The sequence below is a fragment of the Phytohabitans houttuyneae genome (genome assembly GCF_011764425.1).
Lineage (GTDB): Bacteria > Actinomycetota > Actinomycetes > Mycobacteriales > Micromonosporaceae > Phytohabitans > Phytohabitans houttuyneae.
Window position 1 is genome coordinate 735001 of record NZ_BLPF01000001.1, and the last position, 113420, is coordinate 848420.

103 protein-coding genes, 9 pseudogenes and 1 riboswitch (2 of these 113 only partly in view) are annotated in these 113420 nt (G+C 72.7%); of the genes and pseudogenes, 27 read left to right on the plus strand and 85 right to left on the minus strand.

Annotation, left to right across the window (positions count from 1 at the left end):
• On the minus strand, positions 1-1089 hold the 5' portion of the coding sequence (tyrS, locus tag Phou_RS03340) for a tyrosine--tRNA ligase (RefSeq protein ID WP_173053423.1). Its footprint begins 174 nt before the window's first position; only the first 1089 of its 1263 coding nucleotides appear in the window; it begins with the start codon at positions 1087-1089; the stop codon falls past the left edge of the window.
• 45 nt (positions 1090-1134) lie between these two features.
• A pseudogene (lipP1, locus tag Phou_RS03345) lies at positions 1135-2078 on the minus strand (LipP1 family hormone-sensitive lipase).
• Positions 2079-2237: 159 nt separating this feature from the next.
• On the opposite strand from lipP1, the gene Phou_RS03350 reads away from it, so the two are divergent.
• A complete protein-coding gene (locus Phou_RS03350) occupies positions 2238-3461 on the plus strand; it encodes an aminotransferase-like domain-containing protein (RefSeq protein WP_173058082.1) in 1224 nt (407 codons plus the stop codon).
• 78 nt (positions 3462-3539) lie between these two features.
• Positions 3540-4694 (plus strand): hypothetical protein, encoded by a 1155-nt coding sequence (locus tag Phou_RS03355; RefSeq protein WP_173053425.1) that lies wholly within the window; start codon positions 3540-3542, stop codon positions 4692-4694.
• Here Phou_RS03355 and Phou_RS03360 read toward each other — a convergent pair.
• Positions 4682-5748, minus strand: a pseudogene (locus Phou_RS03360) (alpha-hydroxy acid oxidase). The gene Phou_RS03355 and the pseudogene Phou_RS03360 sit on opposite strands and share 13 nt — an antisense overlap.
• Positions 5749-5803: 55 nt before the next feature.
• On the opposite strand from Phou_RS03360, the gene Phou_RS03365 reads away from it, so the two are divergent.
• Positions 5804-6442 carry a 4'-phosphopantetheinyl transferase family protein gene (locus Phou_RS03365; RefSeq protein WP_246273182.1) on the plus strand — a complete coding sequence of 213 codons (639 nt, stop codon included), beginning with the start codon at positions 5804-5806 and terminating at the stop codon, positions 6440-6442.
• Here the strand turns inward: Phou_RS03365 and Phou_RS03370 are convergent.
• Positions 6428-7378 (minus strand): ATP-binding cassette domain-containing protein, encoded by a 951-nt coding sequence (locus Phou_RS03370; RefSeq protein ID WP_173053427.1) that lies wholly within the window; start codon positions 7376-7378, stop codon positions 6428-6430. The genes Phou_RS03365 and Phou_RS03370 overlap by 15 nt on opposite strands.
• Before the next feature lie 94 nt (positions 7379-7472).
• Between Phou_RS03370 and Phou_RS03375 the strand changes: the two genes are divergently transcribed.
• The gene (locus Phou_RS03375; protein WP_173053429.1) at positions 7473-7724 is read left to right on the plus strand and encodes an acyl carrier protein; all 252 of its coding nucleotides are present in this window, start codon (positions 7473-7475) and stop codon (positions 7722-7724) included.
• Positions 7721-8962, plus strand: a complete 1242-nt coding sequence (locus Phou_RS03380) for a glycosyltransferase (RefSeq protein WP_173053431.1) — start codon at positions 7721-7723, stop codon at positions 8960-8962. The genes Phou_RS03375 and Phou_RS03380 overlap by 4 nt, the downstream gene beginning before the upstream one ends.
• Here Phou_RS03380 and Phou_RS03385 read toward each other — a convergent pair.
• From Phou_RS03385 to Phou_RS03435, 11 genes are all read right to left on the minus strand, one after another.
• Complete coding sequence (locus tag Phou_RS03385) at positions 8952-9920, minus strand: alpha-ketoacid dehydrogenase subunit beta (RefSeq protein WP_173053433.1); 969 nt, start codon at positions 9918-9920, stop codon at positions 8952-8954. The genes Phou_RS03380 and Phou_RS03385 overlap by 11 nt on opposite strands.
• 6 nt (positions 9921-9926) lie before the next feature.
• On the minus strand, positions 9927-10910 hold the full coding sequence (locus tag Phou_RS03390) for a thiamine pyrophosphate-dependent dehydrogenase E1 component subunit alpha (protein WP_246273721.1): 984 nt from the start codon (positions 10908-10910) through the stop codon (positions 9927-9929).
• A gap of 118 nt (positions 10911-11028) precedes the next feature.
• Complete coding sequence (locus Phou_RS03395) at positions 11029-11817, minus strand: DUF3050 domain-containing protein (RefSeq protein WP_173053437.1); 789 nt, start codon at positions 11815-11817, stop codon at positions 11029-11031.
• A 12-nt stretch (positions 11818-11829) separates the two neighbouring features.
• The gene (locus Phou_RS03400; RefSeq protein WP_173053439.1) at positions 11830-12729 is read right to left on the minus strand and encodes a phytanoyl-CoA dioxygenase family protein; all 900 of its coding nucleotides are present in this window, start codon (positions 12727-12729) and stop codon (positions 11830-11832) included.
• Between the two features lie 19 nt (positions 12730-12748).
• The gene (gene hppD / locus Phou_RS03405; protein ID WP_173053441.1) at positions 12749-13813 is read right to left on the minus strand and encodes a 4-hydroxyphenylpyruvate dioxygenase; all 1065 of its coding nucleotides are present in this window, start codon (positions 13811-13813) and stop codon (positions 12749-12751) included.
• Positions 13813-15081: a beta-ketoacyl-[acyl-carrier-protein] synthase family protein gene (locus tag Phou_RS03410; protein ID WP_173053444.1), complete on the minus strand. Its 1269-nt coding sequence runs from the start codon at positions 15079-15081 to the stop codon at positions 13813-13815. The genes hppD and Phou_RS03410 overlap by 1 nt, the downstream gene beginning before the upstream one ends.
• Positions 15078-15344 carry a phosphopantetheine-binding protein gene (locus tag Phou_RS03415; protein WP_173053446.1) on the minus strand — a complete coding sequence of 89 codons (267 nt, stop codon included), beginning with the start codon at positions 15342-15344 and terminating at the stop codon, positions 15078-15080. The genes Phou_RS03410 and Phou_RS03415 overlap by 4 nt, the downstream gene beginning before the upstream one ends.
• Positions 15334-16686: a class I adenylate-forming enzyme family protein gene (locus Phou_RS03420; protein ID WP_371872074.1), complete on the minus strand. Its 1353-nt coding sequence runs from the start codon at positions 16684-16686 to the stop codon at positions 15334-15336. The genes Phou_RS03415 and Phou_RS03420 overlap by 11 nt, the downstream gene beginning before the upstream one ends.
• Positions 16687-17069: 383 nt before the next feature.
• A complete protein-coding gene (locus tag Phou_RS03425; protein WP_308784387.1) occupies positions 17070-17927 on the minus strand; it encodes an AfsR/SARP family transcriptional regulator in 858 nt (285 codons plus the stop codon).
• Between the two features lie 315 nt (positions 17928-18242).
• Positions 18243-19865 (minus strand): class I adenylate-forming enzyme family protein, encoded by a 1623-nt coding sequence (locus Phou_RS03430; protein ID WP_173053448.1) that lies wholly within the window; start codon positions 19863-19865, stop codon positions 18243-18245.
• Positions 19866-19899: 34 nt separating this feature from the next.
• Positions 19900-20664, minus strand: coding sequence for an ABC transporter permease (locus Phou_RS03435; protein WP_173053450.1), 765 nt, complete (start codon positions 20662-20664; stop codon positions 19900-19902).
• Positions 20665-20780: 116 nt separating this feature from the next.
• Here Phou_RS03435 and Phou_RS03440 point away from each other — a divergent pair, with 116 nt between their 5' ends.
• From Phou_RS03440 to Phou_RS03470, 7 genes are read left to right on the plus strand one after another with little or no spacing between them, the layout of a single operon-like run.
• Complete coding sequence (locus Phou_RS03440) at positions 20781-22148, plus strand: condensation domain-containing protein (protein ID WP_173053452.1); 1368 nt, start codon at positions 20781-20783, stop codon at positions 22146-22148.
• Positions 22145-23500 carry a condensation domain-containing protein gene (locus Phou_RS03445; protein ID WP_173053454.1) on the plus strand — a complete coding sequence of 452 codons (1356 nt, stop codon included), beginning with the start codon at positions 22145-22147 and terminating at the stop codon, positions 23498-23500. Before Phou_RS03440 ends, Phou_RS03445 begins: the two co-directional genes overlap by 4 nt.
• Positions 23497-24423, plus strand: a complete 927-nt coding sequence (locus tag Phou_RS03450; RefSeq protein ID WP_173053456.1) for a 3-oxoacyl-[acyl-carrier-protein] synthase III C-terminal domain-containing protein — start codon at positions 23497-23499, stop codon at positions 24421-24423. The genes Phou_RS03445 and Phou_RS03450 overlap by 4 nt, the downstream gene beginning before the upstream one ends.
• 20 nt (positions 24424-24443) lie before the next feature.
• On the plus strand, positions 24444-24719 hold the full coding sequence (locus tag Phou_RS03455; RefSeq protein WP_173053458.1) for a phosphopantetheine-binding protein: 276 nt from the start codon (positions 24444-24446) through the stop codon (positions 24717-24719).
• Between the two features lie 3 nt (positions 24720-24722).
• The gene (locus tag Phou_RS03460; RefSeq protein WP_173053460.1) at positions 24723-25469 is read left to right on the plus strand and encodes a 2-hydroxy-acid oxidase; all 747 of its coding nucleotides are present in this window, start codon (positions 24723-24725) and stop codon (positions 25467-25469) included.
• Positions 25441-26199, plus strand: coding sequence for a methyltransferase domain-containing protein (locus tag Phou_RS03465; RefSeq protein ID WP_246273185.1), 759 nt, complete (start codon positions 25441-25443; stop codon positions 26197-26199). The genes Phou_RS03460 and Phou_RS03465 overlap by 29 nt, the downstream gene beginning before the upstream one ends.
• Before the next feature lie 9 nt (positions 26200-26208).
• Complete coding sequence (locus Phou_RS03470; RefSeq protein WP_173053462.1) at positions 26209-26691, plus strand: cupin domain-containing protein; 483 nt, start codon at positions 26209-26211, stop codon at positions 26689-26691.
• Here Phou_RS03470 and Phou_RS03475 read toward each other — a convergent pair whose 3' ends face one another.
• Both Phou_RS03475 and Phou_RS03480 read right to left on the minus strand, forming a co-directional pair.
• Positions 26692-26853: a hypothetical protein gene (locus Phou_RS03475; protein WP_173053464.1), complete on the minus strand. Its 162-nt coding sequence runs from the start codon at positions 26851-26853 to the stop codon at positions 26692-26694.
• Complete coding sequence (locus tag Phou_RS03480) at positions 26850-27335, minus strand: hypothetical protein (protein ID WP_218578694.1); 486 nt, start codon at positions 27333-27335, stop codon at positions 26850-26852. Before Phou_RS03480 ends, Phou_RS03475 begins: the two co-directional genes overlap by 4 nt.
• Positions 27336-27503: 168 nt before the next feature.
• On the opposite strand from Phou_RS03480, the gene Phou_RS03485 reads away from it, so the two are divergent.
• A complete protein-coding gene (locus Phou_RS03485; protein ID WP_173053468.1) occupies positions 27504-28058 on the plus strand; it encodes a hypothetical protein in 555 nt (184 codons plus the stop codon).
• Positions 28059-29203: 1145 nt separating this feature from the next.
• Here Phou_RS03485 and Phou_RS03490 read toward each other — a convergent pair.
• The 10 genes from Phou_RS03490 to Phou_RS03535 form a co-directional block, all read right to left on the minus strand.
• Positions 29204-29836, minus strand: coding sequence for a DNA-3-methyladenine glycosylase (locus Phou_RS03490; protein ID WP_173053470.1), 633 nt, complete (start codon positions 29834-29836; stop codon positions 29204-29206).
• On the minus strand, positions 29806-31230 hold the full coding sequence (gene argH, locus Phou_RS03495) for an argininosuccinate lyase (RefSeq protein WP_246273187.1): 1425 nt from the start codon (positions 31228-31230) through the stop codon (positions 29806-29808). Before argH ends, Phou_RS03490 begins: the two co-directional genes overlap by 31 nt.
• Before the next feature lie 11 nt (positions 31231-31241).
• Positions 31242-32441 carry an argininosuccinate synthase gene (locus Phou_RS03500; RefSeq protein WP_173053472.1) on the minus strand — a complete coding sequence of 400 codons (1200 nt, stop codon included), beginning with the start codon at positions 32439-32441 and terminating at the stop codon, positions 31242-31244.
• Entirely contained in the window at positions 32438-32968 is a 531-nt protein-coding gene (locus Phou_RS03505) for an arginine repressor (protein ID WP_173053474.1), read from the minus strand. Before Phou_RS03505 ends, Phou_RS03500 begins: the two co-directional genes overlap by 4 nt.
• Positions 32965-33900 carry an ornithine carbamoyltransferase gene (argF, locus tag Phou_RS03510; RefSeq protein WP_173053476.1) on the minus strand — a complete coding sequence of 312 codons (936 nt, stop codon included), beginning with the start codon at positions 33898-33900 and terminating at the stop codon, positions 32965-32967. Before argF ends, Phou_RS03505 begins: the two co-directional genes overlap by 4 nt.
• A complete protein-coding gene (locus Phou_RS03515) occupies positions 33897-35063 on the minus strand; it encodes an acetylornithine transaminase (RefSeq protein WP_173053478.1) in 1167 nt (388 codons plus the stop codon). Before Phou_RS03515 ends, argF begins: the two co-directional genes overlap by 4 nt.
• Positions 35060-35950, minus strand: coding sequence for an acetylglutamate kinase (gene argB / locus Phou_RS03520; protein ID WP_173053480.1), 891 nt, complete (start codon positions 35948-35950; stop codon positions 35060-35062). The genes Phou_RS03515 and argB overlap by 4 nt, the downstream gene beginning before the upstream one ends.
• Positions 35947-37125: a bifunctional glutamate N-acetyltransferase/amino-acid acetyltransferase ArgJ gene (gene argJ, locus Phou_RS03525; RefSeq protein ID WP_173053482.1), complete on the minus strand. Its 1179-nt coding sequence runs from the start codon at positions 37123-37125 to the stop codon at positions 35947-35949. The genes argB and argJ overlap by 4 nt, the downstream gene beginning before the upstream one ends.
• Complete coding sequence (argC, locus tag Phou_RS03530; protein ID WP_173053484.1) at positions 37122-38123, minus strand: N-acetyl-gamma-glutamyl-phosphate reductase; 1002 nt, start codon at positions 38121-38123, stop codon at positions 37122-37124. The genes argJ and argC overlap by 4 nt, the downstream gene beginning before the upstream one ends.
• Before the next feature lie 83 nt (positions 38124-38206).
• Positions 38207-38830, minus strand: coding sequence for a phosphatase PAP2 family protein (locus Phou_RS03535; protein WP_173053487.1), 624 nt, complete (start codon positions 38828-38830; stop codon positions 38207-38209).
• Positions 38831-38886: 56 nt separating this feature from the next.
• Here Phou_RS03535 and Phou_RS03540 point away from each other — a divergent pair, with 56 nt between their 5' ends.
• Together Phou_RS03540 and Phou_RS03545 are read left to right on the plus strand one after the other, a co-directional pair.
• A complete protein-coding gene (locus Phou_RS03540) occupies positions 38887-39210 on the plus strand; it encodes an ArsR/SmtB family transcription factor (protein ID WP_173053489.1) in 324 nt (107 codons plus the stop codon).
• The gene (locus Phou_RS03545) at positions 39207-39686 is read left to right on the plus strand and encodes an SRPBCC domain-containing protein (RefSeq protein ID WP_173053491.1); all 480 of its coding nucleotides are present in this window, start codon (positions 39207-39209) and stop codon (positions 39684-39686) included. The genes Phou_RS03540 and Phou_RS03545 overlap by 4 nt, the downstream gene beginning before the upstream one ends.
• A gap of 54 nt (positions 39687-39740) precedes the next feature.
• On the opposite strand, the gene Phou_RS03550 is transcribed toward Phou_RS03545, so the two are convergent.
• From Phou_RS03550 to infC, 10 genes are all read right to left on the minus strand, one after another.
• A complete protein-coding gene (locus Phou_RS03550; RefSeq protein WP_173053493.1) occupies positions 39741-41183 on the minus strand; it encodes a hypothetical protein in 1443 nt (480 codons plus the stop codon).
• A complete protein-coding gene (locus Phou_RS03555; protein WP_173053495.1) occupies positions 41180-42205 on the minus strand; it encodes an NAD-dependent epimerase/dehydratase family protein in 1026 nt (341 codons plus the stop codon). Before Phou_RS03555 ends, Phou_RS03550 begins: the two co-directional genes overlap by 4 nt.
• Complete coding sequence (locus tag Phou_RS03560) at positions 42198-42992, minus strand: glycosyltransferase family 2 protein (protein ID WP_173053497.1); 795 nt, start codon at positions 42990-42992, stop codon at positions 42198-42200. Before Phou_RS03560 ends, Phou_RS03555 begins: the two co-directional genes overlap by 8 nt.
• On the minus strand, positions 42989-44185 hold the full coding sequence (locus Phou_RS03565; RefSeq protein ID WP_173053499.1) for a nucleotide sugar dehydrogenase: 1197 nt from the start codon (positions 44183-44185) through the stop codon (positions 42989-42991). Before Phou_RS03565 ends, Phou_RS03560 begins: the two co-directional genes overlap by 4 nt.
• A 113-nt stretch (positions 44186-44298) precedes the next feature.
• On the minus strand, positions 44299-46752 hold the full coding sequence (gene pheT, locus Phou_RS03570; RefSeq protein ID WP_173053501.1) for a phenylalanine--tRNA ligase subunit beta: 2454 nt from the start codon (positions 46750-46752) through the stop codon (positions 44299-44301).
• A 9-nt stretch (positions 46753-46761) separates the two neighbouring features.
• Positions 46762-47823: a phenylalanine--tRNA ligase subunit alpha gene (pheS, locus tag Phou_RS03575; protein ID WP_173058088.1), complete on the minus strand. Its 1062-nt coding sequence runs from the start codon at positions 47821-47823 to the stop codon at positions 46762-46764.
• A 12-nt stretch (positions 47824-47835) separates the two neighbouring features.
• Positions 47836-48669: a TrmH family RNA methyltransferase gene (locus tag Phou_RS03580; protein WP_246273190.1), complete on the minus strand. Its 834-nt coding sequence runs from the start codon at positions 48667-48669 to the stop codon at positions 47836-47838.
• A 38-nt stretch (positions 48670-48707) separates the two neighbouring features.
• Complete coding sequence (gene rplT, locus Phou_RS03585) at positions 48708-49094, minus strand: 50S ribosomal protein L20 (protein WP_173053505.1); 387 nt, start codon at positions 49092-49094, stop codon at positions 48708-48710.
• A 32-nt stretch (positions 49095-49126) separates the two neighbouring features.
• Positions 49127-49321 (minus strand): 50S ribosomal protein L35, encoded by a 195-nt coding sequence (rpmI, locus tag Phou_RS03590; RefSeq protein WP_173053507.1) that lies wholly within the window; start codon positions 49319-49321, stop codon positions 49127-49129.
• Between the two features lie 20 nt (positions 49322-49341).
• Positions 49342-49953, minus strand: a complete 612-nt coding sequence (infC, locus tag Phou_RS03595; protein WP_173053509.1) for a translation initiation factor IF-3 — start codon at positions 49951-49953, stop codon at positions 49342-49344.
• A gap of 513 nt (positions 49954-50466) precedes the next feature.
• On the opposite strand from infC, the gene Phou_RS03600 reads away from it, so the two are divergent.
• Positions 50467-51363: a class I SAM-dependent methyltransferase gene (locus tag Phou_RS03600; protein ID WP_173053511.1), complete on the plus strand. Its 897-nt coding sequence runs from the start codon at positions 50467-50469 to the stop codon at positions 51361-51363.
• Here Phou_RS03600 and Phou_RS03605 read toward each other — a convergent pair.
• A complete protein-coding gene (locus tag Phou_RS03605) occupies positions 51313-51795 on the minus strand; it encodes a PH domain-containing protein (protein ID WP_173053514.1) in 483 nt (160 codons plus the stop codon). The two genes, Phou_RS03600 and Phou_RS03605, sit on opposite strands and share 51 nt — an antisense overlap.
• 177 nt (positions 51796-51972) lie before the next feature.
• Between Phou_RS03605 and Phou_RS03610 the strand changes: the two genes are divergently transcribed.
• Positions 51973-52431, plus strand: coding sequence for an Hsp20/alpha crystallin family protein (locus Phou_RS03610; protein WP_173053516.1), 459 nt, complete (start codon positions 51973-51975; stop codon positions 52429-52431).
• Positions 52432-52506: 75 nt separating this feature from the next.
• Here Phou_RS03610 and Phou_RS03615 read toward each other — a convergent pair whose 3' ends face one another.
• Positions 52507-52911, minus strand: a complete 405-nt coding sequence (locus tag Phou_RS03615) for a winged helix-turn-helix transcriptional regulator (RefSeq protein WP_173053518.1) — start codon at positions 52909-52911, stop codon at positions 52507-52509.
• A 108-nt stretch (positions 52912-53019) separates the two neighbouring features.
• Between Phou_RS03615 and Phou_RS03620 the strand changes: the two genes are divergently transcribed.
• Positions 53020-53949 carry an NADP-dependent oxidoreductase gene (locus Phou_RS03620; protein WP_173053520.1) on the plus strand — a complete coding sequence of 310 codons (930 nt, stop codon included), beginning with the start codon at positions 53020-53022 and terminating at the stop codon, positions 53947-53949.
• Positions 53950-54632: 683 nt separating this feature from the next.
• Here Phou_RS03620 and Phou_RS54295 read toward each other — a convergent pair.
• The 6 genes from Phou_RS54295 to Phou_RS03650 form a co-directional block, all read right to left on the minus strand.
• Entirely contained in the window at positions 54633-54758 is a 126-nt protein-coding gene (locus Phou_RS54295) for a hypothetical protein (protein WP_281364999.1), read from the minus strand.
• 256 nt (positions 54759-55014) lie between these two features.
• On the minus strand, positions 55015-55974 hold the full coding sequence (locus Phou_RS03630; protein ID WP_246273192.1) for a DMT family transporter: 960 nt from the start codon (positions 55972-55974) through the stop codon (positions 55015-55017).
• Positions 55971-56816 carry an ATP phosphoribosyltransferase gene (gene hisG, locus Phou_RS03635; protein WP_173053522.1) on the minus strand — a complete coding sequence of 282 codons (846 nt, stop codon included), beginning with the start codon at positions 56814-56816 and terminating at the stop codon, positions 55971-55973. Before hisG ends, Phou_RS03630 begins: the two co-directional genes overlap by 4 nt.
• 45 nt (positions 56817-56861) lie before the next feature.
• The gene (locus tag Phou_RS03640) at positions 56862-57125 is read right to left on the minus strand and encodes a phosphoribosyl-ATP diphosphatase (RefSeq protein ID WP_173053524.1); all 264 of its coding nucleotides are present in this window, start codon (positions 57123-57125) and stop codon (positions 56862-56864) included.
• 27 nt (positions 57126-57152) lie between these two features.
• Positions 57153-58166 (minus strand): GerMN domain-containing protein, encoded by a 1014-nt coding sequence (locus Phou_RS03645; protein WP_173053526.1) that lies wholly within the window; start codon positions 58164-58166, stop codon positions 57153-57155.
• A complete protein-coding gene (locus tag Phou_RS03650; protein WP_218578697.1) occupies positions 58163-58708 on the minus strand; it encodes a SigE family RNA polymerase sigma factor in 546 nt (181 codons plus the stop codon). The genes Phou_RS03645 and Phou_RS03650 overlap by 4 nt, the downstream gene beginning before the upstream one ends.
• A gap of 58 nt (positions 58709-58766) precedes the next feature.
• Between Phou_RS03650 and Phou_RS03655 the strand changes: the two genes are divergently transcribed.
• The 3 genes from Phou_RS03655 to Phou_RS03665 all read left to right on the plus strand — a co-directional run bounded on the left by Phou_RS03655 (position 58767) and on the right by Phou_RS03665 (position 61377).
• Entirely contained in the window at positions 58767-59618 is an 852-nt protein-coding gene (locus Phou_RS03655) for an ABC transporter substrate-binding protein (RefSeq protein ID WP_173053530.1), read from the plus strand.
• A gap of 120 nt (positions 59619-59738) precedes the next feature.
• Positions 59739-60563: an amino acid ABC transporter permease gene (locus tag Phou_RS03660; protein WP_371872075.1), complete on the plus strand. Its 825-nt coding sequence runs from the start codon at positions 59739-59741 to the stop codon at positions 60561-60563.
• A gap of 70 nt (positions 60564-60633) precedes the next feature.
• Positions 60634-61377 (plus strand): amino acid ABC transporter ATP-binding protein, encoded by a 744-nt coding sequence (locus Phou_RS03665; protein ID WP_173053532.1) that lies wholly within the window; start codon positions 60634-60636, stop codon positions 61375-61377.
• 209 nt (positions 61378-61586) lie between these two features.
• Here Phou_RS03665 and ribH read toward each other — a convergent pair whose 3' ends face one another.
• From ribH to rpe, 6 genes are all read right to left on the minus strand, one after another.
• On the minus strand, positions 61587-62060 hold the full coding sequence (gene ribH, locus Phou_RS03670) for a 6,7-dimethyl-8-ribityllumazine synthase (protein ID WP_173053533.1): 474 nt from the start codon (positions 62058-62060) through the stop codon (positions 61587-61589).
• Positions 62061-63287 carry a bifunctional 3,4-dihydroxy-2-butanone-4-phosphate synthase/GTP cyclohydrolase II gene (locus tag Phou_RS03675; protein WP_173053535.1) on the minus strand — a complete coding sequence of 409 codons (1227 nt, stop codon included), beginning with the start codon at positions 63285-63287 and terminating at the stop codon, positions 62061-62063.
• Positions 63284-63928 carry a riboflavin synthase gene (locus Phou_RS03680; RefSeq protein ID WP_173053537.1) on the minus strand — a complete coding sequence of 215 codons (645 nt, stop codon included), beginning with the start codon at positions 63926-63928 and terminating at the stop codon, positions 63284-63286. The genes Phou_RS03675 and Phou_RS03680 overlap by 4 nt, the downstream gene beginning before the upstream one ends.
• Positions 63929-63931: 3 nt before the next feature.
• Complete coding sequence (ribD, locus tag Phou_RS03685) at positions 63932-64987, minus strand: bifunctional diaminohydroxyphosphoribosylaminopyrimidine deaminase/5-amino-6-(5-phosphoribosylamino)uracil reductase RibD (protein ID WP_173053539.1); 1056 nt, start codon at positions 64985-64987, stop codon at positions 63932-63934.
• A gap of 115 nt (positions 64988-65102) precedes the next feature.
• Positions 65103-65250: riboswitch (FMN riboswitch) on the minus strand.
• Between the two features lie 63 nt (positions 65251-65313).
• The gene (locus Phou_RS03690; RefSeq protein ID WP_371872076.1) at positions 65314-66300 is read right to left on the minus strand and encodes a response regulator; all 987 of its coding nucleotides are present in this window, start codon (positions 66298-66300) and stop codon (positions 65314-65316) included.
• Positions 66297-66977: a ribulose-phosphate 3-epimerase gene (gene rpe, locus Phou_RS03695; protein WP_173053541.1), complete on the minus strand. Its 681-nt coding sequence runs from the start codon at positions 66975-66977 to the stop codon at positions 66297-66299. The genes Phou_RS03690 and rpe overlap by 4 nt, the downstream gene beginning before the upstream one ends.
• 262 nt (positions 66978-67239) lie before the next feature.
• Here rpe and Phou_RS03700 point away from each other — a divergent pair, with 262 nt between their 5' ends.
• A complete protein-coding gene (locus tag Phou_RS03700) occupies positions 67240-68100 on the plus strand; it encodes a septum formation family protein (protein WP_246273194.1) in 861 nt (286 codons plus the stop codon).
• Positions 68101-68283: 183 nt separating this feature from the next.
• Here the strand turns inward: Phou_RS03700 and Phou_RS03705 are convergent, their stop codons facing one another.
• The 3 genes and pseudogenes from Phou_RS03705 to def form a co-directional block, all read right to left on the minus strand.
• Complete coding sequence (locus Phou_RS03705; RefSeq protein ID WP_246273196.1) at positions 68284-69648, minus strand: RsmB/NOP family class I SAM-dependent RNA methyltransferase; 1365 nt, start codon at positions 69646-69648, stop codon at positions 68284-68286.
• Positions 69645-70571: a methionyl-tRNA formyltransferase gene (fmt, locus tag Phou_RS03710; RefSeq protein ID WP_173053545.1), complete on the minus strand. Its 927-nt coding sequence runs from the start codon at positions 70569-70571 to the stop codon at positions 69645-69647. Before fmt ends, Phou_RS03705 begins: the two co-directional genes overlap by 4 nt.
• 3 nt (positions 70572-70574) lie before the next feature.
• Positions 70575-71137, minus strand: a pseudogene (def, locus tag Phou_RS03715) (peptide deformylase).
• A 106-nt stretch (positions 71138-71243) separates the two neighbouring features.
• Between def and Phou_RS03720 the strand changes: the two are divergent.
• Positions 71244-72449 carry an esterase-like activity of phytase family protein gene (locus Phou_RS03720; protein ID WP_173053547.1) on the plus strand — a complete coding sequence of 402 codons (1206 nt, stop codon included), beginning with the start codon at positions 71244-71246 and terminating at the stop codon, positions 72447-72449.
• Positions 72450-72935: 486 nt separating this feature from the next.
• Here the strand turns inward: Phou_RS03720 and Phou_RS03725 are convergent.
• The 14 genes and pseudogenes from Phou_RS03725 to pyrR form a co-directional block, all read right to left on the minus strand.
• Positions 72936-74833, minus strand: a pseudogene (locus Phou_RS03725) (primosomal protein N').
• 85 nt (positions 74834-74918) lie between these two features.
• On the minus strand, positions 74919-76112 hold the full coding sequence (metK, locus tag Phou_RS03730) for a methionine adenosyltransferase (protein ID WP_173053549.1): 1194 nt from the start codon (positions 76110-76112) through the stop codon (positions 74919-74921).
• A 93-nt stretch (positions 76113-76205) separates the two neighbouring features.
• Positions 76206-77420: a bifunctional phosphopantothenoylcysteine decarboxylase/phosphopantothenate--cysteine ligase CoaBC gene (coaBC, locus tag Phou_RS03735; RefSeq protein WP_173053551.1), complete on the minus strand. Its 1215-nt coding sequence runs from the start codon at positions 77418-77420 to the stop codon at positions 76206-76208.
• A gap of 3 nt (positions 77421-77423) precedes the next feature.
• Positions 77424-77687, minus strand: coding sequence for a DNA-directed RNA polymerase subunit omega (rpoZ, locus tag Phou_RS03740; RefSeq protein WP_173053553.1), 264 nt, complete (start codon positions 77685-77687; stop codon positions 77424-77426).
• A 37-nt stretch (positions 77688-77724) separates the two neighbouring features.
• On the minus strand, positions 77725-78330 hold the full coding sequence (gene gmk / locus Phou_RS03745; RefSeq protein WP_173053555.1) for a guanylate kinase: 606 nt from the start codon (positions 78328-78330) through the stop codon (positions 77725-77727).
• Positions 78331-78362: 32 nt separating this feature from the next.
• Entirely contained in the window at positions 78363-78680 is a 318-nt protein-coding gene (gene mihF / locus Phou_RS03750; RefSeq protein ID WP_173053557.1) for an integration host factor, actinobacterial type, read from the minus strand.
• A 169-nt stretch (positions 78681-78849) separates the two neighbouring features.
• Positions 78850-79692, minus strand: coding sequence for an orotidine-5'-phosphate decarboxylase (gene pyrF, locus Phou_RS03755; protein WP_173053559.1), 843 nt, complete (start codon positions 79690-79692; stop codon positions 78850-78852).
• Positions 79693-79713: 21 nt separating this feature from the next.
• The gene (locus tag Phou_RS03760) at positions 79714-80994 is read right to left on the minus strand and encodes an adenosylmethionine--8-amino-7-oxononanoate transaminase (RefSeq protein ID WP_173053561.1); all 1281 of its coding nucleotides are present in this window, start codon (positions 80992-80994) and stop codon (positions 79714-79716) included.
• A 28-nt stretch (positions 80995-81022) separates the two neighbouring features.
• A complete protein-coding gene (locus Phou_RS03765) occupies positions 81023-82051 on the minus strand; it encodes a quinone-dependent dihydroorotate dehydrogenase (RefSeq protein ID WP_173053563.1) in 1029 nt (342 codons plus the stop codon).
• Positions 82048-85408, minus strand: a pseudogene (carB, locus tag Phou_RS03770) (carbamoyl-phosphate synthase large subunit). Before carB ends, Phou_RS03765 begins: the two are co-directional and overlap by 4 nt.
• An 82-nt stretch (positions 85409-85490) precedes the next feature.
• Positions 85491-86609 (minus strand): annotated as a pseudogene (gene carA / locus Phou_RS03775) (glutamine-hydrolyzing carbamoyl-phosphate synthase small subunit); the annotation flags it as partial.
• Complete coding sequence (locus tag Phou_RS03780; protein WP_173053567.1) at positions 86606-87871, minus strand: dihydroorotase; 1266 nt, start codon at positions 87869-87871, stop codon at positions 86606-86608. The gene Phou_RS03780 and the pseudogene carA, both read right to left, overlap by 4 nt.
• Complete coding sequence (locus tag Phou_RS03785) at positions 87868-88770, minus strand: aspartate carbamoyltransferase catalytic subunit (RefSeq protein ID WP_173053569.1); 903 nt, start codon at positions 88768-88770, stop codon at positions 87868-87870. Before Phou_RS03785 ends, Phou_RS03780 begins: the two co-directional genes overlap by 4 nt.
• Positions 88771-88822: 52 nt before the next feature.
• On the minus strand, positions 88823-89392 hold the full coding sequence (pyrR, locus tag Phou_RS03790) for a bifunctional pyr operon transcriptional regulator/uracil phosphoribosyltransferase PyrR (protein ID WP_173053571.1): 570 nt from the start codon (positions 89390-89392) through the stop codon (positions 88823-88825).
• Positions 89393-89688: 296 nt separating this feature from the next.
• On the opposite strand from pyrR, the gene bldD reads away from it, so the two are divergent.
• Positions 89689-90177 carry a transcriptional regulator BldD gene (bldD, locus tag Phou_RS03795; protein ID WP_173053573.1) on the plus strand — a complete coding sequence of 163 codons (489 nt, stop codon included), beginning with the start codon at positions 89689-89691 and terminating at the stop codon, positions 90175-90177.
• Positions 90178-90783: 606 nt separating this feature from the next.
• Here the strand turns inward: bldD and Phou_RS03800 are convergent.
• From Phou_RS03800 to efp, 4 genes are read right to left on the minus strand one after another with little or no spacing between them, the layout of a single operon-like run.
• Positions 90784-91596: a hypothetical protein gene (locus Phou_RS03800; protein ID WP_173053575.1), complete on the minus strand. Its 813-nt coding sequence runs from the start codon at positions 91594-91596 to the stop codon at positions 90784-90786.
• 2 nt (positions 91597-91598) lie between these two features.
• Complete coding sequence (locus tag Phou_RS03805; protein WP_173053577.1) at positions 91599-91919, minus strand: hypothetical protein; 321 nt, start codon at positions 91917-91919, stop codon at positions 91599-91601.
• Positions 91920-91977: 58 nt separating this feature from the next.
• Complete coding sequence (nusB, locus tag Phou_RS03810) at positions 91978-92388, minus strand: transcription antitermination factor NusB (protein WP_173058093.1); 411 nt, start codon at positions 92386-92388, stop codon at positions 91978-91980.
• 60 nt (positions 92389-92448) lie between these two features.
• A complete protein-coding gene (gene efp / locus Phou_RS03815) occupies positions 92449-93006 on the minus strand; it encodes an elongation factor P (protein WP_173053579.1) in 558 nt (185 codons plus the stop codon).
• A gap of 161 nt (positions 93007-93167) precedes the next feature.
• Here efp and mptB point away from each other — a divergent pair, with 161 nt between their 5' ends.
• Together mptB and Phou_RS52145 are read left to right on the plus strand one after the other, a co-directional pair.
• Positions 93168-94571 (plus strand): polyprenol phosphomannose-dependent alpha 1,6 mannosyltransferase MptB, encoded by a 1404-nt coding sequence (mptB, locus tag Phou_RS03820; RefSeq protein ID WP_173053581.1) that lies wholly within the window; start codon positions 93168-93170, stop codon positions 94569-94571.
• Positions 94568-95707, plus strand: a pseudogene (locus tag Phou_RS52145) (glycosyltransferase 87 family protein); the annotation flags it as partial. The gene mptB and the pseudogene Phou_RS52145, both read left to right, overlap by 4 nt.
• Here the strand turns inward: Phou_RS52145 and aroQ are convergent.
• The 3 genes from aroQ to Phou_RS03840 all read right to left on the minus strand — a co-directional run bounded on the left by aroQ (position 95630) and on the right by Phou_RS03840 (position 98463).
• Complete coding sequence (aroQ, locus tag Phou_RS03830; protein ID WP_173053583.1) at positions 95630-96070, minus strand: type II 3-dehydroquinate dehydratase; 441 nt, start codon at positions 96068-96070, stop codon at positions 95630-95632. The pseudogene Phou_RS52145 and the gene aroQ overlap by 78 nt on opposite strands.
• Before the next feature lie 207 nt (positions 96071-96277).
• Positions 96278-97339, minus strand: a complete 1062-nt coding sequence (aroB, locus tag Phou_RS03835; RefSeq protein WP_173053585.1) for a 3-dehydroquinate synthase — start codon at positions 97337-97339, stop codon at positions 96278-96280.
• A gap of 140 nt (positions 97340-97479) precedes the next feature.
• Entirely contained in the window at positions 97480-98463 is a 984-nt protein-coding gene (locus Phou_RS03840) for a helix-turn-helix transcriptional regulator (protein ID WP_173053587.1), read from the minus strand.
• A 57-nt stretch (positions 98464-98520) separates the two neighbouring features.
• Between Phou_RS03840 and Phou_RS03845 the strand changes: the two genes are divergently transcribed.
• Positions 98521-99246 carry an alpha/beta fold hydrolase gene (locus tag Phou_RS03845; protein ID WP_173053589.1) on the plus strand — a complete coding sequence of 242 codons (726 nt, stop codon included), beginning with the start codon at positions 98521-98523 and terminating at the stop codon, positions 99244-99246.
• 3 nt (positions 99247-99249) lie between these two features.
• Here the strand turns inward: Phou_RS03845 and Phou_RS03850 are convergent, their stop codons facing one another.
• From Phou_RS03850 to Phou_RS03895, 10 genes and pseudogenes are all read right to left on the minus strand, one after another.
• Entirely contained in the window at positions 99250-99753 is a 504-nt protein-coding gene (locus tag Phou_RS03850) for a shikimate kinase (protein WP_173053591.1), read from the minus strand.
• Positions 99754-99805: 52 nt separating this feature from the next.
• A pseudogene (aroC, locus tag Phou_RS03855) lies at positions 99806-100983 on the minus strand (chorismate synthase).
• 112 nt (positions 100984-101095) lie between these two features.
• A pseudogene (locus tag Phou_RS03860) lies at positions 101096-101892 on the minus strand (shikimate dehydrogenase).
• 23 nt (positions 101893-101915) lie between these two features.
• The gene (gene mltG / locus Phou_RS03865; protein ID WP_173053593.1) at positions 101916-103103 is read right to left on the minus strand and encodes an endolytic transglycosylase MltG; all 1188 of its coding nucleotides are present in this window, start codon (positions 103101-103103) and stop codon (positions 101916-101918) included.
• Positions 103103-103561 (minus strand): Holliday junction resolvase RuvX, encoded by a 459-nt coding sequence (ruvX, locus tag Phou_RS03870; RefSeq protein ID WP_173053595.1) that lies wholly within the window; start codon positions 103559-103561, stop codon positions 103103-103105. The genes mltG and ruvX overlap by 1 nt, the downstream gene beginning before the upstream one ends.
• 182 nt (positions 103562-103743) lie before the next feature.
• Positions 103744-106428 (minus strand): alanine--tRNA ligase, encoded by a 2685-nt coding sequence (alaS, locus tag Phou_RS03875; RefSeq protein WP_173053597.1) that lies wholly within the window; start codon positions 106426-106428, stop codon positions 103744-103746.
• Positions 106425-106700 carry a hypothetical protein gene (locus tag Phou_RS03880; RefSeq protein ID WP_308784478.1) on the minus strand — a complete coding sequence of 92 codons (276 nt, stop codon included), beginning with the start codon at positions 106698-106700 and terminating at the stop codon, positions 106425-106427. Before Phou_RS03880 ends, alaS begins: the two co-directional genes overlap by 4 nt.
• 75 nt (positions 106701-106775) lie before the next feature.
• On the minus strand, positions 106776-107255 hold the full coding sequence (locus Phou_RS03885) for a DUF948 domain-containing protein (protein ID WP_173053599.1): 480 nt from the start codon (positions 107253-107255) through the stop codon (positions 106776-106778).
• Positions 107256-107330: 75 nt separating this feature from the next.
• Positions 107331-108041 carry a hypothetical protein gene (locus Phou_RS03890; protein ID WP_371872166.1) on the minus strand — a complete coding sequence of 237 codons (711 nt, stop codon included), beginning with the start codon at positions 108039-108041 and terminating at the stop codon, positions 107331-107333.
• 4275 nt (positions 108042-112316) lie between these two features.
• A protein-coding gene (locus Phou_RS03895; RefSeq protein ID WP_173058095.1) for a replication-associated recombination protein A crosses the window boundary here: on the minus strand, positions 112317-113420 show its 3' portion. 276 nt of this gene lie beyond the right edge of the window; only the last 1104 of its 1380 coding nucleotides appear in the window; the start codon falls outside the window, past its right edge — the gene reads right to left on this strand; it ends in the stop codon at positions 112317-112319.

Sequence of the window (113420 nt, forward strand, 5' to 3'; positions counted from 1 at the left end):
CAGCCCGGCGTCCCGGAAGAGCTCGACCACCAGGAGCGGCGCCGACGGCGGTACCCGGATCATGCCCGCCTCAGCCAGCGCGGCCTGGAGGGTGGCCGGCATGAGCGAGTCCAGCGCGCCCCTCCCGAACAGTGCGTGGCTCGCGGCGATCACGTCGTCGGCCACCTCGGGCCCGTGCACGAGGGCGGTGAGCTCCGCGGCGAGCGCGCGCTGGCCGGCCCGCGCGGCCGGGCGTTCGGCGATCTCCTTCTCCAGCGCGAGCAGCTCCTCCTGCGGCTTGAAGGAGAAGTAGCGCAGGTAGCGGGCGACGTCGCGGTCGTCGACGTTGAACCAGAACTGGTAGAACGCGTACGGACTGGTCAGCTCCGGGTCGATCCAGACCGCCCCGCCCTCGCTCTTGCCGAACTTCGTGCCGTCACTCTTGGTCACCAGCGGTGTGGTGAACGCGTGCACCGGCCCGCCCCCGCGACGCCGGATGTAGTCGACGCCGGCGGTGATGTTGCCCCACTGGTCGGAGCCGCCGAACTGGAGCGCGCACCCGTACCGCCGGTGCAGCTCGAAGTAGTCGTTGGCCTGCAGCAGCTGGTAGCTGAACTCGGTGAAGCTGATGCCGCTCTCCAGCCGCGCCTTGACCACCTCGCGGGCGAGCATGCGGTTGACCGGGAAGTGCTTGCCCACGTCGCGCAGGAACTCGATCACGGACATCGGGCCGGTCCAGTCGAGGTTGTTGACGAGGGTGGCGGCGTTGTCACCGGTGTACGTGACAAAGGGGGCAAGCTGGTCACGGATCCGCTCGACCCAGCCGGCGACCACCTCGGGCGGGTTGAGGGTGCGCTCGCTGCTCTCCTTGGGGTCGCCGATCTGGCCGGTCGCGCCGCCGACAAGCAGCAGCGGGCGGTGCCCGGCCAGCTGCCACCGCCGCGCGGTCAGCACCTGCACCAGGTGACCCACGTGCAGGCTCGCCGCGGTGGGGTCGAAGCCGACGTAGTACGTCAGCGGTCCGGCCGCCACCCGAGCGCGCAGCTCGTCAAGGTCGGTGGAGTCCTGGATGAGGCCCCGCCACTGCAGGTCGTCGATCAGATCCGTCACGGTCGGTATTGTCCCCTATCCCCCGGACCCGTCCGCCACCTGGTTTCAGCCGGGCACGCCGAAGGCCTTGCGCAGGTACTCGGCGACGCGCGCGGTCGCCTCCCGGGCCGCGGCGAGCGTGCCGGTCATGGTGAAGAAGCCGTGCGTCATGCCGTCGTAGCGGGCCGCCTCGACGGGTACGCCGGCGGCGCGCAGGCGCTCGGCGTACTGCTCGCCCTCGTCGCGCAGCGGGTCGTACTCGGCGGTGATCACCAGCGCCGGCGGCAGGCCGCCCAGGTCGGCGGCGCGCAGCGGGGAGGCGAGCGGGTCGGCGCCGTCGCGCGGGTCGGCGAGGTAGTGGCCCCAGTACCAGCCGACGGAGGTGCGGTTGAAGAAGTACGGGTCGGTGTTGTCGCGCATGGAGGGGGTGTCCGAGCCGTACGCCACGTTGGGGTAGATGAGCACCTGGGCGGCGAGCGGCGGGCCGGACTCGCGGGCCTGGAGGGTGACCGCGGCGGCGAGGTTGCCACCCGCGCTGTCGCCGGCCACGGCGAGGCGTGCCGGGTCGCCCCGAGCTCGGCCGCGTGCGCCGCCAGCCAGGTCACCGCGGCGTGGCAGTCGCGGGGCGCGGCCGGGAAGGGGTGCTCGGGGGCGAGGCGGTACGCGACCGAGACGACGAGGCACCCGGCGCTGGCGCAGAGCCGCCGGCAGATGCCGTCGCTGGTCTCCAGGTTGCCAAGGACCCAGCCGCCGCCGAAGAAGTACGCGAGGACGGGCAGCGGCTCGCCGGTGGCGCCTGCCGGGCGGTAGACGCGGGCGTCGAGGTCGCCGTCCGGCCCGGGGATGCGCAGCGGCACCACCTCGCCGACGGGGTGCGGGGTGCCGCGGTCGGCCTTGATGGCGGCGAGGTCGGCGGCGCGCGCCTCGGCCAGCGACATCTCGTAGAGGGGGCGGGCGCCGGTGGCGGCTCGGTGGCCGCGCGCCAGGGCGAGCTGGGGGTGCAGGGGCATCGGGCGTCCTCCTAGCCACTTTCGACGGCTCCTGGAGGCGCCGCCGATACGGTGAGACAACCGAAAACCCAATACCCGCAACGAATCTTCGCATCGAGGTCTACCGACGTGCAACTGACCGACCTGCACGGCTCGTTGAGTGACCCTCTGCTCGACACGATGAACTTTCTGAACGAGGTGACCGCCCGCTTCCCTGACGCGATCTCATTCGCGCCCGGCCGGCCGTACGACGAGCGGTTCGACCCGGGCGTGGTGGCCGGTTACCTGGACGCCTACGCGAAGTACCTGGAGCGTGACCGCGGCCTGTCGCAGCGGCAGGTCGGCGGGCTGCTGTTCCAGTATGGACGGACGAAGGGGCAGATCCACGAGCTCGTCGCGGCCACTGTCGCGGCCGACGAGGGCATCGAGGTGTCGCCGGAGTCCATCGTGGTCACCGTGGGCGCGCAGGAGGGAATGCTGCTGGCGCTGCGGGCGCTGTTCCGCGACTCAGGTGACGTGCTGCTTGTCGCCTCGCCCTGCTACGTGGGCATCACCGGCGCCGCGCGGCTGCTCGACATCGCCGTCGAGCCGGTGCCGGAGGGTCCGTCCGGTGTGGACGCCGCGGCGGTGCGCGCGGCGGTGGCCCGGGTGCGGGCGGGCGGGCGGCGCCCGCGCGCGCTCTACGTGGTGCCCGACTTCGCCAACCCGTCCGGCACGAGCATGCCGGAGAAGGCGCGCCGCGAGCTGCTCGCGGCGGCGGTCGACGACGACCTGTACGTGCTGGAGGACAACCCGTACGGGCTCTTCTCCCGCACCGGCCGGCGGGTGCCGACGCTCAAGCACCTCGACGAGCACCGCCGGGTGGTGTACCTCGGTTCGTTCGCCAAGACGTGCTTCCCCGGGGCCCGGGTGGGTTACGCGATCGCGGACCAGCCGGTGGTGGCGCCGGACGGGAGCGTCACGCTGCTCGCCGACCAGCTCTCGAAGATCAAGAGCATGACCACGGTGAACACCTCTCCCCTGGCCCAGGCGGCGGTCGGCGGGATGCTTGTCACGCACGGCTGCCGGCTGCGCTCGCTCAACGAGGAGCGGATCCGGCGCTACCGGGAGCGGCTGGAGGCGCTGCTCGCCGCGCTCGACCGGCACTTCGGCGGCGTGGCCGGGTTCGGGTGGAACGTGCCGGACGGCGGCTTCTTCCTGGTGCTGACCGTGCCGTTCGTCGCGGACGAGGCGGCGCTGACCCGTTCGGCCCGCGACCACGGTGTGCTGTGGACGCCGATGAGCTACTTCTACGCCGGTGCCGGCGGCGAGCGGCAGATCCGCCTCTCGTGCAGCTACCTGGACGTGGACGAGATCGACGAAGGGGTGCGCAGGCTGCGGAGGTTCGCGCGATCATATAGATGAGCTTGACTACATTGAAACGGTTCGATACGGTGCCGGACACGTCCGGAAAGCCCTTTCCGCTCCCGAAAGGCGGGCACCGTGAAACCACGATGGCTGGTCCTCCTCACCGCGGCCGCGCTGGCCGTCCCCGGCGCCGCCCACGCCGCGACCTCGCCCGAAGACGTCCACACGCTCGCCGCCTGCGGTGACGGGTCGTTCAACGCCGAGGCGGTGCAGAGCGGCAGCACCTGGACCTCCCGCAATGGCAGCCGCACCGTCTACACCGGCTCCGACCTGCGCGCCGCCGTCCAGGCCGCACTCGACAGCCTCACCGCCGGCCGCACCTCGAAACAGTCCGTGGTGGTGCGCGGCTCCGGCACGATGAGCGCCGGCTCGCGCATCTCCGTGCCGAGCTACACGATCCTCGACGTGTGCGGCGCGATCACCGTCAACGGCTCGGGCTCCGGCGACCAGGCGCCTATCTACTCGCGCGGCACCCGCGACATCGAGGTCCGGTACCTGCAGGTGCGCGGGGCGCCGCTGTACGGCATCTTCATGCGCAACGTCAACAACCTCGTGCTCGGCCAGATCGACATGCGCCTGTCCGGCGGGCTCGCGGTCCGGATCGACAACCACGGCGGCGACCGCGCGGTCAAGGTCCGCAACATCCGGATCGACAACGTGTACGTCGAGGGCGCGACAAACCAGGGCGTCGAGACGTACGGCGTCGACGGGCTGACCGTCGGCACCGTCACCGCCCGCCGCGTCGGCTACTCGGGGCTGCTGCTCAACGACACCATCAACGCCACCATCGGTACCGTCGACGCGGAGAACACCGCGACCGGCACCGGCTACGCGGCATTCCGGATGGCCAACCGCAACGGTCGGATCGGCAGCAGCTACCCGACCAACATCCGGGTCGGCAACGTGATCGCGCGCGGCGGCGGGCGTGGCATCTTCTGCGTCTCCGAGAGCGGCGGCGCGGTCATCGACCGGATCACGCTCAGCAACAACGGCAACAACTCGATCCTGGTGGAAAACTGCTACAACGTCGCCGTCGCGGCGCAGTCCGGCACGATCAGCGGCGGCGGCGAGGTGCGCATCGCGGCCCGCACGGAGTTTGGCCCGTCGTCGAACATCACGTTCCAGAACCTGACGGTGAGCAACACGAACATCCGGTGGAGCCCGTGCACGGGCAGCAACAACGTGGTGCGCAACGTGACCCGGAACAGCTCGAACCTCTACTGGTGCTGAGCGGCCAGTAGACGCAGGTCCACATCGGAGAGTCGGGGGCGGCCGGCGAGCACCATCGCCTCCTCCAGCTCGGCCGCGAGGATGTCGAGCACCGCGCGCGCCCCCGACTCCCCGTCCACCGCCAGGCCCCACAGCGCGGGCCGGCCAACCAGCACCGCGCTCGCGCCGAGCGCCAGCGCGCGCAGCACGTCCGTGCCGGTACGGACGCCGCCGTCCAGCAGGACCGGCCCCGGCCACCCACCGCGGCGGCCACCTCGGCCAGCGCGTCCACGCTCGCCACCGCGCCGTCGAGCTGACGGCCGCCGTGGTTGGAGACCACCACCCCGGCCGCGCCGTGTGCCAGCGCCAGCTCCGCGTCCTCCGCGGTGAGCACGCCTTTGACAAGTACCGGCAGCTCTGTCTGACCGCACAGCCAGGCGAGGTCGGCCGGGCCGAGCGAGGGGTCGAACTGCTCGCGGGAGTGCCGGGCCAGCGCCGACTCGCCGTCGACCGCCACGTGGGTACGCGCCATCACCGCCGTCTCCACGTTGGCCGCGACGATACCCGCCGGGATCGCGAAGCCCCGCCGCACGTCCCGCAGCCGCCGCCCCACCCGGGGCGTGTCGAGGGTGAGCACCAGCGCGCGGTACCCGGCCGCCTCGGCCCGCCGGACCAGCCGGGTGACCACCTCGCGCCGGCGAAACCAGTACAGCTGCAGCCACAGCGGACCGTCGGCCGCCGCGGCGATCTCCTCCAGGGTGCGGCTGGCGAAGACGCTCACGACGAGGAACGGGGCCGCGCGCGCCGTCGCCACCTCCCCGTCGGGGTGCGCCAGCTGGTGGTACGCGACCGGAGCCACCCCGATCGGCACCCGCAGCGGGGCACCGAGCAGCGTCGTGGACAGGTCGGGCCGCGAGACGTCCACGAGCACCCTCGGCCGCAGCGCGAGCCGCCCGAACGCCTCCCGGTTGGCGGCGAGCGTGCGCTCCTGGCCGCTGCCGCCGCTGATGTAGTCCCAGATGCCCGCCGGCAGCCGGTCGCGGGCGGCGACCTCGTACTCCGCGACGGTCAGCAAGGCGTCCACATTGCTCTCCTAGCCGGTCTCTAGCGCGGGCGGACAGGATGTGGGCGTGGACCGGGTGCCCGTGGACGAGGTGCGCGTGTGGCTGCTGCGCTCACCGCTGCCCGCCGCGGTCCTCGCCCGCCTCGCCGAGCTGCTCGACGACCGGGAGCGGTCCCGCGCCGGCGCGCTCGACCCGGTCGGGCGGCGCCGCTTCGTCGCGGCGCACGGTGCCGCCCGGGTGCTCGTCGGCGGCTGGGTCGGCACCGCGCCCGAGGCGGTGCGCTGGTCGTACGGCCCGCACGGCAAGCCCGAGGTCGACGGCGTCCAGGTCAGCCTCTCCCACTCCGGCGACCTCGCCGCCGTGGCACTCACGCCGGTGCGGGCGGTGGGCGTCGACGTCCAGCGGCACACGCCCGGCCTCGACACGCGGGCCATGGCGGTCCGGTACTTTCCGCCGCAGGAGGTCCCCCTCGTCACCGGCCCCGCCGCCTTCGCCACGCTGTGGGCGCGCAAGGAGGCGTGTGTGAAGGCGACCGGCGGCCGGCTCACCAAGGGCCTGGCGCTGCCCGTCGCCGCCGGGCCGGTCGTCGACGGCGCGTACCACGTCGTGGACGTGCCCGTGCCGGCCGGCTTTGCCGGCGCGGTCGCGCTGTGCGGCCCGGAGGCGCTCCGCGTCACGACCGCTTGGTGGTCACTCACGGAGTGAGCGGCCGGTCTTGGCCAGGAAGACGTCGTCGAGGCTGGGCCGGTGCAGCTGGATCGAGTCCAGGTCCAGCTGGGCGCCGTCGAGCGCGCGCATCACCTGCGGGATGGCGGTGGCGCCGTCGTCAACATAGAGGCGCAGCCCGGACGCGTCGGCCTCCAGCTTGCGCACGTACGCCACGCCGTCGAGCAGCTCGGCCGCCTTGGGCGTCGACCCGTTGAGGCCCACGACGAGCACGTCGCCGGTGATCTCCCGCTTGAGCTGCTCCGGGGACCCCTCGGTGACGATCTCGCCGTTGTCGATGATGGCGATCCGGTCGCACAGCGCGTCGGCCTCGTCCAGGTAGTGCGTGGTGAGGAAGATGGTCATCCCGCCGTCGCGCAGCCGCCGGATCTCGTCCCACATGTGCGCGCGGCTCTGCGGGTCGAGGCCGGTGGTCGGCTCGTCCAGGAACACGAGCCGCGGCTGGTGGATGATGCCCAGCGCGATGTCGACCCGGCGCCGCTGCCCGCCGGAGTATGTGCGGCAGGGGCGGTCGGCGTACTCGGCCAGCTGGAACGCCGTGAGCGCGTCCGCGGCCCGCCGCCGCGCCTCGGCCTTGCTGAGGCCGTGCATCCGCGCGTGCAGGACCAGCTCCTCGCGTGCGGTCGAGTCGTCCCAGGTGCTGCCGCCCTGTGCCACGTAGCCCACCCGCACGCGCACCTGTGCCGGGTCGGCGCGCAGGTCGACGCCGGCGATCGTCGCCTCGCCGCCGTCCGGCTCGATGAGCGTGGTGAGCATCTGCAGCGTGGTGGTCTTTCCCGCGCCGTTAGGCCCGAGGAAGCCGAAGATCTCGCCCTCTTTGACGTCGAGGTCGACGCCCCGGACCGCTTCCACCACCGTGGCCTTCCGGCCCCGCCCGGACCGGTAGGACTTGCGCAGGCCCCTGGTCACAATCATGGGCCTCACTTTAGGTACCCGCTCTCAAGGACCCGTGGAGGTGGGCTAAAGGGCGCTCCCGCATTGCCCGGCAAGGGGATAACGTGAGACCACTATGGACACTGTGGGCGAGCTCGCCGGCATGCTGCGCCATGTCACCGGCGAGGACGAGCGGTGGGCCGCGGCGGTCACGCCGCAGAGCCGCCTCGAAGACGACCTGCGGCTGGAGAGCGTCGAGGTGGCCGCGCTGGGCGCGGCGATGCACGCGCGGTGGGGCGTGGACCTGCCCGGATACCTCGCCGGCCTCGACCTCGACCAGCTTGTCGACCTGACCGTCGGCGACCTGGCCGGGCTGGTGGCGGCATGAGCCGCTTCCTGTTCGTCGCGCCGCCGCTGGCCGGCCACGTGTACGCGGCCGGCGCCGTCGCGGACGCCCTCACCGCCCGCGGGCACGAGGTCGCCTGGGCCGGCCCGGAGACCGCGCTGCGCCGCATGCTCGGCGACGCCGTCTCCGTTTACTCCACGGGAATGCGCCCCTACCGGGGGCAGCGCGACCGCGGGTTCCGGGCGGTGCGCTCGCTGTGGGAGGGCTTCGTGCTCCCCTACGCGCGGTTTACGCTGCCGGCCGTGGAGAAGGCGGTCGCCGCGTTCGCCCCGGACGTGGTGGCGGCCGACCAGCACGCGCTCGCCGGCGCCGTCGCCGCGCACCGGCACGGCGTGCGCTGGGCCAGCCTCGCCCCGCAGTCGATGGAGCTGACCCGCCCGTTCCGGGCCCTGCCCAAGGTGGAGGAGTGGATCCGGCGCCGGATCGACGGCGCCGGACTGTCCATCGCGGACGGCGCGGACCCGCGCTTCTCGCCACACCTGGTGCTCGCCTTCACCACGCCCGCCCTGACCGGGCCGCACGACTTCCCTGCCCACTACGCGCTGGTCGGGCCCGCGCTCGGCGACCGCGCGGCCGCACCGGACTTCCCGTGGGACGCGCTCGACCCGGCCCGCAGCACGGTGCTGGTCACCATGGGCACCCTCGCCGAGGACGTGGCCCGCGACTTCTACCCGCGGATGGCGGCAGCGCTGCGGGCACACGCCGGCCGCGTGCAGGCGGTCGTCGCCGCACCGCCCGGCACCGTGCCGGACCTGCCGCCGGGCACCGTCGTCCAGCCGCAGGTGCCCGTGCTCGCGCTCATGCCGCGGCTGTCCGCGGTGGTCTGCCACGCCGGGCTCAACACGGTGTGCGAGGCGCTGGCGCACGGCGTGCCGCTGGTCGTCGCGCCCATCAAGCACGACCAGCCGGTCACCGCCGCCCAGGTGGTCGCGGCCGGCGCCGGCGTGCGGGTGCGGTTCGGCCGTTCCGGTGCCGGGGAGCTCGCGGGCGCGCTGGCCGCGGTGCTGGACGAGCCCGGCTACGCGGCGGCGGCCGGGCGGGTGCGGGAGTCGTTCGCCGCGGCCGGGGTGCCCCGGCCGCGGCGTCACACCTGGAACAGCTTGCCGCCCGCTCCTGACGGGCGGACGCGCGCACGTCGGCCGCCCAGGCACGGGCCGCCCGCCACGAGGACGCTGGCGGGCGGCCCATTGGTCACGGCGCCGCAGGAAGTCAGCTCTTGACGACCGCCTGGATCGCCGCGACCAGCTGCGCCCGGCTCGGCTGCACCGCGAGGTCCAGCTCGGGCGCGCATCCCACCACCACGGCCGCGTCCGGCCGGGTGACCCGCTTGGGCGGGGCCAACAGCCGCATCTCCTCGGCCGCGGTGGCAAGCACCTCCGCGCCCACGCCGCAGAACCGGTTTCCGTCGTCGAACACGACCAACCGGCCGGTCCGCTCGACCGACGCGGCCAGGCCGGCCCAGTCGAACGGGTGCAGCGAGCGCGGATCGAACACTTCCACCGACACCTCGCCGGCCAGCTCCTCGGCGACCGCCATGGCCTCGTGCACCAGGTGGCCGACGGCGAGCACGGTCACGTCGGCACCGGAGCGGCAGACCCGCCCCACGCCGAGCGGGATCGGCGCGAGGTCCGCGTAGGACACGTCCTCACGCAGGTTGAGGGCGGGCATCGGGCAGAACACGACGACCGGGTCGTCGTCGCGGATCGCGGACAGGAACAGCCCGTACGCGTCCGCGGGGGTGGCCGGGATCACCGTCTTGACGCCGAGGTGGGCGAAGACGCCGTACGGCTGGTCGGAGTGCTGGGCACCCCACCCCGGCCGCCACCCGGTGCCGGGCAGCAGGTACGTCACCGGCACCTTCACCTGGCCGGCGCTCATCAGCCGGAACTTGTTGGCCTGGTTGGAGATCTGCTCCAGCACGAGCAGCAGCAGGAACGGGATCTGGTACTCCACCACGGGCCGCTTGCCGCCCATCGCCGCGCCGGTGGCGAAGTTGGTGAAGCCCTGCTCGGACAGGGGTGTTTCGAGCACGCGGTCGGGAAACCTGTCGAGCAGGCCGGTGGTGACGCTGTTGAGCGCGAACTTGATGTCCTCGCCGAGCACGAAGACGTCGGGGTCGCGCTCCATCTCGTCGGTGAGCGCCCGGTTGAGGGCCTTGGAGTACGACATCTTAGGCATAAGACCTCATCGGAATATCCGTCCGGCGCCGTCGAGGGCGGCCGCGGCTCCTAGTCCTCCGAAAAGCGAGCCGCGGAGGCGTACCGGCGTGGCGTAGAGGTGGTCGAAGGCGTCGGCCGGGTCGGGCCGGGGGCTCTCCAGCGCGAAGCGGACCGCGGCGTCGAGCACCTCCTCGACCTCGGCGTCGATCGCGTCCCGCACGTCCGCCGGCACGCGGGCGGCCTGGATGGCGAGCGGGTCGCGCTCGCGCCAGCGGGCCACCTCGTCGTCGTCGCGGTAGGCAAGGCGCATCCGCCGCTCGAACGTGTGGTGCCCCTCGAACCGGTAGGTGGTGAACTCCAGCAGCGACGGCCCGCCGCCGCCCCGGGCCCGGTCCACCGCCGCGGCCATCGCGTCGAACACCACCTCGGGATCCTGGCCGTCCACAGTAGACGCAGGGATGCCGAACGCCTCCGCGCGGCCCACCACGGAGCCGGCGATGCCGGCCGGTGCGGGCAGCGTGGTGGCGTACCCGTTGTTTTCGCAGACGAAGACCACCGGCACCTGCCACAGCGACGCCAGGTTGAACGACTCCAGCAGCGCGCCCTGCGTCACCGCGCCGTCGCCGAAGACGCTCACCGCGACCCGGTCGCCGTCCCGGGCCAGCGCCCAGCCCAGGCCGGTGGCGATCGCCGCGCCGTGGCCGACCGTGCCGCTGGCTCCCCAGATGCCGGCGGACAGGTCCGACGGGTGGAACGAGCCGGCCCGTCCGGAGTCGATGCCGCCGACCCGTCCGGTGAGCTCGGCGAGGAACCGGCCCGGGTCGCTGCCCCGGGCCAGGAAGTGTCCGTGGCCGCGGTGGTTGCTCAGCAGGGCGTCGTCGGGGCGCAGCGCGGCGCACAGCCCGGCCGCGACCCCCTCCTGCCCGATGCAGGGGTGGATGCCGCTGCCGATGTCGCCGGAGCGCACAAGGTCGATGCAGCGCTCCTCGAACCGGCGGATCAGCCGGATGGTGCCGTAGAAAGCCTCCGCGGCCGGACGCTGCGCTCTCCGCGCTCCGCCGCTCGGCGCTGATCCGCCGTCGTGGGCAAGGCCCGTAGCCTCGCGACTCCCGCTCACCTTATCCGCCCTACCCGGCCTTGATGGCGGCCAGGATGCCGTCCCAGAACGTGTACCGGGCGGCGAGGGCGTGGTTGACCGTCTCGGCGGCCTCCCGCCACTTCGCGTCGTCGTCGCCGCACAGGTCGGTGACCATCTGCATGGCCATCGGCGTGTGCTCCTCGCCGTCGACCTCGATGTGCCGCTGCAGGTAGTCCACGAACGTGTCCAGCTTCGCGCCGCGCTCCTTGACGGCGACGACCTGGGTGAACATGTCCGGGATCAGGTCCTCCCGGCCGAACGCGAACGCCGCCGCCTGGCAGTGCACCGGCGCGCCGTCGATGAAGCCCCAGGTGGCCCGCACGAACTCGGCCGCCGGGGCCGGCACGCCCGCGCCGTCCAGGGCCGCCTTCGGGTGTACGCCGGAGCGGACCAGGTCGATGAACGTGCCCACGACGGCGGTGTCCGCCCCGGACTCGACCATGCCCTCGACGTAGAGCTCGAAGTGGCTGATGAAGCCGCCGCGCAGCTCGTCGCTCTCCTCCACCAGCACGATGTCGTTGATGAGCCGGCGGCTGCCGGGCGGACCGGTCGGCACCCACGGCACGCGTACGCAGGTGAGGTTGCGCTGCAGCGACTTGAGCAGCGACATGAAGTCCCACACCGCGAAGACGTGGTGCTCCATGAACGTGACGATCGCCGCCTGGCTGTCGAGGTTTCCGTAGAGCGGGTGGGTGACGACCCGGGTGCGGGCCTCCTCGACCGCCTTCTCCAGCTGGGTGATGCCGGGGTGTGTCTGACCCCAGTCGTATCGGGACATGTGGGAACCTCCTCAGCCGTTCGACGTCCAGAGCACCGGGCAGAAGTCGGGATCGCTGTAGTCGGGCATGCCGTCCTCGGCACGGCGGACGAAATGCTCGTGGTTGTACGTGACGGGTGTGCCGTCCGACAGCAGGTGCCGCCGGTAACGGTTGTCGCCGTCCTGCAGGTGGAGCGAGATCGCCCGGCGGGGGCGGCTGGAGCGGTTGGCGCCGCTGCCGTGGTACGTGCGGCAGTGGTGGAAGCTCATGTGCCCCTTGGGTATCACCATCGGCACCGTGCGCAGCTCGACGCCGTTGTACCGGGCGTTCTCCCGGAGCAGCTCGTCGAGCTCGGCCGCGTCCCGGTGCGCGAAGTGCCGGCTGGTGCTGTCGCCGCCGCCGATCTCCTTCCACCGGTGGCTGCCGTCCACCATCGTGATGGTGCCCATCTCCTCGTCGCAGTGGTGAAACGGGATGAACGCCGTCAGCATGTTGTCGGACGTACAGGTCTGCCAGTAGTGCCGGTCGAAGTGCCAGGGCACCAGGTTGCTCGGCTCGTCCGGGCGCGGCGGCTTGTAGATGAGCGTGGACTGGAACAGGCGGATCTCGTCCGTCCGGGCCAGCCGCGCCGCGACCGCGCCGACGATCGGCTTGCGCAGGATCGCCGCGATCGGGTCGCTCTCGTAGTGGATGTAGTCGTTGTGCCGCTGTACCGCCCCGTCGGACGGCTCCCAGTAGGCCAAAGTGGACGGTCGTTTGCCGAGCCGGCGGTCGCGGGCGCCGGCGTAGAACGCCTCGCTCGCGCTCACCAGCGCGTCGACCTCGTCGTCGGTGAACAGCTTCTTGGACAGGTACCAGCCGTGCTCCTCGTACGACCGCACGTCGGCCTCGGACGGCAGGAGGTCCTCCTCCACGGGGATCGTGGTGGTCATCTCGGTCCCTTCCGGACGGTCAGGCCCGCGCTTCGGCGGCGGCCCGCGCCCGTTCCTTGGCCTCGTACAAGGCCTTGATGTTGTTGCTGCCGAACGTGAGCGCCCCGTGCCGCTCGATGAGCTCGAAGAAGAACGTGCGACGCTCCACCGTGGACTCGGTGAAGATCTGGAACATCTCGCCCCAGTGGTCGCGGTCGACAAGGATGTTGCCGGCGCGCAGCGCGGCGACGGAGAGGCTGACCTCGCCGAGCCGCCGCTCGATCGCGTCGTAGTAGCTGTCCGGCGTCCGCAGGAAGCGCACCCCGCGCGCGCCCAGCGTGGCGACCGCGCCGGCGATGTCGCGGGTGCTCAGCGCCAGGTGCTGCACGCCGGCGCCGCCGTTGGCGCGCAGGAAGTCGTCGAGCTGGCCGGGGCGCATCGCCGGGTCGGGCGACACGATCGTGAAGGTGACCTCGCCCGACTCGCTCTGCACCACCTTGGAGTCCATCGCCTGGTCGCCGACCTCCACCCGCTCCTCGAAGATCTCCTTGAACCCGAAGACCTCGGTGTAGAAGCGGACCGTCTCCTCCAGCGCGCCGCCGGCCACGCAGAGCGCGGTGTGGTCGACGACCTCCAGCAGGTCCGGGCCGGTGGCGGGAGCGGGAGCGAGCGGCTCGACGCCGCCGGGCAGGAAGGCGCCGGGCTCGCCGCGCCGCTCGACGAACCGGTGCGCGAGGGCGCCCGGCCCGCCGATCTCGGCGGTCACCACCTCGGCACTCCCCCGGGACCAGACCCGCGGCTCGGCGACCGGTGCCGCGCCGCGGGCGACCGCCTCCGTGTACGCCGCGGTGGCGTCGGCGACCCGCAGGCCGATCCGGGCCACCCCGTCGCCGTGCCGCTCGACGTGCGCGGCGACCGGGTGCGCGGGGTCGGTCGCGGCGGTGACGAGCAGGCGGATGCCGCCCTGGCCGAGCAGGACCGTGCGCTGGCCGGGCAGGCCGGCACCGCTCTCGCCGAGGCGGGTGAACCCGTACGCCGTGCGGAGCAGCCGGGCCGTCTCCTCCGCGTCCGCGGCGTAGAACTCGACGTGGTCGACGGTCGTCATCAGGGACCTCCGGGGTGGGCGAGCGCGAGGCTGACGTTGTGCCCGCCGAACGCGAACGAGTTGGAGAGCGCGACCCGGACGGCCGCCTCGCGGGGTGCCTTGCGGACGTGGTCGAGGTCGCACTCGGGATCGGGGTCGTCGAGGTTGTAAGTGGGCGGCAGCACCCCCCGGCGCAGCGCGAGCGCGGTCGCGGCGGCCTCCACCGCGCCGGCGGCGGCGAGCAGGTGGCCGGTGACGCCCTTGACCGAGCTGACCGCCGGCGTGTGCGCGCCGAAGACGGCCCGGATGGCCAGGGCCTCGGCGGCGTCGCCCCGCGTCGTGCCGGTGCCGTGCGCGTTGACGTAGCCGATGTCGGCCGGTGCCAGCCCGGCGTCGGCCAGGGCCAGGCGCATCGCCGACGCTGCGCCGGTGCCGTCGGCCCGCGGTGCGGTCGGGTGGTACGCGTCGGTGGCCACGCCCCAGCCGGCGACCTCGGCGTACGCCGGGCGGCCGCGGGCGGCGGCGTGCTCGGCCCGCTCGACGACCAGCGCCCCCGCGCCCTCGCCGAGCACGAAGCCGTTGCGCCTCCGGTCGAACGGGCGGCTCGCCTCGGCCGGGTCGGCCCAGCCGCCGGCGAGCGCCCGCGAGTTGCGGAACGTGGTGGCGGCCGTGGGCAGCAGCGGTGCCTCGGCGCCGCCGCAGACGACCACGTCGGCGAGCCCTTCGCGGATGAGCCGCAGCGCCTCGGCGACCGCGTACGCGCCGGAGGCGCAGGCGGTGGAGATGGTCGAGCTGTAGCCGCGCACCCCGTGCTTGATGGCGATCCGGGCGGTGGCCATGTTGGGCAGCATCCCGGCCAGCAGGTACGGGGTGACCGCGGTGTGCCCGCTCCCCTCCCGGGCTCGCTCCGACCGGGCGACCGCCTCCGCCTCGAACATGCCGAGCCCGCCGAACGCGTTGGCCAGCACGACCGCGGTGCGTGCCGGGTCGGCCTCCCGCCCCACCTCGACGCCCGCGTCGGCGAGCGCGATGTCGGCGGCGGCCATGGCGAGCACCACGAACCTGTCGACGCGCCGCGCCTCGGACGGCGGGAGCACGGTGGCCGGGTCGATGTCCGGCGCGAAGCCGGCCGCGTCGAGGATCCCGGCGACCGGGTGGGTGTCCGGCGGCCTGCGCAGCCCGGTCCGGCCGGTGCACACCGCGTCGAAGAACCCGGCGGCGTCGGCACCGAGCGGGGTGAGCAGCCCGATCCCGGTGATGACCGCGCGATGCCGGGCCGCTGCGGTCACTTCGCTACACCGTCCAGAGCGGCCGAGCGGGCGGTGACGTCGGCGGCGAACTCGCCGAGCGTCATGATGGCCACCCGCTCCATGTCCTCCTCGCCGAACTTCACGCCGTACGCGTCCTCGACCCGCAGGGCGAGCTCGGCGACGGCGAGGGAGTCGAGGTCGACGCCGGCCGGCCCGAAGACCGTGTCGGCGCCCGCGCCGTCGACGTCGAAGTTCATCTGGCGTAGGGACTCGATGGTGAACGCGACGACATCAGTGGACATCGGCGGCGTCTCCTTTCAGGCGGGTGGGGTTTGCTGAAGCGCGGAGGTCGGGGACACTGCGGACGAGCTTTCCGGTGGCCGTGCGGGGCAGCTTCGGCACGAGCGTGAGCCGGCGCGGACGCTTGTAGCCGGCCAGCCGCTGGGCGAGGGCCTCCTTCAGCGCCGGCAGCCCGTCCGCGCCCGACTCGTGCACGATGAACGCCTCGACCGCGCCGTCCCACGCGACCACGGCCTCGACCACGCCGGGCAGGGTGGCGAGCACCTGCTCGACCTCGGTCAGGTCGACCTTGAGCCCGCCGACGGAGACCTGGGAGTCGAGGCGGCCGCGGATCGTCACCAGGCCGGTGTGCGGGTCGACCTCGCCGGCGTCCCGGGTGTGCAGCCAGCCGTCCACCCAGCGGGTCGGGTCGCTCAGCCCCACGTACGGGCTCGCCTCGGCCGCCAGCAGGACCTCGCCGCCCTCGGCGCGCAGGGTCATGCCGGGCGCGGGGGCGAGCGCCGGCCGGTTCTGTCCGAAGAGGTCGGTCGCGATGACGCCGGCCTCGGTCATCCCGTACATGTTTCCGAGCGGCACGGACCAGCGGGCCGCGAACGCCTCGCGGACGGCGGGCCGGACCAGCTCGCCGCCGACGGTCATCCGCTTGAGCTGGGGCAGGTGCCGGGCGCGGTCGGCCGCGGCCAGGAACTCGATGTGGAACGGCACGCCGATGACCGTGGCCGGCTCCGGACCGGACGCCACCGCGTCGAGGACGGCGTCGGTGGACAGGAAGCTGGGCACGACGAGGGTCACGCCGGTGTGCAGCCCGTACAGCAGGCCGCCGACCAGGCCGAGCACGTGGACGGTGGAGGCGAGCAGCACGGTCCGCTCGCCCGGCTCGGGCACGCCGTCGATGAGCCGGTAGCGCTCCACCTCGGACACAAGGCTCGCCGAGGTGCGACCGATCACCTTGGACGGTCCGGTGGAGCCGGAGCTGAGCTGCAGCAGCGCGTGCGGGGTCTGCGCGGGGCGGCCCGGGTGCGGGACGGCGACCGGCGCACCGTCCGACATGGACACGACCAGCTGCGGAGCGATCCGGGCGAGGGCCCGGTCGACCTCGTGCTGGGTGAGCCGGTGGTCCAGAAGAGCGACCTGGGCGCCCACGGTCCAGGCGGCGAGCAGGCTCTCGGCGTACAACATCCCGGGTGGCAGCCGCAGCGCGACCGTGCCGCCCGCGCGCAGGCCGGCCGCGCGGAGGTCGGTGGCCCTTGCCGCGACGCGCCGCCGCAGCTCGCGGCGGGTGACCGGCGCGCCAAGCCGGAGGCACTGCTGGTCGTCGCGCCCGGCGAGCAGATAGTCGCCCACCCAATCCCCGTCAAATGGGTCGACAGAGATGCCGGACGGCGCACCTGGAAACACAATGCCCCCAAAGAAAGAATTCACGCCGCGATTTTTCCGCTGTTGTTTGGGCGGCGGTGGGCCCGAACGCTAACAGCGCAATTCTGCAGCGTCAAACAAGCCGAAAGGCCGCCCGGCGGCGACGCTTCGCGGTCGCGCGCCTAAGCGGCCTTCCGGCCCGATCTCCCAAGCTGCGAAAACTTGGCCGACATCGTCGGCGGCCTACTTACTGTTCGTATCTGTGATCCATTCACGAGGCGGCCACTACACAATCGCGAGAGGGGATCTTCCCAGCTTCTAGCGATTGTCGACGTGGCCGCGAGACGGCCTTTTGCCGGGCGCGCGACCACTCACCTGACGGTGATCTGGTCGAGTAGCTGCGCGAGCCCGTCGGTGCGGGGAGCCACCTCGAGCGCGGGGTCGTCGCTGAGGATCGCCTGTTGCAACAGGTGCAGCCGTTTGGACGGCTCCAGCCCGAGCTCCTCGGTCATGGTGGTGCGCAACTGCTGGAAGACCCGCAGCGCCTCCTGCCGGCGACCGCTGCGGTGCAGGGCCACCATGAACTGGGCGTGCAGGTTTTCGTGCAGCCGGTGCTCCGCCATCATGCCGGCCAGGTCGGAGAGCACCTCCTGGTGACGGCCCAGCCGCAGCCGGGCCTCGATGCCCTGCTCGACGGTGGTGAGCCGGGACTCCTCCAGCCGTTTGACCTGCGGTTGCAGGAGCGGTCCGGCCCGCACGTCGGTCAGTGCCGGACCGCGCCAGAGCGACTGTGCCTGGGTCAGCCGCTCGGCCGCGAGGCCGTTTTGTCCGGCGGCGAGCGCCTGGCGGCCCTCGCCGGAGAGCCGCTCGTAGCGCGCCAGGTCGAAGTCGTCGGAGATGCTGCGGAAGAGGTAGCCGCCGGGGGTGGTCACGAGGACGCTCTTGGCAACCTCGGACGCGGGCATCGACAGGGCGGAGCTGAAGAGCTTGCGCAGGTGCAGGACGTACGTCTGGAGAGTGGTCAGAGCACTGGCCGGGGGCTCGTGGCCCCACAGCTCCTGGATGAGGGCGCTCACCGGCACTGTCTGGTTTGCCTGTAGCAGCAGCAGCGCCAGGACTGAGCGCGGCTTGGGTGCGGTAGGGGTGGCAGTGGAATCACCACATGTGAGCATCAATGGTCCCAGGACCCTTATTTCCAGGTCCCTTCCCATGACATAAGACATTGACATGGACCTCCGGGGAAACGTGCGCGCGCTTGGGTGATCAGCAATGTACCCGAGTGCGGGCCTGTTTCTGCCAGAGTAGTGACCCCTCAATCCCGGAGAGTGGGCGGCATTTGTTTGGCTGATCGAGGGACTTGTGCCTAACCCGACCAGTGGCGGGCATCGATCACTAATGCCAGCGCGCCGTAGATATCCGGATTTAGGCTTCGATCACCAGTGATGCAGGTCTATGGCGGCCACCGGATGCAGGATGCAGTGCGCAAGGTCGCTGAAATACTGACCGGCCGGGTGATGTACCCCCGGCCGGTCGGTTACCTGGTCTTATGCGGTCGCGGCGGCGGCGAGGTGACGCTGGCGCATGAGGAACTTGCGCACCTTGCCGGTCGGGCCTACCACGATCTCGCCGTCGGGCACAGCCACCACCCGGCGCAGGGTCGCGGCCGCCGCCGGGGTGAGCGACTCGCGCACCGCGGCGGTCCGGTCGACGTCCGGGTCCGCGCCGGCGGCCAGCATCAACAGCACGTCGGTGACCACCCGCCCGTCCTCGCGGCCGGCGACCACTGTGCAGTCGCGCACGTCAGGGCAGCGCACGAGGATCCGCTCCTCCGACTGTGCCGTGTAGAGCCAGTCGCCGTCGCCGAGATCCACCGCGTCCACGGCCCGGTCGACGTGGTAGTAGAAGCCGTCCGCGTCCCGGTACATCAGGTCGCCGGTCAGGTAGTAGCCGCCGAACCGGGTGCGGTAGGTGGTCACCGAGTCGTTCCAGTAGCCGGGCGCGAGCGTGGGCGACTTCAGGCCCACGTGCCCGACCGAGCCGACCGGCACCTCCGCACCGGTCGCGAGGTCCAGGAGGGCGACCTCGGCGAACGGGTACGGCCGGCCGACGCACCGCCCGTAGCGCTCACTCTCGGACGTGTGTGTGATGTGGAACGCCGAGTGCCCCATCTCGGTCGAGCCGATCCCGTCGATGAACCGCGAGCCGGGCACGCTGAGCGGACCGTCCGGTGTGTACCGCTGGTGGCTGCCGACCGCGACGAGCCGGCGGATGTGCGCCTCGTGCGCCGAGTCGCCCGTGTTGAACCAAACCTTGATCGAGTCCAGATCACGGGCGGCGAGGTCGTGCCGGGCGAGCTCCGCCCACGTGACCGCGAACCCGAACACCCCGGTCGGCCGCCACCGCTCGATCGCGTCCAGCACCGCCGCCCCGCTGCTGGCGAACTCGCCGCCCTGCGCGGACAGGAACAGCAGCTCGTACCGGTTGCACAGCGCCTGGTTGACGGTGATGATGCCGGCGGCGTGCGCGGCCGGCATCACCGACATCTCGCGGACCGCGTAACTGGGGCGAGGCTCGAGCAGGCGCACGCGCCGGATCGCGGCGAACAGGCTGGCGTGCGAGTGCACGACCGCCGCCGGCACCCGCGTGGTGCCGGAGGAGTGCGTGATGGCGACCGGGTCGTCGGCGTGGTGCCGGTAGTACGGCGGCGCCTGCGCCGGGTCCCCGGTGCCGGTCTGCTCCGCGTCGATCGTCCGGAAGCCGGACAGCGTCGCGCGGTGCGCCTCGTCCACGATCACGTACTCGGCCCGCAGCCGCTCGACGAAGCCGGGCGCGACCTCGGCCGGCATGTTGCCGTTCATCAGCGCGGGGATCGCGCCGATGCGCGCGAGCGCGAAAAAGTTCAGGAACACGTCGGCGGCCGAGGTGACGTAGACGGCCACCGGGTCGCGCGGGCGCACGCCGTGCGCGTACAGCCACGCGGCCCGCGCGGCGGCCCGCTCCTCCAGTGCGCCGAGGGTCAGCGGCTCGTACGCCGGCCGCCCGTCCACCGGAGTGTCGAAGGTGATGCCCGGCCCGTCGGGGTCGGCGCCGTGCTCGCGCAGCTTCGGCAGCACGTTGCCGGTGCCCAGCTCCGGGTCGGCGACGAGGGCGGCTCGGATGTTCTTCATGGTGGTCTCCGTCCCGTTACCGGATCGCACGGACTCAGCGGATCGTGCGGGTGAAAAGCCTTGTGGACCAGGCGATGGCGACCGTGGCGAGCACGGTGACGCCGACCAGCCCCTGCCAGATGGCGGTGTCGCCGGTGTTTCCCTCGAAGAGGGATCGCATCCCGTTGGTGACCCAGTAGAACGGGTTCCAGTCGGCGATGGCCTGGATCCACGCGGGCGCCAGCGCCACCGGCAGCAGCACGCCGGCCAGCAGCGCCACCGGCTGCGCCACGGTGTTCATCACCGGGCCCAGCGCGCCCTCCTTGCGCACGATCAGCGTCACCGCGTACGACACGGACGTGGTCATCAGCGCGATGACGCACAGCAGCAGGTACGCCAGCAGCAGGTCGAGCACGCCGACGGAGAGCCCGAACGGCACCGCGATGGCGGTGATGATGAGCGCCTGCACCAGCAGCGACGCGACGTCGCGCAGGGCCCGCCCGAGCAGCAGCGCGGACCGGCTCACCGGCGTCACCCTGGCCCGCTCGATGATGCCGGCGCGCAGCTCGGCGAGCAGGCCGAAGCCGGTGAAAAGGCCGCCGTACAGGCACATAACGACGAGCAGGCCGGGCACGTACACCCGGTACGCGTCGCCGTAGCTGTCGGCGCCCATCGAGGCCAGCGCCGGCTTGAGCATCGGCGCGAAGAGCACGAGGTAGGTGATCGGCTGGGCGAGGCCGAAGATGAGCCACGTGCGGCTGCGCAGCATCAGGGACATCTGGGCCTGGAAGACCAGCCACGTGTCGCGGGCGAGTTTCACGGGAGGGACGGTATGGCCTGTCATCGACCGGCAACAAGCGCCTTGACCGGACGTCGAGCCCACCTCCGCTCGTACTTCGACCGGGAGTCAAGCTCCGTCTACTTAGACTCCTGCCGATGATGAGCCATCGCGTCACGGTGAGGTTCGAGGGCGGCGGCAGCGGTGTCGAGGAGCTGTCGTGGGGCCAGCGCGAGCTGTGGGAGGCCATGCGGCGCCAGCACAGCTGGATGCCGATGGGCTACGCGCTGCCGGTGCCGGCCGGGACCACAGTGGACGATGCGGTCGCTCAGCTGCGCTTCATGATGGGGCGGTACCAGTCGATGCGCACCCGGGTGCGGCGCGACCCGGACGGCCACGACCGCCAGGTGGTCGCCGCGTCCGGCGAGATCGACCTGGAGGTCGTCGACGCCGCCGACGACGAGGATCCCGCCGCCGTGGCCGAGTCGGTGCGGCAGCGGTTCTGCGAGGCCGACCACGACTTCGCCCGCGACTGGCCGGTGCGGATGGCGGTCGTCCGGCACCGCGGCGTCCCCACCCACCAGGTGGTCATCCTCTGCCACCTGGTCAGCGACGGCTTCGGCGCGCTGGTCATCGTCCGCGAGATCGAAGACCTCGACCTCGTGCACGGCCGCAAGCCCGTGCCGCCGGTCACGGCGCTGGAGCCAATGGCGCAGGCACGCTGGGAGGCGTCACCGGCCGGGCAGCGCGAGCACGCCGCCGTGCTGCGCCGCTGGGAAGGCATGCTGCGCACGATCCCCGCGCGCCGCTTCCCCGGGCCGGCCGACCCGCGCGAGCCGCGGTACTGGCAGGTCCGGCTCGACTCCCCCGCCACCCTCCTGGCTGTGCGCGCCATCCGCGAGCGCACCACAGTGGACACTTCGTCGATCCTGCTCGCGCTCTTCGTCGTCGCCTGGGCCCGCGTCGCCCGCGTCAGCCCGGTGGTGACCCGCGTCATCTCCAGCAACCGCTTCCGGCGCGGCATGGCCGACTCGGTCAGCCCGATCACGCACACCGGCCTCTGCGCGATCGACCTCGGCGACATCACGTTCGACGAGGCGCTGACCCGGGTGCACCGGCGGGCGATGGCCGCGTACCGGTACGCCTACTACGACCCGCGGGCGCTCGACGCGCTCGTGGCGGAGGTGTCCGCCGAGCGGGGCGAGGAGATCGACCTGTCCTGCTTCTTCAACGACCGCAGGCTCGGCACCCGCGAGGTCACCGAGGCGCCGCCGCCGTCCGACCCGGCGGAGGTGACGGACGCGCTCGGCCGCAGCCGGCTGCGGTGGGAAAGCCAGGACAAGCCGGTGGAACGGCTCTTCGCCACCATCAACGACGGCGAGGACACCCTCGACTACGAACTCTTCGCCGACACCCACCACGTGTCGCCCGCCGACATGGAGGCGTGCGTCCGCGGCATGGAGGCGCTCGCGGTGGAAGCGGCATTCGATCCCTCGGTGCGGGTCCTGGAGAAGGTGACGTCATGAAGCGGATCACGGTGCCGTTCAAAGCCGACCCACCCGACGGCGACGGCGTGGAGGATCTCGCCTGGGGACAGCGCGAGATCTGGACCGCGATGGTGCGGCAGGAGTGGTGGCTGCCGATCGGCTACGCCCGAGCGGTGCCGGCCGGCACCACCGTCGAGGACCTGGTGGAGGAGGTGCGGTACATGATGGGCCGCTACCCCACCCTCCGCACCACGCTGCGGTACGACCCGGACGGCGTCACCCGGCAGGTCGTCGCCGGCTCCGGCGAGATCGAGGTCGAGGTGGTCGACGCCGCCGACGACGAGGACCCCGCAGCCGTGGCCGACGCGGCGCGCCAGCGGTACTGGGACGGCGAGTACGACCTCGTGCACGGCCTTCCGATCTGGATCGCCATCATCCGCCACCGCGGCGTGCCCACCCACCTCGTCACCGTGATGAGCCACCTCGTGCTGGACGCGTTCGGCGGCCTGGTGATGCTGGACGAGGTCGTCTCCCGGCCCGAGGAGCCCACCGCCATGCCGCCGCGCGAGCAGGTGCGCTGGCAGTCGTCCCCGGCCGGCCAGCGGCAGAACGCGGCCGCGCTGCGGTACTGGGAGAAGGTGCTCTCCACGGTGCCCGCCCGCCGCTTCCCGCACCGCCACGAGCCCCGCTCGCCGCGGCACTGGGAGGCCCGGTTCCGCTCCCCCGCCGCGCACCTCGCACTGCGGGTGCTCGCCGCACGCACCAAAGTGGACGCGTCGCCGCTGCTGCTCGCGACGTTCGCGATCGCGATGGGCCGGCACACCGGCATCAACCCGGTCGCCGTGCAGGTCGTCGTCAACAACCGCTTCCGCCCCGGGCTCGCCCGCTCGATGAGCCCGCTCAGCCAGACCGGAATCTGCGCGATCGACCTCGCCGGCCTCACGATCGACGACGCGGTGCGACTCACCGCGCGGCAGGCCATCGCCGCCTACAAGCACGCGTACTACAACCCGTCCGATGTGGACGACCTCGTCGCCCGCCTGGCCGCCGAGCGCGGCGAGGAGCTCGACCTCGCCTGCTTCTTCAACGACCGCCGCATCGACGTCCGCGACCAGGAGGCCGGGCCGGCACCCACCCCCGAGCAGGTGCGGGCGGCGCTGCCGCACAGCACGTTCGAGTGGAGCCGGCAGCGGGACACCTCGTTCGAGCGGATGTTCGCCCACATCGAGGACGTGCCGGACATGATGGCCATCACGATCGCCGGCGACACCCACTACATGTCACCGGGCGACCTCGAAGCCGTCGTGCGCGGCATGGAGGCGGTCGCGGTCGAGGCGGCCTTCGACCCGGCGGCCACCACGGGGATACCCGCGAGCGGGAGCAGCCGGTGACCGCGCTGGAGGCGGTGGCCACCTACCTGCCGGAGCACCGCGTGCCGATCGAGGAGCTGGCCGGCGAGCTCGACCTGACCGAGATGCAGGTGCGCCTCTTCCGCCGCTTCCACCGGCTCTCGGACGTGTGCCGCGCGCCCGGCACGACCCCCCTCGACCTGCTCCTCGCCGCGGCGTCCAAACTGGACGAGCTGCCCGCCGTGCGGCACCGCGTGCGGTACGTGTTGTGGGCACGCACGTTCCCCGTCGTCGTGCCGTACCCGCTCAACCCGCTGGACACCATGTGCCGGCTGCTCGGGCTCGACCATGCGGTCGCGTTCACCGTCACCCACCACGCCTGCGCCACCGGGCTGCTCGCGATCGACGTCGCCGGGCGGCTGCTGGCCGGCGCGCCGCCCGACTCGCTGGCGCTGGTGGTGGCCGGGGAGAAGGCGTTCACCTACGACGCGCGGGTGGTGCCGGAGACCTCCGTCTTCGGCGAGGGCTCGTCGGCCTGCCTGATCCGGCACGACGGCCCCCGCGACCGCCTCCTCGCGTACGCCGCCAGCCAGCGCGGCGACTTCGACGACGAGGTCACCACCGACATCGGCCGCTTCCAGGACGACTACCAGGAGTCGCTGATGGCGACGATCCGGACCGCCGTGGAGCGGGCCGGGCTGGCACTGGACGACATCGGCCTGATGCTCCCGCACAACGTGAACATCGTCGCCTGGCAGCGGCTCTGCCGCCGGATCGGCTATCCGATCGACCGGGTCCTGCTGGACAACGTGCCGCTCACCGCGCACGTCTTCTGCGCCGACGCGTTCGTCAACTACCAGACCGCCCGCGCGCGGGGACTGCTGCGGCCCGGCGACCGGTACCTGGTCGCCGCGGCCGGCGCGGGGCGGGGAGCGACGTTCTCGGCGATGGTCTTCGAACACTGACTGTGATGAGGTGATGCGCCATGGAGCAGCTTGACACGGACCTGCGGCCGCGGGTCGTCGACAGCATCCGCATGCTGCTGCCGCGGGTACTGCGCAAGGAGATGCCCGAGCCGACCGAGCAGAGCCGGCTGATGGAGGACCTCGGCATGAGCTCCTCCAGCACGCTGGAGCTGATGCTGGAGCTGGAGGAGGACCTCGCGCTCCAGATCGACGTCGAGGACATCGACCGGGAAGACTTCGCGACGGTGGGCACACTCGCCGACTTCGTCGTGCGGCACCTGATTCCGGTGGAGTGAACGATGCTGTGGTTGGCGCGGGCCGCCCGCCGGGTGTTCGACGAGCCCGCGGCGCGGACCGCGCACCCCGAGCACGCCCCGCACTTCGCCAACTACCTGGCCGATCTCCTGGAGCCGTACGGCGTGTCACCGCACCCACCGGCCGGCGGCCAGTCGTACGGCGAGATGGGCGCCGCCCTCATCGCCGACCTGGTGCGGCCGGACGAGCCGGTCGACCTGCTGGTGCTCGCCTTCGCGGTGCCGGACGTGCGACCCGGCCGGGCCACCGCCACCTACCTGAGCCACGTGTGCCCCGGGCAGCCGCTCGCCTTCGCCGTCTGCGACCAGGGCGTCGCGGCGGGCTTCACGGCGCTGCGGATCGCCCAGTCGTACCCGGAGCACCGGCGCTCGCTCGTCATCGTCGTCGAGCAGGCCGCCCTGCACTACGACCCGCCCGCTCCGGCGCCGCTGCCGGCCCGCCACGCCGGGGTCGCGCTGCTGTGCGGCGACTCAGGCGTCGCGCGGATCTCCCCCGTGACGATCGGCCGCGGCGAGCCGGTGGAGTCCACCGTGGACGCCGTGCCCGGCCAGCCGTACACGGGCGTCTGGTGGGCACTCGCCGGCGAGCTCGCCGACCGCACGCCGCGGCGGGTGGTGGTGGCCGCGCGGGACCCGGTGCTCGGCTACGCGTGCTCATCCACTGTGGACTTCGAGGGTCTGGAACCGGACGGGGGTGGCGCGGGTGTCCGAGTGGGACTGGGGGCGGCCTGAGGAGCTGAGCGAGCGGATGGACGCGTTCCTCGTGGACGGCGCGGCCTGCGACAAGCTGGAGGAGGTCGCGCGGCCGCCCTACGACCGCACCACGCTCGGCGACCTGGGCGTGACCGGCGTCGAGTTCGCCGCGTGGAAGAGCCACCACCCCGCGGCCCTGGCCTCAGACGTGGTGCCGCTGCGCTCCCCGGACGCCGCGGCGGTGCCCGGCCGGGTCTACCGGGTGGACGGCGAGGCGCTCTTCGCCGCGCTGGACATCTGCGAGCCGCTCCCCTTCGCCGACGGTTCGGTCGACTGGGTGTACGCCGAGCACCTCATCGAGCACGTCTCGCTGACCGCCGGCACGGCCTGGCTCACCGAGGTGCGGCGGATCCTCGCGCCCGGCGGCGTGCTCCGGCTCACCACCCCCGACCTGGCGACCTATGTGGACGGTTACCGCAGCGGCGACACGTTCTTCTCCCGCCACCGCGGCCGCATGCGCGCCGCCGGCCTGGGACCGCCGATGCCGGCACGGCGGGCCTTCATGTTCAACCAGCTCTTCTACCTGTACGGCCACCGGTGGCTGTACGACTACGAGGAGCTGGCGTACGCGCTGGTCTCCGCCGGCTTCCCCGACACCGCGATCGAGCGCCGGGCCTTCCGGGACGGCGCACGGCCGGACGTCGCCGAACTCGACCGTGTGTTGCGCAATGACGAGAGTATCTACGTGGAGGCCACCGTTCCGGTGTAGAACTGGATCATGAGCTATCCACCGACCCTGTACACGGGCGAGAGCGGCGAGGTCACCGCCACCTACCGGCCCGACGGCCACGAGCCCGAGCTCAGGTACCCGAAGACCGGCGGCGCCGTCCACTACCTGGCCACGCAGGCCTCGACCGCGGGCCAGTTCGGCATGTACCGCTGGGAGATGGGCCCGACGCCGAGCGGTCCCGACCCGCACTTCCACCGCACGATCTCCGAGTCCTTCTACATCCTCACCGGAACGATCCGCATCTACGACGGCACCAAGTGGATCGACTGCACTCCGGGCGACTTCGTGCACGTGCCAGCGGGGGGCGTGCACGGATTCCGCAACGAGTCCGGCGAGCCGGCGTCGATGCTGCTGCACTTCGCGCCGGGAGCGCCCCGCGAGGGCTACTTCGAGGGCCTGCTCGAGCTGGCCGGCAAGTCCGAGGAGGAGAAGGCCGCCTTCTACCTGGAGCACGACAACCACTGGCTCTGATCAGAAGATCGGGTCGTACGGGTTGGAGTAGCCGAGCCGGAGCTCCACTGTGGACCGGCCCGGCTCGACCAGAAACCAGGCGCACAGGCGGTACGGATTCACGATCCGCCCGGCCGGTCGGCAGTGGATGTCCGGCGTGGACGTGAAGTCGTACCAGGTCACCTGCCACCCCTTGGCGTCCCGCAGGTGGTCGCCAACCCGCCGGACGAGGGCCGGCTGCTCCGCGCCGTCACTCGCGGTGAGCGTGAAGCGGCCGGCCTCCTCGCTGACCAGCACGACGCCGGGCGGGAACGGAAGCACGGCGTCCCGGGGCGGTGGCGGCACGCCGTCGAGGAGTCGTCCACGCTCGGCGGCGTGCCGTAGCCGGCGAGCGTGACGGTGCCACCCGCCCACACGCCGACGGCCAGGACGAGGACCGCCCCGACCGCGAGGCCCGGCCGGCGCCGCCCGCCGAGCAGCGCCCAGGCCAGCGGAAACAGCAGCACGATCGGCACGAGGAGGGCCACCTCGGCGGGCGGGAGCAGCTCGTCCGCGACCGGCTCCCCCGGCTGGACGCCCGGCCAGACCGGGAAGGTGGCCAGCAGCGCACCGCCGACCACGGCCGCACGCCCCCGCCACGACCACGTCGCCGCCGGCTTGGGCATCGACCGCCACGAGAAGACCAACACACCGCCTTCGACGCGCGTACCGCCCGGCAGGTGCCACACCCCTAGGGCGTCCTAGGAGGCTAGCCCAACTCGCCGATCCATGTGCGCAAACCACCCGCGTGGCGAACGCTCCCACGAGCCGCGTCGAGCCGCAGACTATGGCGCATGGGCGAGATCGTGACCACGGCCGACCTCGACTACTACGTCGTCATGGAGGGCGGAGGCCGTGCGGCGGCCGTGGTGGTAGAGGAGTTCGTGCTGGCCGGCGACCACACCGCCGCCGGCCTGGCCAGCGCGACCTGGACCACCAGCGGCTGGGGACCATCGCTGAGCCTGCGCATCCGCAAGGACTCCGACCTGCGCTCGCGGGTGACCTACGCGACGCGGCAGGGCGCGGCCGAGGCATTCCGGGTGCTGGGCGGCGGCGAGCTGCCCGACGAGAGCCAGCTACGCCGCCGGCTGCACGACTACGAACCGCTCAACACGGCCCCGCCACTGCGACTCGGCCTCACCGACGCGCCGTACTACCGCATCCTCTTCGCCGGCGAGCCACTCGACAGCGCCGCACACCCGCAGCTGCGGCTGATCGGCCACGGCCTGGCCTGGTGCGTCGACATCTCCGCCCCCGAGGGCGTCAACGTGGGCGCCGACCTCCGCGCCGCCCGCCAGGCGATGCGGCGCAACGGCCTGATCCCGGTCACCGTCGAGCGCTTCTATTAGGAGCATTTTCGAGCTACCGCGACGTCCGCCGTGGTCCGGACCGTTGCTCCCGCGGCCTCACCCTCCGCGGCCAGGCAGCTCACCCCAAACTGCCCGCTCCCCGCAGATCTCGGAAAGTCAGCGCCGGCATAGGGCCCGCGGGCGGCTCTCAAGCTGGGCGCACGGTCCATGACAATCGATCAGGGCAGGCGGCCGGTGAACTTCACACTGAGGGCCGCGTTGCTCCCGCGGCCTCACGATCCACAGTGGCGCACGCCGCCCCCTTTCCTGGACGGCGCGGATGTCCGCCGTGGTCCAGACCCGTTCCCTGACGGCCTCACCGTCCACTGTGGCGCGGCGGTCGCCGGCGCGGCTCCCTTTCGCCCCGGGCGCCCTGCGAGGTCCCCGTGGCCCAGACGTGGCTCCCGGAGTGTCGCTCTGCGCGGTCGGCCAGCTCACCTGCAAACTGCGCGTTTCCCAGATCTTGGAGAGTTAGCGCTGCACGACTTGCGGAGTTCGTCGTCTGGAGTCCTTTCGCGGTCACCGCCTCACCCTCCGTGGCCACCAACTCAGCCCAGGAGCCGGCTCCGGCAGATCTTGGCAAGTTAGCGTCGAAATGGCGCGCTAACTCACCAAGATTGCGAAGCTCACACCGCCTGCGCCTGATCGGCAGTCACTGACCGCGACGACGGTGCCGACCTGCGGGCAGACTTGCGCACTCCCGCCACGAAGATCCGCCGAAGCAGGACATCCTTAATCCGAAAGTCGAGGCGCTGACGTAGCGCACCAACTCGCCTAGATCTCGAAGGTTGCGCCGGCCCGCGGCCGGTGGACTTCGCTGACGGTGACGAAGCTGCGGGGCTTGGCGGCGCAGGTCGGGAGTTCGGCGAGCGCCGGTGCGGCCTCACTGCCCACAGCGGCACATCTGCAGAAGCCAGTCCCACGCTGCCCCGCGGCCGTCGGCGCCGCTCCTTCGCTCTGGACGGCGTGCGGGATCCTCCTTCGTCCGCGCTGCTGCCTTCGCCGCGGACGGGGACGGCCGTCGTGGGCGCATCGGTGCGCCCAGCTTCAGAGCCGCCCGCGCGGCCACCGCCTGCCACCGGCGACGGGGCCGGGGCGCCGGCCTGCCCCGCGACCACGACGGAGCGCGGCGGGGGTGGGGCGAGCTATTGCGGGCGCTTGCGGGGGACGTGGCGGCGGTAAGCGCTGACCGTCGGGTCGTCCGCGATCCAGAAGCGCCACTCGCGGTCGTGGGCGCCGGTCACCCCGACCCGCGGGCCGGCGGCGACCTGCGACTCCGGCACCGGGGCGGTCGGTGGGCTGAGTCGCACCGGCGAGCTGGGGGCGAGCAGGTCTACGCCGTAGGCGGTGCCGTCTATGCCCAGCGCCTGGCACAGACGGGCCGGGCCGCGGGCCAGGTCGCGCGCCACCGTGGAGCGTCGGCGCTCCGCGGCGACGTCCGAGCCGGCCACCACGGAGCCGGCGCGCAGCAGCACCGCGGACGCCTCGCCCTCGATGCCCGTGACCACGTTGGCGCACCAGTGCATGCCGTACGTGAAGTACACGTAGAGGTGGCCGGCCGGGCCGAACATCACCGCGTTCCTCGGCGTCCGTGCGCGGTGCGCGTGTGAGGCGGGGTCGCCGGCGGTACCCGCGTAGGCCTCGACCTCGGTGATCCGGACCGTGACCCCGCCGGCGGACAGCTCGCACCCCAGCAGGCCGCGCGCTGCCGGCAGCACCGGGCCGGCGAGCAGGTCGCGCAGCGCGCTCAGCGGGGTACGACGTGCGCGGTCGCCCACTCGCGCCACCCGTCCAGCTTGTCCACCACGGACGCGAGCTGGTCGGCGACCGGGCCGGGGCCGGTGGAGCCGGGCGTGATGCGGGCGGCCAGCGCGGACCGCACCGACAGCACGTTGCGCACGCTCGGGTCGAGGTGGGGGCTGACCAGCGCCAGCTCGTCGTCGGTGACCTCGTCGAGCTGGCACTCGCGGGCCACGCAGAGCGCCACCAGGCGACCGGTCACCTCGTGCGCCTCGCGGAACGGCACGCCCTTGCGCACCAGCCAGTCGGCGACCTCGGTGGCCAGCGTGTACCCGACGGGTGCGGCGGCGACGAGGCGGTCCACCCGTACCGTCATCGTGGAGATCATGCCGGCGAGCGCCGGCAGCACCAGGTCAAGGGTGTCCACCGCGTCGAAGGCGGGCTCCTTGTCCTCCTGCATGTCACGGTCGTACGTGAGCGGGAGGCCCTTGAGCATGGTCAGCACGGTCACCAGGCCGCCGATGAGGCGGCCGGCCTTGCCGCGGGCCAGCTCGGCGATGTCCGCGTTCTTCTTCTGCGGCATGATCGACGACCCGGTGGCGAAGCCGTCGTCGAGCTCGACCCAGCCGAACTCCTGCGACGTCCACAGCACCACCTCCTCCCCCAGCCGGGACAGGTGCACGCCGACCAGCGAGGTGATGAAAAGGAACTCGGCCACGAAGTCGCGGTCGGCGACCGCGTCCATCGAGTTGGCGGCGGGCGCGTCGAAGCCCAGCTCCTTGGCCACACCGGCCGGGTCGAGCGGCAGCGACGAGCCGGCCAGCGCGCCGGCGCCGAGCGGGCTGATCGCGGCGCGGGCGTCCCAGTCGCGGAGGCGTTCGAGGTCGCGCAGCAGCGGCTGCACGTGGGCGAGCAGCCAGTGCCCGAACGTCACCGGCTGCGCGTGCTGCACGTGCGTCATGCCCGGCGCGGGCGTGTCGATGTGCCGCTCGGCCTGCTCGACCAGCGCGTCGGCGAGCTGCACCAGGTTGGTGGCCACGCCGCGCGCGTGGTCGCGCAGGTAGAGCCGCAGGTCGGTGGCGACCTGGTCGTTGCGCGAGCGGCCGGCGCGCAGCTTGCCGCCCAGCGTGCCGAGCCGCTCCAGCAGGCCGCGTTCGAGCGCGGTGTGCACGTCCTCGTCGTCGACGGTCGGGCGGAACGCACCGGAGGCGCAGGCGGCCTCCAGGTCGTCCAGGGCGGCGAGCATCTGGCCCAGCTCGTCGGCGTCGAGCAGTCCCGCCCCGGCGAGCACGCGGGCGTGCGCGCGGGAGGCGGCCAGGTCGTAGGGCGCGAGGCGCCAGTCGAACTGGACGCTGACGGAGAGCCGGGCCAGGGCCTCGGCGGGGCCGCCGGCGAACCGGCCGCCCCACAGTGACGTACGCGAAGAGGACACGAGTGTTATTTCTACCCGAGCCGCGCGTCGCGGGCAGCGGCGATCCGGCTCGGCAGCCCCCACAGCTGCACGAAGCCCTTGGCCAGGGACTGGTCGAAGGTGTCGCCGGTGTCGTAGGTGGCGAGGTTGAAGTCGTACAGGCTGGCCTCGGAACGCCGCCCGGTGACCACCGCGCGGCCGCCGTGCAGGGTGAGGCGGATGTCGCCGGAGACGTACTTCTGGGTGTCGGCCACGAACGCGTCTAGCGCGACCTTGAGCGGCGAGAACCACAGGCCGTCGTACACGAGCTCGGCCCAGCGCTGGTCGACGCTCTTCTTGAAGCGGGCCAGGTCGCGCTCGACGGTTACCGCCTCCAGCTCCTGGTGTGCGGTGATCAGCGCGATCGCGCCGGGCGCCTCGTACACCTCGCGGCTCTTGATGCCCACGAGCCGGTCCTCGACCATGTCCAGCCGGCCGACTCCCTGGGCACCGGCCCGCCGGTTGAGCTCGGCGACGGCCTGGAACGGGGTGACGGTCTCGCCGTCGATCGCGACCGGCGCGCCGGCCTCGAACGTGATCACGACCTCGTCGGCGTCGCGCGGCTCGGCCGGGTCGGCGGTGTACTCGTACAGGTCCTCGATCGGCGCGTTCCAGATGTCCTCGAGGAAGCCGGTCTCGACCGCGCGGCCCCACAGGTTCTGGTCGATGGAGTACGGCGACTTGTGGCTGACGTCGATCGGCAGGCCCCGCTCCTCGGCGAGGGCGATCGCCTTGTCCCGCGTCCACGCGAAGTCCCGCGCCGGCGCCACGATCTTCAGGTCCGGCGCGAGCGCGCCGATGCCGACCTCGAACCGCACCTGGTCGTTGCCCTTGCCCGTGCAGCCGTGCGAGACCACCGTCCCGCCGTACCGCTTGGCCGCCTCCACGAGGTGCTTGACGATCAGCGGGCGGCTGAGCGAGGACAGCAGCGGATAGCGGTCCATGTACAGCGCGTTGGCCTTGACCGCGGGCAGGCAGTACTCGGCGGCGAACTCCTCCTTGGCGTCGATCACCTCGGACTCCACGGCGCCGCAGTCGAGCGCGCGCTGGCGGATGACGGCCATGTCCTCGCCGCCCTGCCCCAGGTCGACCGCCACCGCGATCACCTCGGCGCCCATCTTGTCCGCCAGGTACGGGATGGCGACCGAGGTGTCCAGGCCGCCGGAGTACGCCAGAACGACGCGCTCAGTCATGATTTGGTCTCCTTGTTCGGTTCTTCGCGCATTTGTTCGTCGCGTCCGGCCCAGGCGCTCAGCTTGTCGGCGAGTGCCGAGCCGGTCAGTGGCTCGCGGGCCACTACGAAAATGGTGTCGTCGCCGGCGATCGTGCCCACGATCTCGGGCAGGCCGGCCCGGTCGAGGGCGCTGGCCAGAAACTGCGCGGCGCCCGGTGGGGTGCGCAGCACGGCGAGGTTGCCGCTCGCGTCGGTGCCGGTGAGCAGCTCGCGCAGCAGCCGCACGAGGCGGGCCGGCGCCTGCTCGGCCAGGCGGGGGCGGGGCAGCCCGTCCTCGGGGATCACGTAGACGGCGGGGCCGCCGTCCGCGCCGCGCACCTTGTAGGCGCCCAGCTCCTCGAGGTCGCGGGAGAGCGTGGCCTGGGTGACCTGCACGCCGTCGGCGCCGAGCAGCTCGGCCAGCTCGGTCTGCGACCGTACCCCCCGGTCGCGGATGAGGTCGACGATGCGCGCGTGCCGCGCGGTGCGGGTGCCCGGCCCGGTCATCGGGCGTCCCCGGCCGAGAGCAGCCAGGCCAGCAGCGCCTTCTGCGCGTGCAGGCGGTTTTCGGCCTGGTCGACCACGGCGCTCTGCGGGCCGTCCATCACGTCGTCGGTGATCTCCTCGCCGCGGTGCGCGGGCAGGCAGTGCAGCACGACCGCGCCGGGCGCGGCCGCCGCGAGGAGGTCCTTGTTGATCTGGTACGGCCAGAAGGGAGTGAGCCGGTCGCGGCCGTCCTTCTCCTGACCCATCGAGGTCCACGTGTCGGTGGCCACCACGTCCGCGCCGTCGACCGCCTCGTGCGGGTCGCGCAGCACCTGCGTCGAGCCGCCGGTCCAGGCGGCGATCTCGTCCGCGCGGGAGACGATCGAGGGCAGCGGGTCGTACCCGGGCGGCCCGGCGACCCGCACGTGCATGCCCGCGGTGACGCCGGCGAGCAGGTACGAGTGGGCCATGTTGTTGCCGGCGTCCCCCACGTACGCGAGGGTGCGCCCGGCCGTGCCGCCGCACCGCTCCCGGACCGTGAGCAGGTCGGCCAGCAGCTGGCAGGGGTGGAAGCCGTCGGTGAGCGCGTTGACGACCGGTACCGTCGCGCCGGCCGCCACCTCCGCGAGCCGCTCGTCGCCGAAGGTGCGCATGACGATCGCGCTCACGTAGCGGGACAGCACGCGCGCGGCGTCGCCGAGGGTCTCGCCGCGCCCGAAGTGGGTGCCCTGCGTGTCGACCACGATCGGATGGCCGCCCAGCTCGGCGATGCCCACGTCGAACGAGAACCGCGTGCGCAGGCTCTGCTTGTCGAACAGCACCGCCACCGAGCGGGGGCCGGCGAGCGGCGTGAACGCGAACCGGTCGGCCTTCATCGCCGCGGCGAGGTCGAGGACCGCCTCCTGCTCACCCGGGCTGAGGTCGTCGTCACGCAGGAAGTGCCGGACGCTCATGATGCCGCGTCCAGTGCTGCCGGCAGGGCGGCGAGAAACGCGTCGACCTGGTCGGCGGTGAGGATCAGCGGCGGCGCCAGGCGGACCACGTCCGGCTGGACCGGGTTGGTCAGGAAGCCGTGGTCGCGCAGCACGCCGGCGACGGCGCCGGAGGCGGGTGCGTTGAGCACGACGCCGAGCAGCAGGCCGGCGCCGCGCACCTCGCGCACGAGTGGGTGGCCGAGGGCCTCGATGCCGGTCTTGAGGCGCTCGCCCACGCGCTTGACGTGGTCGAGCAGGCCCTCGTTGGCGATCGTGGAGATGACCGCGAGCGCGGCCGCGCAGCTGATCGGGTTGCCGCCGAACGTGCTCCCGTGGCTGCCCGGCCCGAAGAGGTCCGCCGCACCGCCGAACGCCAGGCAGGCACCGATCGGCAGCCCTCCCCCGAGGCCCTTGGCGAGCGTGACGACGTCGGGCTCGATGCCGTCGGCCTGGTGGGCGAACCAGTGCCCGGTGCGCCCCACGCCGGTCTGCACCTCGTCGAGCGCGAGCAGGGCGCCCTTGGCCGAGGTGATCTCGCGGGCGGCGGCGAGGTAGCCGGCCGGCGGCACGACCACGCCGGCCTCGCCCTGGATGGGCTCCAGGATGACGATGGCGGTGTCCGTGGTGACCGCGGCGTCGAGGGCGGCCACATCGCCGTACGGCACGTGGGTGACCTCACCCGGCAGCGGGCGGAACGGGTCGGCCTTGGCCGGCTGCCCGGTCAGCGCGAGGCTGCCCATCGTGCGGCCGTGGAAGCCGCCCCGGGTGGCGACCGCGCCGGTGCGTCCGGTCAGCCGGGACAGCTTGAACGCGGCCTCGACCGCCTCGGCACCGGAGTTGCCGAAGAACACCCGCCCCTGCCGGCCGGCCAGCGCCAGCAGCAGCTCGGCGAGCGCCACGGGCGGCTCGGCGACGAAGAGGTTGGAGACGTGGCCGAGGGTGCCGACCTGCTTGGAGACGGCGGCCACGACGGCGGGGTGGGCGTGGCCGAGCACGTTGACCGCGATGCCACCGAGCAGGTCCACATAGGATCGGCCGGCCTCGTCGTACACCACGGCGCCCTCGCCGCGCACGAGCGCCAGCGGTGGGGTGCCGTAGTTGTCCATCATGGACTGCGACCACCGGTCGACGAGGCTAGTCACGTTTCCTCCCCAGGGACGACCATCGTCCCGAAACCTTCGGACGTGAAGACTTCGAGCAGGATGGAGTGCGCCATGCGGCCGTCGACGACGTGCGCGGCCGGCACGCCTCCCTCGACGGCCCGCAGGCACGCCTCCATCTTCGGCACCATGCCGGACTCGAGCCGTGGCAGCAGCGTGGCGAGGTCGGCCGCGGTGATCCGCCGGACCAGGCTCGACGTGTCCGGCCAGTCGGTGTAGAGGCCGGCCACGTCGGTGAGCACGACGAGCTTGCGGGCGCCCAGCGCGACGGCCAGCGCCGAGGCGGCGGTGTCGGCGTTGAGGTTGTGCAGCACGCCCTCGGCGTCCGGCGCGACCGACGAGATGACCGGGATCCGGCCGGCGGCGATGAGGTCGGTGACGGCGGAGACGTTGACGTGCTCCACGTCACCCACCTGACCCACGTCGACCGCCTCGCCGTCCACATAGGCCGGACGGCGCACGGCGGTGAAGAGGCGGGCGTCCTCACCGGACAGTCCGACGGCGAACGGTCCGTACTCGTTGATGAGCCCGACCAGCTCGCGCCCGACCTGGCCGACGAGCACCATCCGCACGACGTCCATCGCCTCGGGCGTGGTGACCCGCAGCCCGCCGCGGAACTCGCTCTCGATGCCCAGCCGCCCCAGCATCGAGGAGATCTGCGGGCCGCCGCCGTGCACGACGACCGGCTTGAGCCCCGCGTACCGCAGGAAGACCATGTCGGCCGCGAACGCCCGCTTCAGCTCGGCGTCGATCATCGCGTTGCCGCCGTACTTGACCACGACGGTGGCGCCGTGGAAGCGGGCCAGCCACGGCAGCGCCTCGATGAGGGTGGCCGCCTTCTCCTGTGCCAGGGACACCGTCACGGTCATGTGGAGTAGGCCGAGTTCTCGTGCACGTACGCGTGGGAGAGGTCGTTGGTCCAGATGGTGGCCTCGTCGGTGCCGGCGTGCAGGTCGATCCGGATCGTCACCGCCCGGCCGGAGAGGTCGACGGCGGAGCGGTCCTCGGCGGCCGCGCCGCCCTTGCAGACCCACACGCCGTTGACCGCGACGTCGAGCGCGTCCGGCTCGAACGCGGCGGCGGTGGTGCCGACCGCGGCGAGGATGCGGCCCCAGTTGGGATCGTTGCCGAACAGGGCGGTCTTGACGAGGTTGTTCCGGGCGACCGAGCGACCCACCTCGACCGCGTCGTCTTCGCCGGCGGCGCCGACCACCTCGATGGCGACCTCCTTGGTGGCGCCCTCGGCGTCGGCGAGCAGCTGCTGGGCCAGGTCGTGGCAGGCGGCGGTGACCGCGGCGGTCAGCTGCTCGGCGGTCGGCTCGACGCCGGAGGCCCCACTGGCCAGCAGCAGCACCGTGTCGTTTGTGGACATGCACCCGTCGGAGTCGACCCGGTCGAACGAGACGCGGGTGGCCGCCCGCAGCGCCGCGTCGAGCACCTCCGGATCGGCGACCGCGTCGGTGGTGAGCACGCTGAGCATCGTGGCCATGCCGGGTGCGAGCATGCCGGCGCCCTTGGCCATGCCGCCGACGCTCCAGCCCGACTGCCGGATCGCCGTGGTCTTCGGCCGGGTGTCGGTGGTCATGATCGCCTCGGCCGCCGCCTGGCCGCCGTCGCCGGTGAGCGCGCCCGCGGCGGCGTCAACGCCGAGCAGAAGCCTGTCCATCGGCAGCAGCTCGCCGATCAGGCCCGTGGAGCAGACCGCGACGTCGGCGGCGCCGATCCCGCCGAGCGCCGCGGCGGCGTGCTCGGCGGTGGTGTGCGTGTCCTGAAAGCCTTTGGGGCCTGTGCAGGCGTTGGCCCCGCCCGAGTTGAGGACGACCGCGCGCGCCGCGCCGGCCCGCAGCACCTGCTGGCTCCAGAGCACGGGCGCGGCCTTGACCCGGTTGGTCGTGAAGACGCCGGCCGCCGCGTCCAGCGGCCCGTCGTTGACCACCAGCGCCACGTCGAGCCCGCTCGTCTTGAGGCCCGCGGCGACGCCGGAGGCCCGGAAACCCTTCGGCGCGGTGACGCCGACGCCCGGCTCTCCGGCCGCCGCGGTCACGGGGCCACTCCGTACACCGGGAGCCCCATGGTCTCCGGCAGGCCGAGCATGAGGTTGGCGCACTGGACGCCCTGTGCGGCGGCGCCCTTGCCGAGGTTGTCGATGGCGCTGGTCACGATCACCCGCCCGGAGTCGACGTCGAGGGTGGCCTGCAGGTGGCAGGAGTTGGACCCGAGCGTCGCGGCCGTGTGCGGCCAGGCGCCTTCGGGGAGGACGTGCACGAAAGGCGCGTCCGCGTATGCCTCGGCGAGCACCTGCCGCGGGTCCGCCGTGGACGCAGGCAGCGCGGTCACGGTGGCGAGGATCCCGCGCGGCATGGGCGCGAGGACCGGCGTGAACGACAGGCTCCGCGCCCCGGTGGCCTGCTTGATCTCCGGGACGTGCTGGTGCCTTCCCACCTTGTACGGCGAGAGGTCGCCCATCACCTCGCTGCCGAGCAGGTGCCCCTTGGCCGACCGGCCCGCGCCGGAGGTGCCGCTGGCGGCGACCACCACGACATCGTCGGCGGAGACCGCGCCCGCCGTGATCAGCGGTGCCAGCGCGAGCGTGATCGTCGTGGCGTAGCAGCCGGGCGCGGCCACCCGGGTCGCGATGGCGATCTCACCCCGCTGCCCCGGAAGCTCGGGCAGGCCGTAGGTCCACGCGCCGGCGTGCTCGCCCCCGTAGTAGCGCGTCCACGCGTCAGCGTCGCGCAGGCGGTGGTCGGCACCGAGGTCGACCACCTTGACGCCACTGGGGAGGGCGGCGGCGAGCACGCCCGACTCGCCATGCGGGAGGGCGAGGAAGACGAGGTCGGCGTCCGCCAGCGCCTCCGGACCGGTCGCGCCGAACGTGATGTCGAGGCCGGTCAGGTGCGGGTGCACGGCGGCGACCGCCGACCCCGCTTGGCTGTGCGCGGTCGCGGCGACCAGGTCGAGCTCCGGGTGCGCGGCGATCAGGCGGAGCAGCTCACCGCCGGCGTAGCCACTCGCGCCCGCCACGGCAACCCGGATCCCCATGTGTACCTCCGCATGTCTATGCATCACACGGTATCACCCAGCGATCCCGCCCTGCAAGGTCATGCACTCGAACGGATAGTGAATCAGCCGAGCGGGAGGCGGGCCAGCACCTGGCGAAGGGCGACGCCGAGCAGGACGCCGGCCACGCAGTCGGTGACCCAGTGGTAGCCGAGGTAGGTGACCGCCACGAAAACGATCACCACGGGCAGGACCAGCACCGCCCGCCGCACGCCCGCCGCGAGGGGCCGGCGCAGCGCCCGCTCGGCGAGGGCGAGCAGCACGGGGTACCAGATCAGGGTGTTGACGACGTGCCCGGAGGGGTACGACCAGCCGGCGTCGTGCGTGAACAGCCGCTCCGCGTCGAACCACGGTGCGTGCGGCGCCGAGCGGTCGGTCAGCATCTTGAGCGGCACGACGACGACGTAGCTGGTGGCCGCCGTGACGAGGACCAGGAGCACGGGCCGGGGCGTACGGTCGCGAACCGCGAGCAGCGCGGCGACGACCAGCAGGATCGAGGCGATGAGGTTGGCGGAGCCGAGGAAGTAGAGCGCCTTGGCGGCGAGGCGGAGCGGCTCCGGGCGGTGGGCGTCGACCCAGTCCCGCACGGCGACGTCGAGGCCGAGCAGCGCGCCGGCGGCCAGCGCCCAGGTCAGCAGCACAAAGCCGGCCGCACACGCCAGGCCGGCGTATCCCCCGCGTCGGTCCACGCATCGAAGTCTCGCACCGCTTGACATGTGACCTTTTGGTCACGTAACTTTGCGTGGTGATCGACGACGACCTGGTCTTCAAGGCGCTCGCCGACCCGACCCGGCGCTTCCTGCTCGACCTGCTCTTCACGCGGGACGGGCGCACGCTCACGGAGCTCGAGTCGGAGCTGGCGATGACGCGCTTCGGCGTCATGAAGCACCTGCGTGTGCTGGAGGACGCGGACCTCGTGATCACCCGCCGCCAAGGCCGGGAGAAGCTGCATTTTCTCAACCCGGTGCCGATCCGGCAGATCCACGACCGGTGGATCGACAAGTACACGGAGCACCGCACGGCGGCGTTGCTGGACCTCAAACGGGAGCTGGAGGGAGATTCATCGTGAGCACGACGACAAGCACGACGACGCAGGTCTACCGGGTCTACATCAAGGCCACGCCGCAGGCGATCTGGGACGCGATCACCCAGCCGGAGTGGACGAACAAGTACGGCTACCAGGGCTTCGCCGAGTTCGACCTGCGGCCGGGCGGCGCCTATCGCAACCGGGCCAGCGAGGAGCTGCAGGCGGCCGGCATGCCGGAGATCGTGGTCGACGGCGAGGTGGTCGAGGTCGACCCGCCGCACAAGCTCGTGCAGACCTGGCGACCCACGTGGCTGGACGAGCCGCCGACCCGGTTGACGTACGAGATTCGCGAGGGGCAGGACGGCGTCTCGTCACTCACGGTGACGCACGAGCTGGACGGTGCTCCCCAGACGGCCGCGCAGACGGCGGGCGCGATCGAGGGTGCGGGCGGCGGCTGGGCCGAGGTCCTCAGCGACCTCAAGACCCTGCTGGAGACCGGCAAGTCCATGCACGCCTGAGCGCACGGACGGCCCGGCGGTGGGCGCGCGCGGGGGGCGCGCCCACCGGGGCGATCAGCGCAGGCGGCTGCAGGGGACGGCGAACGCGCCCCACATCCGTTTGCTGGCCGGACCCGAGCGGAAGGTCACCGCTTTCAGGTCCGGGTCGGCCTTGCAGACCGCGGTGTTTGCGGTGACCTGCTTGCTCCAGCTCGGCACGCTCGTGGTGCGCCACTGGTGGTCGTGGCGGTAGTTGGCGAACGCGACCACCGTGAGCAGGGTGGCGAGGGCGACGATCGGCACGTTGCCGAAGCCCTCGGGCCCGCGCCACGAGGGGCCGCTGGTCCAGGAGCTGGGGCGCAGCAGCGCCACCGTGGCGGTGACCAGCAGCAGCAGCGACGGCAGCAGGTAGCGGCCGGGCACCGCGCCGCGCAGCGCGATCTGGAGGGCGAAGATGCCCACCGCGTGCACGGACGCCGCCGCTGCCAGCACCCACGCCGGGCGGGTGCGGCGCCAGACGGCCAGGGCGACCGCGGCGAGCAGGATCGCCCAGGCGAGCAGGATCAGCGCGCGGTGCTCGTTGGTGTGCACGATCTTCGCGCGGATCCAGGCCTCGCCGAGGAACGTCACCGGCACCTGGAGCTCGACGAACTGCTGGATGTTCCACAGTGGGTCGTAGTTGGGCACCACGCCCACGATCTCGCGCTCGGCCCCGCCGGTGAGGTACGTGTACAGCTGGACGCCGACGCCCAGCGCTATCGCGACGGCCATCAGCACGCCGGCGCGGTCTCGCCGGAGCACCGCGCGGGCCACCGCGAGGGGCAGCAGCGTGAGCGCGAGGGTGGTGGAGAGGGCCACGACCAGCGCGAAGACGGGTGCGGCGACCTTGCCGGCCCGCCGCACCTGCACGGCGAGCAGCACCCAGAACAGCGCGTACAGCGCGGGAAACTGCAGCGTCGCCACGTTGTCGACGATCTCGCCGTTGGTGGCCCACTGTGCGACGACCGGCGCGGCGACGAGCATGCGCAGCACCGGGTGGCGCAGGTGGGCGCCGCTGGCCGCGTACACGATCAGGGCCAGGCCGGCCGTGGAGATCGCGGCCAGCAGCGCGTTGGACACCGCCCACGCGGAGACCGGCAGCAGCGTGGTGATCTCCGCGAGGAGGCGCGGGAAGAAGTGGTAGTAGCCGTTCAGTGGGGTGGTGGACGCGTCCCACGGCGTCATGTTGGCCGCGTCGTGCAGGAAGTTGGCACCGTCTTCGGCCCACACGGTGTCGAGCGCACCGGCGCCCGGACCGCGCACCCGGCCGAGGGAGTAGACGACGCCGAACCCGACGAACGCGGCGGCGAGGGCGATCCGGCGAGGGGTTACCGGGGTGGGTGACGTGTCAGGGAAGAGCGCGTCACGCAGCTTGCCCGGCCAGCCCGCCGGCCGCCGCGGTGCCTCGTCGCCGTCGGGGACGGGCGTGCCGTCCACATCCGGCTTCTGAGGCACAGCGGCGCCGACGGCCGTGGTCACAACCGACCGTCGTGTACGGCTTGGGTCACCCACGGGACGACCTCGTCGAGCATCTCGTCCAGGCTGGTGGTCGCCTCGAACCCGAGGACCTCACGCGCCTTGGTCACGTCCGGCACCCGCTTCTGCACGTCGTACTCGAACGGATCGTCCGACACATACCGGAACGGCACCTCCGGACCCTTGATCTTCGCCCAGATCACCTCAGCCAACTCCAACACCGTCGTCGACTCCGCCGTCGAAAGGTTGAAGTCCTCGTTCAACGCCGCCGGGTGCTCCATCGCCGTCACGATCCCCGCCGCCAGATCACCACCATAGGTGTAATGCCGCACCTGGTTACCCTCACCCAGAATGTGCAACGGATCCTGACCCTTCACAATCTTCTGCACCAGGTCCGGCACCACATGCGACATCGCCAGCTTCACATTCCCGGACAGCACCTCGGCCTCACCCAAAGCACGGCCCTCACCCACACCCACACAGTTGAACGGACGCACGATCGTGTACGGCAACTTGTACTGCTCCCACGCCGCCCGCGCGTAATACTCCACCGCCAACTTCTGAAAACCATACGACGACAACGGCGGCGGCACCCGCCGCTCGTCACCCTCCTTCGACGGCCACGTCTCCGTCGACTCGAACACCATCGACGACGACATGTACGTCACCTTCTGCAACCGGCCATCCCGATGCGCCGCGATCGCCGCGTCACACGACGCCGCCATGATCCGCTCATTCGTCGCCAACAAGTCATACGCATACGCGTGGAAATACGAAATCCCACCAATCATCGCCGCACCAGCGATGAAATGATCACAATCCGCGGCCAACTCCGTCACCAAAGCCGTATCCCGCGCATCACCCTCGACAAACCGGTAACCCGGATTGTCATCGTAGCTGTGCGTCACCGGCCCATACTTCGAGAAGTTGTCCAACCCCACGACCTCGTGGCCGCGGCCCAACAGCTCCTCGACCACGTAACCGCCGATGAACCCGGCCGAACCGGTAACCAGGACCTTAGCCACTAGCGCTGTTCTCCTTTTCCATGGTTGGGTCGGCCGGTGCCGGCGATGCCGGACCGCGACGCGCGACGATCTGATCGGCCGTCAGCCTGCGGCCGTACGCGAAGAAGTACCACTTGAGGTACGAGGGCATAAAACGCCCGAGGTCGAAACGGGACTCGCCGAGCTGCCGGTCGAGCCAGATCGTGGGGATCTCGGCGACGGGCAGGCGCAGCCGGTTGGCCTTCGCCGTCAGCTCCAGGCCGATCTCGAAGCCGGTGCGCGACTCGATGCCCACCGTGCGCACGAAGTCCGTGTCGTACGCCTTGAAGCTGTTAGTCGCGTCCCGCGTGCCCACCCGGGCGAACCAGTGCAGCGTCCGCCCGGCCCAGCGGGACATCATCCGCTTGAACCGGGGGCCGCCGACCTGCTGCCCGCCCGGCATGTACCGCGAGGCGGCCGCCACCACGACACCGCGGTCGACAAGGCGCGCGAGGTCGTCGATCTGGCGCGGGTCGTCGGAGCCGTCGGCCATCGTGACGACGGCGACGGGCGCCACCGCGGAGTCGATGCCGAAGCGGATCGCGTTGGCCGGCCCCCGCCCGTACGTGTTCAGCACGGTGCGCACGCGCGGGTCGGTGCGGGCGACCTCCTGCGCGTACGGCACGGTGGTGTCCTCGGGCATGTCGTGCACGACGAGCACCTCGGCCGGGAGCAGCACCTCGCGCAGGATCCGGTCGAGGCAGCGGACGATCGACTCCCCCTCGTTGTAGACGGGGATGACCACCGACACACGAGGAGTGATCGTCATACCTTCACGCCCTGCCCGGTCAGCCCCCACATGTCCACCACGGGCGTCTCCGTGTCCAGCTTCGTGTACTCCTGGTGCGGGCAGGCGATGACGAGCAGGTCGGCCTTTGCGAGGACCTCGTCGAGCGGCACGAACCGCTCGTCCTTGATGTGCGGGTCGGTGCACAACGTCTCGCGCGCCTTCAACGACAAGATCTTGCGCAGCTTGTACGCCAACGACTCGCGCGGGTCGTCACTACCACCCTTGAACGCCATCCCCAGAATCCCCACCGTCATCGACGACAGGTCGTAACTGTCCTCAAGACGGGACACCAGATACAGCGGCAGACCCTCGTTGATCAACATCGCGGAATGACCCAACACGAAGTTGTTGCGGTTGAACGCCGCCAACTGCATCGTGTCCTTGAACAAACACGGCCCCGCCGCAAACCCCGGCATCGGCAAATCCGCCGCCCGCGGGTAGTCAAACGTGATCGCATGCCGGATCCGCGCGAAATCCAACCCGAAATCGTTCGCCATCATCCAGAACTGGTTAGCCGTCGCAAACTTGATGTACCGCCACGTATTCGTGAACAGCTTCGCCAACTCCGCCTCTTCAGGCTCCAGCGGCACGATCTGGTCCGTGAGGTGGCGGAAGAGCTTTTCCGCGCGGGACAGGGCCTGCGGCGTGCGGGCGGCGACGATCTGCGGGAGGGCGAAGAGCTCGGTCATCGCCTTGCCCTCGGCGATCCGCTCCGGGCAGAAGGCGACGTCGACCGCGATGCCCATGCCGGCGAGCAGCTTTTCGGTCAGCGCTGTCACGCCCGGGTACACCGTCGAGCGGAGCACGACGAGCTGGCCGGGACGCAGGTGCTCGGCGCACCGCTCCAGCGCCCGCGGCACCGCGCCCAGATCGGGGTTGAGGTGCTCGTCGACCGGCGTGCCCACGACGACCACGAGGTTTTCGGCCGCGCCGACCGTGGCCGGCTCGGTGGAGGCGCGCAGCCGCCCGGCCGCGACGACCTCGGCCAGCACCGAGGCCGCACCCTCCTCGTCGAAGGGGAGCGTGCCGGAGTTGACCGTGTCGACGGCCGCCGCGTTGATGTCGTACAGAGTTACGGTCAGGCCGCGCGACGCGAGCGCGATACCCAGGGGCAGGCCGACCCGCCCACAACCACCGACAATGCAGACGTCGGTGGTGAACGCCTCCGTCATGTCAACCCCGTTCGACTCTTCGGATTTTCTGCCCTAGGACCACAGAAACATACGGCCTTCCGGCTACCCGGCGGTTCCCGGGGGTCCGGTACCGCGCAACCATCGCCAAAGCGTTACGCGCCGCGCAGGACGGCACCAAATCGGGTGGCGGCCTCGGCCACCGCGGCGTCACGGGCAGCGACCGCTTCCTCCACGGTGAGCGTCCGGTCGGGCGCGCGGAAGGTCAGCTTGTACGCCAGCGACTTGCGCCCCTCCCCCAGCTGCGCGGACGTGTAGACGTCGAAGAGGCGCACCGCCTCCAGCAGGTCACCGGCGCCGGCCACCAGCGCGGCCTGCACATCGGCGGCGGGCACGGCCTCGTCCACCACGAGCGCCACGTCGATGAGCGCGGGCGGGAAGCCCGACACCCGCGGCGCCGGCGCGACACCCGCCTCGGGCAACGCGTCGAGGTCGAGCTCCATCGCGCTGGTGCGGCGGGGCAGCTCAAGCGCGGCGAGGGCAGACGGGTGCAGCTCGCCCGCGTACCCGACGGTGACGCCGTCGACGGCGATCGCCGCGCAGCGGCCGGGGTGCCACGGCGCCCGCTCGGCGGCGGTGACGGTCACCCGCTCGTCCGCGACGCCGGCCGCGGCGATGGTGACCCGGGCCGCCTCGATCGCGTCGGCCCAGCCGGCCGCGCGCCCGCCGCCCCACCAGCCGGCCGGCTCGACCTCGCCGGCGAGCACGACCGCGGCGTGCCACGGCTGGTGCGGCACGGTCGCGTCGGCGGCCGTGAGCTCCTCGTCGGTCGGGCGCCGCTCGACGCCCATCTCCGGCGGGCTGCCCGCGCCGGGGCGCGGGAGGAAGACGATGCCCATCTCGTACAGCGCGGCGTCGCGGTGGCCGCGGCCGATGTTGCGCCGCAGCGTGCCGAGCAGCGGGGCCAGCAACGAGGTGCGCAGGAACGGCTCCTCGTCGGAGAGCGGGTTGGCGAGGCGCACCGCCGGGCCGTCGACGTCGGCGGCGCTGACGAACGGGTACGACAGCACCTCCACGTACCCCGCCTCGGCGAGCGCGGTGGCCACCGCGCGGCGGCGGCGCTGCGCGGCAGTGAGGCCGTTGCCGGGCGGTGCGACCGGCAGGACGCTGGGCACCTTGTCGTACCCGTCGAGCCGGATCACCTCTTCGACGAGGTCGGCCGGGTCGGTGAGGTCGGGACGCCAGGTCGGCGGCGTCACGGTCAACGTGCCGTCCACTGTGGACACCCCACACCCGACCGCGGTCAGCGTCTCGACGACACGGGCGGCCGTGTACGGCACGCCGGCCCGCCGGCCGGGAAGCGTCGGGTCGATCGAGAGCGAGCGGGGCGGGACCACGTGGTCGATGTCGAGCACGTTGCCGTCGGTGGTGCCCCCGCCGTACTCGACCAGCAGCGCGACCGCCCGGTCGAGCGCGACGAGCGGCACCGCCGGGTCGACGCCCCGCTCCCACCGCTTTGCCGCCTCGCTGAAAAGCTTGTGGCGGCGGGCGGTGCGGCTGACCATCACCGGGTCCCAGTGTGCCGCCTCGAAGAGCACGTCGACGGTGTCCGGCTGCACCTCGCTCGTCTCGCCACCCATGACGGCGGCGAGCGAGATGGGGCCGGTGGCATCGCAGATGACCATGTCTTCGGCGTCGAGCTCGCGGGCGACACCGTCCAATGTGGTCAGCTTCTCGCCCGGCGTGGCCCGGCGCACCACCAGCGGGCCGCGGATGCGCGCCATGTCGAAGGCGTGCATGGGCTGGCCCAGCTCGAGCATCAGGTAGTTGGTGATGTCGACGGCGAGGCCGAGCGTGCGGATACCCGCCGTGGTCAGCCGCCGCCGCATGAACTCCGGCGAGGGGGCGTTGGGATCGATGCCGCGCACCGCCCGCGCCGCGAACCTGTCACAGCCGACCGTGTCCTCGACGACCACCGGGTACGCCGGCTCGGCCGTCGCGCCCGGCGCGTCACCGACCCCCGGATCGCGGAACGGCACGCCGAACGCGTGTGACAGCTCCCGGGCGATGCCGCGCACCGACATCGCGTACCCGCGGTCGGGCGTGATCTCCAGCTCGAAGATCACGTCGTCGAGCCCCACGAACGGCCTGGCGTCCGCACCCGGGCTGGCCGGCGTGTCCGGCGGCAGCACGATGATGCCGGCGTGCTCGTCGCTCACGCCGATCTCGCGGGCCGAGACGATCATGCCGGCGGACATTCGCCCGTACGTCTTGCGGGCGCCGATCTCGAACCCGCCGGGCAGCACGCCGCCGGGCAGGATCACGGCCACCAGGTCGCCGGCGGCGAAGTTGGTCGCGCCGCAGACGATCTCCTGCGGCTGCTCCCGCCCGACGTCGACCGTGCAGAAGCGGATCGGCTTCTTGAAGCCGGTCAGCTCCTCGACCTCGACGACCCGGCCGACGAGCAGGTCGCCGCGCACCGACGCGCGCTGGTCGACGACGCCGTCCACCTCGATGCCGAGGTTGACCAGGGCCTCCTCGACTTGCGCGGCGGTCACGCCGGCCGGCAGGTCGACGTACTCGCGCAGCCAGGAAAGTGGAATACGCACCGTGGCCCCCTAGACCGCCATGCCGAACGCGCGGGTGAACCGCACGTCGCCCTCGACCATGTCCCGCATGTCGCTCACGCCGTGCCGGAACATCAGCGTCCGCTCGATGCCCATGCCGAACGCGAAGCCCGAGTACCGGTCCGGGTCGATGCCGCAGGCGCGCAGCACGCGCGGGTTGACCATGCCGCAGCCGCCCCACTCCACCCACTGTGGACCGTCACGGTGCTGCGGGAACCAGACGTCGAACTCCGCCGACGGCTCGGTGAACGGGAAGTAGTGCGGCCGCCACCGCGTCTTCGCCTCCGCGCCGAACATCGCGCGGGCGAAGTGGTCGAGCGTGCCGCGCAGGTGGGCCATCGTGATGCCCTCGTCGACCACGAGGCCCTCGACCTGGTGGAAGACCGGCGTGTGGGTGGCGTCCAGCTCGTCCGTGCGGTACACCCGGCCGGGCACCACCACGTAGATCGGGGGCTGCCGCGTGAGCATCGTGCGCGCCTGGACGGGCGAGGTGTGGGTGCGCAGCACGAGACCCGGGTCCGTCACGTGGAACGTGTCCATCAGGCCGCGCGCGGGGTGGTCCGGCGGGATGTTGAGCGCGTCGAAGTTGGCCCACTCGAGCTCCAGCTCGGGGCCTTCGGCGATCTCGTACCCCATGCCGACGAAGAGGTCGCCGATCCGCTCCATCAGCGTGGTCAGCGGGTGGCGGGCGCCGCGCGGGCGCCGGCCCCACGGCAGCGTGACGTCGACCCGCTCCTCGGCGAGGATCCGCTCGGCCTGGCTGGCCGCCAGCTGCTCGGCGCGCGCGTCGAAGGCGGCCTGGATCGCGGCGCGGGCCTGGTTGACCCGCTTGCCGGCCTCGGCCTTGGCGGCCGGCGGCAGCGCGCCGATCTCCCGGCGGGCCAGCGAGACCGGTGACCGGTCGCCGAGGTGCAGGTGCTTGAGCCCGGCGAGCGCGTCGGGATCGGCGGCCTCGGCGAACGCCTGCTCCGCCTTCGCGACGGCCTCAGCCAGCGCGTCCGGGTCGAGGAGCGCGACCTGCTTGGGGTCGTACGGATCGTTGCGGTACGTCACAGCCATCAGAGTCTACTGAGCCGTGGGCCCGGCCCCGCGCTCGCTCCGCTCCTCGGTCGCCGGCGCTCTCAACGCCCTCGCCGAGGCGTAGAGGCACACCGCCGCGGCGGCCGCGAGATTGAGGCTCTCCGCGCCCCCGTAGATCGGCACCCGCACCCGCGCGTCCGCGAGCGCGAGCAGCTCCGCTGGCAGGCCGTGCGCCTCGGAGCCGAACAGCCACGCGGTCGGCACGCCCAGCCCGCCACTGTCGGCCAGCTCGTCGAGGTCGGTGTCGCCGTAGCCGGTGGCGGCGAGCACGCGCACGCCCCGCTCGCGGATCGCCGCGACGGCCGCCGCCGGGTCGGGCGCCCGCACCACGTCGACGTGGAAGAGGCTGCCGGCGGAGGCGCGCACGCACTTGCCGTTGTAGGGGTCGACCGCGTCGCCGGCGAAGACCACCGCGCCCGCGCCGGCGGCGTCCGCGGTGCGGAGCACGGTGCCGGCGTTGCCCGGATCGCGGATCTCCGCGAGCACCGCGGTGAGACGGGGTCCGCGTTCCAAGGCCTTCCGCAGGGGTACCGGCTGCTGCGCGCACACCGCCACCAGCCCTTGTGGCTGCACCGTCTCGGCGAGCGCGGCGAGAGCCTCGTCGGTGACCTCGGAGACGCGGGCGCCGCTCCCGCGCGCGCCGGCGATCAGGTCCGCGAAGCGGGTCAGCCCATGGCTGGTACCAAAAATGTCCTGGACCACGCCGGCGGCCGCGGCTTCGCGGACGGCCTGCGGTCCCTCGGCGAGGAAAAGCCCCGCGGCGTCGCGCTCGCGGCGGCGCTGAAGGCGGCGGGCAGCAACGACCCGGGGTGTCCGCACGGTGTACGGACCTTCCCCGGGTCGTGGGTGATGCTGGGTCACGCGGCCTGAGCGCCGCCGGTGCCCTCCGCAGCGACCGCCGCGCGGGCGACCTCGACGAGCGCGGCGAAGGCCGGCGCGTCGTTGACCGCGAGGTCGGCCAGGATCTTGCGGTCGACCTCGACGCCGGCCAGGCGCAGGCCCTGGATCAGCCGGTTGTACGTGAGGCCGTTGGCGCGGGCCCCCGCGTTGATCCGGGTGATCCACAGCTGCCGGAAGTCGCCCTTGCGGTCGCGACGGTCCCGGTAGGCGTACTGCATCGAGTGCAGCACCTGCTCCTTGGCCTTGCGGTACAGCCGCGAGCGCTGGCCGCGGTAACCGCTGGCCTCTTCCAGCAGGGAACGGCGCTTCTTCTGGGCGTTCACAGCCCGCTTGACGCGTGCCATCTCAACTCCTTCTCTCTGTCAAGTGGCGCGCGTCAGCGGCCCAGCAGCTTCTTGACTCGCTTGACGTCAGCCTTGGCTACCAGGACCGTGCCGGACAGCCGGCGGGTGCGGGTGGAGGGCTTGCCCTCGAAGTTGTGGCGCAGACCGGCCTGCTGCTTGATCAGCTTGCCGCTGCCGGTCACCTTGATCCGCTTGCCCGCACCCGAGTGGCTCTTCATCTTCGGCATTTTGGAACGTCTCTCCCCTGCTACTCGCCGGACTGTCCGGCGGGCCCGGCGTCGTCCGCCGGTGGTGCATCAGCACCCGAATCGCGCTCCCGCCCCGGTCCCTTGGCCGCCGTGGCAGCCGCCGTGGCGGCGGCCTTGGTGGCCCGGTGCGGAGCCAAAACCATGATCATGTTGCGGCCGTCCTGCTTAGGCGCGGCCTCCACGTACCCCAGGTCCGAGATCTCGGACTCGAGCCGCCGCAGGAGCCGGTAACCCAGCTCCGGTCGGCTCTGCTCGCGACCCCGGAACATGATCGTCACCTTGACCTTGTCGCCCGCCTTCAGGAACCGCACGACGTGACCCTTTTTGGTCTCGTAGTCGTGTGGATCGATCTTCGGCCGGAGCTTCATCTCCTTGATGACGGTCTGCTGCTGGTTACGCCGCGCTTCGCGCGCCTTCAGTGCGCTCTCGTACTTGAACTTTCCGAAGTCCATGAGCTTGCACACCGGCGGGCGCGCCATCGGCGCAACCTCGACCAGGTCCAGGTCGACGTCCGCGGCCAGCTGCAGGGCGCGCTCGAGTGGGACGATGCCCACCTGCTCACCCTCAGGGCCGACCAGTCGGACCTCACGTGCCCGGATCTGCTCGTTCACGCGTGGTTCGACGCTGATGGGGCCTCCTCATTGCGAATCCTCGTCCGGTCACGGTTTGCGCCGGACGTTGTGTTGCCTCCGCCCTCGCGGGCTCCCGCGCCGGTCCGGAGAACCGCGCCCGCGCGGGGCGCCGACCTCGGTCGGCACGCGTGCCGGGCGGGACTGCTCGTGGCCGCGTGAGCCGGCTCGGCCGGCCCGCCGGCGAGTGCCGTCGGGCCGCCCGGCGGGCGCACGCGCCTCCGCTCGGCGCGTGTGCCGGCCCAAAGCAGAAGGCCCTGGCGAAGATGCCAGGGCCCGCTCGACCGGTCGGGCGCGTCAGGTGACAACGCGCCACCGGACTCGAGGATTCCCCTCGAACCGGCTGACCGGACCCGGACGCCCCCGTGGGTGCGACTCGGGTGGGAGCAGGCGCTCCGCTTCGTGGCTGCCGCCGCACATGCAGTGACAGCTGGTCGACGCCGCAAGGTTACCAGCATGTACTCCGGAACGCGAAGGCGGGCTACCTTTCCCGTCATGGCGACCGACCCCTGGGCGAGCTGGCTGCTGCACCGGCGCGACGGCGGCAGCGCCACGGTACGCGCCCGCCACCGCTCCGACCTGGCGGCCTTCCGCGACGGCGTGCTCGACCGCGCCGCCCTGCGCCCGGACGACGTGCTCCTCGACGTGGGCTGCGGCACCGGCCTGGTGGGCTTCGGCGCGCTGGAGCGCCTCGGCCCGGACGGGCGGGTCGTCTTCTGCGACGTCTCCGCCGAGCTGCTCGACGAGTGCCGCCGCGCGGCCGGTGACGACGGGCGCTGCTCGTTCGTCAACGCGTCCGCCGAAGAACTCGCCGGGGTGCCGGACGCCTCGGTCGACGTGGTCACCACCCGCTCGGTGCTCATCTACTGCGCGCGCAAGGCGGACGCGTTCGCCGAGTTCTTCCGGGTGCTGCGGCCGGGCGGGCGGCTGTCCGTCTTCGAGCCGATCAACGCCTTCCAGCTCCGCGAGCGCCCGGGAGAGATGTTCGGCCTGGCCGCCTCGCCGGTCGGCGACCTGCTCGCCCGCGTCGCGGCCCGCTACGGCGCGAACGCGGCCACCGCCCCGATGTTCGACTTCGACGAACGCGACCTGCTCGGCTGGGCCGTGGACGCCGGCTTCGCCGCGGCGGAGCTCGACTACCACGCCCAGCTCGGCGTGCCGGCCGAGCCGATGCCGCCGTGGTCGACCCTCAAGCGGACGGCACCGAACCCGCTCTCCCCGACGTACGAGGAGGCGATGGCGGCGACGCTGAACGCGGAGGAGCGGGCACGCCTCGACGCGTACCTGGAGGAGCTGTCCGCCGCCGGCGAACCGATCCGCCGCACGCTCGCGGTCGCGTACCTACGTGCGGTCGTCCCCGGCCACGTCGACGGCGTCGGGCTGCCGCTGTGAGGCGTCGAGGAGCGCGCGGAGGGCGCGGACGCCGTCGACCGCGTACTGCTTGTCGGCGGCCTGCAGCGCCATCATCGGCAGCAGGTCCTCGTCACGCAGCTCCAGGCTGGCCCAGGGGGTGCCGCGGTTGAACCGGATCGCGCGCACCATGTCCCACGGGATGTCGTAGCCACCCACGAGGTTGCGCACCCGGATGCCCTTTTCGTCCGCCTCGACGCGCAGTCGCGTGAAGAGCAGGATGCCGAGCGCGAAGAGCACGCCGAGCCCCACCATGGCGAACTGGTCGCCGCGCTGGAACGTGCCGTACCCATCGCCGGTCGAGCCCTTGAGCCCGGTGGCGACCAGCGTGAAGACCACCAGGATGGCGGCCGCGAGGATCCAGGCCACGACCCGGGCCCGCTGGGGCCGCAGACGTACGACAGTGCTGTTCACGTCCCGAGTCTCCCACCCATCCCCCGCCCCCGTCAGGCGGCCTCGCCGCGCGACGCGGTGCGACCCGCGACCACCCGGCGCGGCTCTCTCACAGCCGGGAATTGAGTCGACCCGACTCAAGTTATGCACGGTGTGCCCGGCCGGTCAGGCCCGGTCGGATGGACCTGAGGAGTACAGATGAGCACTTTGTCGCTGTGGACCCGGCGTGACCCGTTCGCCGAGTTCGACGCGCTCGTGCGCCACGCTTTCGGGCCGGCGGCGACCCGGCGCGGCGGCTTCGTGCCGGCCGCCGAGATCGCGCGGGACGGCGACGACGCGGTGGTACGGGTGGAGCTGCCCGGCCTCGACGTCGAGAAGGACGTGACCGTCGAGGTCGAGCGTGGCCAGCTTGTCGTGCGCGGTGAGCGGCGCGACGAGCGGACCGAGGAGCGGGACGGCCGGAGCCTGCGTGAGGTGCGGTACGGCACGTTCCGCCGCTCCTTCGCGCTGCCCCAGCACGTGACCGCCGACGCGGTCAGCGCCTCGTACGACGCGGGCGTGCTGAGCGTGCGGGTGACCGGCGCGTACGCGGGTACCGCCGCCAAGAAGATCGCCGTGACGTCCGGCACCGACGCGCCCGCCATCGAGCAGGCGTAACAAGCACCACTCCACCCCCAGGAAAGGCCCGGCCCTCCCCGTCGCGGGAGGGCCGGGCCTTGCCGTGTGCGGGGGTCAGGCGGCCTGGCCCTCGTCGTACGCCACGCGGGCCGCGCGCACCTCGTCCATGTGCGCCTCGGCCCACGTCTTGATGGCCACCATCACCGGCGCGAGGTCGCGGCCGAGCGGGGTGAGCGCGTAGTCGACGCGGACCGGCACCGTCGGAGTGACCGTGCGTGTCACCAGGCCGTCGCGCTCCAGCGTGCGCAGCGTCTGGGTGAGCATCTTCTGGCTCACGCCGGCGATCTTGCGGGCCAGCTCGCTGTGCCGCATCGGGCCACCGCCCAGCGAGGCGAGCACGAGGCCCATCCACTTGTCGCTCAGCGTCTCCAGCAGCGCGCGCGTGGGGCACTCCGCCAGGAACGCGTCATACGCCTCCTTGGCCCGCTTACGGCGCTGCGCGGCGGTCATCGTGGCCATCGGACCCTCCTGGCGGAGACTAAGGCACTCCCAGGTACCTACTTACCGATAGAGAGTAGGGCTCCATACGCTCGCGCCACAACACCCGAGCGACAAGGAGTAAGCGCCATGCGTGCCGTGACAGTCAGCGAGTACGGCGGCCCCGAGGTCCTGCGCATCACCGACCAGCCGCTCCCCCAGCCCGGCCCCGGCCAGCTGCGCGTGCGGGTACGGGCCACCCCGCTCCAGCCGATCGACGTCGCCGTCCGGGCGGGCAGGTTCGCGGAGGTACTGCCCTTCCAGCCGCCGTTCGTGCCGGGGTGGGACCTCGCCGGCACCGTGGACGCGGTGGGCGAGGGGGTCACCGCTTTTACGCCGGGCGAGGAGGTGGTCGGGCTGCGCCACGGCTTCCGCGGCGGCGGCGCCGGGACCCACGCCGAGTACGCACTGCTGGACGCCACCGCCACCGCCACCGCACCGGCAGGCGTGGAGCCGGCCGCGGCCGCCACCGTGCCCCTGAACGCGCTCACCGCCACCCAGGCACTCGACCTGGCCGCCGCACCGGCTGGCGGCACGATAGCGATCATCGGGGCGGCCGGCGCGGTAGGCGGCTTCGCGGCGCAGCTGGCCGTCCACCGTGGACTCGCCGTCTACGGGGTCGCCGGCACGCAGGATGAGGATTTCGTGCGCGGCCTCGGCGCCACGTTCGTACCCCGCGCCGACGACGTGGCGGCCGCGGTGCGCGCGGCGGCGGGCGGCCCGGTGGACGCGGTGTACGACCCCGCGTTCGTGGGAGCACCCGCACTGGGCGCGGTCCGCGACGGCGGCACGTTCGTCGCCGGCGCCGGCCCGCTTGCTCCCCCGCCCGAACGCGGCATCCGCACGACGGGCGTGGAGGTCGAGCCCGACGCCGGCCAGCTGGCGGACCTCGTCCGCCTGACCGAGCAGGGCGCCCTGACGCTGCGGGTCGCGCAGACCTTCCCGCTGTCCGAGGCCGCGACCGCCCACGCGCTCCTGGAGAAGGGCGCCGTCCGCGGCCGCCTGGTGCTGCTCCCCTGACGGCTCTTTCCCACCAGATTTTGAGCTACCGCGATGTCCGCGGTGGTCCGGACCGTTGCTCCCGCGGCCTCACCCTCCGCGGTTGCGGGAGCCTCTCAAGCTGGGCGCACCAATGCGCCCAGCCTCGACGTGCGGCCGCCGGGCGCGTGCGTGGCTGCCAGCGCTCCCGAGGCTGCCAGCGTCCGCGTGGCGACCGGCTTTCGCGTGTCCGCCAGCCGTTCGCGTGGCAGCCAGCCCTCGCGTGTTACCGGCGTCTCGCGTGGCAGCCAGCCCTACGCGTGGCAGCAGCCCGACGTGGCCACCGGCGTCCGCGTGGCAGCCAGCCCGCGTGGCTACCGGCGTCCGGGGCGGCCAGCCCGCGTGGCTGCGGCGTCACCACGGCTGCCAGCCCTGCGTGGCTACCGGCGTCCGAGTGCTGCCAGTCTCCGCGCGCTGCCGGTGTCCGCGTGGCTTCCCGCGTCCGATGGGTCGAGGGAAGGCGGGCGCCCAGGTCGGCGCTTGCTGGCCGTGGAGCGACCGCAGCCTCTTGATCGGCGCGGGGCTGTCAGGGCAGTGGTCCGTCCACAATGGAGCGCCAGGATGGGCCGCCGTGGCCCCGGCCGTTGCTCCCCGGCACCCCTCGTCGCCGCGACCGCGCGTCACGCTGATCGACCTGTGGCGGCCGGCTGCTGGGGTGCGCCGCTTCAGGCGCTGAGCCGCGCCGGCGGGTAACCCGGCCACGTCGACGGGTCGCCCTCCGGCGGGTCTCCGCTGCCCGACTGCAGCGCGAACCGCGGGTCGCGGCACAGGTCGACCGCCTTGCGGGCCATCCACCTGCTGCCGAGCCACAGAAGCGTTCGGCAAAGCCCGCAGCACCGTCCACACCAGGCCGGCCATCCCTACCCAGGCCCGGCGGTTTCTTTCGGCCTGGACTCGCGAGCTGCGGGCACGCCCGGTTGCTGGGCGCATCGCTGCGCCCAGCTTGAGAGGCTCCCGCAGACCAACCCTGGCCGCCGAGCTACTGGCCGCCCAACCGTGGAAGCGGCGCAGGCTCTCCGGTCACCCAGCCGCGGGCGGCGCGGCCGGTCAGCTGCGGGCGGCGGGTGTGCGGGGGCGGGCGCCGCGGCCGGCTAGGGCTACGGCGGCCACCGTCAGGGCGGCGCCGGCGAGCACGGCGGGAGTGGCGTGTGGGGCGGTGGGGATCACGGCGTCCAGCAGGAGGGCGCCGGTCAGTTGGCCGGCGACTACCGAGAGGCCGGTGCGGAGGACGCCGATCGCGCGGACGCTGATCAGGAGGCAGGCCACGATCACGACGCTCAGCAGCCCGCCGGTGTAGAGGTACCACTCGGTGGGCAGGCGGGCGGACCAGCCGGTGCCGAAGGCGCCCAGCAGCGCGCCGGCCACCAGGACTGTCGGTGTGGCGGTGACGAAGTTGACGGCGGTGCCGGCCGCGTTGGTGGTGGCGGCCGACACGCGGCCGTTGAGGGCGCCCTGCAGTGCCACCGCGACGCCGCCGATAATGCCCAGCGCTAGCATGCCCGCCGCCAGGTCGCCGATCGGGCGGTCCACCTGGGCCAGCACGACCGCCGCGACGCCGAGTACCGCGCCGCCCACTCGTGGGGCGGTCAGTGGCAGGCGGCCGGCGGGGGCGAGGCCGGCCCGGTCGACCGCCAGCCCGCCGAAGCTGCCGCCGGTGACCTGGGCGATGGTGAAGGCGGCGACGCCGACGGCGGGCACCACGTAGGTCGCGATGGTGACGAACAGGGCGCCGCACACCCCGCCCAGGTACGTCCACCACGGCAGCCTCGCGCGCGGGAGAGCGCGCAGGCCGCGGCGCATGGAGGGCATCGCGGCAAGGCCGGCGGCGATCAGGGCGCTGCCGGCGAGCGTGCTCACCACCGCGCCGAAGGAGGCGTTGCCCACCCGCTCGCCCAGCTCGGCGTTGGCCGCGCTCTGCACGGCCGACGACACGCCGCCCACCGACGCGACCGCCAGCGCCACCCCGGTCGGCAGCGCCGACGCGTCCGGCAGCGCGGGCCGCCTCACAGCCGGCAGGCGTGGATGTCTGTCACCAGGATCGCGCGGGCGCCCAGGTCGTAGAGCTCGTCCATGATGTTGTGCACGTCGCCGCGGAGCACCATCGCCTGCACGGCCACCCACCCCTCGCGGTGCAGCGGGGAGATGGTCGGCGACTCGATGCCCGGGGTGAGCGCGGTGGCGCGGTCGAGGAGGTCGGCGCGAACGTCGTACGCCAGCATGACGTAGCGGCGGGCCACCAGCACGCCCTGCAGGCGGCGGACCAGCTGCCCCACCTGCCCGTTTGCCGGGGCGCCGACCCGCCGGATGAGCAGCGCCGACGACTCCAGGATCGGGTCGCCGACGATGACCAGGCCGGCCTGGCGCAGCGTGGCGCCGGTGGAGACCACGTCGGCGACGACGTCGGCGACGCCGAGCCGCACCGCGTTTTCCACGGCGCCGTCGAGGCGGATCACGTCGGCCTTGAGGCCCCGCTCGGCGAGGTGGCGCTCGACCACGCCCGGGTACGCGGTGGCGACCCGCCGGCCGCCGATGTCCTCGACCGAGGTGAGCGTCTCGGGGCGGGCGGCGTAGCGGAAGGTGGCGCCGCCGAAGGCGAGGTCGAGGATCTCCTCGGCCGCGCTGCCGGCGTCGACGAGCAGGTCGCGGCCGGTGATGCCGAGGTCGAGGTCGCCGGAGCCGACGTACGTGGCGATGTCGCGGGGGCGAAGGTAGAAGAACTCGACCGCGTTGCCCTCGTCACGGCAGATCAGGTCGCGGTCGTCGGCGCGCTGGCGGTATCCCGCCTCGCGCAGCATCTCGGTGGCCGGTCGGGACAGGGTGCCTTTGTTGGGAATGGCGATGCGCAGCATCTGGACGTGCTCCTTCGTGAGGCGAGAACGAGGCGGAGGGCACGGTCACAGATGTCGGTACACGTCCTTGAGCTCCAGTCCGGTGGCGAGCATCAGCACCTGGGTCTGGTAGAGCAGCTGGGAGATCTCCTCCGCGGCCCGCTCGCGCCCCTCGTGCTCGGCCGCCATCCAGGCCTCGGCCGCCTCTTCGACGACCTTCTTGCCGATGGCGTGGACGCCGCGCTCCAGCGCCGCGACGGTGCCCGACCCCGGGGTGCGGTCGGCCGCCTTGGCGGACAGCTCGGCGAACAGCTCTTCGAAGGTCTTCACGAGCGCCAATTCTGTCATCCCCGCCGGTCAGCGCACCGTGACCGTGTGGTCGTCCAGATGCTGGACGCTGCCGTCGGCGGCGGAAAGGGCGTAAAGCTCAAGGACGTGCGTGCCGGGCGCGAGCGTGAGCGTGATCCTCGCCTCACCCCGGGCCGGCGCGCCAGCGGAGAGCGTGAGCGTCTCCTCGGTGACCACCGTGCGTCCCTTGCGGACGGTCAGCCGCGCGGTCGCCTCGAACACCGCGCCGGCCGCGTGCACCTCGAACGTGCGGGCCACGGTCGCGCCGTGCTGCGGCTCGATCAGCCAGAGCGCGCCGAGCGTGTCGAGCGCGGCGGCCTTGCGCACCGTGCGCACGTCCCGGCCGTCGTGGCGCAGGCTGACCCGCGGGTCGCCGCCGAGCACCGCGGCCACCGTCCACGTCAGCTGCTGGGCCGCGAGGTCGTCGGGGGGTGCGGCGGTGAGGTCGACGGTGGCGGCGCTCCCGTCGACGCTGACGCCCAGCACGCCTGTGCCGGACGGCCACGCGCTCGTGTAGTCGGGGTCTTCGGCGCTCTCCTGGGCGAGCATCTCGGTGACCGCCGCGCGCACCTTGTCCGCCGGCGAGGAGCCCGCCGGCAGGCGGTGAAACTCCCGGTAGAGCCTCGGCTGGCCCCGATCCTCGCCCACGTAGTAGACGGCCAGGGACGTGATGCCGGTACCCGAGGATGGGCTGGACCTGGTCGGTGGTGGCGCCGCTGGCGCGGAGGTCGGTGGCGCGGAGGCCGCGGGGGTTGGGCTCGGTGTCGTCGCGGGTGCGGTGACCGCGCCCGGGTCGGGTGCGGTGTGGTTGGGCGTGGGGCGTGCGGCGAGGGCGACCACGACGAGGGTCGCGGCCGTCGCGGTGGCGGCGGTGAACGCGATCGCGCCGAACGGCAGCCACCGCGAGCGGCGGGCGGTCCGCGCGCGGATCGCGCCGAGGGCGTCCGGGCGCACCTCCACCTTCGCCGCCTCGACCTCCAGGACCCGGCGGAGTACCTCTTCGTCGCGTCGTTGGCTGCTCATGAGCTGCGCTCCAGCGTCTCCCGCAGGGCGGCCATGCCCCGCGACGTGTGGCTCTTCACGGCGCCTCGGCTGCACCCCATCGTGGCGGCGATGTCGGCTTCGGACAGGTCGAGGTAGTAGCGGAGCACCAGCGCCTCCCGCTGCCGGGTGGGCAGTGCGCGCAGGGCCGCCACCACCGTGTCGTGGGTAAGCGCGTCCAGTGCGCCCGCCTCCGCGCTCGGCGCGTCGGGCGCCGGCCGGGCGAGCGCGAGGTGGCGGTCGACCACCTTGCGGTGCCGCAGCGCCGACCGGGAGCGGTTGACGACGCTGGTCCGCAGGTAGGCGAGGGCTTTGTCGGCGTCGCGGAGGCGGCGCCAGTGGCCGTGCAGCGCCACGTACGCATCCTGGACTATCTCCTCGGCCCGCCCGCTGTCGTGCAGCAGCAGCGTGGCGAGGCGCACCAGCGGCCGGTAATGGGCCGTGAAAAGGTGCGTCACCGCCTCGTCGGCGGCCCATCCCTCCGCCGTCGAGGTCACGGCGACCACGCTCCCGGTCGTTGCCACGGTGTTACGACGCCCGAGCCCATTATCAGGTTTACAAGTCGCGCCTATGCTGACGCGCATGCTTCGCCGCTTACTGCCCCTCGCCGCCCTGCTGGCGCTCGTCGGCTGCGCCCCCGCAGACGATGACACGCCGACCCCGCCCGCGGCGACCGGGCTCACCTCTTGCAGCAAGGACCAGCTCACCACCAAGACCGCCGGCAAGCTGACCATCGGGACGGACGACCCGGCGTACGGGCCGTGGTTCAAGGACAACAAGCCGGAAAACGGGGAAGGCTTCGAGTCGGCCGTCGCCTACGCGGTCGCCGACCGGCTGGGGTACGCGCAGGCCGACGTGACGTGGGTGCGGGTGCCGTTCAACACGGCGGTCGCGCCGGGGCCGAAGGCCTTCGACTTCGACATCAACCAGTTTTCGATCACCGATGAGCGCAAGAAGGCGGTGGACTTCTCCGGGCCGTACTACCTGGTGCGCCAGACCGTGATCGCGCTGAAGTCCTCGAAGATCGCCGGCGCCGCCTCCGTCTCCGCCCTGCAGAGCGCCAAGCTCGGTGCGCAGGTGGGCACGACCAGCTACAAGGCGATCACCGACCTGGTCAAGCCGTCCGGCCAGCCGCAGGTCTACAACACCAACGACGACGCCAAGAAGGCCCTCCAGAACGGCCAGATCGACGGGCTCGTGGTCGACCTGCCGACCGCGTTCTACATGACCGCCGCCGAGCTCGAAGACGCGGTGATCGTGGGGCAGCTGCCGCAGGTGGGGGTGCCGGAGCAGTTCGGGCTGGTGCTCGACAAGGGCTCGTCGCTGACCGGCTGCGTGACCCAGGCCGTCGACCAGCTCCGCTCGTCGGGCGAGCTCACCCGGCTCGAACAGCAGTGGCTGGCCCAGGTAGCCGGCGCCCGCGAATTAACGTGAGCGAGCGAGTTGGCGCGGCGGCGTCTGGACTGAGGGGCCCCGCCGACGAAGTCGGGGTTTCGGGGCCGCGAGGGAAGACGTCGCCATCAGCGCCGCACGAGCGAGCGAACCGGAATCACAGTGAGCCTTAGTTCCGCCCAGCTTGACAGGCTCGCGTACCGGCGGCGGCAGACGCTGCTCTCGGTGTTGGTCGCCGCGGCTTCCACGCTGGTGCTCGGTGTGCTGCTGGTCGTGGCGGTGACCGGTGCGCCGGGGTGGGACCGCGTGCGCGAGTCCTTCCTCGACCCGACGGTGGCCCGGGAGTCGCTGCCCGACGTCCTGCGGGGGCTGTGGCTCAACATCCGGCTGCTCTTCTTCTGCGCGCTCGGCGCACTCGCGCTCGGCCTGGTCGTCGCGCTGCTGCGCACACTGCGCGGGCCGGTCTTCTTCCCGGTGCGGATGCTCGCGACCGGGTACACGTACACCTTCCGCGGCCTGCCCCTCATCATCGTGCTCTACGTGATGACGCTCGGACTGCCCGGCCTGCGGCTGCAGGGCATGCCGAGCACGCTGGTGTTGGGCGGGATCGCGCTGGTCATCACGTACTCCGGCTATCTCGCCGAGGTCTTCCGCGCCGGCATCGAGTCGGTGCACCCGAGCCAGCTGGCGGCGGCGCGGTCGCTGGGGCTGACGTACCGGCAGACGATGCGCTTCGTGGTGCTGCCCCAGGCCGTGCGGCGGGTGGCGCCACCCCTGCTCAACGACACGGTCGCCCTCCAAAAGGACGTGGGCCTCGTCTCGCTGGCCGGCCCGATCGACGCGGTGCGCGCCGCCCAGATCCACACGGCGGAGACGTTCAACTACACGCCGTACATCGTGGCCGGCGTGCTCTTCGTGCTGCTCGCGGCGCCGCTGATCGCGGTGACCGACTGGGTGACACTCCGCGCCGCCCGGAGGCAGTCATGAGCGAGCGCACGCCTCCGGCGCCGCGCGGGCGACCGATGGCGCCGCGCGAGCGGGCGAGCCGGGAGGAGTCGTGAACGTCCTTTCCTGCCGCGGCGTGCGCAAGGACTTCGGCGGCCGTCCGGTCCTGTCCGAGCTGGACCTCGACGTGGCCGAGCACGAGGTGGTGGCGCTGATCGGCGCGTCCGGCTCGGGCAAGTCGACGCTGCTGCGATGCGTCAACCTGCTCGAAGAGCTCGACGACGGCACCATCCACCTCGACGGCGAGCACATCACCGACCCGCGGGTCAACCAGGACAAGGTGCGGCAGCGGATCGGCATCGTGTTTCAGGCGTACAACCTCTTTCCACACATGACCGTCCTGGAAAACGTCGTGCTGGCACCGATCCGCGTGCACCGGGTACCCCGCGCCGCCGCGGTCGCCACCGCCCGGGAGTGGCTTGCGCGGGTGGGGCTGGCCGACAAGGCCGACGCCTACCCGGACCGGCTGTCGGGCGGGCAGCAGCAGCGGGTCGCGATCGTGCGGGCGCTGGTCAACTCGCCGCGGCTGCTCCTGCTGGACGAGGTGACGTCGGCCCTGGATCCCGAGCTGGTCGGCGAGGTGCTCACGATGATCCGCGACCTGAAGTCGGACGGGGTCACGATGGTGCTCGCCACGCACGAGATGACCTTCGCGCGGCAGGTGGCCGACCGGGTGTGCTTTCTGGACGGTGGGCGGGTGCTGGAGCAGGGGCCGCCGGAGAAGGTGTTCGCGGACCCGGCCGAGGCCCGCACGCGCCAGTTTCTCAGCCGCATCATCGAGGCCGGCCGCCTGTAGCGCAGCGTCGTTAGGCTCTGGCGGCCTCGCCGCCCACGGCACCCGGGCCGCGCCACCTTGGGAAAAGAAGCGAGCACGGCGCCGCCAGCCCAAGCCGAAACGAGCGCGGCGCCGCCAGCCCAGGCCGAAACGGGCGCGGCGCCGCCAGCCCAGGCCGAAACGGGCGCGGCGCCGCCACTCCTCGCGGGAGCGGCGGCGCCGTCAAGAGCTCAGACGGACAGCGCGCGGATCGCCAATGCCGCGTCCAAAGCCGCCACCGTCGCGGACCAGCCCTTGTCCTCGGCCGAGCCGGGCAGGCCGGCGCGGTCGCGGGCCTGCTCGATGGTGTTCACCGTCAGCACACCGTGTGCCACGGGTTTCGACGCGTCGAGAGCGACCCGCGTCAGGCCCTCGGTCACCGACTTGCAGACGTAGTCGAAGTGGGCGGTGGCCCCGCGTACGACCACGCCCAGCGCGACCACCACGTCGCAGCTGCGCGCGAGTGCCTGCGCGACCACCGGCAGCTCCACGGAGCCGGCCACCCTGGCCACCACGATGTCGGCCGCGGCGCATGCCTTGGCGGCCTCGATCGCGCGGGCCAGCATGTGGTCGGTGAGGTCGCCGTGCCAGCGCGCGGCGACGATGCCGACGGTCAACCCGCGTGCGTCCACCGTGGACACACCGGGCTCTCCAAAACCTGCCATTTACGCGGAACCCTCCACCACATCTCCCAGGCCATCCAGGATGTGCCCCATGCGATCACGCTTCGTACGCAGGTAGCGCACGTTTTCCGGGTGCGGCCGGATCGGCAGCGACTCGCGGCCCACGATGCGCAGGCCGTGCCCCGACAGCCCGGCACGCTTCGCCGGGTTGTTGGTGATCAGGCGCATCGAGCGCACACCCAGGTCATACAGGATCTGCGCGCCGGTGCCGTAGTCGCGCGCGTCGGCCGGCAGCCCCAGCTCCAGGTTGGCGTCAACGGTGTCGCGACCCAGGTCCTGCAGCTGGTACGCCTGCAGCTTGTGCAGCAGCCCGATCCCCCGGCCCTCGTGCCCGCGCATGTACAGCACCACGCCGCGGCCCTCGGTCGCCACGCGGGCGAGCGCGGCCTGCAGCTGGGGGCCGCAGTCGCAGCGCAGCGAGCCGAAGACGTCGCCGGTGAGGCACTCGGAGTGGACGCGCACCAGCACGTCCTCGCCGTCGCCGAGGTCGCCGTAGACCAGGGCCACGTGCTCGGCCTCCGAGTCCAGCTCGGCCCGGTACCCGACCGCGCGGAAGACGCCGTGCGGCGTGGGTAGGCGGGCCTCGGCGACCCGCTCGACCTGGCTCTCGACGCGGCGGCGGTACGCCACAAGGTCGGCGATCGTGATGATCGTGAGGTGGTGCTCGACCGCGAACTTCTCCAGGTCCGGCAGGCGCATCATCGTGCCGTCGTCGTTGACAAGCTCGCACAGCACGCCGGCGGGGCGCAGGCCGGCGAGCACCGCCATGTCGACGGTGGCCTCGGTGTGGCCGGGTCTGCGCAGCACGCCGCCGTTCTTGGCGCGCAGCGGCACGACGTGGCCGGGCCGGCTGAGCGCGGTGGCGTCGGTGCCCGGGTCGGCGAGCAGCCGCACGGTGCGGGCCCGGTCGGCCGCCGAGATGCCGGTGCTCACGCCCTCGCGCGCGTCGACGGTCACCGTGTACGCTGTGCCCCTTTTGTCCTGGTTGATGTGGTACATCGGGGGCAGCTCGAGCCGGTCCGCGTCCGCCTCCGTGACCGGCGCGCAGATGTACCCGGAGGTGTACCGGACCATGAACGCCATCAGCTCCGGCGTGGCCAGCTCGGCGGCGAAGATCAGGTCGCCCTCGTTTTCGCGGTCCTCGTCGTCCACGACGATCACCGGCCGTCCCGCGGCGAACTCGGCGACGGCCTCCTCGATGGTGTTCATGCCGACACTCCGTCCGCCAGCTCCGCGGCGGGCGTGGCGCCGCTGGGCGCCGGCGGAGCCGCCAGGAGCTTCTCCACGTACTTGCCGATCACGTCGACCTCCAGGTTTACCAGGTCTCCGGCGCCTTTACGCCCGAGAGTGGTGAGCGCGAGCGTGGTGGGTATCAGGCTCACCGCGAACGACGAGTCGTCCACCGCGACGACGGTCAGCGATACCCCGTCCACGGTGATCGACCCCTTTTCCACCACGTAACGGGAAAGACCCGGAGGAAGTTCGATCGTGACGTCTTCCCACCGATCTCCGGGCGTCCGGGACACGATCCGCCCCACCCCGTCGACGTGCCCCTGCACCAGGTGGCCGCCGAGGCGCGTGCCCAGCGTGGCGGCGCGCTCGAGGTTGACCGGGTCGCCCGGCGCGAGCGTGCCGAGCGCGCTACGGTCGAACGTCTCCTTCATCACGTCGACCGTGAACCCCCCGCCGTCCACCTCCACGACCGTGAGACACACGCCGTTGACCGCGATCGAGTCACCGGCGCGCGCGTCCGACGCGACGAGCGGACCGCGCAGCGCGGCGATGCCGCCGTCGCCGTGCCAGTCCAGCCGGACCAGCTCGCCAAGTTCCTCGACAATCCCCGTGAACAACGTTCAGCCCTCCCTTTTTCGCGGTGTGGCGGTGAAGCGCAGATCCGGCCCGACCTGGGCGATCTCGGTGTACTCCAGGTCGATGGCCTCGGCGATGGTGTGCACGCCCGCATCGGCGAGCGCGGGAGATCCGGCGCCGAGGAGCTTCGGCGCCACGTACCCGATGATCTTGTCGATCAGCCCGGCGGCGAGGAAGCCGCCGGCGAGCGTCGGCCCGCCCTCCAGCAGGGCGGCCCGGACTCCGCGCTGGTAGAGCCCCGCGAGCAGCGCCTCCAGGTCGACCCGGCCGTCAGGGCCGGTCCCGACGTCCGCCGTGGTGACCACCCAGGTCGGTGCGGCGCCGTCGCGCACGCGGGCTTTTTCGGGGGTACGACCCGTCGAGTCCACGACCACGCGCAACGGCTGGCGGATGTTGAGGGTGCCGTCGCGCAGGTTGCGCGCGGTCAGGCGCGAGTCGTCGGCGAGGACGGTGCCGACCCCGACGATGACGGCGTCGACGGTGCCGCGCAGCTTGTGCACGTCCATCCGGGCCGCCTCGGACGTGATCCACATGCTGGTGCCGTCGATGGCGGCCGAGCGGCCGTCGAGCGTCGCGGCGTACTTCCAGATCACGTACGGCCAGCCCCGCCGCACCGCGGTCAGCCACGCGATGTTGCCCTGCTCGGCCTCGCTCTCGCGGATGCCGGTGACCACCTCGACGCCGGCCTTGCGCAGCGTCTCCACACCGCCGCCGGCGAGCGGGTTGGGGTCGGCGACGGCGACGGCGACGTTGGCCACGCCGGCGCGGATGAGGGCGGCCGTGCAGGGGCCCGTGCGGCCGGTGTGGTCGCAGGGCTCCAGCGTGACGACAGCGGTACCGCCGCGGGCCCGCTCCCCTGCCTGTGCCAGCGCGACGATCTCGGCGTGCGGACCGCCCGCGTACGCGTGGAAGCCCTCGCCCACGACGTCGCCGCCGGTGTCGAGGATGACGCAGCCCACGACGGGGTTGGGACTTGTGGTGCCGAGCCCGCGGGCGGCCAGCGCTATCGCGCGGGTCATCGCCTCGTCAACGCTCGCCATGGGCGTCCCTCTCCAATGCCGGCCGGGGTGCGCGGGCAGGGAGATGGGGTGGCGTTGGGGCGGCAGATTCCGGTGGCGTCGGCGAACCGACCCCATCCAGGGGTGCCTCCGTCCCGCGCGCTAACTCCCATCCGGACTTTGACCGTCGGCCCTGGACTTACACCAGGTCCACCGGCCGTTGGCTACGACCGGGTCGCGGGCTCTCCGGGCATTGCGCCCCGATTACCGCCGGTTCGGAATTTCACCGAGCCCCGCCAGCGCGTGGTGGGTTACCCATCGAGTCTTACACGCATGTGAGGGCGGCGCACCATGGGACGCGGTCAACATCACAGCTTGGGGCCGTCGTTCCCGCTGTCCGCTTTGCGGCGATCGACCGCGATATACGACCCCGGCTGGTTTTTGGCCACCTTCTTCATTTCCGAGGCGACCGCGATGACCTCGCGCGGGTCGGCGTACTTGCGGCCGGTCGCCGTCGACTGCGCCACGCCGATCGAGAGCGTCACCAGGTGCGCCTTGAGCAGGTTGCCGCGGCGGTCGGGCACCAGCACGTAGCCCCGCTTGGCGTGCTCCGGGTCGTACAGCTCGTCGGCGGCCTGCTCGAAGTCGACCACCGCCTGCTGGGTCAGCGGCAGGATCTGGTCGGGGTGGCAGACGATCACGAAATCGTCGCCGCCGATGTGGCCGAGGAACGCGGGCGGCAGCCCGGCCGATACCACCGCGCGGTGCATGCTGCGGGCCAGCGCCGTGATGAACTCGTCGCCGCGCTCGAACCCGTACACGTCGTTGACGCTCTTGAACCGGTCGATGTCGACGTAACCGACCGCGTAGTCGGTGCCGCTGCGCATCCGGTCGAGGATCTCCCGCCGCACGCGGGTGTTGCCGGGCAGGCCGGTGAGCGGCGAGACCTCGCGGAACTCCTGGTTGCGCCGGAGCGTGGAGCGCACCCGGGCGATCAGCTCCAGCGTGTCGAACGGCTTCACAAGGTAGTCGTCGGCGCCGGCGGTGAGGCCGACCACCTTGTCGACGGTCATGCCCTTGGCGGTAAGCATGATCACGGGGAGTGCGGAGGTCATCGGGTTGGCCCGCAGGCGCCGCGTCAGCTCCAGCCCGTCCATGCGGGGCATCATCAGGTCGACCACGGCCAGGTCGGGGTGGCGCTGCTCGACCAGCTCGAGCGCCTCCATGCCGTCGCCGGCCAGCACCACCTCGAAGCCATGGATCTTGAGGTTGACGCTCACGAAGCGCGCGATGTCCTGGTCGTCGTCGACGACCAGGATCAGGTCGGGCCGCTCGACGGCCGGGTCCACGGTCATGGCCCGGCCATCGCCCGGGCGGCAAGGCCGCGCAGCTTGCGCACCGCCTCGGCCGGGTCCTCCGCGCTGTACACCGCGGTGCCGGCCACGAAGGCGTCCGCACCGGCCGAGGCCGCCTCGGCGATCGTGTCCTCGGCGATCCCGCCGTCGACCTCGATGCGCAGCTCCAGGTGGCCGGCCTTGGCGTGCCGCCGGGCGGCGGAGACCTTGTCGAGCATCGCCGGGAGGAACTTCTGCCCGCCGAAGCCGGCCTTGATTGTCATGATCAGCAGCGTGTCGAAGCTGGGCAGCAGCTCCAGGTACGGCTCGATCGGCGTGTCGCGGTCGATCGCCAGCCCCGCCTTCGCGCCCGCGGCGCGCAGGTCCTTGGCCAGCGAGACCGGGTTGTCCGACGCCTCGACGTGGAAGGTCACGTTGTACGCCCCCGCGTCCGCGTAGCCCGGCGCCCACCGCCGCGGGTCCTCGATCATCAGGTGCACGTCGAACGGGAGCGTGGTCGCCGCCCGCAGGCTCTGCACCACCGGCAGGCCGATGGTCAGGTTGGGCACGAAGTGGTTGTCCATGACATCGACGTGGAGCCAGTCTGCGGCGCCCTCGACGGCGCGGACCTCGTCGGCGAGGTGGGCGAAGTCGGCGGCGAGGATGCTCGGCGCGACGACCGGCGAAGGTGCGCTCACCCCCGACAGTGTACGGAGCCGGGCACAGCGGTTGGCAATGTCTGGTGCGACAACCGCGTCCGTGGTGGACGTTCGGCGGGTCCGGCGGGCCGGTGCCGGGTCGCGCGGCGAAACGCGCAGGTCCAGGCGTGCGGCGGCGCGTCACGGCCCGGGAGCGGGACGGGACGGTGGCGCGTGTGCCGTATGCTGCGGCCGGGCGCGGGACCCTGGGGAGGGCAGCTGTATGCGACGCGTGGTGGGCGTAGCGGTTCTGGGTGGTCTGTTGGCGGCTTTACTCGCCGGCTGCGGCAATCCGGCCGGAGTCGACGGCAAGCTTGTGGACGACTGGAAGGCGCAGCCCGAGGCGACACCGTTCGTGCCCGAGGTGGGCGTGTGCCACCTTTCGCTGCCGGACGAGCTGTACATATCGCGTGCCAACTACAACCCGATCGACTGTGCGACCGAGCACCACTTCGAAACGGTGTTCGTCGGTCAGGTCAGCGGCACCGCGGCCGACGCGACTGAGCCGCCGAAGGCGTCGACCGAGGCCGCACGCGCCGCCTTCAAAGAGTGCAACACGAAGGTCAACGAGTACCTGGGCGGCGACTGGCGCGGCGGCCGCCTCGACCTGTACATCTACTACCCCGCCACGCAGGCGTGGGAGGGCGGCAGCCGCTGGTTCCGCTGCGACGTCGCCGAGATCGAGTCGCTCGACGTCAACGAGGTCAAGCGCCGCTCGGGCAACCTCAAGGACGTGCTGAAGGCGGCCGCACCGATCGCGTACGGCTGCTTCCGCGCGATCATCAGCGGCGGCACCTCGATCAGCGCGATGAACGCGGTCACCTGCGGCACCGCGCACGGCGCCGAGTTCGCCGGCGTGTGGACCGCGCCGGACACGTCGTACGCGGACTTCGAGAAGAACACGCAGCGCGCCCACGACGGCTGCCGCGGCGTGGTCGCGAAGTGGGCCAAGGTGCCCAACGACGGCAACATCAAGTTCCGCACCGGGACGATCATCTACTTCCCGGACGAGGACGAGTGGGCCAACGGCGACCGCGGCGTGCAGTGCTTCATGTGGATCAGCGACCAGGACCTGCGCCGCTCGATGAAGGGCGCCGGACCGGGCGCGCTGCGCATCCGCTGACCGCGGCGTCCCGGCAGGCGACGGGACAGGATCCAAACCGAGAAGCAGATCCGGGCTACCGCGACGTCCGCGGTGGTCCGGACCGCTGCTCCCGCGGCCTCACCCTGCGCGATCCACGGCCTCACCCCAAAGACCGGCCGAAGGCGACCCTCCGGGCCACCGCGGGCGTCGCGGTAGCAGGGCCTAGCCGCGGCGGAGCAGCGCGAGAAACATCGCGTCCGTGCCGTGGCGGTGGGGCCACAGCTGGACCGTCGGGCCGGCGCCGAGGCCGGGCATCCCCGCCGGCAGGAACGGGCGGGCGTCGACGAGGTCGACCGGCAGGCCGCTGCGGCGCGCCGCCTCGGTGACCGTCACGTGGGTCTCGACGAGGTGCGGCGAGCAGGTCACGTAGGCGACGAGGCCGCCCGGCCGCACCGCCGTGAACGCCGCCACGAGCAGCTCGCGCTGCAGCCGGGTCAGCGGTGGCAGGTCGGACGGCTGGCGGCGCCACCGCGACTCGGGGCGGCGGCGCAGCGAGCCGAGGCCGGTACAGGGCGCGTCGACGAGCACCCTGTCGAAGGCGGGACCGGGCAGCTCCTCCCGGCCGTCCTGGTGCAGCACGGTCACCGGGAGGCCGCGGGTGGCCAGCGAGACGAGGCGGGCGCGGTGCTCGGCCACCTCGACCGCGGTCACCTCGGCGCCGCGCTCGACGGCCAGCGCGCCGAGCAGCCCGGCCTTGCCGCCCGGGCCGGCGCACAGGTCGAGCCACCGGGCGTCCGGCCCCTCCAGCGGCGCGTTGGTGAGCGCGGCGGCGACGAGCTGCGAGCCTTCGTCCTGCACGTGCGCGCGCCCCTCGACCACCGCTTGCAGGTCGCCGGGTGCGCCGCCGGGCAGGTACACCGCGTAGGGCGAGAACGCGCCGGGCGCGCCACCCACCTCGTCGGCGAGCTCGACCGCGTCGGCGCGGCCGGGGCGGGCGCACAGGTGCACCGGCGGCCGCTGGTTGTCTTCGATCAGCAGGCGGGTGGTCTCGTCCAGGTCGCCGCCGAGCGCCTCGCTGAACGCCCGCACGATCCACTGTGGATGGCTGTCGGCGACCGCGAGGTGCGCGACCGGGTCCTGCTCGTACGGGGGCGCGACCTTGCCGATCCACGTGTCCAGGTCGTGGGTGGCGATCTCGCGCAGCACCGCGTTGGCGAAGCCTGTCGCGCCGGCCGCCACCGACCGCACCAGGTCGACGGTCGCGGAGACGGCGGCGTGCGCGGGCACGCGGGTGTGCAGCAACTGGTACGCCCCGAGGCGCAGCGCGTCGCGGGCCGGCGGGTCGATCCGGGCCACGTCGCGCCCGGCCGCCGAGCCGATGATCGCATCCAGCGTGCCCTCGTGGCGCAGCGTGCCGTACGTCAGCTCGGTGGCGAACGCCGCGTCCCGCCCGTACAGCCGCAGGTCGCGCAGGATGTGCGGCAGCACGATGTTGGCGTACGCGCCGTCGCGGTTCACGGCCGCCACCGCCTCGTACGCCGCGCGGCGGGGCAGGTCGGCGCGCTGGGTGCGGACCCCGCCCCTCACGCGAACCGCTCCGCGGTGTCCAGGCGCAACCCGCGCGCCCAGTCGAGCGCCGGCATCGACTTCTTCCCGGCGGCCTTCACCTCGCCGAGGGCCACCGGATCGGTCGCGGTGCCCACCAGCACGCGCTCCTTTTCCACGAGCAGGTCGCCGGGCTGGAGCTCCGGCCCGTACCGGATGGGGCGGACCGGGCCGAGCTTGAGGCGGTCGCCGCGGAACGTGGTCCAGGCCCCCGGCGCCGGCGTGCACGCGCGGACCCGGCGGTCGACCGCGAAGGCCGGCTCCGACCACCGCACCTCGGCGTCGTCGACGGTGATCTTCGGGGCGAGCGAGACGCCGTCGGCGGGCTGCGGCACGGCGCGGGCGGCGCCCGACTCGATCGCGTCGAGCACCGCGACGAGCAGGCCGGCGCCCGAGACGGCCAGCCGTTCGAGCAGGTCACCGGAGGTGTCGATGGGCTTGATCTCCTCAGTCAGCGTGCCGTACACCGGCCCGGTGTCCATGCCCTCCTCCAACTGGAAGACGCTCGCCCCGGTGACGGTGTCGCCGTGCAGCACGGCGTGCTGGACCGGCGCGGCGCCGCGCCAGGCGGGCAGCAGCGAGAAGTGCAGGTTGATCCAGCCGCGCTTCGGGATCTCCAGGGCCTCCTTGGGCACCAGCGCGCCGTACGCCACGACGGGTACGCAGTCCGGGGCCAGCTCGCGGAGGCGGGCCTGAAACTCGGGCTCGCGCGGCCGGGCCGGTGTGAGCACCTCGATGCCCCGCTCGTCGGCCCAGGCACCGGCGGGCGAGCGCACCAGGCGGCGGCCCCGCCCGGCGGGAGCGTCGGGCCGCGTCACCACGGCGACGAGGTCATGGCCGGACGCGGCGATGGCGTCCAGCGCGGGCAGCGTGACGGCCGGGGTACCGGCGAAGACAAGGCGCACGCGTCACCGACCCAGACCGAAGGGGCTGCTGGACGACGCGTGCGGGCTCAGCTTGACCGTGGGCGGCGCGGCGTCGTTGTACCACTCGGCGGCCCGGATCGCCTTCATCGCCTCCTTGCGCGCCTCCGGGTCGAGGCGGTCGATGAAGAGCACGCCGTCGAGGTGGTCGGTCTCGTGCTGTGCGCAGCGGGCCATCAGCTCGCTGCCGACGATGCGCACCGGGTCGCCGTACATGTTGAAGCCCTTGGCCACCACGTTCATCCGGCGCTTGGTGTCGAAGTAGAGGCCGGGGATGGACAGGCACCCCTCCTGGCCGTCCTGTTCCTCCTCGTCGGGAAAGCTGAGCTCCGGGTTGATCAGGTGCCCGAGCACGTCGTCGACGTCGAAGGTGAACACGCGCAGCCCCACGCCGAGCTGGGGCGCGGCAAGCCCCACCCGCTGGCCTCCTGCATGGTCTCGGTGAGATCGGCGACGAGCCGCCGCAGCTCCGCGTCGAAGTCGACGACCGGCTCGGCGGGCGTCCTGAGCACGGGGTCGCCGAACACTCGGATGGGCTGGACGGTCACGGGAAGACTCCCTCGTACGGAAAAGGGGTGGCGTACCAGTCTACGGAGTCCGGTGTGCGGTGCTGCGCAACCGGGCGTTCATCCGGTGCACCTACCGTCCGCGCTCATGCGATCAATCGCCATCCGGGTGGGTACCGCCGCCGGTGTCGCCGCGCTCACGCTCGGCCTCGCCGCCTCCCCCACCCCGGCACACGACCACGACGACGTACGCACGCCCACGCTCACCGGGTTCGCGTCGCTGCCGGCGCAGACGTACGTGCCGGCCAGCGACCCGTCCGGCGCCGCGCTCGGCACCGCGCCGATCAACGGCGTGGTACCGCCCTTCGCCGACCAGCCGGTCCAGGGCTTCTCCGGCATCGTCCGGGGCGGCGGGGGCGCGTACGAGGTGCTGTCCGACAACGGCTTCGGCGCGAAGGCGAACAGCGCCGACTACGCGCTGCGGGTACAGCGGCTCGCCCCGGTCTTCCGCACCGGCGCGATCGACGTGCTCGGCGGCTTCCACCTGACCGACCCGGACGGCAAGGTGCCCTTCCCGCTCACCCGCCCCGACCGCGTCCTGACCGGCGCCGACTTCGACGTGGAGTCGATCACGCGGGCGGTGGACGGCACGTACTGGATCGGCGACGAGTTCGGCCCGTTCCTGCTCCACTTCGACCGCACCGGCCGGCTGCTGTCCGCACCGGTGTCGCTGCCGGGCGTCTTCGCGCCGGAAAACCCGTACCTGGCCGGCGGCACCCCGAACCTGGGCGGCAGCAAGGGCTTCGAGGGCATGGCCATCTCGCCCGACGGCCGCTACCTGTACCCGCTGCTGGAAGGCACGGTGACCGGCGACCCGGCCGGCGCCCTGCGGATGTACGAGTTCGACCTGCGGGCCGGCGCGTACTCCGGCAAGCGCTGGACCTACCAGCTGGACTCCCCGGCGCACGCCATCGGCGACGCGATCGCGGTCGACGCCAACCGCTTCCTGGTCATCGAACGCGACGGCGGTCAGGGCGACGCCGCGCTGGTCAAGAAGATCTACCTGGCCGACCGCCGCGACCGCGACCGTGACGGCGCGCTCGACAAGACGCTCGTCGTCGACCTGCTGAACATCGCCAACCCGAAGCGCCTGGGCGGTTTCGGCCCGGTGTTCCGTTTCCCGTTCACGACGATCGAGGACGTGATCGTGCTGGACGACAAGACGATCGCCGTGCTCAACGACAACAACTACCCGTCCTCGTCGGGCCGCACGCCGGGCCTGCCGGACAACAACGAGTTCATCACCATCCGGCTCCCCAAGTCCCTGCACCCCGACGGCCGTACGCTCCGCTGACCCGGTGCCGGGAGGCCGCGCACCCGCGGCCTCCCGGCCGCCGTGGGTTGCTCTCGACCTGGGCGCCACCAAGTCCGTCCACGGCGCAGCGCCGTCATGGGGAGCTCTACTACCGTCAGCGACCATCCGTCGGGCGCAAGCGGCACCGCAATCGAGATCTTGGTGAGTTAGCGCGTTATTTCGACGCTAACTTGCCAAGATCTGCCGGAGCGGGCTCGTGGGTTGAGCCGGGCGACTGCGGAGGGTGAGGCGGCAACCGCGGGCACAGCCGCAGCTCACGTCCAACTCGGGTCGGACTTCAAGAAGGCTCACCCCTGACCGCGAAAGCGCCTAGATCTGCGTGCGGTGGCTGTTGGGGGCGAGCTGGCCCACCGCGGAGGGTGAGGCCGCGGGAGCAACGGTCCGGACCACGGCGGACGCCGCGGTAGCTCAAATCCTCAAATCCACTGAAAGGCACGGAGGCCGCCACCCCGGCTGCGTGAGCGGCTAGAGCAGGTCGAGCGGGTCCATCTGGACGCGGACCGGCTGGGCTGCCTTGCGGGCCGTACGGACGCCGGCCGCCTCGTGCAGTGAGCGGGCCAGCGCGGCCTGGTTGGCGCGGCGGACGCGGACCAGCATGCGTTCCTGGCCCTGTGGGGCGGGCACCGGGCCGAGCAGCTCGGCGCCCTCGGGCAGGTGGGCGGTGGCGAGGAGGTCGGCGACGGCGTCGGGGGTGCCGGTGAGGCTGGCCATGCGGGCGGCGGGTGGGAAGCCCAGCTCGCGGCGTTCGGCGAGCTCGCGGGAGGCGTACCAGGCGGAGTCCCAGCGGATGAGGGCCTGCACCGCGGGCAGTGAGCCGTCGGCGGCGACCACCACGCGGCCGCGGGGGTTGGCGAGGGCGGCGGCGTTCATCCAGCGGCGCAGGGTCTCCTCGGTGGCTCGCAGGTCGGCGCGGGTGAGCAGCGCCCAGGTGTCGAGCAGGAGCACGGCGCCGTACCCGCCGGCGGCGACCGGCTCGGCGCCCGGTGTGGCCACCACCACGGAGGGCTCGTCGGGCACGCCGGCCAGCACCTCGTCGCGGCCGGAGGTGCGGATCGGCACGCCCGGAAACGCCCGGCCCAGCTCCTCCGCCGTGCGCCGGGCGCCGACCACCGCGGCGCGCAGGCGGCGGCCGCCGCAGGAGGGGCAGGCGTAGGCGGCCGCGACCCGGCCGCACCACTGGCAGCCGGGCACCGCGTGCGAGGAGCGCAGCGCGAGCGGGCCGGCGCAGTGCGGGCACCGCGCCGGGGTGCGGCAGTCGGCGCACGCCATCGACGGCAGGTAGCCGCGGCGTGGCACCTGCACCAGCACCGGCGCGCCGCCCTTGAGCGCCTGCTTCGCGGCCTCCCACGCCACGGAGGGCAGCCGCGCCGTCGCGGCCGCCGGGTCGCGGGCCATGTGCGGGTCGTCGCCGGTCGGGCTGATGGCGGGGGTACGCGCCCGCGCGTGCTCACGCGGCGCCACGATCTCCTTCGCCCAGCCGGTCTCGATCAGCAGCTGGGCCTCGCCGGTGCGGGCGTAGCCCCCGAGCAGGGCGGCCGCGCCGGCGAGCTGGGCGCGGGTGAGCAGCACCTCGCGGGCGTGCGGGTACGGCGCACGGGGCTCGGCGTGCAGGTCGTCGCCGTCGTCCCAGAGGGCGACCAGCCCCAGGTCGGTGACCGGCGCGAACATCGCCGCCCGGGTGCCCACCACCACCGGCACCCGGCCGCGGCTGGCGGCGAGGAACGCGCGGTACCGCTTGGCCGGCCCCAGCGCGGCGGAGAGCGCGACGTGCCGTCCCGGCCCGAGCACGGCGGTGAGCGCGGCGTCGAGGCGGTCGAGGTCGCGCGCGTCGGCGACGACGGCGACCGCTCCCTTGCCGGCGCGCACGGTGGCGGCGGCGGCCTCGGCGAACCGCGCCGGCCAGTCCTCGCCGGGCAGCGCGGACCAGACCGCGCGGGCGGGGCGGGCCTCGCTGAGGGCGGTGAGGAAGCCGGTCGCGGCGTACGCGCCCCAGCCGCTCTCGTCGAGCTTCGCCTCGGCCGGCTCCACCGGGTCGTCGGGGGCGCGGCCTGCTCGGCGCGGGCGTGGCGGGGCGGGACGGCGAGGCGGAGGACGTCGGCGAGGTTGCCCGCGTAGCGGTCGGCGACGGCCCGGGCCAGCCGCGCCACCTCGGGCGTGAGCACGACCTCCGGCGAGACGACCTTTTCGACGTAGAGCAGCTTCTTCTCGAGCGCCGTCTCCTCGGCCCGCTCCAGCAGCCAGCCGTCGACGAGCTGGCCGGAGAAGCGCACCTTGACCCGCGTGCCCGGCTGGGCGCCCTCGTCGAGCTGGGCCGGCACCAGGTAGTCGAACGGGCGGTCGAGGTGCGCGAGCGGGACGTCCACGCAAACGCGAGCGACCGGCAACCGTGGAGCCGGCTGCCGGTCGCTCGTCGTCTTGCGGGTCGTCACCGCGCCATTCTGCCCGCCGTCACGCTCCGGCGGCGGACTTGAGGTCGGCGGCGCGGTCGGTGTTTTCCCACGTGAGGTCGGGCAGCTCGCGGCCGAAGTGCCCGTACGCCGCGGTCTGCCGGTAGATCGGGCGCAGCAGGTCAAGGTCGCGGATGATCGCGGCCGGACGCAGGTCGAACACCTCGTTGATGGCCTTTTCGATGCGGTCGACGGGCACGTTCTCCGTGCCGAACGTCTCCACGAACAGGCTCACCGGCTGCGCCTTGCCGATCGCGTACGCCACCTGGGTCTCGCACCGCTCCGCCAGACCGGCCGCCACCACGTTCTTGGCCACCCACCGCATCGCGTACGCCGCCGACCGGTCCACCTTCGACGGGTCCTTACCCGAGAACGCGCCACCACCGTGCCGCGCGTACCCGCCGTAGGTGTCCACGATGATCTTCCGGCCGGTCAGACCCGCGTCACCCATCGGACCACCGATCTCGAACCGGCCCGTCGGGTTGACCAGCAGCCGGTACCCCTCGGTCTCCAGGCCCAGGCCCTCGAGCTCCGGCGCGATCACGTGCTCGCGCACGTCCGGCGTCAGCAGCGACTCCAGCGAGATGTCCGCCGCGTGCTGGCTGGAGACGACCACCGTGTCGAGGCGGATCGGGCGCAGCCCGTCGTACTCCACCGTGACCTGGGTCTTGCCGTCCGGCCGCAGGTACGGAATCGTGCCGTCCTTGCGGGCGGCCGACAGCCGGCGGGCCAGGCGGTGGGCCAGCGCGATCGGCAGCGGCATCAGCTCCGGCGTCTCCGAGCACGCGAAGCCGAACATCATGCCCTGGTCACCGGCACCCTGCGCGTCAAGCGCGGACTCCGACGCACCCGAGCGCAGCTCGAAGGCGTTGTCGACGCCCTGCGCGATGTCCGGCGACTGCGAACCGATGCTGATGCTCACACCACAGGACGCACCGTCGAAACCCTTCTTCGACGAGTCGTACCCGATCCCCAGGATCGTCTCCCGCACAATCGTCGGGATGTCCGCATAGGCCTTGGTGGTGACCTCACCGGCCACGTGCACCTGACCGGTCGTGATCAGCGTCTCGACCGCAACCCGGCTGCGCGGGTCCTGGGCGAGCAGCGCGTCGAGAATGCCGTCGCTGATCTGGTCAGCGATCTTGTCCGGGTGGCCCTCCGTGACCGACTCGGAGGTGAACAGGCGGCGTGCCACGGTGCTCCTCACGTTTGTGTCTTCATAATTTCGCGGCGACTGGTTTCGCGGCAGTGTAGCCATCGCCGCTTGAACCTCAACCCTGACTATCCCTTATGACAGGTCGGTTAAGTGGGGTACTACCAGGTCCAGGACCGCGTCGGCCAGCTCGTCCTTCGGCCGTTCGGCCAGGTCGGTCGTCGAACCGTCGGCGCCGAAGACCACCGCCGTGTTGGCATCGGCACCGAACACCCGGTCGACGCCGACCCGGTTGAGCACGATCAGGTCGGCGCGCTTGCGGGCCAGTTTGGTGCGGGCGTTGGCGACCGCGTCGTCGCCGTCACCGGTCTCCGCCGCGAACGCGACAAGCACCTGACCAGGCCGCTTGCGCTCGCCCAGCTCGGCGGCGATGTCGGGGTTGGTGACCAGCTCGATCACCGGCGCGCCGCCGCCGGCCGGCTTTTTGATCTTCGAGGGTGAGTACTCCGCCGGGCGGAAGTCGGCGGGTGCGGCGGCCATCACCACGACGTCCGCGCTCGCGGCGACCTCGACGGTGACCTTGCGCAGCTCCTCGGTCGAGCCGACCCGCACGATGTCGACGCCCGCGGGGTCGGGCAGCGCGACGTTGGCGCTGACGAGCGTGACGCGGGCACCGCGGGCGGCGGCGGCGCGGGCGAACGCGTACCCCTGTTTGCCGGACGATCGGTTGCCCAGGAAGCGGACCGGGTCGAGCGGCTCGCGGGTGCCGCCGGCGGTGACCACCACGTGGCGGCTGGCCAGGTCGGTGGCGGGCAGGCCGCCGCGGGCCAGCACGCGCCGGCACAGCGCGAAGATCTCGGCCGGGTCGGGCAGGCGGCCCTTGCCGGTGTCGACGCCGGTGAGGCGCCCCACCGCGGGCTCGACCACGATCGCCCCGCGGGCGCGGAGGGTGGCCACGTTGGCGGTGGTGGCGGCGTGCTCCCACATCTCGGTGTGCATGGCCGGCGCGAACACGACCGGACACCGCGCGGTGAGCAGCGTGTTGGTCAGCAGGTCGTCGGCGAGCCCGTGCGCGGCCTTGGCCAGCAGGTCGGCGGTGGCGGGTGCGACGACCACCAGATCGGCGCTCTGCCCGATCCGCACGTGTGGCACCTCGTGCACCTGGGACCACACGTCGTCGGCGACGGGCTGCCCGGAGAGGGCGGCCCAGGTCGGAGCGCCGACGAAGCGCAGGGCCGACGCGGTCGGCACGACCCGGACCGTGTGGCCGGACTCGGTGAAGAGCCGCAGCAGCTCGCAGGCTTTGTAGGCGGCGATGCCACCGCCTACGCCGAGGACGACCGCGGCCACCGGCTACGGGTTGTCGGTGGGCTCGGCCGTCAGCAGGCCGGCGTTGATCTCACGCATCGCGATGGAGAGCGGCTTCTCCTGGGGGGTGGTCTCCACCAGCGGCCCCACGTACTCCAGCAGGCCCTCGCCGAGCTGGCTGTAGTAGGCGTTGACCTGGCGCGCGCGCTTGGCGGCGAAGATGACCAACGCGTACTTCGACGTGGTCTTCTCGAGCAGCTCGTCGATCGGCGGGTTGGTGATGCCTTCAGGATTGGCGACGGAGCCCACGTGGATCCTTCTCTTTTCGGTCAAGGATGGTCATCAACTAGCTCTGCGACCCCGGCCGCGCCGGGGCGAGAAATGATGAACCGAGCAAGCTTACCAGCTCGTCCGCGGCCCTCTCGACGTAGTCGTTGACCACCGTCACGTCGAACTCCCGCTCGGCGGCCAGCTCCTCGTCGGCGTGGACCAGGCGGCGACGGATGGTCTCCTCGTCGTCCGTGCCCCGGCCGATGAGGCGCCGCTTGAGCTCCTCGACGCTCGGCGGGGCGAGGAACACCAGCTGGGCGTCGGGCATCGCCGCACGCACCTGCCGCGCGCCCTGCAGGTCGATCTTCAGCAGGACCGGCTCGCCGGAGCGGAGCTTGTCCTCGACGGGACCGCGGGGCGTGCCGTACAGGTTGCCGGCGAACTCGGCCCACTCCAGGAACTGACCGGTGGCGATCATCCGCTCGAACTCCGGCCGGTCGACGAAGAAATAGTGCACGCCGTCGACTTCGTAATCACGCATCTTCCGCGTGGTGGCGGACACCGAAAGCCAGACCCACGGCGAGCGCGCCCGGATCAGCTCGATCACGCTGTCCTTCCCGACTCCTGAGGGGCCGGACAGGACGGTGAGGCGAGCCGCTTCCGGGCGCGCGTCGTCTTCCATGCTCACTGCTTGTTTCTACACGGTGCAGCGGATCAGTTTGAAGCGAACTCCCCAAGCAGCGCCTTACGCTGCTGCTCGCCGAGTCCGCGCAGGCGCCGGCTGTCGGCAATCTTGAGCTTCTCCATGATCTGGGTCGCTCGAATCTTGCCGATACCCGGGAGCGCCTGAAGCACGGCCGAGACCTTGAGTTTTCCTACGACGTCGTCGGTCTCGGCACGTTCGAGCACGGCGGCGAGGGTGGTCTTGCCCTGCTTGAGCTGCTCCTTCAGCTCAGCGCGGGCCTTGCGGATCTCCGCAGCCTTCTCCAGCGCAGCAGCGCGCTGTTCGGGGCTCAGTGACGGGAGCGGCACCAGTTCTCCTCAGGTCCCTATCGCGGCGGCGAAACCACCACCGCATCTGTGAAACATGGTGTGGCCCGGAACCAAAGGGGCATGTGATTCCCGGCGCCGGGAAAACTAGCGGGCAGCGACGTTTTCGGCAACGTCGGCGCGCCATGATCACTGAATCGTGACTGCGGCATCACCCTGCGGCGCCGTCCAGCACCGCCCGGCACTCGGCCTGAGCCCGCTCCACGGCCGCACGCAGGGCGGCGGTGTCCGGGCCGTGTTGGAGGACCTCCCGGGAGTACGACGGGAGCACTGCCGAAACGTTCCCGGAAAAGACCCGACGAAGATCATCCGGCGTCGCGCCCTGGGCACCGAGCCCCGGCGCGAGCATGGGTCCGCCCACCCCGGACAGGTCGTGGCCTGTCACGCCTACGGTCGCCCCGACCACCAATCCGAAGCTGCCAAGTGGCTCCGCACCCCTGTTGAGCTGGGAAATCTCGTCGATGACGGCCTGCGCTACGGTCCGGCCGTCCTCCGCGACCGCGTGTTGCACGTACGGTCCTTCCGGGTTGGACGTCAGCGCGAGCACGAACACGCCGCCGCCATGCGCGGCCGCCAACTCGAACATCGGCGCCAGCGAACCTACTCCCAGGTAGGGGCTCGCGGTGATCGCATCGACATACAGAGGACTGGATGGATCCAGGTACGCCTCGGCGTACGCGCGGACCGTGGAACCGATATCTCCCCGCTTGACGTCAAGCAGAACGAGCGTACCGGCATCTTTAAACTGTCGGATAGTTGACTCAAGGGTGGCGATTCCTCGCGATCCATGCCTCTCGAAAAAAGCGGACTGCGGCTTCACGATCGCCACCCGGTCGCCGGCCGCCTCCACGACCCGGCCGCAGAAGGTCGCTAGGCCGTCCGGGTCGTCCCGCAGCCCCCACGCCGTCAGCAGCGACGGGTGGGGATCGACGCCCACGCAGAGCGGCCCCCGCTCGTCCATCGCCCGGCGCAGCCGCGCCCCGAAGGTCTCCATCCGCACACCCTCCTGTAACCGCTAAGCCGCCCGAACGGCGGCGGTGATCGCGCGAGTGATCCGCGCCACATCCAGGTCGCCCGCCACGTACGGCGGCATCGTGTAGATCAGGTCGCGGAACGGCCGGAGCCACACCCCGGTGCCCACCGCCGCGGCCGTCGCCGCCGCCATGTCCACCGGGCGGTCCAGCTGCACCACGCCGATCGCGCCCAGGACCCGCACGTCGAGGACCCCCGGAGCGCCCTCCAGAGGCGCCAGGCCGGCCCGGAGCGCCGTCTCGATCCTGCTGACCTCCCCCCGCCAGTCACCGTCGCGCAGGAGGCCGATGGAGGCGCTCGCGACGGCGCAGGCGAGCGGGTTGCCCATGAAGGTCGGCCCGTGCGCCAGCACCGGCACCGCGCCCCGCGAGATGCCGGCGGCGACCTCCGCCGTGCACAGCGCCGCGGCCAGGCTCAGGTATCCGCCGGTCAGGGCCTTGCCCACGCACATGATGTCCGGGGTAACGCCGGCGTGGTCGGCGGCGAAGAGCGCGCCGGTACGGCCGAAGCCGGTCGCGATCTCGTCGAGGATCAGCAGGACGTCGTGCTCCCGGGTCAGCTCGCGCAGCGCCCGCACGTAGGCCGGGCTGTGGAAGCGCATGCCGCCCGCGCCCTGCACCACCGGCTCCACGATCACGGCGGCGAGCTGGTCGGCGTGGGCCGCCAGCTCCGCCTTGAGCGTGCGCAGGTAGCCCTCGTCCGGCGGCGTCTCGAAGCCGTCCGGCGGCGCCGGCGCGAACACCTGCCGCGGCAGCACGTCCGTCCACAGCTGGTGCATGCCGCCCACCGGGTCGCACACGCTCATCGGGTGGAACGTGTCACCGTGGTACCCGCCGCGCCAGGTGGCGAGCCGGTGCTTCTGGGGCCGCCCGCGGGAGCGCTGGTACTGCAGCGCCATCTTCACGGCGACCTCGACGCTGACCGAGCCGGAGTCGCACAGGAACACGTGCTCCAGCCCGTCCGGCGTGATGTCGACGAGCGTGCGCGACAGCGCCACCGCCGGCTCGTGCGTCAGCCCGCCGAACATCACGTGGCTCATCCGCCCGAGCTGCCCCACGACCGCCGCGTCGAGGACCGGATGCCGGTACCCGTGGATCGCCGCCCACCACGACGACATCCCGTCGACAAGCTCCCGCCCGTCCGCCAGCCGCAGGGTCACGCCGTCCGCGCTCTCCACGACGTACGGGTCGGTGGTGCCCGGCATCGGCCCGTACGGGTGCCACACGTGCGCCCGGTCCAATGCCACGATCTCGTCCGGCCTCACCTTGGCACTCCCCCATCGATGCCCAGCCCTACGGCACGCCGACCGCCCGCGCCGACCTCGCCCGCGCGGCGCGCGCCACCGACCGCACCAGCGCCGGGCCACGGTAGATGAAGCCCGTGTAGAGCTGCACCAGGCTGGCGCCGGCGTCGAAGAGTCGGGTGGCGTCGTCCGGGTCGAGGATGCCGCCGACGCCGATCACCGGCAGCGCTCCGCCGGTCTCGCGGCATACGAATTCGACCACCGCCCGGGCCCGCGCGGTCAGTGGCCGACCGGACAGGCCGCCGGCCTCCGCGGCCAGGGCGGAGTCGGTGGCGGCCACGCCGTCCCGGGACAGGGTGGTGTTCGTCGCGATCACGCCGGCCGCGCCCCGGTCCGCGCAGACCTGGAGCAGCTCGGCGATCGCCTGCTCGGTCAGGTCCGGGGCGATCTTCACGAGCACCGGCGGACCGCCGACCAGAGCTTCCAGGAGCGCGTCGAGGTGCTCGCGGTCCTGCAGCGAGCGCAGGCCCGGCGTGTTGGGCGAGGAGACGTTGACGGCCACGTACGAGGCGTGGTCGCGCAGCAGGTCGTACGAGGCGCGGTAGTCGGCCACCGCCTCGCCCAGCGGGGTCGCCTTCGACTTGCCCAGCGAGACGCCCAGCGGTACCGGCAGCGTCCCCAGGTCGGTCAGGCGGGAGGCGAGCGCGGCGGCGCCGTCGTTGTTGAAGCCCATCCGGTTGACCACCGCCTCGCTGTCGCGCAGGCGGAAGAGCCGGGGGCGCGGGTTGCCCGGCTGTGAGTACGCCGTCACCGTCCCGACCTCGACGAAGCCGAAGCCGAGCGCGGGCCACGCGGGCAGCGCGAGTCCGTTTTTGTCCATGCCCGCGGCCAGGCCCACCGGGTTGGGGAAGTCCACCCCGAAGACCCGCACCGGTGCCCGGACCGCGTACCGGCGGCGGAGCACCGCCAGCACGCCCGGCGACAGGCGGGACAGGCGGCGCAGCGTCCACTCGTGCGCCGCCTCCGCGTCACCGCCGCCGATCCGAAACAGCGCCGCCCGGGCGAGCGCGTAGCTCACGAGTCTTTCCGCAGTGCCGCGTGGAGCTCCTGCAGCGGGCGTACCGACATGTCCCCCGGATCAGCGCCTCGATGCCCATCACCGCGGCGGTCACCCCGGGCACCGTCGTGATGCAGGGGATGTCGGCGGTGACGGCGGCGCTGCGGATCTCGTACCCGTCGGAGCGCGCGCTCGCCCCCGAGCCCTGCGGCGTGTTGATGACCAGCGCCACCTCGCCCGCCGCGATGAGCGAGACCGCGTCGCCGAGCGAGACCTCGAAGTGCTTGGGCACGACGGAGACCGCGATGCCGTACCGGCGCAGCACCTCGCCCGTCCCGGCCGTCGCCACGATCTCGAAGCCGAGGTCGGCCAGGCGCTTGACCGGAAACACCATCGCCCGCTTGTCGCGGTTGGCGACCGTGACGAGGATGCGGCCGGCGGTGGGCAGCGAGCCGTAGGCGGCGGCCTGCGACTTCGCGAACGCCTGCCCGAAGCCGACGTCGATGCCCATCACCTCGCCGGTCGACTTCATCTCCGGGCCGAGCAGGTTGTCCACGCCCTTGCCGGCGGGCGTGCGGAACCGCTTGAACGGCAGCACCGCCTCCTTGACCGCGATCGGCGCGCCGTCCGGCATTTCTCCCCCGTCGCCGGAGGCCGGCAGCAGGCCCTCGACCCGCAGGTCGGCGATCGTGGCGCCGAGCATGATGCGGCTCGCCGCCTTGGCCAGCGGCACCGCCGTGGCCTTGGAGACGAACGGCACGGTCCGCGAGGCGCGCGGGTTGGCCTCCAGGACGTACAGGGTGTCGTCCTTGAGCGCGTACTGCACGTTGAGCAGGCCGCGCACGCCGACCCCGCGGGCGATCTCCTCGGTGTACCGGCGCACCTGCGCTATGTGCGAGCCGGCCAGCGTGATCGGCGGCAGCGCGCACGACGAGTCGCCGGAGTGAATGCCGGCCTCCTCGATGTGCTCCATCACGCCGCCGATGAACACCTCGCCGGTGGCGTCGCAGAGCGCGTCCACGTCGATCTCGATCGCGTCGTCGAGGAAGCGGTCGACCAGCACGGGATGATCCGGCGAGATCTGCGTGGCGCGGCCGATGTAGTCGCGCAGGGTCGGCTCGTCGTACACGATCTCCATGCCCCGCCCGCCGAGCACGTAGGAGGGGCGGACGAGCACCGGGTACCCGATGGTGTCCGCGATCTCGCGGGCCTCCTCGAACGAGGTGGCCGTGCCGTGCTCGGGCGCCCGCAGCCCGGCCTTGGCCAGCACCGCGCCGAACGCGCCCCGGTGCTCGGCCAGGTGGATGGACTCCGGGGTGGTACCGACGATCGGCACCCCGCGTCCTTGAGCCGCTGGGCCAGGCCGAGCGGGGTCTGCCCGCCCAGCTGCACCACCACGCCGACCACGCCGGGGCCGCCCGCCTCCGTGCCGGACGAGTGCTCGGCGTGCCACACCTCAAGCACGTCCTCGAACGTGAGCGGCTCGAAGTACAGCCGGTCGGCGGTGTCGTAGTCGGTGGAGACGGTCTCCGGGTTGCAGTTGACCATCACGGTCTCAAAGCCGGCGCCTCCGGCCCCGGAACCGGACGCAGCGACTGCGCTCGACGGCGCGCTTCGCAGCGCCTGAACCGCGTGCACGCACGAGTAGTCGAACTCGATGCCCTGCCCGATCCGGTTGGGCCCGGAGCCGAGGATCAGCACCTTGGGCCGGCCGGAGGGGGCGACCTCGGTCTCCTCGTCGTACGAGGAGTAGTGGTAGGGCGTCTTGGCGGCGAACTCGGCCGCGCACGTGTCCACCGTCTTGTAAACCGGGCGCAGCCCGAGCCGGTGGCGCAGCGTGCGGATGCCGTCCTCGCCGGCGTACTCCGGGCGCAGGGCGGCCAGCTGCCGGTCGGACAGGCCCGCGCGCTTGGCCCGGCGCAGCAGCGACGCGTCCAGCACCGGCGCGTCGACGATCTCCGCGCGCAGCGCGACGAGCGAGGCGATCTGGTCCAGGAACCACGGGTCCATCCCGCCGGTCGCCTCCGCCACCCGCTCCACGCTCGCGCCGAGCCGCAGCGCCCGCTCGACCGTGTAGAGCCGGCCGTCGTGCGGCGTGCGCAGCGCCTCCAGAGTGGACTCGACGGTGGCCTCGGCCGGGTCGGGCGCGGTCCAGAAGCCGGCCGCCGTCGACTCCAGCGAGCGCATCGCCTTGTTCAGCGCCTCGGTGAAGTTGCGTCCCAGCGACATCGCCTCGCCGACCGACTTCATCGTGGTGGTCAGCTCGGGGTCGGCGCCGGGAAACTTCTCGAACGCGAAGCGCGGGATCTTCACGACCACGTAGTCGAGCGTCGGCTCGAAGGCGGCCGGCGTCTCCTGGGTGACGTCGTTGGGTATCTCGTCCAGCGTGTACCCGATGGCCAGCTTGGCGGCGATCTTCGCGATCGGGAAGCCGGTGGCCTTGGAGGCGAGCGCGGAGGAGCGGGACACCCGCGGGTTCATCTCGATCACGACGAGGCGCCCGTTGTCGGGGTTCACCGCGAACTGGATGTTGCACCCGCCGGTGTCCACCCCGACCTCGCGGAGCACCGCGATGCCGAGGTCGCGCATCTTCTGGTACTCCCGGTCGGTGAGCGTCATGGCCGGCGCGACCGTGACGCTGTCGCCGGTGTGCACGCCCATCGGGTCGACGTTTTCGATCGAGCAGACGACGACCACGTTGTCCTTGCGGTCGCGCATCAGCTCCAGCTCGTACTCCTTCCAGCCGAGCACGCTCTCCTCGATGAGCACCTCGTGCACCGGGGAGGCGGCGAGGCCGGCGCCGGCGATCCGCTCCAGGTCCTCGCCGGTGTGCGCCATGCCCGAGCCGAGCCCGCCCATCGTGAACGACGGCCGGATCACCACCGGCAGCCCCAGCTCGACGGCGGTCTGCCGCACCTCGTCCATCGACTTGCACACCCGGCTGCGCGGGGTCTCACCGCCGGCCTTCGCCACGATCTCCTTGAAGAGCTGGCGGTCCTCGCCGCGCCGGATCGCGTCGATGCGGGCGCCGATCAGCTCGACGCCGTACTTGTCGAGCACGCCCGAGTCGTGCAGCGCGACCGCCGTGTTCAGCGCGGTCTGGCCGCCGAGCGTGGGCAGCAGCGCGTCCGGCTTCTCCCGGGCGATGACAAGCTCGACGAACTCGGGGGTGATCGGCTCCACGTACGTGGCGTCGGCGAACTCCGGGTCGGTCATGATGGTCGCCGGGTTGCTGTTGACCAGGCTGACCCGCAGCCCTTCGGCGCGCAGCACCCGGCACGCCTGGGTGCCGGAGTAGTCGAACTCGCACGCCTGCCCGATGACGATCGGCCCGGAGCCGATCACGAGGACGTGCTGGATGTCGGTCCGCTTAGGCATTGTCGGTCAACTCCACGCCCTGCTTGCTGGTTCGTGTCGCAAGCTCCACACCCTGCTTGCTGGTTCGTGTCGCAAGCTCCACACCCTGCTTGCTGGTTCGTGTCGCAAGCTCCACGAAGCGATCGAAAAGGTAGTCCGCGTCGTGTGGGCCCGCGGCCGCCTCAGGGTGGTACTGGACGGTGAACGCGGGCACGTCCAGCGCCCGCAGCCCTTCGACGACGTTGTCGTTGAGGCACACGTGTGAGACCTCGACCCGGCCGAACTCGGTGTCCACCGTCGTCTCATGTGGAGCGTCGACGGCGAAGCCGTGGTTGTGCGAGGTCACCTCGACCTTTCCGGTCGTGCGGTCGAGCACCGGCTGGTTGATGCCGCGGTGGCCGTAGCGCAGCTTGTACGTGCCGAAGCCCAGCGCCCGCCCCAGGATCTGGCTGCCGAAGCAGATGCCGAACAGTGGCACCCGCCGGCGCAGGACCTCGCGGGCGAGACCGACCGCGTGGTCGGCGGTCGCCGGGTCGCCGGGGCCGGGCGAGAAGAAGACCGCGTCGGCGCCGAGCCCGAGCAGGTCGTCCACCGTGGACGTGGCCGGCAGCACGTGGGTGGTGACGCCGCGGGCGGCCAGCCGCCGCGGCACGTTGCGCTTGATCCCCAGATCAAGAGCGGCGACGGTGTACCGGTGCTCGCCCTCGGCCGCGACCGTGTACCGCTCGGGGGTCGTCACCTCGGCGGAGAGGTCGGCGCCGACCATCTCGGGCGAGGCGAGCACCCGCTCGCGCAGCGCGGCCGGGTCGGTCTCCACAGTGGACACTCCGACCCGCATCGCGCCCCGCTCGCGCAGGTGCCGGGTGAGCGCACGGGTGTCGACGCCGCTGATGCCGACGATCCCCTCGGCCGCGAGCCGGTCCTCGAGGCCGCCGGTGGCGCGCCAGTTGGAGCCGACGCGGGTGGGGTCGCGCACCACGTAGCCGGCGACCCAGATCCGCCCCGACTCGTCGTCCTCGCCGTTGACGCCGGTGTTGCCGATGTGCGGAGCGGTCTGCACGACGACCTGGCGGTGGTACGACGGGTCGGTCAGCGTCTCCTGGTACCCGGTCATGCCGGTGGTGAAGACGGCCTCGCCGAAGGTCTCCCCCTCCGCGCCGTACGCCTCGCCGTGGAACGCGCGCCCGTCTTCGAGCACCAGGATCGCGGGCTTGCGGGTCACTTGACTGCCTTTCCGTCGAGCACCGTGGCTTCTCCGCGCAGGAACGTCGCGACGACCCGGCCGGGCAGCGTCATCCCGGCGAACGGGGTGTTGCGGCTGCGGCTGGCCGACTCGCCCGGGTCGACGACGCGGCGGGCGGCGGGGTCCACGAGCGTGAGGTTGGCCTTTTCTCCCGGGGCGAGGGCGTTGCCGTGCTCGGCCAGCCCGGCGATCCGCGCCGGCGCGCGGGACATCCGCTCGGCGATCATGTCCCAGTCGTCGCCGAGCACGTCGATCACGATCGAGAGCGCCGTCTCCAGGCCGAGCATGCCCGGCCGGGCGTACGCCCACTCGCACTCCTTGTCCTCCACCGCGTGCGGCGCGTGGTCGGTGGCGACGATGTCGATGACACCCTCGCGCAGCGCCGCGCGGAGCGCCTCGACGTCGGCCTGGGTGCGCAGCGGCGGGTTCACCTTGAAGACCGGGTCGTAGCTGACCGCCCGCTCGTCGGTCAGCAGCAGGTGGTGCGGGGTGACCTCGGCGGTGACCTTCACGCCCCGCGCCTTGGCGTGGCGCAGCACCTCGACGCTGCCCGCAGTGGAGACGTGGCAGACGTGCAGGCGGCTGCCCACGTGCTCGGCGAGCAGCACGTCGCGCGCGATGATCGCCTCCTCGGCGACGGCCGGCCAGCCGGTGAGCCCGAGGCGGGTGGCGACCTCTCCCTCGTGCATCTGCGCGCCCTCGGTCAGCCGGGGCTCCTCGGCGTGCTGGGCGATGACGCCGTCGAACGCCTTCACGTACTCCAGCGCCCGCCGCATCAGCCGGGGGTCGGCGACGCAGTGGCCGTCGTCGGAGAAGATCCGCACCTGGGCGGCGGAGGTGGCCATCGCGCCCAGCTCGGCCAGGCGCTCGCCGGCCAGCCCCACGGTCACCGCGCCGATCGGCTGCACGTCGACGAGCCCCGCCTCGCGGCCGAGGCGGTAGACCTGCTCGACCACGCCGGCGGTGTCCGCGACCGGCGAGGTGTTGGCCATCGCGCAGACCGCCGTGTACCCGCCGAGGGCCGCCGCCCGCGACCCGGTCTCCACGGTCTCGGCGTCCTCGCGGCCCGGCTCGCGCAGGTGGGTGTGCAGGTCGACGAGGCCGGGCAGCGCGACGAGCCCGTCGGCGTCGATCACCTGGGCGCCCTTCGCGCCGCCTTCGGCGATCACGCCGTCCTTGACGAGCAGGTCCTGCTTCGCCCTGCCCAGGACCGAGACGCCTTTGATCAGGTATTGAGTCACGACTTGCCTCCGAGCAGCAGGTAGAGGACGGCCATCCGCACGGAGACCCCGTTGGCGACCTGTTCGACGATGGTGGATCGGGCGGAGTCGGCCACCTCGGGTGCGATCTCCATGCCCCTGTTCATCGGGCCGGGGTGCATGACGATCGCGTGCTCGGGCAGGCGGCGCATGCGCGGCCCGTCCAGCCCGTAGCGGCGGGCGTACTCGCGGGCGCTCGGGAAGTAGGACGCCGCCATCCGCTCACGCTGCACCCGCAGCATCATCACGACGTCGGCGTCGGGCAGGACGGCGTCGAGGTCGTACGACACCTCGGTGCGCAGGTCCGGCGGGATCAGCGTGGGCGGGCCGACGAGCGTCACCTTCGCGCCGAGCGTGGCGAGCAGGTGGACGTTGGAGCGGGCCACCCGGCTGTGCAGCACGTCGCCCACGATCGCGACGCTGAGCCCGGCGAGGCGGCCGAGGCGCGAGCGCATCGTGTACGCGTCGAGCAGCGCCTGGGTCGGGTGCTCGTGGGTGCCGTCGCCGGCGTTCAGGACCGAGCCCTCCACCCAGGTCGCCAGGCGGTGCGGCGCGCCCGAGGCGGGGTGGCGGATGACGACGGCGTCGGCGCCCATCGCCTGCAGCGTGAGCGCGGTGTCCTTGAGGCTCTCCCCCTTGGACACGCTCGACCCCTTGGCCGAAAAGTTGATCACGTCCGCGGACAGGCGCTTGGCTGCCGCTTCGAAGGAGATCCGGGTACGGGTCGAGTCCTCGTAGAAGAGGTTGACGACCGTGCGCCCGCGCAGGGTGGGCAGCTTCTTGACCTCGCGGCCGGCGAGCGTGGCCATCTCTGAGGCGGTGTCGAGGACCAGCGTCGCCGTGTGCGCGTCCAGGTCCGCGGCGGAGAGCAGATGCTTCATTGCGCTGCCTATCTTTCGTTCACGACTGCGGGGCTCGGTCGCTGGCGCTCCCTCACTCCTCGCGCTCACGGGACAACCCCAGAAGCTTGACCTCGTCGGCGCCGTCCGTCTCGTCCAGCGCGACCTTGACGCTCTCGCTGAGCGCGGTGGGGATGTTCTTGCCGACGTAGTCGGCGCGGATCGGCAGCTCGCGGTGGCCGCGGTCGACCAGCACCGCGAGCTGCACCGTGCGCGGGCGGCCGATGTCGCTGAGCGCGTCGAGGGCGGCTCGCACGGTGCGGCCGGAGAAGAGCACGTCGTCGACGAGGATCACGCGGCGACCGTCCACACCGGCCGGCGGCACCTCGGTCGGGCCGACCGCTCGGGTGGCCTGGCTCCGGAGGTCGTCGCGGTAAAGCGTGATGTCCAACACACCGACCGGCACGTCGATGCCTTCGAAAGTGCGGATGCGGTCGGCGAGGCGGCGGGCGAGCGGAACGCCCCGCGTCGGGATGCCGAAGAGAACGGTGTCCGCCGCTCCCTGTGTCTTCTCGAGGATCTGGTGCGCGATGCGGTCGACTATCCGTTTGACGTCGTCGGCGCTGAGAATGGACTTCGCGAGGGCAGCCTGCGGTAACGCCACTGGCGGTCACTCCTTCCCCGCCTCACTGGACGGGCCTTAAAGGGTGTCGATGTCCAGCGCGACCCGTCGGAGACGGGCCGGCCGGTGGCCGCACGCAACGTTACCAGTGGACCTTGCGAACCCCATGAAGCCACTCCTGACCTACGAATCAGTACCAGCGCAAAACCGGACAAGTGAACGCTTATCTCGCGGCAGCGTGTTTAGAGGCACTTGACGCTGTGTCTCAATCCCCGTACCGTCACGCTCCGTAGCGATCCGCTGGGGAGAACCCCGGGCAGAGCACTGGGAGTGTCGGAATGCCCTCTGAGTACGCCAAGTCCTTGGGCGCCCGCCTGCGCTCCATCCGCCAGCAGCAGGGGCTGTCCCTGCAGGGGGTGGAGGAGAAGTCGAACGGGCGCTGGAAGGCCGTCGTCGTCGGCTCGTACGAGCGCGGCGACCGGGCGGTCACCGTGTCCCGCCTCGCCGAGCTGGCGGACTTCTACCGCGTGCCCGTCTCGGAGCTGCTGCCCGACGGCAGCGGTGTCCGGCACGAGCCCACCAACAAGATCGTGCTCGACCTCGAGCGGCTGTACGACGAGGTCTCCGACGAGCTCGCCTACGTCGCCCGGTACGCGCGCGCGATCCAGCAGCAGCGCGGCGACTACAACGGCCGCGTGCTCTCCATCCGCGCCGACGACCTGCGCGCGCTCGCGATCGTGTACGACATCTCGCCCTCCGGCCTCATCGAGCGCCTGACGGAGGCCGGGGTGCTGGTGGCCGACCCGCGGGCGTTCTTCGCCTCCTGACCGGCCCCCGCTAGACGGGCGGCGCGGCGCCTCCTCCCCGGCGCTGCGCGCAAGCCCGCGGTACGCCCCGAAGGCACGCGGTTCATCGAACCGCGTGCCTTTCTCGTTGCCCCATCGACCCGTTTCTCTTTCACGGAGAGAGAACCTCTACCGAGCGTCCCCACCCGTCCGACGACACCGAGTCACCCCCTCCATGAGGAGCCTCTGGAGAAGGTCCAACCCCGTCGCGAGCGGCCGACCGGTCCAGGCTCGTCCGCGGGAGCGGGGGCGGCCCGTCCCGGTGAAGCTGGCCGGCCGCGCAGGGTGAGGCCATGGCGGATGGCGTGGTCGCCGGGAGACGTAAAGCTTGATCATTGTCCCGAAACCCGCGCGACACGCCGTAGGGAGCGCAGTTTTCGGGGCAACGATCATGCGCGGCATCGCGACGCAGACCGAGCACGCGGTCGCGACGGGGCCGAGCACGCGGTCGCGACGGGGGCCGAGCACGCGGTCGCGACGGGGGCCGAGCTCGCGGCGCCACGGGGGGTGAGGTCACGCGAGCGCGGCCCGCCGCAGGCGCGGGCCCCCGACCCACCGAGCGAGGCCGCGGCCGGCGAAGCCCAACGGTCACCGCTCCAGCGACCACTCCGACGGTGTCCCATCAGACATGGAGCCGTCGTCGAAGCGGGCGGAAGCGGGCGGCGGCCAGGCGCCGTCGGGGAAGGCCTCGTGGTCGGCCAGGCGGTGGCGGATCGTGGTGATGGCGTCGCTGACCCACTCGACCAGGGCGGCCAGCGCGGCCGCGCCGCCCGCGACCGCGGCGCAGGCCGTCGCGACGCTCGTGGTGGCCAGGATGAGGGCGGCGGGGGTGCCGACCCCGGTGGCGGCGGCGAGTGCGGCGCCGAAGAGCTGGATCACAGCGGAGCAGAGCGCGGCCGCGATCGCCGCCCACAGGCCGCAGATGCCGATCGCCAGGCGGGCGAGGGCAGTGTCGAGGTCGCCGCCGATGGACTGGAGCGCGGTCAGTGCGGCGCGCTGGCGGGCGGCGGCGTCCAGGTAGGCGTCGGCGGCGCGGCCCTCCCACTCGTAGGCGGCGGCGAGGTGGTCGGGGTCGATTTTGCCGACGTGGTCGCTGAGCGGGCTCGCGAAGTCTTCGATCCAGCGGCGGCCGACCTCCCACACGCGCACCGGGTTGCCCGCCGGGGCGATGAGGCGGCCGACCAGCGCGAAGAGGCGGCGGACCATCGCGAGGAGCTCCTCCAGCAGCCGCACCACCTGCCCGGCCAGGAACGCGGGCAGCGCGCGGGCCACCCGCAGCGCCTCGTCGACGAGGCGGTCGGTGGCGTCGGCGACGCGCTCCAGCAGGCGGCGCACGCGCTCGATGAGGTCGTCGAAGCCGGTGACGTCGACCGGCAGCGGGACGGTGAGCGGGGTGGTCACGGTCACCACTGCCCGCGCAGGCGGTGGACGGCGTCGCGCTCGTCCTGCTCGTATCCCGCGGCGGCGCCGGCCAGCGCGTCGGCGATCTCGGTGAAGCGCAGCGCGCCGTGCGCGGCGAGGATCTGGGCGCGGTGGCGGATCGTCGCATACGTCTCCGGGAGGGCGACCACGCCGCTCAGCGCGCACATGTCGTTGACCGACAGGTCGAGCTGATCGACCACAGTGGACGCTCTAGCCAGGGTGGCGGCCCACTCGCGCCACTCGTGGGCGTCGGAGCGGAGGGCCGCTATCGCGACCCGGATCTCCTCCTCTGTGGGCGGCACGCGACGACGCTACAAACCGCGCCCCCGCCCGGCAACCCCATCGACGCCGATCAAGGGATCAGTGTGTGGTGAACTCCGCGATACGGGCCAGCATGCCGTTGAGAAAGCGGGGCGAGTCGTCCGTGGACATCTGCCGCGCCAGCTCGACCGCCTCGGTGATGGCCACCGCGTCGTCGATCTCGTCGACATAAAGCATCTCGTACACCGCGATGCGCGCCAGGTTGCGGTCGACCACGGGCATGCGGTCGAGCGTCCACCCCTCGGCGTAGCTGGCGATCAGCTCGTCGATGCGGTCGAGGTGGGCGTCGACCCCCTCGATCAGCCCGATCGCGTAGCCAAGGTGCTCGGGGCGGGGCTGCTCCAGCCGCTGGATGTACGCCCGGAGGACGCCCTCCACCGGCAGGTCGCGCAGGTCGGCCTCGAAGAGCACGTCGAGCGCCCGCTTGCGGGCCTTGCGGCGCGCGGGCATCTGCGACTTGGGTGCCTCAGCCATGCCGGACACCCGCCGCGACGCGACAAGCGGACGGCATCACGCCCGGCCGAGGTAGCGGCCGTCGCGCGTGTCGACCTTGATCTTTTCGCCGGTGGTGATGAAGAGCGGCACCTGCACGGTCGCGCCGGTCTCCACGGTCGCCGGCTTGTTGCCGCCGGTGGAGCGGTCGCCCTGCAGGCCTGGCTCCGTGTACGTCACCTCGAGCACGACGCTGGTCGGCAGCTCGATGTACAGCGGGACACCCTCGTGCGTCGCCACCGTGGCCTCGGCCTCGGGAAGCAGGTAGTTGGCCGCCTCGCCGACCGTGCCGCCGGCGACGTGGATCTGGTCGTAGGTGTCCAGGTCCATGAAGACGTAGTCTTCGCCGTCCGCGTAGAGGTACTGCATCGTGCGCTTGTCGACGGTCGCGGTGTCGACCTTGGTGCCCGCGTTGAACGTCTTGTCGACCACCTTGCCGGAGAGCACGTTCTTCAGCGTGGTGCGCACGAACGCGCCGCCCTTGCCGGGCTTGACGTGCTGGAACTCCACGACGGCCCAGAGCTCGCCGTCGAGGTTGAGCACCAGTCCGTTCTTCAGGTCGTTCGTGGTGGCCATGTCCTGCCTTGATCTTCACTCGAGTGATTGACCTATCGAGTCTACCGGTACCCCGCGCGTGCGGCAGACCACGCCCGGCGGGACACCACCAAGCGGGAGACGTCACGAAGACGTCAGCCGATGTCCTCCTGCCGGACATCAATCGCTGACACCCTGCACCCGTGTTGACCAACTGCCGCGCGCTGGGTTTGGGGGGCTCGGTTCTCCTCGCGGTTGGTGGCCTGGCGGCCGGCGCGATGCCCGCGCAGGTGCCGTTCGGCCTGGCGATCCTGCGGCGCCATCCGGGGTGGGGCATCGTGCTCGCGTACACCGGGCTCGTCCTGCTCATCGCCGCCTGGTGGCGCCTGGGCCACCTGGTGCGGTCGGCGACCGGCGAGCGGCCGACCCCGAAGCAGCTGATGGTCACGCTCGCCGTCTGGTCGGCGCCGCTGCTGCTGGCTCCCCCGCTGTTCAGCCGCGACGTGTACAGCTACCTCGCCCAAGGCGCGATGGTCGGCGCCGGCCTCGACGTGTACGAGCACGGGCCGGCCTACTACGGCGGCCCGGTGGCGGCCGAGGTGCCGGCGATCTGGCAGCACACGCCCACGCCGTACGGGCCGCTGTTCCTGCTGGTCGCCACCGGCGTGGCCGCCGCGGCGGGGGCGCACCTGGCGGCCGGCGTGCTCGGCATGCGACTTGTCGCGGTGCTCGGCGTGGTGCTGCTGACCGCGGCGCTGCCCGGCCTCGCCCGCCGCTGCGGCGTCGACCCGGCCGCCGCGCTGTGGCTCGGCGCGCTCAACCCGCTCGTGCTCGCGCACCTCGTCGCCGGCGCGCACAACGACGCGATCATGGTGGGCCTCCTCGTCGCCGGCCTCGCCGCCGCGGTCGCCCGGCGCCCGGCCGTGGGCGCCGCCCTCGTCGCCCTCGCCGCGCTGGTCAAGGCCCCGGCCGCGGTCGCGCTCCTCTTCGTGGCGTCGATCTGGGCGGAGCAGGGCCCGCGGCGCGACGCTGCGGGCGCCCCGGGGCGCTGGCGGCGGGTCCGCACGATGCTCTACTCGGCCGCCGTCGCCGCGGCGACCACCGTCGTGGTCACGGCGGTCGCCGGCACGGGGTACGGGTGGGTCCGCGCCCTCGACACCCCCGTCTCGACGGGCAACTGGTCGCCGATGAGCGTGCTCGGCCGCCTGACCGGCGAGCTGCTGGGCACCGCGCACGCGGTACCCATGTGGCGCTGGATCGGCCTCGGCGCGGCGGTGCTGGCGGGTGCGGTGCTGTGGCTGCGCCGCGCCCACCTCGGCCCGGTGTACGCGGTGGGGCTCGGCCTCGGCGCGATCGTCCTTTTCGGACCGGCGCTGCGCCCCTGGTACCTCCTCTGGGGCCTGGTCCCCCTCGCCGCCGCGGCGCCGGACGGGCGGGTGCGGAAGGTGGCGGCGGCGGCCTGCGCGGCGCTCGCGGTGGTGGTGCTGCCGAGCGGGTTCGCGTTCGGCGCGGAGCAGGTGGCACAGGCGATCTTCGGGTGCGTGCTCGCCGCCGGCCTGGCCGCCGCGATCCTCACGCCCAGCCGGGTGCCGGCGGTCGCCCGGTGAAGGATCTCGACCGCCGGTGGTACCTGATCGCCGGGCTGGCCGCCGCGACGGCGGTCTTCCTCGCGTACGTGCCCGCGCACCGCGGCTTCTTCGACGTCGGCGTCTACCACGGTGCCGTGCACTACTGGCTGCGCGACGGCGGCCAGCTCTACGACTTCCTGCGCCCGCCGACGAACTACGGCTTCACCTACCCGCCCTTCGCCGCGCTGGTGCTCAGCCCGCTCGCGCTGCTGCCGTGGCATCCCGCGATCGCGTTCAGCATCGTGGTCAACACGGCCGCCGGCGCGGCGCTGCTCGGCATGCTCGTCGACCCGGTCGCCAAGCGGCAGGGTTGGCACCGCGGCCTCACGTTCGGGCTGGCGGCGTGCGCGGTGGCGGTGTTCGAGCCGGTCCGCGACACGTTCAGCTTCGGTCAGGTCAACCTCGTGCTGCTCGCGCTCGTCGTGGCCGACACCCGGCTGCTGCGCCAGACCCGGTGGTCGGGTGTGGGCATCGGCCTCGCCACCGCCATCAAGCTGACGCCCGGCATCTTCATCCTGTACCTGCTGGTTTCCGGCCAGCGCCGCGCCGCCGCCGTGGCGGGTGCCACCGCGGGCGCGGCGACGCTGGTGGCGTTCGCGATCGCGCCGGACGCGTCGCGCACCTTCTGGACCGAGGCGCTGTGGGACACCGACCGGATCGGCAACCTCGCCTACGTCTCCAACCAGTCGCTGCAGGGCGTGGTCGCCCGCCTCGACCCGACCGAGCCGAGCAGGCTGGGGTGGCTGCTGCTGGTCGCGGCCGCCATGGCGGTGTGGGTGTACCGCGTGCGCCGCGTCGACCCGCTCACCGGCGCCGCGCTCACCGGCGTCGTGGGGTGCCTGGTCAGCCCGATCACGTGGGTGCACCACCTGGTGTGGGTGCTGCCCGCGCTGCTGCTGCTCGCCGACTCGCGGGCGCGGCGGTGGGCCGCCGTCGCGTACGTCCTGCTGTGCAGCAGCGTCGTCTGGCTGTGGTGGGACGGGCGGGCGCCGGGCGAGTTCATCGGCGCCAACGCCTACGTGTGGATCTGCGTCGCGCTACTGGTCGGCCTGCCGGCGCGCCAGGTGGTGGAGGGCGAGCCGGTAGCCGTCGACGCCCAGGCCGCAGATGACCCCGGCCGCGATGGCGGACACGACCGAGTGGTGACGAAACTCCTCGCGCGCGTGGATGTTCGAGATGTGGACCTCGATGAGCGGCGCGCGCAGGAGCGCGCAGGCGTCGCGCACCGCGTACGAGTAATGTGACCACGCCGCCGGGTTGAGCACCACGGCCGCCTGCTCGTCGGCGGCGGCGTGCAGCCAGGCCAGCATCTCGTGCTCGACGTCGGTCTGCCGCACCTCCACGTCGAGGCCCAGCTCCTTGCCGGTCGCCTCGCAGAGCTCGACGAGTCCCGCGTACGACGTCACCCCGTACACGTCGACCTGCCGCGTACCGAGCCGCCCCAGGTTGGGTCCATTGAGGACATAGACCTTGCTCACTGTGCCCCCTGGTTCGCTCGCTCGTGCGGCGCCAAAGGCGACGTCTTCCTCCGCCACCCCGAAACCCCGACTCCGTCGGCGGGCCGACTCCGTCCAGACGCCGCCGCGCCAACTCGCTCGCTCACTGTGCCCCCCGGTTCGCTCGCTCGTGCGGCGCCAAAGGCGACGTCTTCCTCCGCCACCCCGAAACCCCGACTCCGTCGGCGCTCACGCCGCCACCTCCTCGTACGCCGCCCGCAGCAGTTCGTCGTCCGGACCGTCCAGGATGGACGGCTTGGCGAGCCCGTCCAGCACCACGAAGCGCAGCCGCGAGCCGCGCGCCTTCTTGTCCACCCGCATGGTGGCGAGCAGGTCCGGCCAGGCCCGCCCCGGGTATGCCGTCGGGAGTCCGAGCGCCTCCAGCACCGCGCGGTGCCGCGCGGCCGTGGCGTCGTCGAGGCGGCCGGCGAGGCGCCCGAGCGCCGCCGCGTAGACCAGGCCCACCGAGACGGCGTGGCCGTGACGCCACGAGTAACCCTCGACCTTTTCGATCGCGTGGGCGAGCGTGTGCCCGTAGTTGAGCACCTCCCGCAGCCCACCCTCGCGCAGGTCGGCGCCGACCACGTCGGCCTTGACCCGCACGGCCCGCTCGACAAGCTCGCGGATGCTGCCCTCGTCGGCGCCCTTCGCCTCGATGAGGTCGAGGATCGCGGGGTCGGCGATGAACCCGCACTTGACCACCTCGGCCAGCCCCGCCACCAGGTCGACCGGCGGCAGCGTGTCGAGCATGGCGAGGTCGCAGAGCACGCCGGCCGGCGGGTGGAACGCACCCACGAGGTTTTTGCCGGCGGCGGTGTTGACGCCGGTCTTGCCGCCCACGGCCGCGTCGACCATGCCGAGCAGGCTTGTGGAGACCGGCACCCAGCGCACCCCGCGCAGCCAGCACGCCGCGACGAACCCGGCGAGGTCGGTCACCGCGCCCCCGCCGACGCCGACGACCGCGTCGGTGCGCGTGAAGCCCGCCGCACCCAGCTGGTCCCAGCAGTGCGCGGCGACGTCGATGCTCTTACCCGCCTCCGCGTCCGGCACGTCGATGGCGAGCGGCGCGATGCCGGCGTCGGCGACGCGCGCGGCGATGGCGTCGGCGTGCGCCCGCAGGGGCGGTGCGTAGAGAATCGCGGCGCGCGCGGCCCCGTCGAGCAGGCGCGGCAGCTCGTCGAGCAGGTCGCGCCCCACGAGCACGTCGTAGGGCCGCTCACCCCCGACCCCGATCGTGGTCACGTCATCCATCGCCGTGCAGCCTAGCCCGTCCGCGTCACGCGACGCTCGGCCGCCACCCGGCCGGTGGGTCCTCGCCGACCCGCCCGTCGACCGCCTCCCGGATGAGGTCCGCGTGGCCGGTGTGCCGCCCCGAGCCGCGCCCGCGGGGGTCAGCGGAGGCGGACCACCGCCGGGTGGCGGGTGGCCATCTCGGCCAGGTGCTTCGCGTACTCCCCCACCGCCTCGCGCAGGTCGTCCGGGCGCAGGACGGTGAACGGCCAGCCCAGGCCGGCGAGCATGTGTGCCATGCCGTCCAGGCGGTTGGCGCGGCACCGCAGCAGCACGCCGTCTTCGGTCTCGGTCAGCTCGGCCACGCTCGGCGGGATGCGGCGGCGGGCCTGGTCCAGGTCGGTCTCGAGCAGGACCTCGACCTCCCACGTGTACGGCACGCCGGCCAGCGACCGCGTCACATGTCCCACCGCGTCGAAGCCCTCCGGCACCGCGAACGTCTCCGTGCCGGACTCCACCGCGCTGATCCGGTCCAGGCGGAACGTGCGGATCTCGCCGCGGCGGTGGTCGTGCCCGGTCAGGTACCAGCGGCCGGCGTGGAAGACGAGGCCGTACGGGTCGACCTGGCGCAGTGACACGCCGCCGCGCCAGGAGCGGTACGTCAGGCTCACGCGGTGGCGCGACCGGGTGGCGGCGCCGAGTGCGAGCAGTGTGGCGGTCGCGGGGCGGGCGACGCCCTCCTGGCGGGGACGCAGCGTGAAGCCGAGCGACTCGCGGACCGCGCCCAGCCGCTCGGCGAGGGCGCGGGGCAGCACGCGCTCGATCTTCGCGAGCGCGATCCCGGTCGCCGGGGCCTCGGTGCTGAGGCCCAGCTGGTCGGCGGCGAGGAGGCCGAGCACCACGGCCACCGCCTCGTCGTCGGTGAGCATCAGCGGCGGCAGCTTGTAGCCGGGGCTGAGCCGGTAGCCGCCGTAGCGCCCGCGGTTGGCCGTGACGGGGATGCCGAGGTCGGCGAGGGTGCCCGCGTACCGCCGCACGGTGCGCTCGTCCACCCCGAGGCGCGCGCCGAGGTCGGCGCCGGTCAGGCGGTGGTGGGTCTGGAGGAGCTCCAGCATGCCCAGTACGCGTGAGGCAGGATGTGACACAGGTCACGCTCCTTAATCGGGCGGGATGCGTCCGGATTCGATCCTAACGTTGCGCTCATGACGACATTTGTGCTGGTACCCGGGTTCTGGATCGGTGGATGGGCGTGGGACGAGGTTGCCGCCTCACTACGCGCCGCGGGTCACCGCGTCCACCCCGTCACTTTGACCGGTGTCGCGGAGAATGCGCACCTCGCCACGCCAGAGACCAACCTCGACACCCACACGGACGACGTGGTGCGGCTGATCGAGGAGGAGGACCTGCGCGACGTGGTGCTCGTCGGCCACTCGGGCGGCGGCATGCCGGTCACCCAGGCGGCCGACCGGATCCCGCAGCGGATCAAGCGCGTCGTGTACGTGGACAGCGGGCCGCTGCCGGACGGCGTGTCGCAGTTCGACACCAACCCGCCGGAGGAGCAGGAGCGGCTGCGCGCGCAGATCGGCGACGGCCACCTGCTGCCGGTGCGGGACTGGGACGCGCAGGCCGACCCCGCGCTGCTGGCCGGGCTAGACGAGGCCACGCTGGCGACGCTGCGGGAGCGGTCGACGCCGCACCCGCTCGGCGCGGCCACGCAGCCGGTGCGGCGCACGGCCGGCGGCGACGACCTGCCGGTCGCGCTGGTGGCGTGCCTCTTCCCGGTCGAGCAGGTGGAGGCGATGGTGGCCGAGGGACACCCGTTCTTCGCGGCGTTTCGGGGCGGCGAGATCCGCGGGCTGCCGACCGGCCACTGGCCGATGTTCAGCGAGCCGAAGCGCCTCGCCGAGATCCTCGACGAGCTGAGCTGACGCCTACGGCTTGAGGAGCGTCACGATCTCGTCGGCGATCTCCACCGGGTCGCGGCCGTCGGTCGCCACGGTGAACGTCGCGACCTCCTCGTACAGCGGGCGGCGCTGGTCCATCAGGTGCTTCAGCGTCGCCCGCGGGTTGATGGCCAGCAGCGGCCGGCCCGCGCCCAGCCCGACGCGGCTGACCGCGTCGGAGAGGCCGACGGAGAGGAAGACCACCGAGTGGCCGGCCAGCACGGCCCGCGTGCGCTCCGAGAGGACCGCACCGCCGCCGAGGGCGAGCACGCCACCGAAGGAGGCCAGCGCCGACTTCACGGCGGCTTCCTCGAGGGTACGGAAGTGGGCCTCGCCCTCGTCGATGAAGATTTCGGAGATCGGCTTGCCCGCGTCGGCCTCGATGTCGGCGTCGGTGTCCCGGAAGGCGGTGCCCAGCCGCTCGGCGAGCAGCTCGCCGACGGTCGTCTTGCCGGCGCCCATCACGCCGACGAGCACGCAGGCCGGTCTCACCGCACGACCTCGATCGCCCGCTCGCCGCCGGCGGCCGGCCGCGACAGCTCGCTCACCGGATGACCAGGTTGTCGATGTAGCCGGCGAGGTTGCGCCGGATCTCCACGACCGAGTCGCCGCCGAACTTTTCCGTCGCCGCCTCGGCCAGCACCAGCGCCACCATCGCCTCGGCCACCACGGCCGCGGCCGGGACGGCGCACACGTCGGAGCGCTGGTTGATGGCGGTGGCCGGCTCGCCGGTGGCGACGTCCACGGTGGACAGCGCGCGGTTGAGCGAGGAGATCGGCTTCATCGCGGCCTTGACCCGCAGCGGCTCGCCCGTGGTGATGCCGCCCTCCAGCCCGCCGGCGCGGTCGGTGACCCGCTTGACGCCGCTCGCCGTCGGGATGATCTCGTCGTGCGCCACCGACCCGCGGGAACGGGCCTGCAGCCACGCGTCGCCGACCTCCACGCCCTTGATGGCCTGGATCGACATCAGCGCCGTGGCGAGGCGGGCGTCGAGCTTGCGGTCCCACTGCACGTGGCTGCCCAGCCCCGGCGGCACGCCGTAGGCGAGCACCTCGACGATGCCGCCCAGCGTGTCGGCGTCCTTCTTCGCGGCGTCGACCTCGGCGACCATGCGCGCGCTCGCCTCCGGGTCCAGGCAGCGCAGCGGGTCGGCGTCGACCCGCTCGGCGTCCTCGGGGCGGGGGCGAGGCCGGGCTTGGCGGCCACCGAGCCGAGCTCCACGACGTGCGAGACGATCTCGATGCCGAGCGCCTGCTTGACCAGCGCCTTGGCGACCGTGCCGACGGCGACCCGCGCGGCGGTCTCCCGGGCGCTGGCCCGCTCGAGGATGGGGCGGGCGTCGGTGTGCCCGTACTTCTGCATGCCGGCCAGGTCGGCGTGCCCGGGGCGGGGCCGGGTCAGCGGCGCGTTGCGCGCCTGCGCGGCCAGCACGTCCGGGTCGACCGGGTCGGCGGCCATGACGGTCTCCCACTTGGGCCACTCGGAGTTGCCCACGCGGACGGCCACCGGGCTGCCGAGCGTCACGCCGTGGCGGATGCCGCCGATGATGTCGACGACGTCCTGCTCGAACGCCATCCGGGCACCCCGGCCGTAACCGAGCCTCCGCCGAGCCAGCTCCCGCCCGATATCGGCGCTCGTCACCAGGACCCCGGCCGGAACACCTTCGAGGACAGCGACCAGCGCGGGGCCGTGCGACTCACCCGCGGTCAACCAGCGCAACACCGGAACAGTCTGTCACGCGCCACTCCAGCGCCGCCCCGAGGGCGCGCTCAGGGGAGTTGATCAGGGAGTTGGTGGTGCGACACGCCGCACGGCACGCCCACGAAGTCCCTGATCAACGCCGGAGGGCGGCGGCGAACAGGGCCGCTCGCATGGGCGCTCGGGGGCTGGGGAGATGCCGGTGAACTGTTGCCACTGGTCTATCGCCTGGGCCAGGAGGAGGTCCAGGCCGGAGACTATGCGGCAGCCGGCCGCCGTGGCTGCCGCCGCCAACGGGGTGGGCCACGGGTCGTAGAGGGCGTCGAAGAGCACAGTGGACGGTCGCCAGGCCACCTCGGCGGCGAGGGAGTCGGCGACGCCCTTCGGCACGGTGGAGATCACCACGTCGGCGGTCGCGTGCGCCGCGGCGTCGGCCCACCCCGCCCCGGCGAACGGCACACCCACCGCCTCGGCCACCGGGCGCAGCTCGGCGACCGCCTCGGGCCGCCGCGCCACCACCGTCACGCCCGCGGCACCGCAGCGCGCGGCCGCCGCGATCGCGGCACGCGCCGTGCCACCCGCCCCGAGCACCGTGAACGACGCGCCGCCGGGCACCTCGCCCAGCGCGTCGACCATGCCCGGGATGTCAGTGTTGTCCGCGTGCCAGCCGTCGATGGCCCGTACCAAAGTGTTGGCGGCACCGACCGCGGCCGCGACCGGGGAGACCTGGGTGGCCACCGACAGGGCCACCTCTTTGAGCGGCATCGTGAGCGACAGGCCGGCCCACTGCGGGCCGAGGCCGTCGACGAGGGTGGCCAGCTCGGACTCGGCGCACTCGATCGCGGTGTACGCCCACCCGGTGAGGCCGGCGGCCGCGTAGCCCGCGTTGTGGATGACGGGCGAGAGCGAGTGGGCGACCGGCTTACCCAGCACGGCCGCCCGGTGAATCGTCTCGGTCAAAGGACGCCGTTCTCCCGCGCGATCTGCTTGTTTCGCTCATGCTGGGCGTTGTCGTTGGTAAATGCCGACTTGCCCGACTTGTCGATCGCGACGAAGAAAAGCCAATTGCCCTGCGGCGGTGCCATCGCGCCTTCGAGAGCGTGCTTGCCCGGGTTGTTGATCGGCGACGGGATGAGGCCCTTGAGCTTGCGGTTGTACGGGTTTTTCGGGTCGTCGAGCTCGGAGACCGTCATGTCCTTGGACGCCTTGATCGGCAGGCCGCGCAGCTCGCGCCAGTAGTTGACCGTCACGTCCATTTCGAGGCAGTTGCACGGGAACTCGCCGTAGAGCCGGTTGTACGCCACGCGCGCGACCTTGCCCAGATCCTCCTGGATGCCCGCCTCCGCCTGGGCGAGCGACGCCACGATCAGCACGTCGTAGGGCGTGAGGTTGAGCGCCTGCGCCTTCTCGTCGAACTTCAGCTCGCCCGTCACCGTGAGAAAGCGGTCGACCATCGTGCGCACGATGTCCGCGGCCGTCCACTTAGGATCGATCTCGTACGTGTCCGGGAAGAGGAAGCCCTCGATCGACGGCGTCACCTTCTTGCCGTCGCTCCGCTTGAACCACCAGTCCGGGATGCCGAGCTCGATCGGGTCCTTGGCCGCCTTTTCGAACTCGGCCACCGGGATCTTCGTCTTCTCCGACAGGAGCTTGAAGGTCGCCTTGGCCGACAGCCCTTCGCGGACCAGCACGCCGTTGACAATCTTGTTCTTCAGGTCGAGCAGCATGTTGACCGCCTCGGCACCGCTCATCTGCAGACGCAGCTTGTACGTGCCGGGCTGGATGTTCTGGCTGCGCGAGTTTGCCTGCGCCGCCTCGGTGAACGCCTTGGCGCTCTTGACCACGTCGGCCGTCACCAGCGTGTTGGCGATGTCGGTCGCCGTCTCGCCCTGTTTGATGGTGATGGTGACCTCGCCCTGGCCGGCGCCCTCGTAGTCGGCGGTGGTGAAGAAGCCCTGCACGCGGTCGAAGCCGTACCACACGCCGGCACCGAGGCCGCCGAGCATCACGACCACCACGAGCAACGCGATCACGCTCTTGCCCGCGCCGCCACGCCGCTTCTTCTGGCCACGCTTGCGGCCCCGACGATGTCGCCACCGTTCGACGGGTTCATCGTCGAACGCAAGCTCCAACTCGTCGATCATCACGCTCGCCTCCGCTGCGCGTCTAGCCAGCCCTGCAGGATCTCCACAGCGGCCGCTTGGTCGACAACCGCACGTTGGCGCTTTCCCCGCACGCCACGTTCGGCCAGCCTACGGGTTGCCGCGACGGTGGACATCCTCTCGTCGGCCAACCGCACCGGAACCGGCGCGATCGCCTTGCTCAAGCGCTCGGCATATGCCCTGGCCTGCACCGCCGCTGGTCCTTCTTTCCCGGCGAGTGTCACCGGCAACCCGACCACGACCTCTACGGTTTGATACGCATCTACGAGTCGTGCAAGTTCAAAGATATCGGAAGGAATAGCATCAACTTCCGCATTCAGGTCGCGACGCAGAGTGCTCAATGGGGTGGCGAGAATCCCGTCCGGGTCACTCAAGGAGACACCGACACGCACCTGGCCAACGTCGACGCCGAGGCGTGTGCCGCGTACAAACTCGCCCATATGCTCCCTTACTCCCGCGCGCATCTCCACCAATGTTCCCGCACGCGCCCGCGCTCGCACCGCCGGCGCCCGTGAAGCAGCAAAATCCCTGCCTTTGCTGCCTCACACCGCGCGGGAGGCAGCAAAAACAGGGATTTTGTCCCCACGCGGCGAAGCGGGCCTCGTGGCCCGCTTCGGCTGGGCTACACAGTCGTCAGGGCGTGCTCCACCGCGGCCAGCAGGCGGGGCGCCTCGTCGGCCGGCAGGCCGCCGCCCTGGGCCAGGTCGGGGCTGCCGCCGCCACGGCCGGACAGTGCGCCCTTGACCAGGTCGGACGCCGACACACCGCGGCCGCGCGCGGCCTGGTTGACCGCCACGACGAGCGACGCCTTGCCGCCCGACCGCGCCGCCACCGCGACCACCGCCGGGCGGGCCGGGTCGACCTTGCCGCGGATCTCCTGGGCCAGCGTGCGCACGTCGTTGCCGCCCGCGCCCTCCGGCGCCTCGGTGCCCACGTAGGCGATGCCGCCCACGTCGCGCGCCGACGACGCCAGCGACGCCGCACCGCCGAGCACGAGCTGGGCGCGGAGCTTCTCCAGCTCCTTCTCCGCGTCGCGCAGCTGGGTCACGGTCTGCTCGACCCGCTCGGCGACCTGCTCGTTGGGCACGCGGTAGAGCTCGGCAAGCCGCGACACCAGCAGGTGCTCGCGCGCCAGGTAGCCGAACGCGTCGATGCCGACGAGCGCCTCGACGCGGCGTACCCCGGAGCCGATCGACGCCTCGGACAAGATCTTGACGAGGCCGAGCTGGCCGGAGCGGGCCACGTGGGTGCCGCCGCACAGCTCCCGGGCGTAGTCCCCGACCTCGACGACGCGCACCTCGTCGCCGTACTTCTCGCCGAACAGCGCCATCGCGCCCAGCCGCCGCGCTTCCTCCTGGGAGGTGATGAACGCGTGCACCTCCAGGTCGCCGAGAAGCACCTCGTTGACCTGCTGCTCCACGTCGTGCAGCACGCTCGGCGACACCGCGCCCGGTGTGTTGAAGTCGAAGCGCAGCCGGCCGGGCGCGTTCAACGAGCCCGCCTGGGTCGCCGACTCGCCGAGGAAGTTGCGCATCGTCTGGTGCACGAGGTGGGTGGCGGTGTGTGACCGCGAGATCGCCTTACGCCGCGTGACGTCGATCTCCGCGTACCCCGTGTCGCCGGCGCGGACCTCGCCGCGCACGACGCGCGCCTTGTGAACGATCAGGCCGGGGACGGGCTGCTGGACGTCGATGACCTCCACCTGGCCGTCGCCGACGGTGATCAGCCCATGGTCGGCCTGCTGCCCGCCGCCCTCGGCGTAGAACGGGGTCGCGTCGAGCACCAGCTCGATCTGCTCGCCCTCGCCTGCCGCCGCCAGCGCCACGCCGCCCGCGCCGAGCACCGAACGCACCCGCGACTCGCGCGTCACCTCGTGGTAGCCCGTGAACTCCACGGGGCCACCGGCGTCGAGCGCCGAGCGGTACGACGAGAGGTCCGCGTGGCCGGTCTTGCGCGCCTTCGCGTCCGCCTTCGCCCGCGCCCGCTGGTCCGCCATCAGCCGGCGGAAGCCGTCGGCGTCGACGGTGAGGCCCTGCTCCGCCGCGATCTCCAGGGTGAGGTCGATCGGGAAGCCGTACGTGTCGTGCAGCTGGAACGCCTGGTCGCCGGAGAGCGTGGGGCTCCCCTGCTGCTTGGCGGTCGAGATCGCCGTGTCGAGGATCGTGGTGCCCGCGCGCAGCGTGGACAGGAACGCGTCCTCCTCCGCGTACGCGTACTGCGAGATGCGGTCGAAGTCGGTCGCCAGCTCCGGGTACGACGGGGCCATGCAGTCGCGGGCCACCGGCAGCAGCAGCGGCAGTGCCGGCTCCTGCCAGCCCAGCAGCCGCATCGCGCGGATCGCGCGGCGCATGATGCGACGCAGCACGTACCCCCGGCCCTCGTTGGAGGGGGTGACGCCGTCGCCGATCAGCATCAGCGCGGTGCGCACGTGGTCGGCGATCACCCGCAGCCGCACGTCGTCGGGGTGCGACTCGCCCGCCACGTGGCCGGACTTCGCGCCGTACTCCTTGCCGGTCAGCTCCGCGGCGAGCGCGAGGATCGGGCGGACCTCGTCGATCTCGTACAGGTTGTCGACGCCCTGCAGGATCGACGCGATCCGCTCCAGGCCCATGCCGGTGTCGATGTTTTTGCTCGGCAGCTCGCGGACGACGCGGAAGTCCTCCTTCGACGTCACGTCCGCGATCTCGTACTGCATGAAGACGAGGTTCCAGAACTCCAGGAACCGGTCCTCGTCGACGTCGGGGCCGCCCTCCGGCCCGTACGCCGGGCCGCGGTCGTAGTAGAGCTCCGAGCACGGGCCGGCCGGCCCGGGGATGCCCATCGACCAGTAGTTGTCCCGCTTGCCGCGGCGCACGATGCGGTCCAGCGGCAGGCCGACCGTCTTGTGCCAGATCTCGATGGCCTCGTCGTCGTCGAGGTACACCGTCGCCCAGATCCGGTCGGCGTCGAGGCCGAAGCCGCCCTCGGACACCGGCTTGGTCGACAGCTCCCACGCCAGCGGGATCGCGCCCGCCTTGAAGTAGTCGCCGAACGAGAAGTTGCCGTTCATCTGGAAGAACGTGCCGTGCCGCGACGTCTTGCCGACCTCGTCGATGTCCGGCGTGCGGATGCACTTCTGCACGCTTGCCGCGCGGTCGTAGGGCGGGGTGCGCTGGCCGAGGAAGAACGGCACGAACTGCACCATGCCCGCGTTGATGAACAGCAGGTTGGGATCGTCGATGGCGGGCAGCGGAGCGGAGGGCACCACCGTGTGCCCATTGGCCGCGAAGTGGGCCAGGAACCGCCGCTTGATCTCCGCCGTCTTCATCGATCGCCTCTCCGTGTCATCAGTTCCTCGTCGACGTCACCCTCGAAGTGGACGCCCGCCTCGATCGCCTCGTGGATCTCCTGCTCGCGCTCGGCCATCCCCTCACGGACGTCGTCCATGAAGCTACGCACGGACTCGACGAGCCCGCCAGCGGATTCCGAGAGCGACGCGGCGATGCCGCCCGGTGTGTACGACTGGGCTTTCTGCGAGACCTTGCGCACGACCAGCGCGCCCACCGCCAGCCCGACACCCAACCAGAGCAACCGCCTCATGGCCTTCATCCTTCCCGTACCGCCGGTCACGCCCGCCTCCGGGGTCGGCGCTCGACCCCGGGTCGGCGGAGCGTGTCAGCCGGCGACCTGTCCTGCCTTGCGTGCCGCTCGGGCCGCCTTGCGCCGCTGCTTGAGGGTGGTGCGCACCTCGCGCTCGTCGTCCGCGTGGCGGCGCGCGGCGGCGGCGCGGCGCACCCCGTAACCGAACGCGGCGACCTTCACCAGAGGGTTGGCCGCGGCGGCGGACACGACGGTGGCCAGGTTGGCCACGTTCGCCGTGACGCTCTGCGCGTGGCCGGTGATGGTGTCCACCTTGGCCAGCTGGACGTTCACACCGTCCAACGTGGTGTGCACCTGCCCCAACGCCTCGTTGACACCCAGAATCGTGGTGTTGACGTTACCCAGCAGCGGTGCGGTGCGGTCGTTGATGTCGTTGATGGCGCGGGTCGCCGCGTCCACTGTGTGCCGCAGGCGCAGGATCGGCACCGCCAGCACCAGTACGAGCATCAGGAACGCACCGGCCGCCACCAGCGCCGCGATCTCTCCACCTGTCACGCCCGTCCTCCTCCGCCCGGAGCCACCCAATCGCCAACGTGCAGACCCTACCGTCAGTGACGGGCGGCCGCCGGGTCAGGAGGCCGTTGGCGCCGGATCGTCCAGCAACGGGTCGTCGGTGAACACCGGATCCGGGTCCTCACCGGTCAGTGACGGGTCCGTGCTCGGCGCCGGCTTGACGCGGTCGTCGTCGATGGCGTTGCGCACCTTCACCGACACCACGGAACCCTCACACGAGCCACCCGGCGCGGCCGGCGGCGGTGTCGCCGGCGGGGTGCCCCCGTCCTGCGGCGCGGCGGCGCACGAGGGCGGCCGCACCCACAGGTCGAGCGTGAGCTCGTCGCGCGTCCAGCACGTGTAGTGGCCCGGCACCGGCTGCTCGGGGCACATCTTCGCGGCTTCCCACCGCCGCCAGCCGGCCTCCGCGAGCGCCGCCTCGTACACGTCCGTGGTCTGCTCCGGCCCCTGCTGCGACTGCGCCGTCCGCTCCCGGAAGCGGCAGTCCACAAGGCACCATCGGCTGCCGCTGACCGCGTCCTGCACGTTCTGCGCGGCCCAGCCGGGCACGTTGAGGGCGTCGAGCGAGTTGAGGACGGGGTCGCGCGTGGCGGTGCGGATGCCGAAGTAGAGCGGCAGCGCACCGAGCACCAGCAGGCTCGCGACGACAAGGGCGACGAGGCGCCAGGTCCGCTGCTCCCGGGCCTCCGCCGGCCCGGGACCACCATCGCGGTCCAGCGCATCATCGGGTACGGATTCCGGTCCGTCACCGGGACCGTTGAACGGCACCGCCGGACGCGTCGGCCGTACACCCGGCTCGGCCGGCGGCGCGACGGACGCGCGCGCGACGGCGACCGGCTCACCCTCTCCGGCGACCGGGCTGCCGGGCGGTCCGATGGGACTGCCCGCGAACCCGACGGGGCTCCCCGTCGGCGCCACGGGACTGCCCGGCGGCGCCACGCGCCCCTCGACCGGCGCCGCCGCCCGCGCGGCCCTCGGTCCCGAACCCGGCGCCGGCACACCCGCCCGCCCCGGTTCGGCAGCTCCCACGGCTCCCGGTGGTACCACCGGCGCGGCCGCGGCCGCCCGAGCGGTCACCACGCCATCCGCGCCCATGCCACCCGGCGCCCGCGCGGCTCCCCGCGCGCCACCCGCGCCGTGTCCGTCAGGTCCCGGCCCGCCTACGCCCCGCGCCTCCGGCCCCGGGCCACCCGGCCCGCGCCCGCCAGGGCCGCGCCCGGGGACACTGGCCACGCCCGCGCCGTTGGGCCCTCGACCGGGTCCGCCGTTCGGCCCGGTGGGTGCACCACCGGCGCGCGGGTCGTCGAGGTCATGCATCTCACCGCGGCCGAGCGGGCCGCCGTGTACCGGTCCGGCACCGGGCGTCCTGGCCCGGCCCGCCGCTCCGCCCGGCACGCCGGGGCCGTCCGCCATGCTCTGGCCGTCGGGCGCCGCACGCCCACCCGCCCGGCCGGCGCGTGCGCCCGGTCCCCCGGGTCCGCCCGGTCCCCCAGGTCCGCCCGGTCCCCCAGGTCCCCCAGGTCCCCGGGTCCGCCGGCTGCGCCCGGTCCACCTGGGATGCCAGGTCCGCCAGGTCCGCCAGGTCCGCCCGGTCGCCCTGGTCCGTTTTGTCCGCCGGGTCCGCCCGGTCGTCCAGGTCCGTTTTGTCCGCCAGGTCCGCCCGTGGCGCCGGGTCCAGCGGGGATGCCAGGTCCGCCCGGTCCACCAGGAATGCCCGGTCCACCGGGAATGCCGGGGCCACCGGCCGAGCCGCGGCCACCGGGCACCGCGGGGCTGCCGGGTGTGCCGCCGGCTCGGGGGCCGGCGGGTCGTCCTGGGCCGGCGGGGACCCGCGAGCCGCCCGGCATGCCGGGACCGTCCGCCATGCCCGGCCCGTCAGGTCCGTGCGCCCCACGTGCGCCTGGGGCGTCCGGCGCGAAGGGCGTGTGCGGGCGGGGCTGCCCGTCAGGTCCACGCGGTCCTGGAGCGTCCGGCGGGAAGGGTGTGTGCGGGCGCTGCCCGTCAGGTCCATGTGCCCCACGCGGGCCTGGAGCGTCCGGCGCGAAAGGCCCGTGCGGGCCCGGCTGCCCGTCCGGCCCGAAACGGGCGGCGGGTCCGCCACCCGGACGGGCGCCGCCGCGACCGCGCGAGCCGCCCGGCAGGATCGCACCCTGCCGGCCCGGCACCACGGGCGGAGCCACCGGCGCGGCGCGACCCGAGGGTGCGCCCGGGCCGCCGTCCGAGACAGGCGCGGGGCCAGGACCGCGACGCGGGTCGGGACCGGCCTGTCCGATCGGCGGGCGTGGCCGCCCCATCCCCCGGCCGCCACGGGGTCGGCCCCCGGGTCCGGCGAAGCCTTCGAGGTCGTCGTCCACGGGCGGCCGAGGCCCGCGCTCACCCATGCCCGGTGCGGCGGCCCGGCGGTGCGCTTCGTCGGGTTCGCCGGTGTCGTAGCCGCCGGCCCCCCGCGCCCGGCGGCGACCGCCGTCGGGTTCGGCGATGTCGCCCGTGTCATAGCCCGCAGGCCCACCCGCACCACGCCCACGACGGCGACCACCATCCGGGTCAGCGACGTCGCCCGTGTCATAGCCCGCAGGCCCACCCGCACCACGCCCACGACGGCGACCACCGTCCGGGTCAGCGACGTCGCCCGTGTCGTAGCCCGCAGGCCCACCCGCACCACGCCCACGACGGCGAGCACCGTCCGGGTCAGCGATGTCACCGGTGTCGGGGCCGCTCCGGACACGGCGGCGCGAGCCGTCCGGCCCGTCGGTGTAACCGGGCGGCGGCAGGTCCGGTCTCGGCGGCCCGGCCGGTGCCGCACCGCGCCCGTCGGGGTCGGCCCAACTCTCGGGCGACGCCTGGTCAGACACGCGCGGCCCGCTGCCGGTCGTCTCCTGGTCGACCCAGCGGGAGCGGGCGCCACCGCCAGTGCGCTCACCCCGGGGGACCGTCCGCTGCCCGCTGGTGCGGGAGCGCGTCCGCGGCAGCGGCTCGTCGGGCACGCCCGGCGCGGCGACCGCCGGCGCGGCGGGGTCGGGCTCGGCGTGCCGGGAGGCACGGGCACCGGGCAGCGGCACCTGCGGACCACCGTCGCGGGGCTCCCCCACGCCATCACGGCGCCCAAACGCGCCATCGTGCCGCTCGGGTCCGCCGTCGTGCCGGCCCGGCGCGCCGTCGTGGCGGCCTGGTGTGCCGGCACGCGGGAGATCGGGTCCCGGCGCGCCGCCACGCGGAAGGTCGGGTGCGCCGTCGTGGCGGCCGGGCACGCCACCGCGCGGGAGATCGAGTCCCGGCGCGCCGCCACGCGGAAGGTCGGGTGCGCCGTCGTGCCGGCCGGGCACGCCACCGCGCGGGAGATCGAGTCCCGGCGCGCCGCCACGCGGAAGGTCGGGTGCGCCGTCGTGCCGGCCGGGCACGCCACCGCGCGGGAGATCGAGTCCCGGCGCACCACCGCGTGGAAGGTCGGGTGCGCCGTCATGCCGGCCCGGCGCGCCGCCGCGTGGCAGATCTGGCCCCGGCGCGCCACCGCGTGGCAGATCGGCTCCCGGCGCGCCGCCGCGCGGGAGGTCGGGGGGTGGCGGGACGTCGGGTGCGTTGCCGGAGGCGGGCACGACGCTGTCCGCGGGGCGACCGAAGGCCGGCGCCGGAGCCGCCATGGCCTGGAAGCCGCCGGTGTTGGGCTCCGCGTGCGGCGGCGGGCTCGGCCGGACCGGGGTCGGCTCGCCGTGCCGTCCGGGCGTGGCGCCGCCGTGGCGGGGCTCGCCGGGGTGGGCGGCGTCGCCGTGGCGGAGCGGCGGGAAGTCCTGACTGGGCGCGGCCGGGTCGAAGCGGCCACGCGGGCCGCCGTCGGTGTGGCGCGGATCGGGCTCGCCGCGGCGGGCTCCCGGCGGAACGGCCGCGAAGCCACCCGTGTCACCCGGACGCCCGGGCGCGGTAACACCGCCGTGCCTTCCGGGGCCCGCGTCGCCGTGCCGCCCGATGTCGCCGGTGTCGCCGTGGCGACCGGCGGGGCCGCCGTGCCTGCCGCCCGTCACGTCGCCCGTGTCACCGTGCCGGCCACCGCCATGCCGGCCGGACGCCATCACGTCGCCGGTGTCGCCGTGCCGGCCCGCACGGCCGCGACCGGTGATGTCACCCGTGTCGCCGTGCCGGCCGGGGGCGTCACCCGGCTCGCCGTGCCGGCCCGGACCGCCCGCGCCGTCGAAGCGGCCGGGCGGGGGCGCGCCGCCGAACCCGCCGCCGTCGCCCATCGGCACGACCTGGTCGAAGCCGCCGCTGTCCGGACCGCGCCGTGGCGGGCCGGCTGGCTCGAAGCCGCCGGCCGGGCCACCCCGCGGTGCACCGGGTTCGTCGAAACCGCCGCCGGGCGCACCGCGCCGCGCTGGGCCGCCAGGCTCGTCAAAGCCGCCCGGGCCGCGTCGCGGCGGCGCCGCGGGGTCGTCGAAGCCGCCGCCGGCCGGACCGCGCCGTGGCGGCGCACCCGGGTCGTCGAAACCGCCGCCGGCGGCGCCGCCCCGCGGTGGGCCACCGGGCTCGTCAAAGGCGCCGCGCCGGGGTGGGCCGCCAGGCTCGTCGAAGCGGGTGCGGGCGGCGGCGTCGCCGCGGCGGGTCGGGTCGGGGTATCCGGGTGGGGGCATCGCGTCGGGGTGGCGGCCGTGCGGGGGCTCGCCGCCGGGGCCGGCCACCACGGGAGGGCCGGCGGGCGGTGGTGCCTCGCGACCGCCCGGGCCGCCGGGCCGGCGTGCTGTGGGGCGGTCGCCGCGTGGCGGCGCGCCCGCTCCCGGGGCCTCCGGGGCGAACGGGACGGGCTGCCCCCGCTGCGCGCTCGGCAGCGGCACGACTGGCTCCTCGGGGCGGCGGGGCGCGGCGGTGGGCCAGCCGTCCTCGTCGCCCTCCTCCTCGTCGCCGGTGGGCAGCTTCGCGTACGCCGAGGCGCCCGCGGCACCCGGCCCGATCGCGGCGCCCTGCTCCTTCGCGGTGCGCAGGTCGTCGAGCCAGCCGGTCTCCTCGCCGCTCACCGGCTCGTCGACGGGCTCCTCGCCCTTGCCACGCCCCCACCGCTTAGGCATCGTCACCTCGCACGATCCGGCGGAGCGCGGACAGGCGCGCGGCCACCGCGCGCTCCGCACCGTGCTCGCCAGGCCGGTAGTAGTCGGTGCCCGCCAGGTCGTCCGGCGCGTACTGCTGGGTGACCACGCCGCGCGGGTCGTCGTGCGGGTACCGGTAGCCAATGCCATGACCGAGCCCGCGCGAGCCCGAGTAGTGGGCGTCCCGCAGGTGGCGGGGAACGGAGCCGCCGCGCCCCGCTCGTACGTCGGCCATCGCCTTGCCGATCGCCACCGTCGCCGAGTTCGACTTGGGTGCGGTGGCGAGGTGGATCACTGCGTGGGCGAGGTTGAGCTGCGCCTCGGGCAGCCCCACGTACTCCACGGCGTGCGCGGCCGCCGTCGCCACCGAGAGCGCGGTGGGGTCGGCCATGCCCACGTCCTCGCTTGCGAAGATCACCATGCGGCGGGCGATGAAGCGCGCGTCCTCCCCGGCCACCAGCATGCGGGCCAGCCAGTGCAGCGCCGCGTCGGGATCCGAGCCGCGCATGCTCTTGATGAACGCGCTGGTCACGTCGTAGTGCGCGTCGCCGTCCCGGTCGTACCGCACCGCGGCCACGTCGACCGCCTGCTCGGCCGTGGCGAGGTCGATGACCTTGGCGTCGAGGGCGGCGGCGGACGAGGCGGCCGCTTCGAGGGCGGTCAGGGCCTTGCGCACGTCGCCGCCCGCCAGCCGTACCAGATGGTCTTCGGCCTCTTGATCAAGAGTGACCGCCCCACCCAGCCCGCGCTCGTCGGTGGTCGCGCGTCGGACGAGGCCGCGCACGGCGTCGTCGTCGAGCGGCTGGAGGGTGAGCAGCACACATCGGGACAGGAGCGGCGAGATCACGGAAAAATACGGGTTTTCCGTGGTGGCCGCGAGTAGCGTGACCGTGCGGTCTTCCACGGCCGCGAGCAGCGAGTCCTGCTGAGTCTTGCTGAAGCGGTGCACCTCGTCGATGAACAGCACGGTGGGCGGCCCGCCGGACCGCCGCTCGCGCCGCGCCGTGTCGATCACCGCGCGCACGTCCTTGACGCCGGCCGAGAGGGCCGACATCGCCACGAACCGCCGGTCGGTGGC

Bases quoted from the DNA above. Each gene is read 5' to 3' on its own strand.
- Phou_RS03350 (WP_173058082.1), top strand. From the start codon at position 2,238: ATGAACTTTCTGAACGAGGTGACCGCCCGCTTCCCTGACGCGATCTCA.
- Phou_RS03370 (WP_173053427.1), bottom strand. From the start codon at position 7,378: ATGATTGTGACCAGGGGCCTGCGCAAGTCCTACCGGTCCGGGCGGGGC.
- Phou_RS03375 (WP_173053429.1), top strand. From the start codon at position 7,473: ATGGACACTGTGGGCGAGCTCGCCGGCATGCTGCGCCATGTCACCGGC.
- Phou_RS03380 (WP_173053431.1), top strand. From the start codon at position 7,721: ATGAGCCGCTTCCTGTTCGTCGCGCCGCCGCTGGCCGGCCACGTGTAC.
- Phou_RS03385 (WP_173053433.1), bottom strand. From the start codon at position 9,920: ATGCCTAAGATGTCGTACTCCAAGGCCCTCAACCGGGCGCTCACCGAC.
- Phou_RS03395 (WP_173053437.1), bottom strand. From the start codon at position 11,817: ATGTCCCGATACGACTGGGGTCAGACACACCCCGGCATCACCCAGCTG.
- Phou_RS03400 (WP_173053439.1), bottom strand. From the start codon at position 12,729: ATGACCACCACGATCCCCGTGGAGGAGGACCTCCTGCCGTCCGAGGCC.
- hppD (WP_173053441.1), bottom strand. From the start codon at position 13,813: ATGACGACCGTCGACCACGTCGAGTTCTACGCCGCGGACGCGGAGGAG.
- Phou_RS03415 (WP_173053446.1), bottom strand. From the start codon at position 15,344: ATGTCCACTGATGTCGTCGCGTTCACCATCGAGTCCCTACGCCAGATG.
- Phou_RS03425 (WP_308784387.1), bottom strand. From the start codon at position 17,927: ATGTCAATGTCTTATGTCATGGGAAGGGACCTGGAAATAAGGGTCCTG.
- Phou_RS03430 (WP_173053448.1), bottom strand. From the start codon at position 19,865: ATGAAGAACATCCGAGCCGCCCTCGTCGCCGACCCGGAGCTGGGCACC.
- Phou_RS03440 (WP_173053452.1), top strand. From the start codon at position 20,781: ATGATGAGCCATCGCGTCACGGTGAGGTTCGAGGGCGGCGGCAGCGGT.
- Phou_RS03445 (WP_173053454.1), top strand. From the start codon at position 22,145: ATGAAGCGGATCACGGTGCCGTTCAAAGCCGACCCACCCGACGGCGAC.
- Phou_RS03455 (WP_173053458.1), top strand. From the start codon at position 24,444: ATGGAGCAGCTTGACACGGACCTGCGGCCGCGGGTCGTCGACAGCATC.
- Phou_RS03460 (WP_173053460.1), top strand. From the start codon at position 24,723: ATGCTGTGGTTGGCGCGGGCCGCCCGCCGGGTGTTCGACGAGCCCGCG.
- Phou_RS03470 (WP_173053462.1), top strand. From the start codon at position 26,209: ATGAGCTATCCACCGACCCTGTACACGGGCGAGAGCGGCGAGGTCACC.
- Phou_RS03480 (WP_218578694.1), bottom strand. From the start codon at position 27,335: ATGCCCAAGCCGGCGGCGACGTGGTCGTGGCGGGGGCGTGCGGCCGTG.
- Phou_RS03485 (WP_173053468.1), top strand. From the start codon at position 27,504: ATGGGCGAGATCGTGACCACGGCCGACCTCGACTACTACGTCGTCATG.
- Phou_RS03500 (WP_173053472.1), bottom strand. From the start codon at position 32,441: ATGACTGAGCGCGTCGTTCTGGCGTACTCCGGCGGCCTGGACACCTCG.
- Phou_RS03505 (WP_173053474.1), bottom strand. From the start codon at position 32,968: ATGACCGGGCCGGGCACCCGCACCGCGCGGCACGCGCGCATCGTCGAC.
- argF (WP_173053476.1), bottom strand. From the start codon at position 33,900: ATGAGCGTCCGGCACTTCCTGCGTGACGACGACCTCAGCCCGGGTGAG.
- argB (WP_173053480.1), bottom strand. From the start codon at position 35,950: ATGACCGTGACGGTGTCCCTGGCACAGGAGAAGGCGGCCACCCTCATC.
- argC (WP_173053484.1), bottom strand. From the start codon at position 38,123: ATGGGGATCCGGGTTGCCGTGGCGGGCGCGAGTGGCTACGCCGGCGGT.
- Phou_RS03560 (WP_173053497.1), bottom strand. From the start codon at position 42,992: ATGACGATCACTCCTCGTGTGTCGGTGGTCATCCCCGTCTACAACGAG.
- Phou_RS03565 (WP_173053499.1), bottom strand. From the start codon at position 44,185: ATGACGGAGGCGTTCACCACCGACGTCTGCATTGTCGGTGGTTGTGGG.
- rplT (WP_173053505.1), bottom strand. From the start codon at position 49,094: ATGGCACGCGTCAAGCGGGCTGTGAACGCCCAGAAGAAGCGCCGTTCC.
- rpmI (WP_173053507.1), bottom strand. From the start codon at position 49,321: ATGCCGAAGATGAAGAGCCACTCGGGTGCGGGCAAGCGGATCAAGGTG.
- Phou_RS03600 (WP_173053511.1), top strand. From the start codon at position 50,467: ATGGCGACCGACCCCTGGGCGAGCTGGCTGCTGCACCGGCGCGACGGC.
- Phou_RS03610 (WP_173053516.1), top strand. From the start codon at position 51,973: ATGAGCACTTTGTCGCTGTGGACCCGGCGTGACCCGTTCGCCGAGTTC.
- Phou_RS03615 (WP_173053518.1), bottom strand. From the start codon at position 52,911: ATGGCCACGATGACCGCCGCGCAGCGCCGTAAGCGGGCCAAGGAGGCG.
- Phou_RS03620 (WP_173053520.1), top strand. From the start codon at position 53,020: ATGCGTGCCGTGACAGTCAGCGAGTACGGCGGCCCCGAGGTCCTGCGC.
- Phou_RS54295 (WP_281364999.1), bottom strand. From the start codon at position 54,758: ATGGCCCGCAAGGCGGTCGACCTGTGCCGCGACCCGCGGTTCGCGCTG.
- hisG (WP_173053522.1), bottom strand. From the start codon at position 56,816: ATGCTGCGCATCGCCATTCCCAACAAAGGCACCCTGTCCCGACCGGCC.
- Phou_RS03645 (WP_173053526.1), bottom strand. From the start codon at position 58,166: ATGAGCAGCCAACGACGCGACGAAGAGGTACTCCGCCGGGTCCTGGAG.
- Phou_RS03655 (WP_173053530.1), top strand. From the start codon at position 58,767: ATGCTTCGCCGCTTACTGCCCCTCGCCGCCCTGCTGGCGCTCGTCGGC.
- ribH (WP_173053533.1), bottom strand. From the start codon at position 62,060: ATGGCAGGTTTTGGAGAGCCCGGTGTGTCCACGGTGGACGCACGCGGG.
- Phou_RS03675 (WP_173053535.1), bottom strand. From the start codon at position 63,287: ATGAACACCATCGAGGAGGCCGTCGCCGAGTTCGCCGCGGGACGGCCG.
- ribD (WP_173053539.1), bottom strand. From the start codon at position 64,987: ATGGCGAGCGTTGACGAGGCGATGACCCGCGCGATAGCGCTGGCCGCC.
- Phou_RS03690 (WP_371872076.1), bottom strand. From the start codon at position 66,300: ATGACCGTGGACCCGGCCGTCGAGCGGCCCGACCTGATCCTGGTCGTC.
- Phou_RS03720 (WP_173053547.1), top strand. From the start codon at position 71,244: ATGCGATCAATCGCCATCCGGGTGGGTACCGCCGCCGGTGTCGCCGCG.
- gmk (WP_173053555.1), bottom strand. From the start codon at position 78,330: ATGGAAGACGACGCGCGCCCGGAAGCGGCTCGCCTCACCGTCCTGTCC.
- pyrF (WP_173053559.1), bottom strand. From the start codon at position 79,692: ATGGAGACCTTCGGGGCGCGGCTGCGCCGGGCGATGGACGAGCGGGGG.
- Phou_RS03785 (WP_173053569.1), bottom strand. From the start codon at position 88,770: ATGAAGCATCTGCTCTCCGCCGCGGACCTGGACGCGCACACGGCGACG.
- bldD (WP_173053573.1), top strand. From the start codon at position 89,689: ATGCCCTCTGAGTACGCCAAGTCCTTGGGCGCCCGCCTGCGCTCCATC.
- nusB (WP_173058093.1), bottom strand. From the start codon at position 92,388: ATGCCCGCGCGCCGCAAGGCCCGCAAGCGGGCGCTCGACGTGCTCTTC.
- efp (WP_173053579.1), bottom strand. From the start codon at position 93,006: ATGGCCACCACGAACGACCTGAAGAACGGACTGGTGCTCAACCTCGAC.
- aroB (WP_173053585.1), bottom strand. From the start codon at position 97,339: ATGGATGACGTGACCACGATCGGGGTCGGGGGTGAGCGGCCCTACGAC.
- Phou_RS03845 (WP_173053589.1), top strand. From the start codon at position 98,521: ATGACGACATTTGTGCTGGTACCCGGGTTCTGGATCGGTGGATGGGCG.
- mltG (WP_173053593.1), bottom strand. From the start codon at position 103,103: ATGATCGACGAGTTGGAGCTTGCGTTCGACGATGAACCCGTCGAACGG.
- ruvX (WP_173053595.1), bottom strand. From the start codon at position 103,561: ATGGGCGAGTTTGTACGCGGCACACGCCTCGGCGTCGACGTTGGCCAG.
- alaS (WP_173053597.1), bottom strand. From the start codon at position 106,428: ATGAAGACGGCGGAGATCAAGCGGCGGTTCCTGGCCCACTTCGCGGCC.
- Phou_RS03880 (WP_308784478.1), bottom strand. From the start codon at position 106,700: ATGAGGCGGTTGCTCTGGTTGGGTGTCGGGCTGGCGGTGGGCGCGCTG.